This is a genomic window from Bacillus sp. V2I10, assembly GCF_030817055.1.
GTDB lineage: Bacteria > Bacillota > Bacilli > Bacillales > Bacillaceae > Bacillus_P.
The window spans coordinates 3,450,545-3,565,887 of the sequence record NZ_JAUSYV010000001.1 but is presented as its reverse complement, the minus strand read 5'-3'; the positions used below and the strand labels follow the sequence as shown (position 1 = coordinate 3,565,887).

109 protein-coding genes and 3 pseudogenes (1 of these 112 cut by a window edge) are annotated in these 115,343 nt (G+C 39.5%); 98 read left to right on the top strand and 14 right to left on the bottom strand.

The annotated features are described in order from the left end of the window. The 77 genes and pseudogenes from cheY to mutL form a co-directional block, all read left to right on the top strand. A protein-coding gene (cheY, locus tag QFZ72_RS18000) for a chemotaxis protein CheY (protein WP_307435916.1) crosses the window boundary here: on the top strand, positions 1-352 show its 3' portion. It extends 11 nt beyond the left edge of the window; only the last 352 of its 363 coding nucleotides appear in the window; its start codon lies beyond the left edge, outside the window; its stop codon occupies positions 350-352. Positions 353-373: 21 nt separating this feature from the next. Then, a complete protein-coding gene (gene fliO, locus QFZ72_RS17995) occupies positions 374-1,024 on the top strand; it encodes a flagellar biosynthetic protein FliO (protein ID WP_307439841.1) in 651 nt (216 codons plus the stop codon). Then, complete coding sequence (gene fliP / locus QFZ72_RS17990) at positions 1,021-1,686, top strand: flagellar type III secretion system pore protein FliP (RefSeq protein ID WP_307435913.1); 666 nt, start codon at positions 1,021-1,023, stop codon at positions 1,684-1,686. The genes fliO and fliP overlap by 4 nt, the downstream gene beginning before the upstream one ends. 16 nt (positions 1,687-1,702) lie before the next feature. Continuing rightward, positions 1,703-1,972 (top strand): flagellar biosynthesis protein FliQ, encoded by a 270-nt coding sequence (fliQ, locus tag QFZ72_RS17985; protein WP_307435911.1) that lies wholly within the window; start codon positions 1,703-1,705, stop codon positions 1,970-1,972. Positions 1,973-1,975: 3 nt separating this feature from the next. After that, positions 1,976-2,764 carry a flagellar biosynthetic protein FliR gene (gene fliR, locus QFZ72_RS17980; protein WP_307435907.1) on the top strand — a complete coding sequence of 263 codons (789 nt, stop codon included), beginning with the start codon at positions 1,976-1,978 and terminating at the stop codon, positions 2,762-2,764. Beyond that, positions 2,751-3,833 (top strand): flagellar biosynthesis protein FlhB, encoded by a 1,083-nt coding sequence (gene flhB / locus QFZ72_RS17975; RefSeq protein WP_307435904.1) that lies wholly within the window; start codon positions 2,751-2,753, stop codon positions 3,831-3,833. The genes fliR and flhB overlap by 14 nt, the downstream gene beginning before the upstream one ends. A gap of 42 nt (positions 3,834-3,875) precedes the next feature. Next, positions 3,876-5,909, top strand: coding sequence for a flagellar biosynthesis protein FlhA (flhA, locus tag QFZ72_RS17970; protein WP_307435901.1), 2,034 nt, complete (start codon positions 3,876-3,878; stop codon positions 5,907-5,909). Next, the gene (gene flhF, locus QFZ72_RS17965) at positions 5,906-7,000 is read left to right on the top strand and encodes a flagellar biosynthesis GTPase FlhF (protein WP_307435899.1); all 1,095 of its coding nucleotides are present in this window, start codon (positions 5,906-5,908) and stop codon (positions 6,998-7,000) included. Before flhA ends, flhF begins: the two co-directional genes overlap by 4 nt. Positions 7,001-7,005: 5 nt before the next feature. Beyond that, entirely contained in the window at positions 7,006-7,842 is an 837-nt protein-coding gene (locus tag QFZ72_RS17960; RefSeq protein WP_307435896.1) for a MinD/ParA family protein, read from the top strand. Positions 7,843-7,876: 34 nt separating this feature from the next. Further along, positions 7,877-8,929: a protein-glutamate methylesterase/protein-glutamine glutaminase gene (locus QFZ72_RS17955; RefSeq protein ID WP_307435893.1), complete on the top strand. Its 1,053-nt coding sequence runs from the start codon at positions 7,877-7,879 to the stop codon at positions 8,927-8,929. Between the two features lie 14 nt (positions 8,930-8,943). Continuing rightward, the gene (locus tag QFZ72_RS17950; RefSeq protein ID WP_307435891.1) at positions 8,944-10,944 is read left to right on the top strand and encodes a chemotaxis protein CheA; all 2,001 of its coding nucleotides are present in this window, start codon (positions 8,944-8,946) and stop codon (positions 10,942-10,944) included. Positions 10,945-10,971: 27 nt separating this feature from the next. Further along, positions 10,972-11,434 (top strand): annotated as a pseudogene (locus QFZ72_RS17945) (chemotaxis protein CheW). 11 nt (positions 11,435-11,445) lie between these two features. Then, positions 11,446-12,075 (top strand): chemotaxis protein CheC, encoded by a 630-nt coding sequence (locus QFZ72_RS17940; RefSeq protein ID WP_307435888.1) that lies wholly within the window; start codon positions 11,446-11,448, stop codon positions 12,073-12,075. Positions 12,076-12,078: 3 nt separating this feature from the next. Continuing rightward, positions 12,079-12,576 (top strand): chemotaxis protein CheD, encoded by a 498-nt coding sequence (locus QFZ72_RS17935; RefSeq protein ID WP_307435885.1) that lies wholly within the window; start codon positions 12,079-12,081, stop codon positions 12,574-12,576. Positions 12,577-12,623: 47 nt separating this feature from the next. After that, positions 12,624-13,391 carry a FliA/WhiG family RNA polymerase sigma factor gene (locus QFZ72_RS17930; protein WP_307439839.1) on the top strand — a complete coding sequence of 256 codons (768 nt, stop codon included), beginning with the start codon at positions 12,624-12,626 and terminating at the stop codon, positions 13,389-13,391. Positions 13,392-13,436: 45 nt separating this feature from the next. Then, positions 13,437-13,910 (top strand): DUF6115 domain-containing protein, encoded by a 474-nt coding sequence (locus QFZ72_RS17925; RefSeq protein WP_307435882.1) that lies wholly within the window; start codon positions 13,437-13,439, stop codon positions 13,908-13,910. A 152-nt stretch (positions 13,911-14,062) separates the two neighbouring features. Beyond that, positions 14,063-14,761: a 30S ribosomal protein S2 gene (rpsB, locus tag QFZ72_RS17920; RefSeq protein WP_223442384.1), complete on the top strand. Its 699-nt coding sequence runs from the start codon at positions 14,063-14,065 to the stop codon at positions 14,759-14,761. 173 nt (positions 14,762-14,934) lie between these two features. Then, positions 14,935-15,816 carry a translation elongation factor Ts gene (tsf, locus tag QFZ72_RS17915; RefSeq protein ID WP_307435878.1) on the top strand — a complete coding sequence of 294 codons (882 nt, stop codon included), beginning with the start codon at positions 14,935-14,937 and terminating at the stop codon, positions 15,814-15,816. 147 nt (positions 15,817-15,963) lie between these two features. Further along, positions 15,964-16,686 (top strand): UMP kinase, encoded by a 723-nt coding sequence (gene pyrH, locus QFZ72_RS17910; protein WP_223442392.1) that lies wholly within the window; start codon positions 15,964-15,966, stop codon positions 16,684-16,686. Positions 16,687-16,688: 2 nt separating this feature from the next. Next, positions 16,689-17,246 carry a ribosome recycling factor gene (gene frr / locus QFZ72_RS17905; RefSeq protein WP_223442395.1) on the top strand — a complete coding sequence of 186 codons (558 nt, stop codon included), beginning with the start codon at positions 16,689-16,691 and terminating at the stop codon, positions 17,244-17,246. Positions 17,247-17,370: 124 nt separating this feature from the next. Next, on the top strand, positions 17,371-18,144 hold the full coding sequence (locus QFZ72_RS17900) for an undecaprenyl pyrophosphate synthase (RefSeq protein ID WP_307435870.1): 774 nt from the start codon (positions 17,371-17,373) through the stop codon (positions 18,142-18,144). 15 nt (positions 18,145-18,159) lie between these two features. Continuing rightward, entirely contained in the window at positions 18,160-18,954 is a 795-nt protein-coding gene (locus tag QFZ72_RS17895) for a phosphatidate cytidylyltransferase (protein WP_307435867.1), read from the top strand. 223 nt (positions 18,955-19,177) lie between these two features. Next, a complete protein-coding gene (gene dxr, locus QFZ72_RS17890) occupies positions 19,178-20,323 on the top strand; it encodes a 1-deoxy-D-xylulose-5-phosphate reductoisomerase (protein WP_307435863.1) in 1,146 nt (381 codons plus the stop codon). A 15-nt stretch (positions 20,324-20,338) separates the two neighbouring features. Further along, complete coding sequence (gene rseP / locus QFZ72_RS17885; protein WP_307435860.1) at positions 20,339-21,601, top strand: RIP metalloprotease RseP; 1,263 nt, start codon at positions 20,339-20,341, stop codon at positions 21,599-21,601. Between the two features lie 103 nt (positions 21,602-21,704). Continuing rightward, complete coding sequence (locus tag QFZ72_RS17880; protein ID WP_307435857.1) at positions 21,705-23,408, top strand: proline--tRNA ligase; 1,704 nt, start codon at positions 21,705-21,707, stop codon at positions 23,406-23,408. Between the two features lie 125 nt (positions 23,409-23,533). Next, complete coding sequence (locus QFZ72_RS17875; protein WP_307435853.1) at positions 23,534-27,838, top strand: PolC-type DNA polymerase III; 4,305 nt, start codon at positions 23,534-23,536, stop codon at positions 27,836-27,838. A gap of 320 nt (positions 27,839-28,158) precedes the next feature. Continuing rightward, entirely contained in the window at positions 28,159-28,632 is a 474-nt protein-coding gene (gene rimP, locus QFZ72_RS17870; RefSeq protein WP_307435850.1) for a ribosome maturation factor RimP, read from the top strand. A 36-nt stretch (positions 28,633-28,668) separates the two neighbouring features. Next, positions 28,669-29,802, top strand: coding sequence for a transcription termination factor NusA (gene nusA / locus QFZ72_RS17865; RefSeq protein WP_307435848.1), 1,134 nt, complete (start codon positions 28,669-28,671; stop codon positions 29,800-29,802). A gap of 13 nt (positions 29,803-29,815) precedes the next feature. Beyond that, positions 29,816-30,091: an RNase P modulator RnpM gene (rnpM, locus tag QFZ72_RS17860; RefSeq protein WP_307435844.1), complete on the top strand. Its 276-nt coding sequence runs from the start codon at positions 29,816-29,818 to the stop codon at positions 30,089-30,091. Between the two features lie 4 nt (positions 30,092-30,095). After that, positions 30,096-30,398 carry a YlxQ family RNA-binding protein gene (locus QFZ72_RS17855; RefSeq protein WP_070877287.1) on the top strand — a complete coding sequence of 101 codons (303 nt, stop codon included), beginning with the start codon at positions 30,096-30,098 and terminating at the stop codon, positions 30,396-30,398. Between the two features lie 19 nt (positions 30,399-30,417). Then, entirely contained in the window at positions 30,418-32,607 is a 2,190-nt protein-coding gene (gene infB, locus QFZ72_RS17850) for a translation initiation factor IF-2 (protein ID WP_307435841.1), read from the top strand. Beyond that, entirely contained in the window at positions 32,604-32,882 is a 279-nt protein-coding gene (locus tag QFZ72_RS17845; protein WP_252205177.1) for a DUF503 domain-containing protein, read from the top strand. Before infB ends, QFZ72_RS17845 begins: the two co-directional genes overlap by 4 nt. A 15-nt stretch (positions 32,883-32,897) precedes the next feature. Next, the gene (rbfA, locus tag QFZ72_RS17840; RefSeq protein WP_070877290.1) at positions 32,898-33,254 is read left to right on the top strand and encodes a 30S ribosome-binding factor RbfA; all 357 of its coding nucleotides are present in this window, start codon (positions 32,898-32,900) and stop codon (positions 33,252-33,254) included. A 74-nt stretch (positions 33,255-33,328) separates the two neighbouring features. Next, positions 33,329-34,243 (top strand): tRNA pseudouridine(55) synthase TruB, encoded by a 915-nt coding sequence (gene truB, locus QFZ72_RS17835; RefSeq protein ID WP_307435835.1) that lies wholly within the window; start codon positions 33,329-33,331, stop codon positions 34,241-34,243. A 40-nt stretch (positions 34,244-34,283) separates the two neighbouring features. Beyond that, entirely contained in the window at positions 34,284-35,234 is a 951-nt protein-coding gene (gene ribF, locus QFZ72_RS17830; protein WP_307435832.1) for a bifunctional riboflavin kinase/FAD synthetase, read from the top strand. A 124-nt stretch (positions 35,235-35,358) separates the two neighbouring features. Continuing rightward, positions 35,359-35,628 (top strand): 30S ribosomal protein S15, encoded by a 270-nt coding sequence (gene rpsO / locus QFZ72_RS17825; protein ID WP_070877293.1) that lies wholly within the window; start codon positions 35,359-35,361, stop codon positions 35,626-35,628. Between the two features lie 271 nt (positions 35,629-35,899). Beyond that, on the top strand, positions 35,900-38,017 hold the full coding sequence (gene pnp / locus QFZ72_RS17820) for a polyribonucleotide nucleotidyltransferase (protein ID WP_307435828.1): 2,118 nt from the start codon (positions 35,900-35,902) through the stop codon (positions 38,015-38,017). A gap of 126 nt (positions 38,018-38,143) precedes the next feature. Further along, positions 38,144-39,103 carry a polysaccharide deacetylase family protein gene (locus QFZ72_RS17815; protein WP_307435825.1) on the top strand — a complete coding sequence of 320 codons (960 nt, stop codon included), beginning with the start codon at positions 38,144-38,146 and terminating at the stop codon, positions 39,101-39,103. A gap of 53 nt (positions 39,104-39,156) precedes the next feature. Continuing rightward, positions 39,157-40,398: a M16 family metallopeptidase gene (locus tag QFZ72_RS17810; protein WP_307435821.1), complete on the top strand. Its 1,242-nt coding sequence runs from the start codon at positions 39,157-39,159 to the stop codon at positions 40,396-40,398. Between the two features lie 81 nt (positions 40,399-40,479). Then, positions 40,480-40,737, top strand: a complete 258-nt coding sequence (locus tag QFZ72_RS17805) for a YlmC/YmxH family sporulation protein (RefSeq protein ID WP_307435820.1) — start codon at positions 40,480-40,482, stop codon at positions 40,735-40,737. 245 nt (positions 40,738-40,982) lie between these two features. Then, positions 40,983-41,885 carry a dipicolinic acid synthetase subunit A gene (gene dpaA / locus QFZ72_RS17800; RefSeq protein WP_307435817.1) on the top strand — a complete coding sequence of 301 codons (903 nt, stop codon included), beginning with the start codon at positions 40,983-40,985 and terminating at the stop codon, positions 41,883-41,885. Continuing rightward, positions 41,882-42,481, top strand: a complete 600-nt coding sequence (gene dpaB / locus QFZ72_RS17795; RefSeq protein ID WP_307435816.1) for a dipicolinate synthase subunit B — start codon at positions 41,882-41,884, stop codon at positions 42,479-42,481. The genes dpaA and dpaB overlap by 4 nt, the downstream gene beginning before the upstream one ends. 138 nt (positions 42,482-42,619) lie before the next feature. Next, a complete protein-coding gene (gene asd / locus QFZ72_RS17790; protein ID WP_307435814.1) occupies positions 42,620-43,663 on the top strand; it encodes an aspartate-semialdehyde dehydrogenase in 1,044 nt (347 codons plus the stop codon). A 70-nt stretch (positions 43,664-43,733) separates the two neighbouring features. Next, on the top strand, positions 43,734-44,948 hold the full coding sequence (gene dapG, locus QFZ72_RS17785; protein ID WP_307435811.1) for an aspartate kinase: 1,215 nt from the start codon (positions 43,734-43,736) through the stop codon (positions 44,946-44,948). Between the two features lie 36 nt (positions 44,949-44,984). Further along, positions 44,985-45,857: a 4-hydroxy-tetrahydrodipicolinate synthase gene (gene dapA, locus QFZ72_RS17780; protein WP_307435809.1), complete on the top strand. Its 873-nt coding sequence runs from the start codon at positions 44,985-44,987 to the stop codon at positions 45,855-45,857. 178 nt (positions 45,858-46,035) lie between these two features. Beyond that, the gene (locus tag QFZ72_RS17775; protein ID WP_307435807.1) at positions 46,036-47,700 is read left to right on the top strand and encodes a ribonuclease J; all 1,665 of its coding nucleotides are present in this window, start codon (positions 46,036-46,038) and stop codon (positions 47,698-47,700) included. Positions 47,701-47,846: 146 nt separating this feature from the next. Further along, positions 47,847-48,578 carry a ClpP family protease gene (locus tag QFZ72_RS17770; RefSeq protein WP_373464705.1) on the top strand — a complete coding sequence of 244 codons (732 nt, stop codon included), beginning with the start codon at positions 47,847-47,849 and terminating at the stop codon, positions 48,576-48,578. Further along, positions 48,575-48,802 carry a YlzJ-like family protein gene (locus QFZ72_RS17765; RefSeq protein ID WP_284016640.1) on the top strand — a complete coding sequence of 76 codons (228 nt, stop codon included), beginning with the start codon at positions 48,575-48,577 and terminating at the stop codon, positions 48,800-48,802. Before QFZ72_RS17770 ends, QFZ72_RS17765 begins: the two co-directional genes overlap by 4 nt. A gap of 257 nt (positions 48,803-49,059) precedes the next feature. Further along, positions 49,060-51,408, top strand: coding sequence for an FtsK/SpoIIIE family DNA translocase (locus QFZ72_RS17760; RefSeq protein ID WP_307435801.1), 2,349 nt, complete (start codon positions 49,060-49,062; stop codon positions 51,406-51,408). 267 nt (positions 51,409-51,675) lie between these two features. Continuing rightward, positions 51,676-52,401: a GntR family transcriptional regulator gene (locus QFZ72_RS17755; protein WP_307435798.1), complete on the top strand. Its 726-nt coding sequence runs from the start codon at positions 51,676-51,678 to the stop codon at positions 52,399-52,401. Positions 52,402-52,498: 97 nt separating this feature from the next. Next, complete coding sequence (locus tag QFZ72_RS17750; RefSeq protein WP_373464607.1) at positions 52,499-53,551, top strand: BMP family lipoprotein; 1,053 nt, start codon at positions 52,499-52,501, stop codon at positions 53,549-53,551. A gap of 251 nt (positions 53,552-53,802) precedes the next feature. Beyond that, a complete protein-coding gene (locus QFZ72_RS17745; protein WP_307439837.1) occupies positions 53,803-55,332 on the top strand; it encodes an ABC transporter ATP-binding protein in 1,530 nt (509 codons plus the stop codon). Then, the gene (locus QFZ72_RS17740; RefSeq protein ID WP_307435794.1) at positions 55,329-56,375 is read left to right on the top strand and encodes an ABC transporter permease; all 1,047 of its coding nucleotides are present in this window, start codon (positions 55,329-55,331) and stop codon (positions 56,373-56,375) included. Before QFZ72_RS17745 ends, QFZ72_RS17740 begins: the two co-directional genes overlap by 4 nt. A gap of 15 nt (positions 56,376-56,390) precedes the next feature. Then, positions 56,391-57,335 (top strand): ABC transporter permease, encoded by a 945-nt coding sequence (locus QFZ72_RS17735; protein WP_373464704.1) that lies wholly within the window; start codon positions 56,391-56,393, stop codon positions 57,333-57,335. A gap of 246 nt (positions 57,336-57,581) precedes the next feature. After that, positions 57,582-58,067, top strand: a complete 486-nt coding sequence (locus QFZ72_RS17730; protein ID WP_307435788.1) for an MFS transporter — start codon at positions 57,582-57,584, stop codon at positions 58,065-58,067. Positions 58,068-58,227: 160 nt separating this feature from the next. Next, positions 58,228-59,511: an EF-P 5-aminopentanol modification-associated protein YfmF gene (gene yfmF, locus QFZ72_RS17725; RefSeq protein WP_307435786.1), complete on the top strand. Its 1,284-nt coding sequence runs from the start codon at positions 58,228-58,230 to the stop codon at positions 59,509-59,511. After that, the gene (gene yfmH, locus QFZ72_RS17720; protein WP_307435783.1) at positions 59,508-60,794 is read left to right on the top strand and encodes an EF-P 5-aminopentanol modification-associated protein YfmH; all 1,287 of its coding nucleotides are present in this window, start codon (positions 59,508-59,510) and stop codon (positions 60,792-60,794) included. Before yfmF ends, yfmH begins: the two co-directional genes overlap by 4 nt. 65 nt (positions 60,795-60,859) lie before the next feature. Further along, complete coding sequence (gene ymfI, locus QFZ72_RS17715) at positions 60,860-61,576, top strand: elongation factor P 5-aminopentanone reductase (protein WP_307435780.1); 717 nt, start codon at positions 60,860-60,862, stop codon at positions 61,574-61,576. Positions 61,577-61,655: 79 nt separating this feature from the next. Next, the gene (locus QFZ72_RS17710; protein WP_223442477.1) at positions 61,656-61,913 is read left to right on the top strand and encodes a DUF3243 domain-containing protein; all 258 of its coding nucleotides are present in this window, start codon (positions 61,656-61,658) and stop codon (positions 61,911-61,913) included. A gap of 256 nt (positions 61,914-62,169) precedes the next feature. Continuing rightward, positions 62,170-62,961, top strand: a complete 792-nt coding sequence (locus QFZ72_RS17705; protein ID WP_307435777.1) for a DUF3388 domain-containing protein — start codon at positions 62,170-62,172, stop codon at positions 62,959-62,961. Between the two features lie 18 nt (positions 62,962-62,979). Then, entirely contained in the window at positions 62,980-63,876 is an 897-nt protein-coding gene (locus QFZ72_RS17700) for a helix-turn-helix domain-containing protein (RefSeq protein WP_307435774.1), read from the top strand. Positions 63,877-63,947: 71 nt separating this feature from the next. Continuing rightward, positions 63,948-64,526 carry a CDP-diacylglycerol--glycerol-3-phosphate 3-phosphatidyltransferase gene (pgsA, locus tag QFZ72_RS17695; protein WP_307435771.1) on the top strand — a complete coding sequence of 193 codons (579 nt, stop codon included), beginning with the start codon at positions 63,948-63,950 and terminating at the stop codon, positions 64,524-64,526. 25 nt (positions 64,527-64,551) lie between these two features. Next, positions 64,552-65,808, top strand: a complete 1,257-nt coding sequence (locus QFZ72_RS17690) for a competence/damage-inducible protein A (protein ID WP_307435767.1) — start codon at positions 64,552-64,554, stop codon at positions 65,806-65,808. Positions 65,809-66,034: 226 nt separating this feature from the next. Further along, the gene (gene recA, locus QFZ72_RS17685; RefSeq protein ID WP_307435764.1) at positions 66,035-67,072 is read left to right on the top strand and encodes a recombinase RecA; all 1,038 of its coding nucleotides are present in this window, start codon (positions 66,035-66,037) and stop codon (positions 67,070-67,072) included. A 368-nt stretch (positions 67,073-67,440) separates the two neighbouring features. Continuing rightward, positions 67,441-69,003, top strand: coding sequence for a ribonuclease Y (rny, locus tag QFZ72_RS17680; protein WP_307435763.1), 1,563 nt, complete (start codon positions 67,441-67,443; stop codon positions 69,001-69,003). Between the two features lie 92 nt (positions 69,004-69,095). Then, positions 69,096-69,890 carry a TIGR00282 family metallophosphoesterase gene (locus QFZ72_RS17675; protein WP_307435760.1) on the top strand — a complete coding sequence of 265 codons (795 nt, stop codon included), beginning with the start codon at positions 69,096-69,098 and terminating at the stop codon, positions 69,888-69,890. Between the two features lie 199 nt (positions 69,891-70,089). Further along, complete coding sequence (gene spoVS, locus QFZ72_RS17670; protein ID WP_029281188.1) at positions 70,090-70,350, top strand: stage V sporulation protein SpoVS; 261 nt, start codon at positions 70,090-70,092, stop codon at positions 70,348-70,350. A 224-nt stretch (positions 70,351-70,574) separates the two neighbouring features. Beyond that, positions 70,575-71,492 (top strand): dipeptidase, encoded by a 918-nt coding sequence (locus tag QFZ72_RS17665; RefSeq protein WP_307435757.1) that lies wholly within the window; start codon positions 70,575-70,577, stop codon positions 71,490-71,492. A gap of 239 nt (positions 71,493-71,731) precedes the next feature. After that, positions 71,732-73,471, top strand: coding sequence for a 2-oxoacid:acceptor oxidoreductase subunit alpha (locus tag QFZ72_RS17660; protein WP_307435754.1), 1,740 nt, complete (start codon positions 71,732-71,734; stop codon positions 73,469-73,471). Further along, a complete protein-coding gene (locus QFZ72_RS17655) occupies positions 73,472-74,338 on the top strand; it encodes a 2-oxoacid:ferredoxin oxidoreductase subunit beta (protein WP_307435751.1) in 867 nt (288 codons plus the stop codon). It begins immediately after the preceding gene. A gap of 198 nt (positions 74,339-74,536) precedes the next feature. Then, positions 74,537-75,577: an L-threonine 3-dehydrogenase gene (gene tdh / locus QFZ72_RS17650; protein WP_307435749.1), complete on the top strand. Its 1,041-nt coding sequence runs from the start codon at positions 74,537-74,539 to the stop codon at positions 75,575-75,577. A gap of 236 nt (positions 75,578-75,813) precedes the next feature. Continuing rightward, entirely contained in the window at positions 75,814-76,992 is a 1,179-nt protein-coding gene (locus QFZ72_RS17645) for a glycine C-acetyltransferase (protein WP_307435746.1), read from the top strand. Between the two features lie 534 nt (positions 76,993-77,526). Beyond that, on the top strand, positions 77,527-79,056 hold the full coding sequence (miaB, locus tag QFZ72_RS17640) for a tRNA (N6-isopentenyl adenosine(37)-C2)-methylthiotransferase MiaB (RefSeq protein ID WP_307435745.1): 1,530 nt from the start codon (positions 77,527-77,529) through the stop codon (positions 79,054-79,056). Positions 79,057-79,059: 3 nt separating this feature from the next. Then, complete coding sequence (locus tag QFZ72_RS17635) at positions 79,060-79,491, top strand: YlbF/YmcA family competence regulator (protein ID WP_223442522.1); 432 nt, start codon at positions 79,060-79,062, stop codon at positions 79,489-79,491. Positions 79,492-80,074: 583 nt separating this feature from the next. Beyond that, the gene (gene cotE, locus QFZ72_RS17630; protein ID WP_307435739.1) at positions 80,075-80,620 is read left to right on the top strand and encodes an outer spore coat protein CotE; all 546 of its coding nucleotides are present in this window, start codon (positions 80,075-80,077) and stop codon (positions 80,618-80,620) included. Positions 80,621-80,808: 188 nt separating this feature from the next. Further along, the gene (gene mutS / locus QFZ72_RS17625) at positions 80,809-83,397 is read left to right on the top strand and encodes a DNA mismatch repair protein MutS (RefSeq protein WP_307435737.1); all 2,589 of its coding nucleotides are present in this window, start codon (positions 80,809-80,811) and stop codon (positions 83,395-83,397) included. Between the two features lie 16 nt (positions 83,398-83,413). Further along, positions 83,414-85,252, top strand: coding sequence for a DNA mismatch repair endonuclease MutL (mutL, locus tag QFZ72_RS17620; protein WP_307435734.1), 1,839 nt, complete (start codon positions 83,414-83,416; stop codon positions 85,250-85,252). An 854-nt stretch (positions 85,253-86,106) separates the two neighbouring features. Here the strand turns inward: mutL and QFZ72_RS17615 are convergent. After that, positions 86,107-86,586, bottom strand: coding sequence for a hypothetical protein (locus tag QFZ72_RS17615; RefSeq protein ID WP_307435731.1), 480 nt, complete (start codon positions 86,584-86,586; stop codon positions 86,107-86,109). A 285-nt stretch (positions 86,587-86,871) separates the two neighbouring features. On the opposite strand from QFZ72_RS17615, the gene QFZ72_RS17610 reads away from it, so the two are divergent. Beyond that, the gene (locus QFZ72_RS17610) at positions 86,872-87,486 is read left to right on the top strand and encodes a LysE family translocator (protein ID WP_307435730.1); all 615 of its coding nucleotides are present in this window, start codon (positions 86,872-86,874) and stop codon (positions 87,484-87,486) included. Positions 87,487-87,773: 287 nt separating this feature from the next. Here QFZ72_RS17610 and QFZ72_RS17605 read toward each other — a convergent pair whose 3' ends face one another. Further along, positions 87,774-88,253, bottom strand: coding sequence for an RIP metalloprotease (locus QFZ72_RS17605; RefSeq protein WP_307435727.1), 480 nt, complete (start codon positions 88,251-88,253; stop codon positions 87,774-87,776). 177 nt (positions 88,254-88,430) lie between these two features. Between QFZ72_RS17605 and QFZ72_RS17600 the strand changes: the two genes are divergently transcribed. The 4 genes from QFZ72_RS17600 (at position 88,431) to spoVK (ending at position 91,318) form a co-directional block, all read left to right on the top strand. Continuing rightward, positions 88,431-88,808 (top strand): YmaF family protein, encoded by a 378-nt coding sequence (locus tag QFZ72_RS17600; protein WP_307435723.1) that lies wholly within the window; start codon positions 88,431-88,433, stop codon positions 88,806-88,808. A gap of 112 nt (positions 88,809-88,920) precedes the next feature. Next, entirely contained in the window at positions 88,921-89,871 is a 951-nt protein-coding gene (gene miaA / locus QFZ72_RS17595; RefSeq protein WP_307435721.1) for a tRNA (adenosine(37)-N6)-dimethylallyltransferase MiaA, read from the top strand. A 27-nt stretch (positions 89,872-89,898) separates the two neighbouring features. After that, positions 89,899-90,123 (top strand): RNA chaperone Hfq, encoded by a 225-nt coding sequence (gene hfq / locus QFZ72_RS17590; RefSeq protein WP_307435719.1) that lies wholly within the window; start codon positions 89,899-89,901, stop codon positions 90,121-90,123. 244 nt (positions 90,124-90,367) lie between these two features. Then, a complete protein-coding gene (gene spoVK / locus QFZ72_RS17585) occupies positions 90,368-91,318 on the top strand; it encodes a stage V sporulation protein K (RefSeq protein ID WP_307435717.1) in 951 nt (316 codons plus the stop codon). A 20-nt stretch (positions 91,319-91,338) separates the two neighbouring features. Here the strand turns inward: spoVK and QFZ72_RS17580 are convergent, their stop codons facing one another. Continuing rightward, positions 91,339-91,941, bottom strand: coding sequence for a trimeric intracellular cation channel family protein (locus tag QFZ72_RS17580; protein ID WP_307435712.1), 603 nt, complete (start codon positions 91,939-91,941; stop codon positions 91,339-91,341). A gap of 181 nt (positions 91,942-92,122) precedes the next feature. Here QFZ72_RS17580 and hflX point away from each other — a divergent pair, with 181 nt between their 5' ends. From hflX to glnA, 4 genes are all read left to right on the top strand, one after another. Continuing rightward, a complete protein-coding gene (gene hflX / locus QFZ72_RS17575; RefSeq protein ID WP_307435709.1) occupies positions 92,123-93,406 on the top strand; it encodes a GTPase HflX in 1,284 nt (427 codons plus the stop codon). Next, on the top strand, positions 93,399-94,667 hold the full coding sequence (locus QFZ72_RS17570; protein ID WP_307435708.1) for a methionine gamma-lyase family protein: 1,269 nt from the start codon (positions 93,399-93,401) through the stop codon (positions 94,665-94,667). Before hflX ends, QFZ72_RS17570 begins: the two co-directional genes overlap by 8 nt. A 91-nt stretch (positions 94,668-94,758) precedes the next feature. Then, positions 94,759-95,163 (top strand): MerR family transcriptional regulator, encoded by a 405-nt coding sequence (locus QFZ72_RS17565; RefSeq protein WP_307435705.1) that lies wholly within the window; start codon positions 94,759-94,761, stop codon positions 95,161-95,163. 66 nt (positions 95,164-95,229) lie between these two features. Next, on the top strand, positions 95,230-96,564 hold the full coding sequence (gene glnA, locus QFZ72_RS17560; RefSeq protein WP_307435702.1) for a type I glutamate--ammonia ligase: 1,335 nt from the start codon (positions 95,230-95,232) through the stop codon (positions 96,562-96,564). Between the two features lie 108 nt (positions 96,565-96,672). Here the strand turns inward: glnA and QFZ72_RS17555 are convergent. Then, positions 96,673-97,748: pseudogene (locus tag QFZ72_RS17555) on the bottom strand (tyrosine-type recombinase/integrase); the annotation flags it as partial. Positions 97,749-97,771: 23 nt separating this feature from the next. Between QFZ72_RS17555 and QFZ72_RS17550 the strand changes: the two are divergent. The 7 genes from QFZ72_RS17550 (at position 97,772) to QFZ72_RS17520 (ending at position 104,216) form a co-directional block, all read left to right on the top strand. Continuing rightward, complete coding sequence (locus QFZ72_RS17550; RefSeq protein ID WP_307435700.1) at positions 97,772-98,131, top strand: hypothetical protein; 360 nt, start codon at positions 97,772-97,774, stop codon at positions 98,129-98,131. A 290-nt stretch (positions 98,132-98,421) separates the two neighbouring features. Continuing rightward, complete coding sequence (locus QFZ72_RS17545; RefSeq protein ID WP_307435696.1) at positions 98,422-99,012, top strand: YjcQ family protein; 591 nt, start codon at positions 98,422-98,424, stop codon at positions 99,010-99,012. 283 nt (positions 99,013-99,295) lie between these two features. Further along, on the top strand, positions 99,296-99,526 hold the full coding sequence (locus QFZ72_RS17540) for a hypothetical protein (protein WP_307435694.1): 231 nt from the start codon (positions 99,296-99,298) through the stop codon (positions 99,524-99,526). Positions 99,527-99,728: 202 nt separating this feature from the next. After that, entirely contained in the window at positions 99,729-100,154 is a 426-nt protein-coding gene (locus QFZ72_RS17535) for a DUF3908 family protein (RefSeq protein ID WP_307435691.1), read from the top strand. A 368-nt stretch (positions 100,155-100,522) separates the two neighbouring features. After that, positions 100,523-101,017: a DinB family protein gene (locus QFZ72_RS17530; RefSeq protein ID WP_307435689.1), complete on the top strand. Its 495-nt coding sequence runs from the start codon at positions 100,523-100,525 to the stop codon at positions 101,015-101,017. 204 nt (positions 101,018-101,221) lie between these two features. Continuing rightward, positions 101,222-102,505 (top strand): IS110 family RNA-guided transposase, encoded by a 1,284-nt coding sequence (locus QFZ72_RS17525; RefSeq protein WP_307430061.1) that lies wholly within the window; start codon positions 101,222-101,224, stop codon positions 102,503-102,505. Positions 102,506-103,322: 817 nt separating this feature from the next. Further along, complete coding sequence (locus tag QFZ72_RS17520; protein WP_307435686.1) at positions 103,323-104,216, top strand: acyl-ACP desaturase; 894 nt, start codon at positions 103,323-103,325, stop codon at positions 104,214-104,216. 301 nt (positions 104,217-104,517) lie between these two features. Here QFZ72_RS17520 and QFZ72_RS17515 read toward each other — a convergent pair whose 3' ends face one another. The 6 genes from QFZ72_RS17515 to QFZ72_RS17490 form a co-directional block, all read right to left on the bottom strand. Continuing rightward, positions 104,518-105,105, bottom strand: coding sequence for a lysophospholipid acyltransferase family protein (locus tag QFZ72_RS17515; RefSeq protein ID WP_307435684.1), 588 nt, complete (start codon positions 105,103-105,105; stop codon positions 104,518-104,520). A 400-nt stretch (positions 105,106-105,505) separates the two neighbouring features. Further along, positions 105,506-105,751, bottom strand: coding sequence for a hypothetical protein (locus QFZ72_RS17510; RefSeq protein ID WP_307435681.1), 246 nt, complete (start codon positions 105,749-105,751; stop codon positions 105,506-105,508). Positions 105,752-105,761: 10 nt separating this feature from the next. Further along, entirely contained in the window at positions 105,762-105,935 is a 174-nt protein-coding gene (locus tag QFZ72_RS17505; protein WP_307435678.1) for a hypothetical protein, read from the bottom strand. Positions 105,936-106,017: 82 nt separating this feature from the next. Then, positions 106,018-106,653, bottom strand: coding sequence for a DUF2238 domain-containing protein (locus tag QFZ72_RS17500; protein WP_307435675.1), 636 nt, complete (start codon positions 106,651-106,653; stop codon positions 106,018-106,020). A gap of 5 nt (positions 106,654-106,658) precedes the next feature. Beyond that, positions 106,659-107,168: an MGDG synthase family glycosyltransferase gene (locus QFZ72_RS17495; protein WP_307435672.1), complete on the bottom strand. Its 510-nt coding sequence runs from the start codon at positions 107,166-107,168 to the stop codon at positions 106,659-106,661. 29 nt (positions 107,169-107,197) lie between these two features. Then, the gene (locus tag QFZ72_RS17490; RefSeq protein ID WP_307435669.1) at positions 107,198-107,521 is read right to left on the bottom strand and encodes a hypothetical protein; all 324 of its coding nucleotides are present in this window, start codon (positions 107,519-107,521) and stop codon (positions 107,198-107,200) included. Between the two features lie 89 nt (positions 107,522-107,610). Here QFZ72_RS17490 and QFZ72_RS17485 point away from each other — a divergent pair, with 89 nt between their 5' ends. From QFZ72_RS17485 to QFZ72_RS17475, 3 genes are all read left to right on the top strand, one after another. Continuing rightward, positions 107,611-107,805, top strand: a complete 195-nt coding sequence (locus tag QFZ72_RS17485; RefSeq protein WP_307435667.1) for a hypothetical protein — start codon at positions 107,611-107,613, stop codon at positions 107,803-107,805. Positions 107,806-107,935: 130 nt separating this feature from the next. Next, positions 107,936-108,394: a hypothetical protein gene (locus QFZ72_RS17480; RefSeq protein WP_307435665.1), complete on the top strand. Its 459-nt coding sequence runs from the start codon at positions 107,936-107,938 to the stop codon at positions 108,392-108,394. Positions 108,395-108,861: 467 nt separating this feature from the next. Further along, positions 108,862-109,086: a hypothetical protein gene (locus QFZ72_RS17475; RefSeq protein ID WP_307435663.1), complete on the top strand. Its 225-nt coding sequence runs from the start codon at positions 108,862-108,864 to the stop codon at positions 109,084-109,086. Positions 109,087-109,554: 468 nt separating this feature from the next. Here the strand turns inward: QFZ72_RS17475 and lgt are convergent, their stop codons facing one another. From lgt to QFZ72_RS17460, 3 genes and pseudogenes are all read right to left on the bottom strand, one after another. After that, a complete protein-coding gene (gene lgt, locus QFZ72_RS17470) occupies positions 109,555-110,376 on the bottom strand; it encodes a prolipoprotein diacylglyceryl transferase (protein ID WP_307435660.1) in 822 nt (273 codons plus the stop codon). Positions 110,377-110,461: 85 nt separating this feature from the next. Next, entirely contained in the window at positions 110,462-111,550 is a 1,089-nt protein-coding gene (locus QFZ72_RS17465) for a class II aldolase/adducin family protein (RefSeq protein WP_307435657.1), read from the bottom strand. Between the two features lie 28 nt (positions 111,551-111,578). Then, positions 111,579-112,803: pseudogene (locus QFZ72_RS17460) on the bottom strand (zinc-dependent alcohol dehydrogenase). Between the two features lie 185 nt (positions 112,804-112,988). On the opposite strand from QFZ72_RS17460, the gene QFZ72_RS17455 reads away from it, so the two are divergent. Both QFZ72_RS17455 and QFZ72_RS17450 read left to right on the top strand, forming a co-directional pair. Further along, a complete protein-coding gene (locus QFZ72_RS17455; protein WP_307435654.1) occupies positions 112,989-113,891 on the top strand; it encodes a diacylglycerol/lipid kinase family protein in 903 nt (300 codons plus the stop codon). A gap of 75 nt (positions 113,892-113,966) precedes the next feature. After that, positions 113,967-114,854: a diacylglycerol/lipid kinase family protein gene (locus tag QFZ72_RS17450; RefSeq protein WP_307435651.1), complete on the top strand. Its 888-nt coding sequence runs from the start codon at positions 113,967-113,969 to the stop codon at positions 114,852-114,854. 77 nt (positions 114,855-114,931) lie between these two features. On the opposite strand, the gene QFZ72_RS17445 is transcribed toward QFZ72_RS17450, so the two are convergent. Further along, the gene (locus QFZ72_RS17445; protein ID WP_307435648.1) at positions 114,932-115,126 is read right to left on the bottom strand and encodes a hypothetical protein; all 195 of its coding nucleotides are present in this window, start codon (positions 115,124-115,126) and stop codon (positions 114,932-114,934) included. Positions 115,127-115,343 lie beyond the last annotated feature (217 nt).

The window sequence follows — 115,343 nt, the reverse complement described above, 5'->3', positions numbered from 1 at the left end:
AATTATGATCGTGGACGATGCAGCATTTATGAGAATGATGATCAAAGATATCTTTACAAAAAATGGATTTGAGGTTGTAGCTGAAGCTGCTGACGGTGCACAGGCTGTTGAGAAGTATAAAGAGCATTACCCGGACCTTGTAACAATGGATATTACTATGCCCGAAATGGATGGCATTACCGCCCTCAAAGAAATTAAAAAAATGAACGCTCATGCAAAAGTCATCATGTGTTCTGCCATGGGACAGCAGGCAATGGTCATCGATGCGATTCAAGCAGGCGCAAAAGACTTTATCGTGAAGCCTTTTCAGGCAGACAGAGTGCTTGAAGCCATTCATAAAACATTAAGTTAAAAGGAGTCTTTCCACTTGCAAGTGAAAATCAATTGGGCCGGAATAGCTATCATAGTTTTCCTCTTCCTTATACCATACGGTGAGACAGTTGTTCATGCGGAGCAGGGGACTGAATCCGTAGCAGATTGGGTCGGGTCAGATGAAAAAACGGCTGACAGCAAGAGTGAAAAAACCGGCGGGGATGAAATAAATCAGTCTGCTGATACGTCGGTTACAGCTTGGGATTTCATTAAGATGATCCTCTCAACTGCATTTATCTTATTTTTAATTTACATACTGCTTAAATTTGTGAGTAAAAGAAAAAATTTCACTTCTTCATCAAATTACATTGAAAATCTTGGCGGAACAAATATCGGTCAGAATCGTTCCATTCAGTTAATAAAAGTAGGGAAAAAAGTCCTTGTAGTAGGTGTTTCAGATTCGGTTCAGCTGTTAAAAGAAATTGAGGATGAGGATGAATGCAAAGAGATAGTAGAGGAACATCAGCAAAGATTCGCTCCTGCGATTGACCCGAAACATTGGCTAAACAAAGTATCTGGGCCGTTATTTAACACTAAAAATAACAGGAGCGCAAGCGGGCATTCATTTTCCTTTAAAGAACAGCTGGAGCAATTAAAAAAGGAAAGACGAAGCAGCTTAGAGGATTTGACAAGAAAGGATTACACAAAATGAATGAATTTGTGGAAATATTCAGCAATAGCGATGCGGAAAATGTAAGCACCTCTGTAAGATTGCTGCTGTTGCTGACTGTCCTCTCTCTCGCACCTAGCATTTTAATTTTAATGACATGTTTTACCCGTATCATCATCGTTCTGTCTTTTGTAAGGACGTCACTCGCAACGCAGCAGATGCCCCCGAACCAGGTGCTGATCGGCATTGCCCTGTTTTTAACATTTTTCATTATGGCCCCGACTTTTTCAGAAATCAATAAACAGGCATTGACGCCATTATTTAATGAAGAAATTAGACTCGAAGAGGCTTATGAAAAAGCAGCTCTCCCTTTAAAAGAATTTATGAGCAAGCATACGAGGCAAAAGGATTTAGCTCTGTTTCTTGAATATGCAAAGATGGAAAAGCCGGAATCGGTAGAAGACATTCCGCTTACAGCGCTTGTTCCTGCGTTTGCAATCAGTGAAATAAAAACCGCTTTTCAAATTGGGTTTATGATTTTTATACCATTTTTAGTCATCGACATGGTGGTAGCAAGTATTTTGATGTCAATGGGAATGATGATGCTTCCGCCTGTGATGATTTCACTTCCATTTAAAATTCTGCTATTTGTTCTTGTAGATGGGTGGTATTTGGTCGTGAAATCACTTCTTCAAAGTTTTTAAGTAGGAGATTAAACATATGAGTTCAGAATTTGTCATTTCGATTGCTGAAAAAGCCATTTATACAACCTTAATCATATGCGGTCCTCTTTTGGCGATCGCATTGGTTATTGGATTAGTTGTCAGTGTTTTTCAGGCTACAACACAAATTCAGGAGCAGACGCTTGCTTTTGTTCCTAAAATTGTGGGAGTGCTGATCGGGCTCGTCTTTTTCGGCCCGTGGATGCTGTCAACCATCATATCGTATGCCCAGGATATTTTCGGCAATCTTAATAGATTTGTAGGTTAAGACATGAATGTAATTGAAAGTTTTCCGGCTTTTTTGCTTATCTTTGCAAGAATGAGCGCATTTTTCGTTACACTGCCGCTGTTTTCGTATCGCACGATTCCATCATCACATAAAATCGGTTTTTCTTTTTTTCTTTCTCTTATCGTATTTACTGCAGTAAATCCAGAACCGATGGAACTGAACGGAGCATTTATTCTCCTTGCAGTAAAAGAAGTCATGATCGGTCTTTTCATTGGTTTTTCTGCCTATCTTATGATGGCTGCTGTGCAAATAGCCGGCAGTTTGATCGATTTTCAAATGGGATTTGCCATTGCCAATATTATCGATCCGCAAACCGGGGCGCAAAGTCCGTTAATTGGTCAATTCCTTAATATCCTGGCCTTGCTCTTTATGCTGAGTGTAAACGCCCATCATCTCTTGCTGGACGGCGTTTTTTACAGTTTTCAATACATTCCGCTTGAGAATGCTGCGTTTCCTCTCAAAGATGGGAATATCGCTAATATGATCACAAAATCGTTCAGTGCGATGTTTTTGATCGCCTTTCAAATGTCATTTCCTGTTGTGGCATCGCTGTTCCTGGTGGATCTGGCTCTTGGAATTGTAGCCCGCACTGTGCCTCAGCTGAATATTTTTGTAGTTGGACTTCCGCTGAAAATTGGTGTCAGCTTTATTATGCTCATATTAGTCATGGGAGCGATGTTCATTCTCATCCAGCATGTGTTTGAAACCATGCTATATACGATGGGGGGGTTAATGGAAATAATCGGAGGAGCAGGAAATGGAATTTCTTAAACTTGATCTGCAATTCTTTTCAGGTGAAAAAACAGAAAAAGCTACTCCGCGCAAGCGTGATGATGTCAGAAAAAAAGGACAGGTTGCCAAAAGTGCAGATGTAAATACGGCAATCAGCCTGCTGGCCATTTTTTTATCCCTTCTGTTTATAGGGCCATTCATGCTGCAGCGAATACTCGCAATGATGAATGCCTCTTTGCAAGAGACAATTTTACTGAATTTGACAGAAAAAAATGTCCATGAACTGATGGTTGAGATGGTGATCGAGTCAGCTTATATAAGTGCTCCTGTCATGGGGGTGGCATTAGTTGCAGGAGTCGCAGGAAACTATATGCAGGTAGGCTTTTTATTCTCAACAGAAGCCATTCAGATGAAGCTTGAGAAAATTAATCCGATTCAAGGCTTCAAGCGTATTTATTCCATGAGAGCGATTGTTGAACTGCTTAAATCGATATTGAAAATATCATTTGTGGGAGCTGTAACTTTTTCTGTCATCTGGTTTCAGATAGGAGAAATTTTGTCTCTTTCAAAATTAACAGTAGAAAAAGCGTTCATATTCATTGCAAAGCTCACCTTTCAAATGGGATTGTTTGCTTCCATTGCCCTGTTATTTCTCTCGCTGCTTGATTATTTTTATCAAAAATTCGATTTTGAAAAGAACATCCGCATGTCAAAGCAGGATTTAAAAGATGAGTACAAAAAGTCAGAGGGAGATCCGTTAATTAAGTCGCGAATTAAACAAAGACAAAGAGAAATGGCAGCCAGACGCATGATGCAGGATGTCCCGAGTGCAGATGTCGTCATTACAAACCCGACCCATTTTGCTATCGCCTTAAAATATGACGAAGACAAAATGGATGCACCGTTCGTTGTCGCTAAAGGAGTCGATTTTGTTGCTCAAAAAATCAAAGAGACGGCAAAAGCAAATGATGTGACAATGGTAGAAAATCGTCCTTTAGCTAGAGCGCTTTACGATCAAGTTGAAATCGGAAAAGCGGTGCCTGAAGAATTTTTTAAAGCTATTGCAGAAATATTGGCTTATGTCTATCAGCTGAAAAATAAGATTTAAAGTTTTATAGGATACAGGTTCTGTTTGAAAGAGAGGTAAACCATGCAAGCTCGAGATTTATCTGTTCTATTAAGTGTTATATTGATTGTTGCAATGCTGATTATCCCATTTCCAACATGGCTCTTAAGCCTGCTGATTATGATAAATATCACTCTTGCCCTGCTCGTTCTTTTAACGTCAATGAATATGAGGGAGCCGCTTGATTTTGCTATTTTTCCCTCTTTATTGCTGCTGCTGACTCTCTTTCGTTTGGGGTTGAATGTTTCTACTACCCGTGCGATTCTCTCACATGGAGAAGCAGGCGGTGTTGTTGAAACTTTTGGAACGTTTGTAGTTGGCGGAAATATATTAGTAGGATTTGTTGTATTCCTTATCCTGATTATCATTCAGTTTGTTGTGATCACGAAGGGATCGGAAAGGGTATCTGAAGTTGCAGCAAGATTTACCCTTGATGCAATGCCGGGAAAACAGATGAGCATAGATGCAGATTTAAATGCAGGCGTAATCTCTGAGCAGCAGGCCCGCACCCGCCGTGAAAAAGTATCCAGGGAAGCAGATTTCTACGGAGCTATGGACGGAGCGAGCAAATTTGTAAAAGGAGATGCGATTGCAGGAATTATCATCGTCATTATCAACATGATTTTCGGAATTATTATTGGAATGATGCAGCTTGGCATGGGCTTTGGAGATGCAGCAGCTCATTTTACAATGCTTACAGTTGGTGACGGTATTGTCAGTCAAATACCTGCCCTGCTTATTTCAACTGCAACCGGCATAGTTGTGACCAGAGCTGCTTCAGACGGCAATTTAGGAACAGACATTACTAGTCAATTGTTTGCCTATCCGAAAATGATGTATGTCGCAGCATCAACCATTCTCCTGCTCGGTATTTTTACTCCAATTGGTTTATTTGTTACAGTTCCAATAGCTTCAGCATTTGGTTTTGGAGGATATTTTATTTCTAAATCAAAACAAGATCAGCTGAAATTGGAAGAAGAGGTTGAAGAGGAAGTTGAGATTGATGAAATGAAAACACCTGAGAGTGTTGTTCAGCTGCTGAATGTCGATCCAATTGAATTTGAATTTGGATACGGTCTGATTCCGCTTGCTGACACGAACCAGGGCGGTGATCTGCTTGACCGGATCGTGATGATAAGGAGACAGCTGGCCATTGAACTCGGACTTGTGATTCCTGTTGTAAGAATACGCGACAATATCCAGCTTCAGCCCAACGAATACAGGCTAAAGCTGAAAGGAAATGAAGTAGCCAAAGGCGAGGTTCTTCTAGATCACTATTTGGCAATGGCCCCGGGAATTGAAGATGATTCCATTGAAGGGATTGATACGATCGAGCCTTCATTTGGGCTTCCTGCAAAATGGATCAATGAAGAAAACAAGGATGCAGCTGAAATGTACGGCTATACGGTCGTTGATCCACCGTCGGTTGTATCTACCCATATTACAGAAACGATCAAACAATATGCTCACGAACTGCTTGGCCGGCAGGAGACAAAACAGCTTATTGACCATTTGAAAGAATCATATCCGATTTTGGCAGAAGAGGTTACGCCATCTCCTCTTTTAATCGGCGATATTCAAAAAGTACTTGGAAAGCTATTAAAAGAAAAGGTGTCAATCCGAAATTTGCCGGTGATTTTTGAATCTTTAGCAGATTACGGAAAAATGACATCCGATACAGAATTATTAGGAGAATACGTTAGACAGGCACTTGCAAAACAAATAACGAGCCAGTATTCATCAGGTGAAATATTAAAAGTAGTGACCCTTTCTGGAAGAGTTGAAAAAGCTGTTGCAGAAGGAGTGCAGCAAACAGAGCATGGAAATTACCTGTCTATTGAACCGGATATCTCTCAAGCTATTATTGAATCAATTGCTAAAGAAATCGAACAATTAGCCCTGCAGGAGCAGCCACCGATTCTTCTTTGCTCGCCCGCAGTAAGAATGTATGTCAGACAGTTAATAGACCGCTATTTTCCTCAGCTGCCGGTGCTCTCCTATAACGAGCTTGAGGCCAATGTGGAAGTTCAAAGTGTCGGGGTGGTGAATATCGCATGAAAGTAAAGAAATATATTGCTCCAAATATGCAGGAAGCAATGAAAAGAATAAAAGACGAGCTTGGTCATGATGCCGTGATATTAAACTCAAAGGTTGTTCATACCGGCGGAGTCTTCGGTCTTTTTATGAAAAAAAAGATTGAAGTGATTGCCGGACGCGATCCGGACCCGAGGATAAGAAGAAGTCATTTGAAACCTGAATTGATGAAAGCTGAGCCAGAGGCAGCAAATAAGATTAATCATGAGCAATCCCTGATATCGGAGTTGCTTGAGCTGAAAAACCTCCTGAAATCTTTAAGTATAAATGAACAGCAAAAGGGATTTCCTCCACATTTGATAAAACTGAATCAAATTCTTCAAGATAAAGAAATAGGTTTAGCCAGCAGATCTGACATACTTTCGGAATTGCCAAATGACGTGTCTTGGCAATCTCCTCCTGAATTTCATTCAGAAGTGATCAAGGTGATGGAGAAGAAGATGGGTCATTTGACGTTCGGAGGGATTTCCTACCAAAAGAAATATATTAATGTTGTCGGGCCAACTGGTGTCGGCAAAACAACTACACTTGCTAAGCTTGCAGCCGAAAGCATGCTGAAAAATCATAAAAAAATTGCATTCATCACAACGGATACATACCGGATCGCGGCAATCGAACAAATTAAAACATATGCCAACATATTAAATGCACCGCTTGCAGTCTGTTATTCCATTGAAGATTTTCAGAGAGCAAAAGAAAAATTCGAGGATATGGATATGGTTTTTATTGATACGGCCGGCAGGAATTTCAGGAACAGGCAGCTTGTCAATGATTTAGAAAAGCTGATTGATTTCACGGAAGAAATGGAAACATTCTTGGTCCTGTCTGTTACATCCAAACTAAATGACATGCTTGAAATACATGATAATTTCTCATCCATTCATATCGATAAAATCATTTTTACAAAGCTTGATGAAACAAATACAAAAGGATCCATGTATGATTTTATCCTTTCTGCTGAAAAAGGTGTTGCCTACATGACGTACGGACAGAACGTTCCGGATGATATCCTGATTGCTACTGAAAAACTGACAGCTGAAGAGATTATGAGGTAAGAAAGATGGATCAGGCGGAGCAGTTAAGACTGCACTTACAGCAAATGAATAAACCTAATGCAAAATCCATTGCTGTCATCAGCGGAAAAGGCGGAGTCGGCAAATCGAACTTTTCAATCAATTTTGCTATCAGGTTAGTAAAAAATGAAAAACGCGTGCTTGTGCTTGATTTAGATATTGGATATGGAAATATAGACATCCTTATTGGCCAATCGAGCGATGCTTCTATCTTAGACTTTTTTAATCAAAAAAAAGAGCTGGATGAAATGATTTATTCAGGCCCCGGCGGATTTGATTTTATTTCTGGGGGTACCGGATTATCATATTTGTTCAAAATAGAGAAATGTCAGTTTGATTCGTTCTTCTCTAAACTCGAATCTTTGTTTAACAAATATGATTATATCATTTTTGATATGGGGGCGGGTATGACAGCCGAAAGCCTGAAATTTATTTTGTCAGCAGATGAACTGATGGTGGTCACAACATCTGAGCCAACCTCCATTACGGATGCCTATTCCGTCATTAAGCAAATAAGTATGCAAGATAAAAGCATCCCCATTTCAATTGTTGTAAACCGTTCTGATCATGCGAAAGCTGCACGTGAGACCTCAGTGAGAATGCAGGCTGCAATTGAACAGTTTCTTGCTATGAAAACGTCATATGCAGGATGGATGCCAGATGACCGGTTTGTTTCACAGGCTGTAATCAGACAGATACCATTTACTTTATTATTTCCTAAAAGCGCTGCCAGCAGGGCGCTTCATGAGATTGCTGACAATTACTTGGACCGGGGCAAAAAGGATTTGTCTCTCCATAAAAAACCTGTTTGGTTTCTACCCTAAAATGTCGCAATTGTTCAAAGGAGGCGGTTGTTGAATGAGCAAGATTACCGTTCTGGTGGTAGACGACTCTGCCTTTATGAGAAAGCTGATCACCGATTTTCTTGAAGAAAGCGGCTTTATAGAAGTTATGGCCACAGCGCGCAATGGTCAAGATGCCCTGTTAAAAATCGGTCAATTGAATCCTGATATCATTACGCTGGATATCGAGATGCCGGGGTTAAACGGTCTTGAGACACTGAAGAGGATTATGGAGGAATTTCCAAGACCTGTGATTATGTTGTCGAGCACTACTCAAGAAGGGGCAGATCATACCATTCAATCCCTGCAGCTTGGCGCAATTGATTTTATAGCAAAACCTTCGGGAGCGATCTCTCTTGATCTCCATAAAGTGAAACAGGAATTACTCCAAAAAGTGCAGGTGGCAAGTCATTCGCGTGTTAGAAAAATAATTAATGCGAATATTGATACCATTAAACATAAGAAGAAGCCTATCACGCAATCGAAAAGATACCGGCAGCATATCGTTTGCATGGGAACATCAACAGGCGGTCCAAGAGCTCTGCAGCAGGTTTTGCCCAAGCTGCCGGAAGACCTGGAAGCTCCGGTCTTTATCGTACAGCATATGCCGGAAGGATTTACAACTTCTTTGGCTGCAAGACTTCATTCTCTTTCAGCTGTCAATGTGAAAGAAGCGGAAGACGGAGAATTGGCTTTAAATGGAACAGCCTATATTGCGCCAGGCGGATTTCATATGAAAATTGAAAAGGCTAATAACGGGCTGATTATCAAGTTGAATAAAGAGTATCCGCGAAACGGCCACAGACCTTCTGTTGACACGATGTTTGAATCAATAAGCAGGCTTGAAAATATTCATAAAGTAGCTGTTATTATGACAGGCATGGGAGCAGATGGAACGGAAGGGTTAAAGAAATTAAAGCAGTCAGGAGATCTGCATGCCATCTCAGAGTCTGAAAAAACGTCGATCGTTTTTGGAATGCCGAAGATGGCCTATCAGACAAAAGCAATTGATGCAGTTGAAGATGTACAAGATATTGCAGCTTCTATTTTGAAATTTATTCGAGGCTAAGGGGAGTAACCTACATGGATATGAATCAATACTTAGAGGTCTTCATTGAAGAAAGTAAAGAACACTTGCAGTCTTGTAATGATAAGCTGCTCGAACTGGAGAAAAATCCTGGTGATTTATTCATCGTAAATGAAATTTTCCGTTCAGCTCACACATTAAAAGGCATGAGTGCAACGATGGGTTATGCTGATTTAGCCAATCTGACCCACCAAATGGAAAATGTGCTTGATGCCATCCGTCAAGAAAAACTGACTGTAACCGATGCCTTGCTTGATGTCGTATTTCAGGCTGTTGACGACCTTGAAGTAATGGTTTTATCCATTGCTGAAGGAGGTAGCGGGAAAAAAGATGTTGACAATGTTATTCGGCAGCTGAAAAAGATGGAAGTGGGCGAACCCGCAGGAATTGAACATAAAAGCGAAGAATCATCCCGCACTGCTATAAAAGAATTTGATGATTTTGAACGAACTGTGCTGCAGCAGTCAAGAGAGCAGGGTTTTCATACATACGAACTGACAATTCGATTAAGAGAAGATTGCCTCTTGAAGGCAGCGCGTGTTTTTATGGTTTTTGAAATAGCTGAAAAGCTTGGTGAAGTCATAAAATCCGTTCCTTCAGTCGATTTGCTGGAAGAAGAAAAATTTGATCACCAATTTCATCTCGCTCTTGTAACTAAGGAGTCAGCAAATGAAATAGAAAGACAAATCATGAAGGTTTCTGAAATACTATCTGTTGAAGTCTCGCATCTTTCGATTGTTGAGAGATTGATAGAAAAAGAAACTGTTCTACATAATGAAAGTGCAGCTGATACCGGACTTATTGCTGCAAAGGATGAAGCAGCTGTTTCTAAAGTAGCCGTGCAGGCAAGCTCAAAAACAATCCGCGTAAATATAGATAGACTTGACAGCCTCATGAACCTTTTTGAAGAGCTTGTGATTGACAGAGGGAGACTGGAGCAAATCTCCAAGCAGCTGAAAAATAGCGAGCTAAATGAAACAGTTGAACATATGACACGTATATCAGGTGATCTTCAAACGATTATTCTGAACATGAGAATGGTCCCTGTTGAGACAGTTTTCAACCGGTTCCCCCGTATGATCAGGCAGCTCGCCAAAGACTTAAATAAAAAAATTAATCTTGAGATTATTGGGGCTGAAACTGAGCTTGACCGGACAGTCATTGACGAAATCGGAGATCCGCTCGTTCACCTTTTAAGAAATGCCATTGATCATGGGATTGAATCACCTGAAACACGCCTTAAGCATGGAAAGCGAGAAGAGGGCAATGTTGTCCTTAGAGCATATCACAGCGGGAATTATGTCTTCATCGAGATCGAAGATGACGGAAACGGCATTAGCAGAGAAAGAGTTTTAAAGAAAGCAATTGACAGGGGAATTGTATCGGAAAAAATGGCAGGTACACTTTCTGATAAGCAGGTATATGAATTGATTTTCTCATCTGGGTTTTCTACAGCTGAAACAATATCAGATATATCCGGGAGAGGTGTAGGACTGGATGTGGTCAAAAATACAATTGAAGCTCTTGGAGGTTCGATTTCAATTGATTCAGCTGGAGGAGCAGGTTCGTTATTTTCTATTCAGCTTCCGCTTACGCTTTCAATCATATCTGTCATGCTTGTCAAGCTTGCGAATGAAACATTTGCTATTCCGATTTCCTCTATTATTGAAACGGCAGTGATCAGCAAAGATGAAGTCATGAGTGCACATAATCAGAAAGTCATCGATTTCAGAGGCAGAATTGTTCCGCTGATTTCCCTAGCAGAAGTTTTTGAAGTGCCGGATGAAAATGAAGAAGACTCACATCTTGCGATTGTCATTGTAAAAAAAGGGGATAAAACGGCTGCGCTTGTGGTGAACTCATTTATTGGCCAGCAGGAAATTGTCTTAAAGTCACTCGGTCATTACCTGAACTCTGTTTTTGCAGTATCAGGTGCAACGATTCTGGGCGATGGTCAAGTAGCTTTAATCATTGATTGTAATGCTCTTATCAAATAGTTTATTCAAGGAATAGGAGATATAGAAATGACAGATGCGATCAAAAAACAGATGAAAATGATTGTTTTTCAATTAAATCACGAAGAATACGGAATTTCAGTCGATAAAGTGCGCTCTATTGAAAAAATACTGGCCCATTACACGTGTTCCCGGAACAGAGCCTTTTGTTAAAGGTGTGATCAATTTAAGAGGCATTGTCACGCCAATCATTGATTTGCGCACGAGATTTGATATGCAGCAGGAGCCATTTTCAGATAGTTCCAGGATCATTGTTGCTGTTTTAGATCAATATGAAGTTGGATTAATTGTCGATGCCGCCAATGATGTTATCGATTTGGAAATGGATGAAATTGAACCTGCTCCTGAGGTTGTCGGTGCAGTAAAGGCCGATTATGTAGAAGGTGTTGCTAAAATTGACAGACGGCTGATTATCATCCTTGATTTGAATAAAGTATTGGCAGCAGACAATGCGCATGCCCTTCAATCATAAGGTTCTTATGTATGAATGATTTCAATCAGCTTACTGCTCTGCATTTAGATATTTTAAAAGAAGCTGGCAATATTGGAGCCGGTCATTCGGCTACAGCCCTTTCCGCTCTTTTAAACAAAAGAATTGAAATGATGATTCCTGATGTCAGCCTGCTGTCATTTAATGAACTTACAGAACGGTTAGGCGGGCCGGAAATGGTTGTGGCAAGTCTTTATTTAAGAATTGAAGGCGATTTGCCAGGCTCTATGTATTTTATTTTATCGGTTGAACAGGCAGAAAGATTTATTCGGAATTTGACGCAGGATCAAGCATTTAAAATAGAAAATATTGAACAGGAAGAAATAGGGACATCTGCCCTCAAGGAGCTTGGAAATATAGTGGCAGGATCATATTTGACTGCATTGTCAGACTTTACAGGCCTAAGTCTTTATCCGTCTGTTCCAGGCCTTTCAATTGATATGTTCGCAGCTGTCATTACACATGGGCTGATCGAGCTCTCCCATGTGAGTGATTATGCCATTGTCATTGATACAGCAATCGAAGAAAGCGGCAATGAGAGCAGAGAAGTGATTCAAGGTCATTTTTTCCTTTTGCCGGACCCGGACTCTTTTGACAAGCTCTTCAAATCAATAGGGGTATAAAGCATGACTCAAATAGTGGAGATTGTAAAAGTCGGAATAGCAGTAAAAGATGTAGTAGAGCCGCCAAAATGGATTCGAACCTCAGGCCTTGGTTCTTGTGTGGGGCTTGTACTTTATGATGAGTTCAGAAAAATAGCAGGGTTGGTGCATGTTATGCTTCCTGATTCAGCCCTCGCCAAGTCAGGTATACAAAATCCTTCTAAGTATGCGGATACCGCTGTCAAAGAACTTATCAGACAAATGATTGCCAGCGGAGGACGCCGCGGATTGTTAAAAGCGAAGCTTGCAGGAGGCGCGCAAATGTTTCAATTCCAGTCAGCAACCAGCTTGATGCGCATCGGTCCAAGAAATGTAGAAGCAATTCTCGAGCAGCTTCATCAAATGCGTATTCCCGTTGTCAGCATGGATGTGGGGGGAAGCAGCGGGAGAACAATTGAATTCGATCCCTTCACCTGCATGATGCATATAAGAACTGTCAATCAAGGATCGAAAACGATATAAAAAACACATCAGAAGTTAAAATCACAAATCAGAAGGGGAGAAAAATGATACAAGCAGCAAAAATCGAAGAACAAGAGTATTGGGACAAATGGATTCATTGCCGTGACAATGATGCGTGCGATGCACTGATCAAAAGATACATACCGCTTGTAAGCTATCATGTGCAGCGCATCTCAGTGAGTCTGCCAAAATCAGTGAATAAAGATGATTTAAAAAGCATCGGAATGATCGGGTTATATGACGCCCTTGAAAAATTTGATTACAAAAGGGATTTGAAATTTGAAACATATGCGTCATTTCGGATAAGAGGCGCCATTTTGGACGGACTCAGAAAAGAGGATTGGCTGCCGCGAAGCTCAAGAGAAAAAGCTAAAAAAGTTGATGCAAGTATAGAGCGTCTTGAGCAAAAATATTTGCGGAACGTGCTGCCCGGCGAAGTTGCAAAGGACCTGGAAATGTCTGAGGATGAAGTGACGCACATTATGAAAGAAGGATTCTTTGCAAATGTTCTTTCTATAGACGACCAAAACCACGATCACGATGAACAGGATCACCATTCGAAAATGGTCCTGAAAGATGAGAAATCTATATCACCCGTGGAAAAAATGGTAAAAGATGAGCTGATTCAGCAATTAAGTGAAGTCATCGTCGGCCTCTCTGAAAAAGAACAGCTTGTGGTCAGTTTATTTTATAAAGAAGAACTGACCCTTACAGAAATCGGACAGGTGATGGGGCTTTCGACCTCGCGTATTTCTCAAATTCATTCTAAAGCTTTATTTAAATTAAGAAATTTACTGGAAAAAATCATTCATTAATGAAAACGCACCATACGTCTTGAAAAAAGTGAGTGAACAAATTTTATGACAGCCGTTTTACTGGTTTTCAGCATGATTCTTCATGCAGCAGGTTTTTATTTAATTGCCCTTTTATATATAAGATATCAATCAGTTAAAAAGTCAGAGGAAAAACAAGCGGCTATGCTTGAAGAAGCAGAGCAGTCGCTTGCAGCTTATTTAATTGACTTAAAAGATGAGAACGAAAAACTGATAAACGAAATAAAGATGTCAAGACTGAAAGATATTAATATAGGTAGAAACACCTCTCATTCTAAAAAAGCAGAGACTGAACCGGAAGATTCTGATTTTCCTGTTCATGCGATAGATTATGAGGATCACCTGGAGCTTTCGAGCAGCAAGGAAACGGTTCATCCTCAATCTGATGAGGAAAAGGTTATTTCCCTTTATCAAAAAGGGTATTCTTCTGAGGAAATAGCGAAAGAATTAAAAAAAGGAATAACAGAAATTGAGCTTTTGCTTAAATTCCGTCATAACTAGTCGATTTTTGCTTGCTTATGATCAGTCCTTATGATATATTAATTTTTGGTGTTAATACACACGCCATAGATTTGGGCATTGGTGCTGTTTTAAACAGTTTTGCCTAAAGATGATATGTGCGGAGGAGCAAAAACCATTTAGGAGGAAATATCATGTCAGTCATTTCAATGAAGCAATTACTTGAAGCAGGTGTTCACTTCGGTCATCAAACACGCCGCTGGAACCCTAAAATGAAACGTTACATCTTCACAGAGCGTAACGGCATTTACATCATCGACCTTCAAAAAACAGTTAAAAAGGTTGAAGAAGCTTACCAATTCACGAAAGAACTTGCTGCAAACGGCGGTACAATTCTTTTCGTTGGTACAAAAAAACAAGCTCAAGATTCTGTTAAAGAAGAAGCTGAGCGTTCAGGCATGTACTTTGTTAACCAACGCTGGTTAGGCGGAACGTTAACAAACTTTGAAACAATTCAAAAGCGCATCAAACGTCTGAAAGACATTGAAAGAATGCAAGAAGACGGCACTTTCGAAGTACTTCCTAAGAAAGAAGTTGTTCAGCTTAACAAAGAGCTTGAGCGTCTTGAAAAATTCTTAGGCGGAATCAAAGACATGAAAGGTCTTCCTGATGCATTGTTCATCATTGACCCTCGCAAAGAGCGTATTGCAGTTGCTGAAGCACGTAAATTAAACATCCCGATCGTTGGTATCGTTGATACAAACTGTGATCCTGATGAAATTGATTACGTTATCCCTGCAAATGATGATGCAATCCGTGCAGTTAAGCTTTTAACTTCTAAAATTGCTGATGCAATTCTTGAAACAAAACAAGGTGAAGAAACAACTGCTTAATTAGGTAAAGCAAAGGTGATAAGAGGGGAATGCCTTTTATCACCTTTTTTAAAGAGGCTTTTTCCAAACGGGAAAAGCCGCCCTTTAAATATGCTAAAGTAAACTGCATTCATTCATGAATGAAAATAATACATATCGCCGAAGACGGCCACATAATAAGGAGGAAAACTCTCATGGCAATTACTGCTCAAATGGTAAAAGAACTACGCGAAAAAACAGGTGCAGGCATGATGGACTGCAAAAAAGCATTAACAGAAACAAATGGTGACATGGAAAAAGCAATTGACTTCCTTCGTGAAAAAGGAATCGCTTCTGCATCTAAGAAAGCAGACCGCGTTGCTGCAGAAGGCTTAGCACTTGTTAAGTCTGAAGGCAATGAAGCTGTTATCCTTGAAGTAAACTCAGAAACTGACTTCGTAGCTAAAAACGAAGGCTTCAAAGAACTTCTTGATGCACTTGCTTCACACTTGCTTGCTAAAAAACCTGCAAACCTTGACGAAGCTATGACTCAAACAATGGACAACGGATCAACAGTTGCTGATTTCATTAATTCTGCAATCGCTAAAATTGGTGAAAAAATCACGCTTCGCCGCTTTGAAATTGTTACAAAAACAGACAGTGACGCATTTGGTGCTTACCTGCACATGGGCGGACGCATTGCTGTATTAACTGTTCTTGAAGGTACAACTGAAGAAGAAATTGCGAAAGATGTTGCAATGCATGTTGCTGCAGTTAACCCTAAATACATCGGACGCGACGCTGTAAGTGAAGAAGAAGTTACTCGCGAGCGCGAAGTATTATCACAGCAAGCTCTAAATGAAGGCAAGCCTGCTAACATCGTAGAGAAAATGGTTGAAGGCCGTCTTGGCAAATTCTTCGAAGATATTTGCCTTCTTGAACAAAGCTTCGTTAAAAACCCTGATTTAAAAGTAAAACAATTCGTGGAATCTAAAGGCGCTTCAGTGAAGAGCTTTACTCGCTACGAAGTTGGCGAAGGCATTGAAAAACGCCAGGATAATTTCGCTGAAGAAGTTATGAACCAAGTCAAAAAATAATCAAGTCTGTTCCTCCGGCTAAAGCATGGCTTTAACCTGCGGCAGAAAATGAGTAAATGAAAGACAGGGAACACACATCTGTGTTCCCTCTTTTTAAAAATCATTTACACGGTACTTAGATCTATTGGAAAAGACTTGGAGGTCATTATGAGCACACCTAAATATAATCGTATTGTACTTAAATTAAGCGGTGAAGCTTTAGCTGGAAATGACAGCTTTGGCATAAAGCCTGCCGTTATTCAATCAATTGCTAAACAAGTAAAGGAAATTGCTGAACTGGATGTTGAAGTAGCTGTTGTTGTCGGCGGCGGAAACATTTGGCGCGGCAAGATCGGCAGTGAAATGGGCATGGACCGTGCAACAGCAGACTATATGGGAATGCTTGCAACTGTCATGAATTCACTAGCGCTTCAGGACAGCCTTGAAACATTCGGCATTCAGACCCGTGTTCAAACTTCAATTGAAATGCGTCAAGTAGCCGAACCCTACATAAGAAGAAAAGCAATCAGACATCTTGAGAAAAAACGGGTTGTCATCTTTGCTGCCGGTACAGGAAATCCGTATTTCTCAACTGATACAACAGCTGCATTGCGTGCTGCGGAAATTGAAGCAGATGTCATTCTAATGGCAAAAAACAACGTAGACGGAGTTTATACGGCTGATCCTAAAAAAGATTCAACGGCTGTTAAATATGAAACACTTTCCTATTTAGATGTTTTAAAAGAAGGTTTGGAAGTAATGGATTCAACTGCTTCATCACTTTGTATGGATAATGATATTCCGCTTATTGTCTTCTCAGTTATGGAAGAAGGAAACATTAAACGTGCGGTATTAGGCGAAAATATCGGAACTATTGTAAGGGGGAAATAATCATGGCAAAACAAGTGCTATCACAAGCGAAAGACAAAATGGAAAAAGCAGTATCTGCATTTAACAGAGAGCTTTCTACTGTTCGTGCAGGCCGTGCGAATGCATCATTGCTTGATAAAATCGTTGTAGATTATTACGGTGCTCCAACACCAGTAAACCAATTAGCTTCTATTAATATTCCTGAAGCAAGACTGCTTGTTATTCAGCCTTATGACAAAACGGTTCTGGGCGAAATCGAAAAAGCAATTTTAAAATCAGATCTTGGATTAAACCCGACAAATGACGGATCTTTAATTCGTCTTGCTATCCCTGCACTTACTGAGGAACGCCGCAAGGAGCTTGCAAAGCTTGTGAAAAAATATGCTGAAGAAGCTAAAGTTGCTGTCCGCAATGTTCGCCGGGATGCAAATGACGACTTGAAAAAGCTCGAAAAAAATGGTGAAATCACAGAAGATGAACTGCGCAGCAACAACGACAATGTTCAAAAAGCAACAGATGATTTCATCAGCAAAATTGATGCAATTGCTAAAGATAAAGAAAAAGAAATCATGGAAGTTTAAGAAAAAACTCTGTACAATGGAATTGTGCTTAAAAGACCCTCTAATGTTTACAGGGGGTTTTTTTGTTAATACTGTTAACATCGTTGCAGTATATGAGACCGCAGAATGGTGATGGAGGAATCACATGCTCAACATACTGAAAAAATGGAGAAATCCTGCCCGCGAGCAAACGGAATTCTCAAAAGAAGAAATTCTGAAAAGGGAAATCCCGGAACATATTGCAATCATTATGGATGGTAATGGACGCTGGGCCAAAAAAAGAGCTCTTCCCAGAATTGCCGGACATCATGAAGGCATGAAAGTTGTAAGAAAAGTAACAAAACTTTCGAATGAACTTGGAGTTAAGGCCTTAACTTTATATGCTTTTTCTACTGAGAACTGGAAAAGGCCTAAAACAGAAGTAGATTATCTGATGAAACTGCCGGAAGAATTTTTGGGCACCTTTCTTCCTGAACTTGTAGAAGAAAATGTTCAAGTGAGAATTATTGGAGAAGAGTCAAAAATTCCTGAACATACTCTTCGCGCTGTGCAAAAGGCAAAGGAAGATACTATAAATAATAATGGTCTTATCTTAAATTTCGCCCTGAATTATGGCAGCAGAGCGGAGATGATTCATGCTGTTAAAGGAATTGTGCAAGATGCAAAAAATGGCGACATTAGCTCTGAAGACATTAATGAGGCATTATTTTCTCAATATTTAATGACGAAAGACATGAGAGATCCGGATTTGCTCATTCGAACAAGCGGAGAAATCAGACTGAGCAATTTCATGCTTTGGCAGCTTGCTTATTCCGAATTTGTCTTTACAGACGTGCTTTGGCCGGACTTTAGCGAGGAGCATTTACTTGCGGCAATTAATGAATACCAGCATAGGGGTCGAAGATTTGGCGGCTTATAAGATGAAGGTGACAGCGTGAAACAAAGAATTGTAACTGCAATAATTGCTTTGGCCGTTTTTTTGCCGGCCGTTATTTATGGTCGTGCCCCTTTTACTATTTTTATATACTTATTAGCTTCCATCGCCCTGTATGAACTGCTGAAGATGAAGCGGATTTCCATATACAGTATACCGGGGCTGCTCAGTTTATTATTGCTATGGGTTCTATTAATCCCCAGTAACTACATAAACTTATTAGATGAATACAGCATAACCAAAATCGAGTTTGCGTTGCTTGTTGTTCTGTTTTTTTTATGCTATACCGTTGTGACAAAAAACAGATTTTCCTTCGATGATGTAGGATTCACCATAATAACAACAATGTATATCGGGATCGGATTTTTTTATTTTATTGAAATGAGAAACATTGGCCTTTATCCTATCATTTATGCTCTATTGATTATATGGGCTACAGATTCAGGAGCTTATTTTATCGGTAAATCAGCGGGCAAAAGGAAGCTGTGGCCGGAAATAAGTCCTAACAAAACGATAGAGGGATCAATTGGAGGAATCTTCTGCGCCGTAATAATCGCGTGGATTTTTCAATATTTCACTGCCTTTGCAGAGTCCTATTTAAGCATCACGCTAATCACAGTTTTGCTGTCTATTTTTGGACAAATAGGGGATTTGGCTGAATCAGCGTTAAAGCGCCATTATCAAGTAAAAGATTCAGGGCATATCCTGCCTGGGCACGGGGGAATATTGGATCGCTTTGACAGCATGATTTTTGTATTGCCGATCATGCATTTCTTGTTTTTGTTTTTTAACTAAGGCTGTTTTCGTAAACTTAGCTGCTTTCCCAGGTCGGTTAAAATCGGCTTTGGATTTTTTGCAGTTATTCATCGTATCTTAATGTACGCCGTATCTGCCTGCTTGGGAAAAGAGCATGATATGGACTTGTATATGTGAACCAAATAAGAATACGTAAAACAATCAATTCTAAAACGGCCTTTACTGAAGAGAATGTCTGTAACAAACGAATGGGAGTGACATGGTGAAGAAGATTAGCTTATTGGGTGCAACAGGCTCAATTGGTCAGCAAACCCTGGATGTAATTAGATCACATCCCGATCAATTTCAGCTTGTTGCTATGTCTTTTGGAAGTAATCTGGAGCTTGGAAGAAAGGCTATTTCCGATTTTTCTCCCAGCCTGGTAGCTGTAAATGAAATCCATGTATATTCACAGCTGAAAGAAGAATTTCCCAACATAACATTTACATATGGTGCTGAAGGTCTAATAGAAGCAGCTGTTATCTCAGAAGCTGAAATTGTAGTGAATGCAGTTGTCGGAAGTGTTGGTCTTTTGCCGACTTTAAAAGCAATTGAAAGCAGAAAGACAATTGCCCTTGCAAATAAAGAAACACTGGTAACTGCAGGTCATCTTGTAACAGAACACGCCAGAAAATATGGTGTAGCCCTTCTGCCTGTTGACAGTGAGCATTCTGCTATTTTCCAGTGTTTGCAGGGAGAAAATCCCAAATCGCTGGAAAGATTGATTGTGACAGCATCCGGCGGAAGCTTCCGCGACAGAAAGCGCGAAGAATTAGCAGATGTTACAGTTGACGCGGCACTCAATCATCCGAATTGGTCTATGGGTGCTAAAATTACAATCGATTCTGCTACTATGATGAACAAAGGTCTTGAAGTCATTGAGGCACACTGGCTCTTTGATCTTCCGTATGAAAAGATCGAGGTGCTGCTTCATAAAGAAAGCATTATTCACTCTATGGCAGAGTTTCATGATCGAAGTGTTATTGCACAGCTCGGATCACCGGATATGAGAGTTCCTATTCAATATGCATTATCCTATCCAGAAAGACTGCCGCTTTCTTCAACTAAGCAATTAAATCTATGGGAAGTCGGCAAGCTGCATTTTGAAAAAGCGGACTTTGAGAGATACCGCTGCTTACAATTCGCCTATGATTCAGGTAAAATAGGTGGTACAATGCCAACTGTGCTGAATGCCGCAAACGAAGAAGCAGTCGGAGCATTTTTAAAAGGACAAATTGCCTTTCTTCAAATTGAAGATCTCATCGAAAAAGCTTTGGCAAAACATAGTGTGATATCAAACCCGGATTTGCATATCATTCAGGAAGTGGACAAAGAGACTAGACAATTTGTTCAAACATTATATTCATAAAGGTGGTCATGAAACGTGAATACCGTTTTAGCGTTTGTTATTATTTTTGGAGCACTCGTATTCTTTCACGAGCTGGGACATTTAGTTTTAGCAAAACGGGCAGGTATTTTATGCCGTGAATTTGCAATCGGGTTTGGACCGAAAATCTTTTCATTCATGAAAGATGAAACCGTCTATACCATCAGACTTCTTCCCCTTGGCGGATTTGTCCGCATGGCTGGTGAAGATCCAGAAATGATAGAAGTGAAGCCTGGATATAATGTAGGTTTGCTGTTTAATAAAGAAAATAAAGTTGAAAAAATCATCCTTAATAATAAGGAAAAATATCCTCGTGCAAGAGTCATTGAAGTAGAACAGGCTGACCTTGAACACAAAATGTTCATTTCAGGCTATGAACAGGGCGAAGAGGATGAAATTCTGAAAAACTTTGAAGTAAGTGAAAAATCTTTCTTCATTGTAGATGGTTCAGAGGTTCAAATTGCCCCCTATAACCGCCAGTTTGGTTCAAAAACGCTCAGACAGCGGACAGCGGCGATTATTGCAGGCCCGCTTATGAATTTTATTTTAGCGTTTGTTTTATTATTTTCTCTTGGGTTTATTCAAGGGGCTCCAATTGATGAACCGATTTTAGGGAAGCTCACGCCGGATGGCTCTGCTGTAGAGTCGGGACTTAAAGAAGGCGATGAAATTACATCCATTGAAGGAAAAGTGATGTCTTCATGGAAACAAGTCGTTTCAGTAATTCAGGCAAATCCAGAGCAAGAATTGACTTTTGCTATTAACCGAGGCGGTCAAAACCTTGAAGTGGAAGTGGTTCCGGAAGCAAGTAAAGTTGGAGAAGAAACAATCGGCAGAATTGGTGCTTACAATCCTGTTGAAAAATCTTTCGTCGGCTCATTGGAATATGGAGTAACGGAAACGTTCAATTGGACAAAGGAAATAGTGCTCGGTCTTGGCAAATTGGTCACTGGGCAGTTTTCGATCGACATGCTTTCAGGTCCGGTAGGAATTTATGACATGACAGATCAAGTCGCAAAAACAGGCATCATCAACTTAATGAGCTGGGCTGCCATTTTGAGCATCAACTTAGGAATTGTCAATCTGCTTCCGATTCCGGCACTGGACGGGGGAAGGCTATTATTCTTCCTGGTCGAAGCGCTTAGAGGCAAACCGATAGACCGCCAAAAAGAAGGGGTCGTTCATTTTATCGGTTTTGCTTTATTGATGCTGTTAATGCTTGTTGTCACATGGAATGATATTCAAAGATTCTTTTTATAAGACTTTGCTATGAATGAGAGGGCGCTGTCATTCTTTTAGGACCGTCGTCTCGTTTGGTTAAACCCGACTTTTAGAATGTATAAATAGATAGAGGTGCTTGAAGATGAAACAGAGTATGACATTTATTCCTACTTTAAGAGAAGTGCCTGCAGATGCTGACATTAAAAGCCATCAGCTTTTATTGCGTGCGGGCTATATGCGGCAAAATGCAAGCGGGATATACAGTTACTTGCCGCTTGCTTCCATTGTGCTTAAGAAAATCGAGCAAATTGTGCGAGAAGAAATGAATCGTGCAGGATCATCCGAGCTGTTAATGCCAGCTCTGCAGCAGGCAGAGCTTTGGGAGGAGTCAGGCAGATGGTATACGTACGGTCCTGAGCTTATGCGAATGAAAGACCGTCACAGCCGTGAATTCGCCCTTGGCGCAACACATGAAGAAGTCATTACTTCTCTTGTGAGAGACGAAGTAAAATCGTATAAAAGACTGCCTTTGAATCTATTTCAAATTCAATCTAAATTCAGAGATGAGAAACGTCCGCGTTTCGGTCTGCTTCGCGGCCGTGAATTTATTATGAAAGACGCTTACTCTTTTCACGCTTCTTTTGAAAGTCTTGATGAAGTGTACGAAAAGATGTTCCAGGCATACAGCAATATTTTCTCACGCTGCGGATTAAATTACCGTGCAGTAATTGCGGATTCCGGTGCAATGGGCGGGAAAGATACACATGAATTCATGGTGCTTTCTGAAGTAGGAGAAGATACGATTGCTTACTCAGATACCTCTCACTATGCGGCAAATATTGAAATGGCACCTGTCATTAATCATTATGAAAAAAGCGGTGAAGAAGCTCAGAGTCTTGAAAAGGTAGAAACGCCTGATCAAAAAACAATTGAAGATGTTGCATCTTTCTTGAATACAGCTAAAGAGCAATTAATTAAGTCTCTTCTTTTCAAAGTGGATGAGAAATTCGTATTAGTTTTAGTGCGCGGTGATCATGAGGTTAATGACATTAAAATTAAAAACATATACGGTGCTTCAATTGTAGAGCTTGCCACAGCCGAAGAGACAAAGCAGGCAGTCGGCGTAATGCCGGGCTATGTAGGTCCAGTTGCCGTCAGCTCAGAAGTAGAGATTATTGCAGATATGGCCGTTCAGGCGATTGTAAACGGCGTGTGCGGCGCTAACGAAGAGAACTTTCATTACACAGGCGTGAATATTGAACGTGATGCTAAAGTCTCTCAATTTACGGATTTAAGATTTATTAAAGAAGGAGACTTATCTCCAGATGGACAAGGTGTCATTCAATTTGCAAAAGGTATTGAAGTCGGCCACGTATTTAAACTTGGCACACGCTACAGTGAAGCTATGAATGCAACATTCCTTGATGAAAATGGAAGAGCTCAGCCGATGATTATGGGCTGCTACGGTATCGGGGTATCAAGAACCCTTGCAGCAATCGTTGAACAATTCAACGATGAAAAAGGAATTATATGGCCTGCAGCTGTTGCTCCATTCCAGGTTCACCTAATTAGTGCAAATGCCAAAAATGATGTACAGGCTGAATTAAGTGATAAATTATATGCAGATCTTAAAGAAGCTGGATTTGAAGTCCTTTACGATGACCGCAATGAACGTGCAGGAGTGAAATTTGCAGATTCAGATCTTATCGGCATTCCGGTAAGAGTCGTTGTCGGGAAACAGGCGGCGGACGGAATTGTTGAGATAAAGGTCCGCAAAACAGGTGAAGGAATGGATGTTTCTTTGTCTGATCTAACTGGGACCATTTCCAATTTATTATCCAATTAAAAAAGCATGAAGCACTGTTTTATTCATGTTATGATAAGTAAGTAAATAACACATTTAAAGGTACCTCGCAAAGAGCGAGGTACCTTCAATTATGAGGATCGATATTGTAAGAGGGGACGGTTAGAATGGACGAACTTTCGAAGGCTCAAAAAGAGCGATTTCAGCTTCTGCTGCAGCAAATCGATTTAACAGACGACGCTATTTTTAATCATTTCATAAATGGCGCGATCACAAAATTAACGGTCCATAAGCAGTCAAAGAAGTGGGAATTTCAATTTTTATTTGACAGGATCCTTCCTTTTGAAGTGTACCGGATTTTTTATGCGAAATTAACAAAAGCGTTCTCCCATATAGCTGATGTATCATTTAAAATCTCCGTTAATGATCAAACATTTGATGAGAAATTAATTGCAGACTATTGGTCGGTTTGTGTGCAGGAAATGCAGGGGATCTCTCCTCCAATGCTCTCATTGTTAAACGAACAAATTCCTGAAGTACAGGGACTAAAGCTGATTGTAAAAACGAGAAATGAAACAGAAGCGATGGCCATCAAGAAAAAATACACATCGGTTCTTCAGGATAGCTTTGCACAATATGGCTTTCCGCTCATTCAGCTGGATACAACTGTGAATATTTCAAAAGAAGAAATTCAAAAGTTCCAAGAACAAAAGAAGCTAGAAGATCAAGAGAAAATGATGCTTGCCATTACAGAAATGGATAAGAAAGATCAAGATCAGCAGGAGGCGCCTCAAGGTCCGCTGATGATTGGCTATGCCATTAAGAATGACGAGGAAATTAAACAGATCAATACAATTGAAGATGAGGAACGCCGTATAACCATTCAAGGTTATGTATTCGATGCTGAAACAAGAGAGCTTCGCAGCGGAAGAACGCTAAGCACATTTAAAGTTACGGACTACACAAATTCCATATTAGTAAAAATGTTTGCACGTGATAAAGAAGATGCCGTTCTCTTGCAAACACTGAAAAAAGGAATGTGGGTCAAAGTCCGGGGAAGCATTCAAAATGACACATTTGTAAGAGACTTAGTCATGATTGCAAATGACATTAATGAAATCAAGCCTGAAATTCGCAAGGATACGTCTGATGAAAAAAGAATAGAGCTTCATTTGCATACTCCGATGAGCCAGATGGATGCTGTTTCATCTGTCAGTTCTTTAGTCGGACAAGCGAGTAAATGGGGACATCCGGCTGTTGCAATAACAGATCACGCTGTTGCCCAGTCGTTTCCCGAAGCGTATTCTGCCGGCAAGAAAAATGGCATCAAAGTATTATACGGGGTTGAAATTAACTTGGTTGATGACGGAGTCCCGATTGCTTATAACGAACAGGACCGCTTCTTGCCTGAAGCAACATATGTCGTATTTGATGTTGAGACAACCGGCTTATCAGCTGTATATGATACGATTATCGAGCTTGCGGCCGTAAAAATCAGAAACGGCGAAATCATTGACCGGTTTGAATCGTTTGCAAATCCTCATCATCGTTTATCAGCGACAACAATAGAATTAACCGGCATTACAGATGATATGGTAGCAACAGCCCCAAATGTAGACGAAGTGCTGCGCAGATTTAAAGAGTGGGCAGGCGACGACATTTTAGTAGCGCATAATGCAAGCTTTGATATGGGCTTCTTAAACGTTGGATATAAACAGCTGCTTGGTGCGGGTAAAGCAGCCAACCCTGTCATCGATACTCTTGAACTCGGAAGATTTTTATATCCTGAACTGAAAAGCCACAGGTTAAATACACTTGCTAAAAAGTTTGATATTGAGCTGACTCAGCATCACCGCGCTATTTTTGACGCAGAAGCAACAGGATATCTCCTGCTCAGAATGCTGAAGGATGCTGCTCAAAAAGGAATTGAGAACCATAACCAGCTTAACGATAATATGGGGCAGGGCAACGCTTATCAGAGGGCGCGTCCTTATCATGCCATCTTGCTTGCTCAAAATGAAATTGGCTTAAAAAACTTATTTAAACTTGTTTCACTTTCTCATATTGACTATTTCTATCGTGTTGCACGCGTCCCGAGGTCTCAGCTTATCAAGCATCGAGAAGGCATTCTCGTGGGGTCAGCATGTGACCGCGGGGAAGTGTTTGAAGGCATGATGCAAAAGTCTCCTGAGGAAGTTGAAGATCTTGCAGCTTTCTATGATTACATTGAAGTGCAGCCGCCTGAAGTATACCGCCATTTAATTCAAATGGAGTATATCAAGGACGAACTGGCACTGAAAGAAATCATCACGAACCTTGTGAATCTAGGAGAGAAGCTTGAAAAACCGGTAGTTGCAACTGGAAATGTTCACTATCTTCAGCCTGAGGATAAAATTTACCGCAAGATTCTAGTAAACTCTCAGGGCGGTGCGAATCCGCTGAACCGCCACGAGCTGCCAAACGTTCACTTCAGGCCCACGAATGAAATGCTAGATTGCTTTAGTTTCCTCGGGAAAGAGAAAGCCCGTGAAATTGTCATTGACAATACGCATCGTGTATCAGAATTAATAGATGAAATTAAGCCAATCAAAGACGACCTTTATACACCTAAGATCGACGGAGCAGACGATGAAATCCGTGAAATGAGCTACAGTATGGCGAGAAGCATTTATGGTGATCACCTTCCGGAAATTGTCGAAGCAAGACTTGAAAAGGAACTGAAAAGTATTATCGGGCACGGCTTTGCCGTTATCTATCTGATTTCTCACAAGCTTGTTAAAAAATCTCTGGACGATGGATATCTTGTTGGTTCAAGGGGTTCTGTCGGTTCATCCTTGGTTGCAACGATGACCGAGATAACAGAGGTTAATCCACTGCCGCCGCATTATGTTTGTCCTGACTGCAAGCATTCTGAATTCTTTAATGATGGATCAGTAGGTTCCGGGTTTGATTTGCCGAATAAAGATTGTCCGGAATGCGGGGCAAAATATCATAAAGATGGACATGATATCCCATTTGAAACGTTCCTTGGATTTAAAGGAGACAAAGTACCTGATATCGATTTGAACTTCTCGGGAGAATATCAGCCGAGAGCACATAATTACACAAAGGATCTTTTTGGTGAAGATAATGTGTTCCGTGCCGGAACCATCGGTACAGTCGCAGAGAAAACGGCATACGGATATGTGAAAGGCTACGCAGGCGACAATAACTTAATGCTCAGAAATGCAGAAGTCGACCGTCTTGTTCAAGGCTGTACAGGCGTAAAAAGAAATACCGGACAGCATCCGGGAGGAATCATCGTTGTACCCGATTATATGGATATTTATGATTTTTCGCCGATTCAATTTCCGGCCGATGCTACAGGTTCTGAATGGAAAACAACTCACTTTGACTTCCACTCTATTCATGATAATTTGCTGAAGCTTGATATTCTTGGCCACGACGATCCAACAGTAATCAGGATGCTTCAGGATTTAAGCGGAATTGATCCGAAAACGATTCCGACTGATGATAAAGAAGTCATGAAGATCTTCAGCGGAACAGAATCACTTGGCGTAACAGAAGAACAGATTATGTGTAAAACCGGAACACTTGGAATTCCTGAGTTCGGTACCCGCTTTGTCCGTCAAATGCTAGAAGACACAAAGCCTACTACTTTCTCTGAGCTCGTTCAAATCTCGGGACTTTCCCATGGAACGGACGTATGGCTTGGGAATGCCCAGGAATTAATTCATGATAATACTTGTACGCTGAGCGAAGTGATCGGCTGCCGTGATGATATTATGGTTTATTTAATTTATCAGGGACTTGAACCTTCATTTGCTTTTAAAATTATGGAGTCTGTTCGTAAGGGTAAGGGGCTTACACCTGAGATGGTGGAAGAAATGAAAAAGAACGAGGTTCCTGACTGGTACATCAGCTCGTGCCTCAAAATAAAGTACATGTTCCCGAAAGCACATGCTGCAGCATACGTATTGATGGCTGTCCGTATTGCTTATTTTAAAGTGCATCATGCCCTGCTTTATTATTCTGCCTACTTCACTGTACGCGCAGATGATTTTGACATCGAAACGATGGTAAAAGGGTCTGAACCAATCAAAGCTAAGATTGTAGAGATCAATCAAAAAGGACTTGAGGCTTCTCCAAAAGAAAAGAGCTTGCTGACTGTTCTTGAACTTGCCCTTGAAATGTGCGAACGCGGGTATTCTTTTCAAAAAGTAGATTTATACAGATCAAGCGCGACAGACTTCCTGATTGACGGGAACTCTTTAATTCCGCCTTTCAATTCCATTCCAGGGCTTGGAACCAATGCTGCAATCAATATCGTGAAGGCAAGACAGGACGGAGAATTCCTGTCCAAAGAAGACCTTCAGCAGCGCGGGAAGGTGTCAAAGACAATTATTGAATATCTGGATAAGCAAGGCTGTCTCGAGTCACTTCCTGATCAAAATCAGTTATCTCTGTTTTAATTTTTTTGACGGAACTGTGACTTGGGAAATATTCACTGGATCATTTCAAAAGAAAAATCTTGCATTATCGTCTGGAATACCTTACGCGGTTTGATTTTAATTTGCAATAAATGGCCGGTTATGTTATATTTTTTATGGAAATGCTAACGATAGTTAGAGGCAGAGAGTGGGGCAACCCACTCTTTCGTATTGAGTAGAGATTTTATTGTCTCTTCATTTGGATCGCGTGTTGTGTACATACATTCCCTGCTCAATATGAAGCAGGGTTTTTCAGCAACTAATAGTGTCATATTTGCTTCTATTTCACAAGGAGGAACGGGATGAGCAAAAAAGTTACTGAAATCGTAGCAGAATTAGCTATGCCGATTTTAGATGAATTAACATTGGAATTAGTGGATATTGAATTCGTAAAAGAAGGAAAAGAATGGTTTTTGCGCGTATTCATAGATTCAAGTGATGGAATCGACATAGAGCATTGCGCGATTGTAAGCGAAAAACTGAGTGAAAAATTAGATGAAACAGATCCAATCGAACAAAATTATTTTCTTGAAGTATCATCGCCTGGTGCGGAGCGCCCGCTGAAGAAGGATTCTGACTTCACAAAATCAATCGGCAAAAATGTTTACATTAAAACATATGAGCCTTTTGAAGGATCGAAAGTATTTGAAGGAGAGCTTACTGCTTTTGATGGTGAGCATGTAATTGTGACAATTTTAATTAAAACACGCAAAAAACAAATTCAAATACCTTACGAAAAAATCGCCAGTGCAAGACTCGCTGTCACGTTCAACTAAATAAACTGTTAGATGGATAAGGGGGAAACGGTAAAGATGAGTAATGAACTTTTAGATGCCTTAACGATTCTTGAAAAAGAAAAGGGCATCAGTAAAGAAGTGATCATTGAAGCAATTGAAGCTGCATTGATCTCTGCTTATAAGCGTAATTTTAACCAGGCTCAGAATGTTCGCGTTGATTTAAACCGCGAAACAGGAACAATGAGAGTCTTTGCAAGAAAAGATGTAGTTGATGAAGTATATGATCCAAGGCTTGAAGTTTCAGTAGAAGAAGCTCAAAGCGTGAATCCAAGCTATCAGGTAAATGATGTTCTTGAGATGGAAGTAACGCCTAAAGACTTCGGACGCATTGCAGCACAGACTGCCAAACAAGTCGTAACACAGCGTGTGCGCGAGGCAGAACGCGGTGTGATTTACTCTGAATTTGTAGATCGCGAAGAAGATATCATGACTGGTATTGTCCAAAGAATTGACTCTAAATTTATTTATGTCAGCCTTGGGAAAATTGAGGCGCTGCTTCCTGTAAGCGAACAAATGCCAAACGAAAAATACAAGCCGCATGACCGCATTAAAGTATTTATTACAAAGGTCGAAAAAACAACAAAAGGACCTCAAATTTTCGTTTCACGCACTCATCCTGGTTTATTAAAACGATTATTTGAAATTGAGGTTCCTGAAATTTATGACGGGACGGTAGAAATTAAATCGGTAGCGCGCGAAGCTGGCGACCGATCAAAAATTTCTGTGCACTCGGACAATTCTGAAGTCGATCCGGTCGGTTCGTGTGTTGGTCCAAAAGGCCAGCGTGTGCAGGCTATCGTAAATGAGCTGAAAGGCGAAAAGATTGATATCGTAAAATGGTCAAACGATCCTGTTGAGTTTGTTGCCAATGCTCTAAGTCCTTCAAAAGTTCTTGATGTCAATGTGAACGAGGATGACAAAGCGACAACAGTGGTTGTGCCTGATTATCAATTATCGCTTGCTATCGGCAAAAGAGGCCAAAATGCACGGTTAGCGGCAAAATTGACAAACTGGAAGATTGATATTAAAAGCGAGACAGACGCTCTGCAAATGGGCATTTACCCTCGTGCAGGAGCTAATGTGCCGCTTGATGAAAGCGAAGACGATGAGCCGCTTTTTTCTTTCAATCAAGATGAATTAGACAAGTAAGAGGTGAGGCAATGTGAACAATCAAAGAAAAATTCCGCTGCGCAAATGTGTTGCGACTGGAGAAATGAAACCGAAAAAAGAACTTGTTCGTATTGTCCGTTCAAAAGAAGGAGAAGTTTCCGTTGATCCAACCGGCAAGAAAAACGGACGCGGAGCTTACCTCTCACTTGATAAAGACTGTATTTTACAAGCTAAGAAGAAGAATGTACTGGCTAATCACCTGCAAGTAAAGATTGAAGATGCCATCTACGAAGAATTGCTTCAGCTAGCTGAGAAGGAGAAACATTAATGGTATGGTAAAGCATCAATGGATGTCCTTATTGGGCTTAGCAAATCGGGCAAGAAAGATTGTTTCAGGTGAAGAACTTGTCATCAAAGAAGTTAGACAATCCCGTGCAAAACTAGTTCTGCTCTCTAAAGATGCATCAGAAAATACTGCTAAAAAGGTTCATGATAAATGCAGTTTTTACAACATTCCTGTTGTCTCGGTCCCGGATCGGTACCTGTTAGGTCAGGCGATTGGAAAGGATGCTCGAGTCGTTGTGGCATTAGTTGATGCAGGCTTTGCTGCAAAAATGAAAACCTTGCTCGATTAAATTTCTTGGGGGTGACCATATGACGAAAATGAGAGTTTACGAATATGCAAAAAAACAAAATATATCAAGCAAGGATGTTATAACAGCCTTGCAGAGTATGAATGTTGAAGTCAGCAACCATATGTCAACAATTGATGATCATGTAATCGTCAAACTGGACGGAAAATACAAGGCAGATAAGAAAGAAACAACTAAATCCATTTCTGTCAAACAAAGGGAAGATCACAAAACGCCTATGCAAAAACAAGAGAATACTAACAACACAAAACCGGCTAATCCAACTAAACCAGCAGCAAAAGGCGGCAGCAAGCCGTTTAATCAGCAGGGAAAATCAAACAATAACAGCAATAACCGCAATAACAATAACAAGAAAAATTTCGGGAATAAGAAAAACAACAGCAGCAACAATCAGCGCAGACCGCAAGGCGGAGCTCCTGTACAGCCTAAAAAAGAAATGCCAAGCAAAATTACATTTACAGGCAGCCTTACAGTAGGAGAATTAGCAGGCAAGCTTCATAAAGAGCCTTCTGAAATCATTAAAAAGTTATTCATGCTTGGCGTAATGGCAACAATCAATCAGGATCTTGATAAAGATTCAATCGAATTGATTGCCGGCGAGTATGGTGTGGAAGTTGAAGAAGTGATTGTTTTTGATGTAACAGAATTTGAAGGCTATGCAACAGAGGATCAAGAAGATCAGCTTCAAATCCGTCCTCCGGTTGTTACGATCATGGGGCACGTTGACCATGGTAAAACAACTCTGCTCGACTCGATTCGAAATACAAAAGTTACAGCAGGCGAAGCTGGCGGTATCACTCAGCATATCGGTGCGTATCAGGTTGTTGTAAACAACAAAAAAATTACCTTCCTTGATACTCCGGGACATGCTGCATTTACAACGATGCGTGCCCGCGGTGCTCAAGTAACAGATATTACAATCCTGGTTGTAGCAGCAGATGATGGAGTTATGCCTCAAACAGTGGAAGCTATCAGCCATGCAAAAGCGGCTGAAGTTCCAATCATTGTTGCTGTAAACAAAATGGATAAAGAATCAGCAAACCCTGACCGCGTGATGCAGGAGCTGACTGAATACGGTTTAGTATCTGAAGCATGGGGCGGGGACACGATTTTTGTTCCGCTTTCAGCTTTATCGGGTGATGGAATTGAAGAATTACTTGAAATGATCCTGCTTGTAAGTGAAGTAGAAGAATGGAAAGCAAATCCTAACCGGGCAGCGACAGGAACTGTTATTGAAGCGCAGCTTGATAAAGGCCGCGGTTCAGTAGCTACACTTCTTGTACAAAATGGAACACTTCGTGTTGGCGACTCAATCGTAGTAGGAAATACATTCGGACGAGTACGTGCAATGGTGAATGATCTTGGCCGCCGTGTGAAAGAAGTAGGTCCTTCTACTCCTGTTGAGATCACTGGCCTGAATGATGTGCCGCTTGCAGGAGATCAATTCATGGTCTTCACTGATGAGAAAAAAGCACGTCAGGTTGGAGAAGCGCGTGCAAGCAAGCAGATTGATGAACAGCGTAAAGAAGGCGCGAAACTAAGCCTTGATGACCTGTTTGAACAAATTAAACAGGGCGATATCAAAGATATCAACCTTATCGTAAAAGCGGATGTTCAAGGATCTGCTGAAGCTTTGGCTGCATCTCTTCAAAAAATTGATGTAGAAGGCGTTAAAGTAAAAATCATCCTGACAGGTGTTGGGGCAATTACAGAATCTGACATTATTTTAGCATCTGCTTCAAATGCAATTGTTATCGGATTTAACGTTCGCCCTGATGGGAATGCTAAGAGAACGGCTGATGCAGAAAAAGTAGACATTCGTCTGCACCGCATCATCTACAAAGTAATTGAAGAAATTGAAGCGGCAATGAAGGGAATGCTTGACCCTGAATTTGAAGAAAAAGTCATTGGTCAAGTTGAAGTCCGTCAAACAATTAAAGTATCTAAGATCGGTACAATTGCCGGTTCATATGTGACTGACGGCAAAATCACCCGCGACAGCAGCATCCGCGTAATTCGTGACGGAGTAGTCGTATTTGAAGGTGAAGTAGACGTTCTAAAACGTTTTAAAGATGATGTAAAAGAAGTTGCGCAAAACTATGAGTGCGGTATTACAATTAAAAACTTCAATGATATCAAAGAAGGAGATATCATCGAAGCATACGTCATGCAGGAAATTGAGCGCAAGTGATCGGATATGCAGAGTGTGAGTGCATCATTTATGATGCACAATCATTGAAGGACAAACGGGCTGTTTTACAGCGCATTTTGATGAGACTGAAGCAGAGGCACAATGTCTCTGTTTCAGAAATTGATTTTCAGGATACCTGGCAGAGAACCAAGATTGGCATCGTCGCCATCACATCAAATAAAGTTCAAACGGAAAAGGAATTGAACAAAGCGCTTGCTATGATTGATTCTTTTCCTGAAATTGAACGCACTGTAACCTCGTTTGATTGGCTTTAACAGTGAGGTGATAGCATGAGTTTACGAGCGAACAGAGTCGGCGAACAAATGAAAAAGGAATTAGGCGAAATTATCAGCCGGAAAATTAAAGATCCCCGCATCGGATTTGTTACGGTGACAGATGTAAGAGTTTCCGGAGATCTGCAAATTGCAAAAGTCTACATTTCCGTTCTTGGAGATGAAGAAAAGAGAGAAAACACTTTAAAAGGCCTTGCAAAAGCAAAAGGCTTTATCCGTTCTGAAATCGGACAGCGCATAAGGCTGAGAAAAACACCTGAAATCCTTTTTGAATTTGATGAATCCGTTGATTATGGAAATCGGATCGAAACACTGATCCACGAAATTAATCAAGAAAACAAGCAGGAAGATTAAAAGGAGAGGATAGACATCAGTCTATCCTTTTCGTTTATGTATTCTTTCATATGCAGAAGGGCGGAAAACGAGTAATGGAAGGTGTTTTGTTAATAAATAAGCCTGCCGGAATGACCTCACATGATTGTGTGGCAAAAATGAGAAGAATTGCTAAGACGAAAAAAGTCGGACATACCGGAACCCTCGATCCAGATGTCACAGGAGTACTTCCTGTCTGCCTGGGACGTGCAACTAAGATTGTTGAATATTTAACTGCAGCATCGAAAACATATGAAGCTGAAGTTACTTTGGGCTTCTCGACAACCACAGAGGATGCCTCGGGCGAAGTTGTTGAAAAGAAAAAAGTGGATACTATTATCACTAAGAAAGATGCAGAAGAAGCACTGCAAGCTCTGACAGGTGAGATCGATCAGGTTCCTCCAATGTATTCGGCAGTGAAAATAGGCGGTAAAAAACTGTATGAATACGCCAGAGCAGGACAGACAATTGAGAGGCCAAAAAGAAAAATCACGATTCATGAGATGACAATCTTATCTGACATAGAAACTATAGGAGACACGGTTTCTTTTCGTTTTAAAGTTCAATGTTCCAAAGGTACATATGTAAGAACCCTTGCTGTGATGATCGGCGAACAATTGGGATATCCTGCTCATATGTCACATTTGATTAGAACAGCATCAGGCCCGTTTTTAATTGATCAATGCCACACCTTTGAAGAAATCGAAAATATGGCAGATGAAAGCAGACTGCAGGATATTCTCATCCCGATCAGCACAGCTTTAAATCATTTGCCCAAATTGTCCATAAATGATACATTAGCAAAGAAAGTGAAAAATGGTGCTGTGCTTGAGGTTCCAGCTGGTTTTGAACATGATGCGGCTGAAGATTCGATTGCCGTATATAACGAACAGGGAACTTGCCTCGCGATTTATAAGCAGCATCCTGAAAAACCTCACTTCCTTAAACCTTCCAAAGTCCTTGTCATCTGACCTGGAGGAAGAAAGCTGATACAGAAAAGGTGAAACACGAGTGAAAACGATCAAACTAACGCATCCGCACTCTTTAAAAGATATAGAATTGCCCCGGCTGGCAATGGCGCTTGGCTATTTTGACGGCGTTCATCGTGGGCATCAGGAAGTGATATTGACAGCTAAAAAAACAGCAGAAGAAAAAGGATTAAAAAGTGCAGTTATGACGTTTGATCCTCATCCTTCGGTGGTTTTAAGAAAAAATATTCAGCATGTCGAGGCAATTACAACACTGCAGGATAAAATTGATTTAATTAAAAAGCTTGAAATCGACTATCTTTTTATCGTTCAATTTTCCGAGGAGTTTGCAGCACTGCTGCCCCAGGAATTCGTTGACCAATACATTATCAGGCTGAATGTAAAGCACGTAATAGCAGGCTTTGATTATTCCTATGGCAGGCTTGGAAAAGGTACGATGGAAACCTTGCCTTTTCATTCAAGAAGCGCTTTTGATCAAACGACAATCAGCAAGCAGACAGATCATGACCGGAAAATCAGTTCAACTCTGATCAGGGAGGTGCTGAGAAGCGGGGATGTTGAGTATGCTTCCCGCCTTCTTAACAGGCCGCACAGAGTAAATGGAACAGTGATACATGGAGATAAGCGCGGCAGAACGATTGGCTTTCCAACGGCAAATATAGAGCTTGACGGGGCATACATAATCCCTCCGACAGGGGTGTACGCGGTCAGATTTCAACTAGACGATGAGATTTATAACGGAGTATGCAACATTGGCTACAAACCAACATTTTACGATGAAAAAAAAGTAAAACCAAGCATAGAAGTCCATATTTTTGAGTTTAATAAATCTATATATGGAAAGAATGTTTCTATATTCTGGTATAAACGGATAAGAAGCGAGCAAAAATTCAGTTCGATTGACGAACTGATCGAGCAAATTGGAAAAGATAAAGCTTCCGCTGAGCAATTTTTTCAGGATCTGCAAGATTAACACTTGCCTTCTGCCCGGAAAAATAGTATTCTAATAAATGTAACTTTTATAACCATTGCTTGGCAGAACGATTCACCAACGTTTGCTCGGTAATTGGGGTTTTTAAATGAAGGAGGTGAATAGGATGGCAATCACTCAAGAACGTAAGAATGAAATTATCACTGAGTACAGAACGCATGATACGGACACTGGTTCTCCAGAAGTTCAAATCGCTATCCTAACTGAGGATATTAACAATCTTAATGGACATTTACGTGTTCATAAGAAAGACCACCATTCACGTCGCGGTCTTTTGAAAATGGTAGGTAAACGCCGTAATCTTTTGACGTACCTGCGCAATAATGACGTAACTCGTTATCGTGACCTAATCAACAAGCTTGGTTTACGCCGATAATCTTTGAAAAGCGGGAGAATTCCCGCTTTTTTAGTGTATTAAAATAAGAAAAGCAAAAGTGCCTTGGACAGACCGTTCTTACCTGAGAATTTAGGCGCTGCAGCCAGACACGGATGCGGATGAAATTTAACTATTCTTATCCTTTAAAAAATAAGATTTACACGCGATCTATTTACATACCGGAATAACATTGATATGTTGAATTTAAATGGTTCATAATAATACATAAATGTATGTTGTGACTTATATGACGAGAGGAGTTCATTCTTATATGGGACAAGAAAAACAAGTGTTCTCCATTGATTGGGCTGGAAGAGAATTGACCGTTGAAGTTGGCCAGCTGGCAAAACAGGCAAACGGCGCTGCACTGATCCGCTATGGAGAAACAGCTGTATTAAGTACAGCAACAGCATCAAAAGAACCGAAAACAGTTGATTTTTTCCCGTTAACTGTCAATTATGAAGAGCGCCTTTATGCAGTAGGTAAAATTCCTGGTGGCTTTATTAAACGCGAAGGCCGCCCAAGTGAAAAAGCAATCCTTGCAAGCCGTCTGATTGACCGTCCATTGCGTCCATTGTTTGCTGATGGTTTCCGAAATGAAGTGCAGGTTGTCAGCATTGTGATGAGTGTCGATCAGAACTGTTCATCTGAAATGGCGGCAATGTTCGGTTCATCCCTTGCTTTAACTGTATCTGACATTCCGTTTGAAGGTCCGATTGCAGGTGTGGTTGTCGGCCGTGCTGAAGATCAATTTATCATCAATCCGACAGTTGAACAAATGGATAAAAGTGATATCAATTTAATTGTTGCAGGCACAAAAGATGCTATTAACATGGTAGAAGCAGGAGCAAATGAAGTTCCTGAAGAAACAATGCTTGAAGCGATCATGTTCGGTCATAATGAAATCAAACGTCTGATTGCATTTCAAGAAGAGATTGCAGCTCAAGTCGGGAAAGCAAAATCAGAAGTGAAACTATATGTTCTTGATGCTGATCTTGAGACAAGCATTCGTGAAATGGCTGAAAAAGACTTGCTGTCAGCGATTCAAGTGCAGGAAAAACATGCACGCGAAGAAGCGATAAATGAAGTGAAGAAAACAGTAGTGGCCCATTTTGAAGAGCAGGAAGCAGATGCTGACACTCTTAAACAAGTGAAAGAAATCCTCTCTAAATTAGTCAAACAAGAAGTACGCCGTCTGATCACTGAAGATAAGATCCGCCCGGATGGCCGTAAAATTGATGAGATCCGTCCTCTTTCTTCAGAAGTCGGCTTGTTATCCCGCACACATGGTTCAGGTCTGTTCACACGCGGGCAAACTCAGGCTCTCAGCATTTGTACGCTTGGAGCACTTGGAGATGTCCAGATTCTTGATGGTCTTGGCATTGAAGAAACAAAACGCTTTATGCATCATTACAATTTCCCGCTGTTCAGCGTAGGGGAAACTGGATTTATGCGCGGACCTGGACGCCGTGAAATCGGCCATGGAGCGCTCGGCGAAAGAGCCCTTGAGCCCGTTATTCCTTCAGAAAAGGATTTCCCGTACACAGTCCGTCTTGTATCAGAAGTTCTTGAATCAAACGGTTCAACATCACAAGCAAGTATTTGCGCAAGCACACTTGCCATGATGGATGCCGGTGTTCCGCTTAAAGCTCCTGTAGCAGGAATTGCAATGGGACTTGTGAAGTCAGGAGAACATTACTCAGTGCTGACTGATATTCAGGGAATGGAAGATCACCTTGGTGATATGGACTTTAAAGTTGCAGGTACAGCTAAAGGCGTTACTGCCCTTCAAATGGATATTAAAATTGAGGGATTATCCCGTGAAATTTTAGAAGAAGCTCTTCTGCAGGCTAAAAAAGGACGCATGGAAATCCTTGATTCAATGCTTGCAACAATTAAAGAGCCTCGTACAGAGCTTTCTCAGTATGCTCCTAAAATCTTAATGATGGCGATTAATCCTGATAAAATCCGTGATGTTATTGGGCCAAGCGGTAAACAAATCAATAAAATCATCGAAGAAACTGGCGTTAAAATTGACATTGAACAAGACGGAACGGTCTTTATTGCATCGACGAATGAGGAAATGAATCAAAAAGCGAAGCAAATTATTGAAGACATTGTCCGCGAAGTTGTTGTTGGACAAATGTATTTAGGAAAAGTGAAGCGCGTTGAAAAGTTCGGTGCTTTCGTTGAAATATTCAATGGCAAAGACGGTTTAGTACACATTTCTGAACTCGCAGAAGAGCGCGTTGGAAAAGTTGAGGATGTTGTTAAAATCGGTGATGAGTTGCTTGTGAAGGTAACTGAAATTGATAAACAAGGTCGCGTCAATCTTTCTAGAAAAGCAGTTCTTCGTGACGAGAAAGAAAAAGAAAAGCAAAATTCTTAAAGTGTAGAAGCCAGAGAAGCTAGGTCTGGCTTCTTTTTGCTTTTTTCTCCTCTCTTTGCACCTATTGCACATGTTCTACCTTGTCCCCTTCGTACATATTTTCTAGTAAAAAGGGGGAAGACAAACATGAAGAGGTTCCACTATTTAAGCATCGCGCTCATATTGATCATAACTGCTGCTGTCATTTTGAATCCATATACATCAGCCTATTTGTCTACAATGAAAGTTGCAGAAGTTTCAGCTGTAAAGCAGCCTGATGAACTCTACCAGACAATCGCTGCAAAGGTGAAGGATTATGAAAAACCGGCACAGGATGCTCAAATACATACGGTCTGGAAAGCGACTCCTGGCTACAACGGCATAACCATTGATATTGATGAGTCGTATAAAAAGATGAAGAAAATAGGGAAATTTGATGAAAAGCAGCTTGTCTTTAAGCAGATAAAGCCAAAAGTGCACTTATCTGACCTGCCTTCAGCCCCGATTTACAGAGGGCACCCTGATAAAACGATGGTTTCCTTTCTCATTAATGTTGCCTGGGGCAATGAATATCTTCCATCTATGCTTGACGTGCTTGATAAGCATGGAGTAAAAGCTACCTTTTTCTTAGAAGGAAGATGGGCAAAAGAAAATCCTGTACTTGTTAAAACAATAAAAGAGGCCGGTCATGAAATTGGGAATCATTCTTATTCCCATCCTGATATGGCAAGGATCACAACAGATCAAATCCGTAAACAGATTGGTTCAACAAATGACGTCATCAAAGAGATTACAGGTGCCGCTCCAGTCTGGTTCGCTCCTCCAAGCGGAAGCTTCAGGCAGGACGTGATTACCGTAGCAGATGAATTTAAGATGGAAACAGTGCTCTGGTCTGTTGATACAATTGACTGGCAAAAGCCTGAGCCCGGCGTTTTAGTTGAACGTGTTCTTAAAAAGGTTCATAATGGTGCTATGGTTCTCATGCATCCTACTGATTCCACGTCGAGAAGTTTAGAAACATTGATTCAGTCAATTAAACAGAAGGGATATTCTTTCGGTTCTGTATCAATGCTCTTGGATGAAGAACGGCTGCCGGCATCAAACTAACATATTTCACATATTCATCAGATCCTTGGAGCTTACAGATAGGAGGAACAAGATTGATTAAAAAGTATACATGCCAAAATGGTGTAAGAATAGTGCTCGAAAATATCCCTCATGTTAGATCGGTTGCAATTGGGGTATGGATTGGAACGGGCTCAAGAAATGAAAATGAAAAAAACAATGGGATTTCGCACTTTTTAGAGCATATGTTTTTCAAAGGAACTAAAACAAGATCAGCACGTGAAATAGCTGAATCTTTTGACAGCATCGGCGGGCAAGTAAACGCTTTTACTTCAAAAGAATATACTTGCTATTATGCGAAAGTGCTTGATGAACATTCAGATTATGCGCTCGAAGTCCTTGCAGATATGTTCTTCAACTCAACGTTTGATGATATTGAACTGAAAAAAGAAAAAAACGTTGTATATGAAGAAATTAAAATGTATGAAGATACTCCTGACGATATCGTACATGATTTACTCAGCAAAGCTACATACGGTGATCATCCGCTTGGGTATCCGATTTTAGGAACGGAAGAAACGCTTGCAAAATTCGAAAGCGACACATTGCGAGAGTATATGGATCAATATTATACTCCAGAGAATGTTGTGATTTCAGTAGCAGGCAATATTTCAGAGAGCTTTATTTCAGAAGTTGAAAAACAATTCGGTTCGTTTGAGACGTCTCAAAAGGGAACTGAAATAGGTGCACCGGCATTCATGGATCAGAAGCTTGCGCGCAAAAAAGATACTGAGCAGGCTCACCTTTGCATCGGTTTTGACGGACTTCAAGTTGGACATGAAAAAATCTATGATTTAATCGTACTAAACAACGTTCTTGGCGGCAGCATGAGCTCAAGACTGTTCCAGGATGTCCGCGAGCAAAAAGGACTTGCCTATTCAGTCTTTTCTTATCACTCCTCATATCAGGATAATGGCATGCTGACGATTTACGGAGGCACAGGCCGTGCACAGCTTGATGTTCTGTTTGAAACGATCCAGGAAACTCTTGCTACATTGAAAAAAGAAGGCATAACAGCCAAAGAGCTCACAAACAGCATAGAACAAATGAAAGGCAATTTGATGCTCAGCTTAGAAAGCACGAACAGCCGCATGAGCCGAAACGGTAAGAATGAACTCCTTCTTGGGCGCCATCGCAGCCTGGACGAAATGATCGAAATGATAAATGAAGTAACGGCAGATAATGTCAATGCCCTTGCAAAACAATTATTTACAGATGATTACTCCATTGCTCTGATCAGCCCGGACGGAAAGCTTCCTTCTGCCTTAAAACAATAATCAGTCAAGACCTGCAGGAATCTTCCTGCAGGTCTTTTTTGTGTCCAAATGGATATATATGATAAAAAGGATGGTGATTTCATGAGGCTGAGCGAGCTGAGCGGGAAAGAAATTGTAGATGTGAAAAGAGCAGAGAGATTAGGAATTTTAGGACAGACGGACCTGGAAATTAATGAGCAGACCGGTCAAATAACTGCACTTGTCATTCCATCAGTAAAATGGTTTGGATTCAGAAAACAGGGAAATGAAATCAGAGTGCCCTGGCTTCACATTAAAAAGATCGGCACCGATATGATCATTTTAGACATAGAAGATAATCAAATAAAACTTTTAGAGTAAAAGCGATTGGATGCCAATCGCTTTTTTTGATGGGATCAGCTTCAAAGTGCCAGCGAAAAAAATGATTTATTTTTTCTGGGCTGGAGTATAAGCCGCTGATTTCAATTCAATTTCAGGTCTCACAATTATATGCCTTAAAGTCTATCACCACGCCTGCTGATTTTACATAAGATGTTTAAGTAAGTTCACTCAGGATTCAATCAATATGAATATATACATCGCGAAAAAGTAGGTGAAAGGGCCGTATGTTAACAGGACTTAATATAGCAGTCATTGGAGGAGATGCCCGGCAGCTGGAGATCATCCGGAAATTGACGGAACTAGATGCAAAGCTTTTTTTAGTAGGCTTTGACCAGCTTGATCATGGATTTACCGGAGCCGCGAAATTAAAGCTTGCCGAAGTGCATTTTGAAGAAATAGATGTGATTATTTTGCCTGTTCCCGGAACGAATTTAGAGGGGCACGTCGATACAATCTTCTCCAATGAAGAAGTAGTGTTAACGGAGGAGATCATCCAAAGAACACCTCCTCATTGCATCATTTATTCTGGAATCAGCAATCCATACTTAGACGGAATAATTGATGGATCGAACCGAGAACTTGTTCAGCTTTTTGAAAGAGATGATGTAGCGATCTACAATTCCATTCCGACCGTAGAAGGAACAATTATGATGGCTATTCAGCACACTGATTTTACGATTCACGGTTCAAGAATTGCTGTACTTGGACTTGGACGTGTAGGAATGAGCGTTGCCCGTACATTCTCGGCACTTGGAGCAAAAGTCAAGGTCGGAGCAAGAAAGTCTTCGCATATCGCAAGAATTATTGAAATGGGGCTTGAGTCCTTTCAGCTTGAGGATCTAGAAAAACAAGTTTCGCAAATAGATATCTGCATTAATACGATTCCTTATCACATCGTGACGGCAAAAGTGATTTCTAAAATGCCTGCCCACACACTGATTATTGACCTTGCATCAAAGCCGGGGGGAACGGATTTTAAATATGCTGAAAAAAGGGGCATAAAAGCATTGCTTGCACCGGGTCTTCCGGGAATAGTCGCACCGAAAACGGCCGGTCAGATTGTGGCGAACGTATTGGCGGCGCTGCTTACAGAGGAATTCTCCAAAAGGAAGGGGTCATCATCATGAAGGTTAAAGGCAAAAGAATCGGATTTGGATTGACAGGGTCTCACTGCACATATGATGCAGTTTATCCGCAGATTAAACGATTGATTGACGAAGGAGCAGATGTGATGCCTGTCGTCACAAATACGGTTAAAGTCACAAATACAAGATTTGGCGAAGGTGAAGAGTGGATAAAAAAGATTGAAGAGCTGACAGGTCATAAAGTCATTGATTCCATTGTAGGAGCAGAACCGCTTGGGCCGAAAATTCCGCTTGACTGCATGGTTGTTGCTCCGATGACAGGAAATTCAATGAGCAAACTTGCAAATGCAATGACAGAATCTCCGGTGCTGATGGCTGCGAAGGCTACTTTAAGAAACCAGAAGCCGGTGGTACTTGGCATTTCTACGAATGACGGGCTTGGTTTAAATGGGGCGAATCTGATGAAGCTCATGGCTGCAAAGAATATTTATTTTATTCCATTTGGCCAGGATGCTCCATTTAAAAAGCCAAATTCTTTAGTGGCCAAAATGGACTTATTATTGGAAACAGTGGAAGCAGCATTAGAGCATTCGCAGTTTCAGCCGGTAATCATTGAAAAATTTCGTGATGACGAATAGCCTCCTTATTGGTAGAATAGAAGGCAAGAAAAATCATGGTTGAATAATGAATACACCTAGTCTATGATAAACTAATACGCAATATGATATGAAGTTAATCCGATAGTATACGGATAATCGCGGAAGGAGTTTTGATGTATGAATACAAATGGTTATCATGTTGCTGTCCTGGGCGCAACAGGCGCGGTCGGACAGCAAATGCTGCAGACTTTGGAAGAGCGGGACTTTCCTATTTCTAAATTGACTTTATTGTCTTCTGCAAGATCAGCCGGCAAAAAAGTGATGTTTAAAGGAGAGGAATATGAAGTTCAGGCTGCAAGCCCTGACAGCTTTAAAGGGGTACAGATTGCACTTTTCAGCGCAGGCGGCAGTGTTTCTAAAGAATTTGCTCCTGAAGCTGTCAAGCACGGGGCAATTGTTGTTGATAATACAAGTGCCTTCCGCATGGATGAGCATGTTCCGCTTGTAGTTCCGGAGGTAAACGAGGAAGATTTAACCAAACATAACGGCATTATTGCCAATCCAAACTGCTCTACCATACAAATGGTTGTCGCCCTTGAACCTTTGCGTCAGGCTCATGGCTTAAACAAAGTAATCGTTTCGACATACCAGGCAGTATCAGGATCTGGCGCCGCTGCAATTGAAGAACTGAAAACTCAGTCGGAAGCAATTTTGAAAGGCGAAGAGTTTACTCCAGAAATTCTGCCTGTAAAAGGGGACAAAAAGCATTTTCAGATCGCTTTTAATGCGATTCCTCAAATTGACAAATTTGAAGAAAATGGCTTCACTTTCGAAGAAATGAAAATGATGAATGAAACGAAAAAAATCATGCACATGTCAAACCTTGAAATAGCAGCTACATGCGTGCGAATTCCGATTGAGACTGGTCATTCTGAATCTGTTTACATTGAACTTGATTCGGATTCTGTCAGCGTGAGAGAGATTCATGAATTATTAAAAGGTGCACCGGGAGTTACTCTTCAGGATGATCCGCTTACCCAAACATATCCAATGCCTGCAGATTGTGTAGGGAAAAATGATGTCTTTGTCGGACGCATCCGCAAAGATCCTGATCGTGCAAATGGCTTCCATTTATGGATCGTGTCTGATAATCTTTTAAAAGGCGCAGCATGGAATTCCGTTCAAATTGCAGAAAGCCTTGTGAAATTGAAATTAGTATAAGCAGGATCGAAGAGAGCGAGGGTACATTTTACCTGCTCTCTTCTCTTACGTATAGAGTCGGGGTGTAAGGATGAAAATAATCGTTCAAAAGTTCGGCGGAACATCTGTTAAGGATGATCACGGCCGGAAGATGGCATTAAAACATATAAGAGATGCATTAAAAGAGCAGTATAAAGTGGTAGTAGTCGTCTCAGCAATGGGCAGAAACGGAGACCCGTACGCGACAGATTCCTTTTTAAATCTTCTATACGGCGGAACAGCTTCGATTTCAAAGCGGGAACAGGATATGCTGTTATCCTGCGGAGAAACCATCTCTTCCGTAGTTTTCACAAGCATGCTGAAGTCAGAAGGAATTGAAGCATCTTCACTGAGCGGAGCGCAGGCAGGGTTTTTAACAAATGAAGATTATACAAATGCAAAAATCCTTGATATGAGGTGCGAACGTCTCAGAAGAGAGCTTGATCACAATGACGTGGTTGTTGTAGCAGGCTTCCAGGGAGCAACAAAGAGCGGAGATATAACAACCATCGGCAGGGGGGGAAGCGATACGTCGGCAGCAGCGCTGGGAGCGGCCCTTGAAGCAGAATTTATTGATATTTTCACAGATGTAGAAGGTGTCATGACCGCAGATCCAAGAATTGTTGAAAAAGCAAAGCCTCTTACAACTGTAACGTATACTGAGATTTGCAACTTGGCTTATCAGGGTGCAAAAGTTATTCACCCGAGAGCTGTTGAAATTGCGATGCAGGCAAAAGTTCCAATCAGAATCCGCTCAACCTATTCCGAAGGTCTTGGTACACTTGTTACATCCCATCATTCGGAAAATTTGGGCAGTGATATAAATGATAGGCTGATCACCGGCATCGCCAATGTGTCGAATGTCACACAGATCCATGTATCTGCCAAAGAAGGTCAATACGAGGTGCAGACTGAGGTATTTAAATCAATGGCGCGTGCAGGAATCAGCGTGGATTTCTTCAATATTACGCCAAGTTCAGTTATTTATACAGTTGCTGAAGAAGTAACGGACTATGCTATTGAAATTTTAAGAGGCATGGATTATGAACCATCCGTCAAAAGACATTGTGCAAAAGTTTCTACAGTTGGAGCGGGAATAGCCGGAGTGCCCGGTGTAACTGCAAAAATTGTTACGGCATTGTCTGAACAGGGAATACAAATTCTTCAATCTGCAGATAGTCATACGACAATTTGGGTATTGGTAAAAGAAGAGGATATGATCAATGCAGTAAACGCTCTGCATGATGCGTTTGATCTCTCGAACTAGAAGAAAGTCTCAAGAGGATAAAAAAGGAGTGTCACAATGATTGACTTTGGTAAGATATCTACAGCCATGGTAACCCCATTTGATAAAAATGGAAACATTGATTTTGCTAAAACATCACAGCTTGTAAATTTTTTAATTAAGAATGGGTCTGATTCATTAGTTGTGGCAGGAACAACTGGAGAATCTCCTACACTTACATCAGAAGAAAAGATTGCATTATTCAAGCATGTTGTCTCTGAAGTGAACGGCAGAGTCCCTGTTATTGCCGGCACGGGAAGCAATAACACAAAAGCATCAATCGGCCTGACAAAAAAAGCAGAAGCTGCAGGAGTTGACGCAGTTATGCTTGTAGCACCTTACTACAATAAGCCGAATCAAGAAGGGCTTTACCTGCATTTTAAAACCATTGCAGAGGCAACTGAGCTTCCGGTAATGATTTACAATGTCCCGGGACGCACGGCAGTAAGCATTTCTCCTGATACCATCGCCCGCCTTGCAGAGCTTCCAAATGTGGTCGCTGTGAAAGAAGCGAGCGGTGATTTGGAAGCAATGTCTGAAATTATCTCAAAAACTCCAGAGGATTTTGCTTTATATTCTGGAGATGACGGCTTAACACTTCCTGTTCTTTCAATCGGGGGTGCGGGGATTGTTTCTGTAGCATCACATGTTATCGGCAATGAAATGCAGGAAATGATCACAGCTTTTAACGCGGGTGAAAATGTAAGAGCAGGCGCCATTCACCGTCAGCTTCTTCCCATTATGAAACAGCTTTTCAAAGCTCCTAATCCGGCACCGGTTAAAACGGCTCTTCAGCTTAAAGGGCTAGACGTCGGACCTGTAAGATTGCCGCTCGTCTCATTAACTGAAACGGAAAGAAATGAATTGACGAAAGTCATCTCTTCCATCTAAAACCAGAGGACCAATCACAGGATTGGTCCTTTTTACCACAATATATGAAAATGTCCTCACTTTCTTTTCATTTCCTGCTTAGATTTCAGCCCCAAGAGATTATTTCCTTGTATTCCATTTCTTTCATCAGTTATAATAAGCATTAGTTGTATTGGACGGGTTCAGGGAGGATTACCAATTGAATAAACAGACAGAAAACATCAAGATTATTGCCCTAGGCGGAGTTGGAGAAATTGGCAAGAATTTGTATGTCATTGAAATCGATCATAACATCTTTATCGTTGATGCTGGATTAATGTATCCAGAAGCCGGGATGTTAGGGATTGATATGGTCATTCCTGACATTACATACTTGCGGGAGAATGCAGATCGGGTGAAGGGCATCTTTTTAACACATGGTCACGACGAGAACATTGGCGGCGTTTTCTATGTGCTGAGACATCTGTCCATTCCGGTTTATGGAACAAAACTGACTCTTGCTTTAGTGTCCCAAAAAGTAAAAGAACTAAATCCGAAACAAAAAGCAGATTATCAGGAAGTTGATTCTACCACTGTTTTAGATTTTGATGGCGTGAATGTATCTTTCTTCAGAACGATTCACAGCATCCCTGATTCAGTCGGAGTATGCTTCCATACATCACTAGGAGCGATTGTGCACACAGGGGATTTTAAATTTGATACAACTCCTGTGCTCAATACGAGCTCTGATTTAGGCAAAATGGCCATGATCGGAGAGCGAGGTGTCCTTTGCCTTCTGTCTGACAGTACAAATGCCGAACGGCCAGGCTTTACAGCTTCTGAAACCGTTGTGGGGCATGAGATTTCAGATGCTATGTACAATGCAAATGGAAGAACGATTGTAGCGATTTATGCATCAAACATCAACCGCATCGTTCAGGTGATTGAAGCTGCATCTGATAATAAGAGAAAACTGGTCCTGCTTGGAAATTCAATAAAAAATGTTTATGAAATTGCAAAAAATTTAGGATACATCACTGAAAGTGAAAATTTAATCATACCCGTCCAAGATATCGATAAATATCCTAAAAATGAAGTAGCGATTCTGACAACAGGTCATCAGGGAGAACCACTCACTGTATTAACCCGTATGGCAAAAGGCGCACATAAACAAATCCGAATTGAAAAAGATGATACAGTTATTATCTCTGCGACACCTGTTCCAGGAAATGAGCTTCATTTTTCTAAGACAGTGGATTTACTCTACCGCGCTGGTGCCAATGTCATTTTCGGACAAAAGCAAATTCATGTATCAGGGCACGGCAGCCAGGAAGAATTAAAATTGATGCTGAATATGATGAAGCCAAAATACTTTATTCCGATTAACGGCGAGTACAAAATGCAAAAAGCACATGCTAAACTTGCTAAATCCGCCGGAATAGAAACCGAGAATATTTTCGTTGTTGAAAAAGGCGATGTGATTGAGCTCTCTCAGAATAAAGTTAAATCGATATCTAAAGTGCCTTCAGGGAATGTTCTGATAGACGGTTTGGGCGTTGGCGATATTGGAAACATTGTGCTGCGAGACCGGAGACTTCTTTCTCAAGACGGCATTCTCATTGTCGTAGTTACACTGGATCGCTCTAAAAAAATAATGATTTCCGGACCTGAGATCATTTCTAGAGGATTTGTCTATGTAAGGGAATCGGAAGAACTTATTTTAAAAGCTTCTGAAATGGTAACTGATATTGTTGAAAAAAGCATGCAGGGCCATGGAATTGAATGGTCTGCATTAAAATTAAATATCCGTGAGGCGCTGAATCGTTTCTTATTTGAACAAACGAAGCGCAGACCGATGATTTTACCGATCATCATGGAAATCTAAACAAAAGGAGCCTTTTTAAAGGCTCCTTTTTTAACTGGAAAAGGACCTAATTTTTACCCCTTTCGAATGTTTTCAGGCAGACCTGCGAATAATAAAAACATTGATGAAAGGAAGGGTGAAGCAACATGAGCAAAGATTCCCGCTACATACAGGAAAATTCAGAACAGAATGGGGATAAACAAGAGGGGAAGGAACCTTCTCTAGTTGAAAAAATTCAGCAGCTTGGACAGACAAATGTTCCGCAATTATCCCAGGATGCAAGTATTCATTGCCTGACAATCATCGGGCAAATAGAAGGACATATTCAGCTTCCTCCTCAAAATAAAACGACTAAATATGAGCATGTCATCCCGCAAATCGTAGCCATTGAGCAAAATCCAAAAATAGAAGGACTCCTTATAGTGCTGAATACTGTTGGCGGAGACGTTGAAGCAGGTCTTGCAATTGCTGAAATGCTTGCATCTTTATCAAAGCCTACTGTTTCAATTGTTTTAGGCGGAGGTCATTCCATTGGCGTGCCAATTGCGGTTTCTTGCGACTACTCTTTTATAGCAGAAACAGCAACTATGACGATACATCCAGTCAGATTAACTGGTTTAGTCATCGGAGTGCCGCAGACGTTTGAGTATATGGACAAAATGCAGGATCGAGTTGTTAATTTTGTAACAAAACACTCAAATATTACGGAAGAAAAGTTTAAAGAACTCATGTTTTCAAAAGGCAATTTAACTCGGGATATCGGAACGAATGTTGTCGGCAATGACGCAGTAGACTACGGGCTGATTGACGGAGTCGGCGGTGTAGGCCAGGCGATCATGAAGTTAAATGAAATGATTGGCAAGAAAGACGAATCCGGCGAGGAGCAAATGCTGCAATGATTTTATACACATCCATGCCTGAAGAGCTCATATTCCCTGTACAAACAGCTGATTTTGAGAGTGTTTCAACCATCGAAATGAATGGACTGCAAATGGTTGTCAGACAGACCGAACAGAATCAATATGAAATTGTCCGGCTTTTAAGTACAGATCCGCAGGATTTTTTAAACGAGCAGTACTCTCCGGGACAAAAAATTTCTATGACATTCTCGTTTTCCTCATAATATGCTATACTAATTTTACACAAACATGTCCGCAGCCTGCATTTGGCTGCTTTCTTTGTTTATAAAGGCTTTTTTCGTGAAATTTTGCTGTTTCAGTCTTATGTTAAAAACCGGCTTCTGGATTTTTTATAGTCAATAATTATATCTCTGCTTTTTATATGCAAAGAGCTCTCGACATTAACTGAAATGCTGGGACTGATTCACAGCAATTTATGCGAAATCAGCCATTAGCAAATTTAATACATAGGTGATAACTAATGGCAAAACAAAAACGGAGACAAAAGAAAAAAACGGATGATTGGCGGCATACTTTGAAGTTTGAATTAATAGGATTAGTTCTTCTGGCTATTTCCCTGATTGCGATTTCAAATTTAGGCTTTGTCGGAAAAGCGTTCGTTTACTTGTTCAGATTTTTTATTGGTGAATGGTATATGGCAGCCTTAATTGGCATGCTTGTTCTTTCTGGTTATGTAATGTGGAACAGAAGATGGCCGTCTTTATTTTCAAGACAGATAGTCGGTTTGTATTGCATCCTTTCTGCTATCTTGCTTCTCAGTCATGTCACTCTGTTTCAGATGCTTACAAAAAAAGGGGCGCTCTCTTCACCGAGCGTCATAACCAACACGTGGGAACTATTTTTTATGGAGGTTAACGGGCAGATAAGAACGCCTGATCTTGGGGGCGGGATGATTGGAGCCATTCTTTTTGCAGCATCTTATTACTTATTTGCTGCAGCGGGATCACGAATCGTTTCATTTATTCTGATCTTAATAGGAATTGTGCTTGTTACTGGGAGATCTCTCGGTTCAACACTCGGCAAAATCATTGCGCCATTTCTGCGTTTTATGAAAACGCAGGCCATTGCCTTTTACGAAGATATGAAAAACCTCCCTCAATCGATAAAGAATGCAAAAAAAGCAGAAACCTCCAAACCTAAAAAAGCTAAAAAAGAGCGAAGGCATAAAGAGGAACCTGATGAGGAAGAAGAAACTGAAATCGTTCATATTGAGCCGATTATTTCAAGTTTTGCAGACCGGGATGACCTTGAAATTAAAGCATTTGATCAGGAACAGGTACAGGATAAGCATGAGCCCCCTGTCAGAACTCCGAAAAAGAAGGCTGAAACTGCCGATGAGCCGGCAGTCCCTCCGATTACTTTCACTGAAGTAGAGAATAAATCGTATCTGCTGCCATCCCTTGATCTTTTATCACAGCCAAAGGTCAACAGTCAGCAAACGGATAAAAAGAACATTTATGAAAATGCACGCAAGCTTGAAAAAACGTTTCAGAGCTTTGGGGTAAAAGCGAAAGTGACACAAGTTCATCTAGGTCCCGCTGTAACGAAATATGAAGTTTATCCTGATGTGGGCGTAAAGGTAAGTAAAATTGTGAATCTTAGTGATGATTTAGCCCTTGCACTTGCTGCCAAAGACATTCGGATCGAAGCGCCTATACCAGGAAAGTCAGCAATAGGAATTGAAGTTCCTAATTCTGAGATTGCTATGGTATCTCTGCGCGAAGTGCTTGAATCGAAAGCAAATGACCGTCCGGAGGCTAAGCTTCTCATGGGACTCGGCAGAGATATATCGGGGGATGCAGTTCTTGCCGAAATGAACAAAATGCCTCATCTTCTTGTTGCCGGATCTACAGGCAGCGGGAAAAGTGTATGCATCAACGGCATCATTACGAGCATACTGATGAGAGCAAAGCCTCATGAAGTGAAAATGATGATGATTGATCCTAAGATGGTAGAGCTGAATGTATATAACGGAATCCCGCATTTATTAGCGCCAGTCGTTACAGATCCGAAAAAAGCATCTCAGGCTTTAAAAAAGGTAGTTAATGAAATGGAGAGAAGATATGAACTTTTCTCTCATACAGGGACAAGAAATATTGAAGGCTACAATGAGTATATTAGAAGATCAAATTTAGAAGAAGGAACGAAAAATCCGGAGTTTCCCTATATCGTTGTGATTGTGGATGAGCTCGCAGATTTGATGATGGTAGCCTCTTCAGATGTGGAAGATTCCATCACGCGCCTTTCACAAATGGCTCGGGCAGCGGGCATTCATTTAATTATTGCCACGCAGCGTCCTTCTGTCGATGTTATCACGGGTGTGATTAAAGCAAATATACCATCAAGAATTGCGTTCAGTGTTTCGTCCCAGACAGATTCAAGAACGATTCTAGACATGGGCGGGGCAGAGAAGCTGCTTGGACGCGGCGATATGCTGTTTCTTCCAGTAGGTGCATCAAAACCAGTTAGGGTACAGGGAGCATTTTTATCAGATGAAGAGGTCGAGCACGTTGTATCATATGTGATTTCTCAGCAAAGAGCTCAATATCAGGAGGAAATGATACCGAGCGAGACAGCAGAAGTAAAGGAAGAGGTCAATGATGATCTTTATGATGATGCTGTTCAGTTAGTTCTGGAGATGCAGACAGCTTCTGTATCGATGCTTCAAAGACGCTTCAGAGTAGGCTATACGAGAGCTGCGAGATTGATTGATGCAATGGAAGACCGGGGCGTAGTTGGTCCATACGAAGGAAGCAAGCCTAGAGAAGTGCTGCTTTCTAAAGATCATTATGATGAAGTAAGTTCGTAAAGAAAGGTGCTGCGTGCCTTTCTTTTTTTTGTCCAATAGAATGAAAACTGAAAATAGTAAATATTGAATAGAATAAACCAGGCTTTTTTGTGAAGAATTCTCTATAAAAAAATAAGCTCTAGTGAGAAAGGGCTATCAATTTTCGACAAATTTAATAATTTACTATTTATTTATTTCAGAATACATGGTATATTATTTTCGATTAGAGAAAGGGTATAACATCAGATGTCTGATCTCTGGATTGAATCGATTAGACGGAGGCATAATATGACTATAAAAACAGATAACCGTCATTTATATTTGCAAGTCATTGATAAAATTAAAGAAGATATAGAAAATGGCACGTATGTTGAAAAAGAAAAACTTCCCTCTGAGTATGAGCTTTCAAAGAAGCTCGGAGTCAGCCGCGCGACACTGAGAGAAGCGCTGCGCATTCTTGAAGAAGAAAACGTTATTATTCGCCGCCATGGCGTTGGCACGTTCATTAACTCCAAACCGCTGTTCACCTCTGGAATCGAACAATTAAATAGTGTGACAAAGATGATTGAACAGGCAAACATGGTTCCCGGAACGATCTTCCTATCTTCTCAAGTAAACAGTCCTACAGAGGAAGATGTTAAACGCTTTAAAAGCCGCACAAGTGATGATATCTTTCTCCTTGAACGCGTCAGAACGGCAAATGGAAAGCCTGTTGTATATTGCCTTGACAAAATTCCAAGACACATCCTTCCCCAATCATTCATTCACGAGCAGGAATCGCTGTTTGAATTGCTTCAGGAAGAGGCTGGGCGCTATATTTCTTATGCAGTAACTCACATAGAACCAATTGGATACCACGAAAAGATTTCCCCAATTCTTGAATGTGATCCTGAAACCGCACTTTTATGTTTAAAACAAATGCATTTTGATGAAAACGATCAACCCGTTTTATTTTCACTGAATTACTTCCGTGCTGATCAATTTAGCTTCCATGTGGTAAGAAAGCGCTTGTAATAATGTTTGCAACTATAAGGAGGTGGTTCCAAGGACGAAGGTGTTTTGGACATAGGCTCTTATAAACTATTATGTCAAATTAATATTTAGGGGGAAAATGAACTTGAAAAAACGATTAGGATTATCATTGTCACTTGTTCTTGCTGCGGGTACTTTGCTTAGCGCGTGCGGATCATCTGAAGATAAAGATAATGCAGGTGGAGACAAAAAAGAAGGCTTCTCTGTTGCAATGGTTACAGATACAGGCGGAGTTGACGACAAATCATTTAACCAATCTGCATGGGAAGGCATTCAGTCTTTCGGTGAGGACAATGGCCTTGAAAAAGGGACAGGCGGATTTGATTACCTTCAATCTCAAAGTGACGCAGATTATGAAACAAACTTAAACAAATTAGTTCGTCAAAAATTCGATTTAGTTTATGGAATCGGCTACTTAATGACAGATGCTGTTACAAAAATCGCTGATCAGCAAAAGGATGCTAACTTTGCAATCGTTGACAGCGTAGTAGACAAGCCTAACGTTGCAAGCATCACTTTTAAAGAGCATGAGGGCTCTTACCTTGTGGGTGTTGCTGCCGGACTTTCAACAAAATCAAACAAAGTAGGATTTGTTGGCGGAATGGAAGGCTCATTAATCAAAAAGTTTGAAGTTGGATTTGTAGAAGGCGTTAAAGCAGCTAATCCTGACGCAGAAGTAATCGTTCAGTATGCTGGTACGTTCAGTGATGCAGCTAAAGGGCAGCAAGTTGCTGAAATTATGTACGGACAAGGCGCAGACGTTATTTATCACGCAGCAGGCGGAGCTGGAAACGGCGTATTCACGGCAGCAGTTGATTTGAAAACGAAAAACCCTGACAAAGACGCATGGGTTATTGGAGTTGACCGCGATCAGCATGAGCTTGGAGAAGGCGACGGCTTCAACGTAACTCTTACTTCTATGGTTAAAGGCGTTGACGTAGCTGTTAAAGACTTAGCTGAGAAATCTAAGAACGGTGACTTCCCTGGAGGAGAGATCATTGAATATGGTCTTAAAGAAAACGGTGTAGGAATTGCTCCGACACAGGATAACCTATCCGAAGAAGTTATTGCTAAAGTTGATGAATACAAGCAAAAAATCATCGACGGTGAAATTAAAGTTCCTTTTGAATAAGCACTAAACAATATAACTGATAAAAAGGCTAGGAACAAACTAGCCTTTTTATTAGCCTGAAAAGTCGCCTGACTAAAAGTTTATAATGAAAAATAGTTCGATTTGCACAGCATTCATTGAGGGGATTATAGATTTTTAGTTGGTGATTTTAAATGGAAGTCAATGAAACTATTAATACAAGGGTAAACATAAATTTCCTAACATCTATCATCTTAATCATCAATGAGCTTCAGGAAAAAGGAGTGATCATGTTGGAATATGTAATTGAAATGCTTGGAATTCGCAAAGAATTTCCGGGAATCGTCGCAAACGATAATATCAATTTACAGGTAAAAAAGGGCGAAATCCACGCGCTTTTGGGAGAAAATGGCGCAGGAAAATCGACTTTAATGAACGTTCTATTCGGTCTATATCAGCCCGAAAAAGGCGAGATAAGAGTAAAAGGCAAGACTGTCAATATTACCAACCCTAACATTGCAAATGATCTGGGAATAGGTATGGTACACCAACATTTCATGCTTGTCAATAATTTTTCAGTTACTGAAAATATTATTCTCGGCAATGAGCCTACTAAAACAGGAAAAATCAATTTGAAGGATGCAGAAAAGCAGGTAAAAGATATCTCAGAGAAATATGGACTTGCTGTAAATCCTTCTGCAAAAATAAGTGATATTTCTGTTGGAACGCAGCAGCGTGTGGAGATTTTAAAAACGCTTTACCGCGGAGCTGAAATCTTAATTTTTGATGAGCCGACAGCTGTGCTTACTCCACAGGAAATCAAAGAATTGATCGGCATCATGAAAACACTTATCAAAGAAGGCAAATCAATCATATTGATTACTCATAAACTGAAAGAAATTATGGAAGTCTGTGACCGTGTTACCGTTATTCGAAAAGGTGAAGGAATCGGCACTGTGAATGTAGCCGAGACAAATCCGAACGAACTCGCAGCACTGATGGTAGGAAGAGAGGTTCTCTTTACTACGCAAAAAAAAGAAGCTGTTCCAGCAGAAGAAGTGCTGAAAATTGAAGACCTTGTCGTCAAAGACAGCCGGAATGTAACCGTTATTGATTCATTGAATCTATCTGTTAAAGCCGGTGAAATTGTCGGAATCGCAGGAGTGGACGGCAACGGTCAATCTGAATTGATAGAAGCCATCACCGGATTAATGACGTCAGAGTCAGGCTCCATTCTTTTAAATGGCAAAGATATCCGAAATCAGCGTCCACGTCAGATAACTGAAGCAGGTGTAGGACATATCCCGCAGGATCGCCACAAGCATGGATTGGTGCTGGATTTTCCGGTCGGTGAAAATATGGTCCTGCAAACCTATTATCAGAAGCCTTATTCAAAAAAAGGCGTGCTTAATTTTAAAGCGATTTATGACAAAGCCGAAAAGCTGATCAAAGAGTTTGATGTCAGAACTCCAAGCAGTTCTACACTTGCACGTGCACTTTCAGGAGGAAATCAGCAAAAAGCCATCATTGGCCGTGAAGTAGACAGAGATCCTGATTTGCTGATTGCAGCACAGCCGACAAGGGGACTTGATGTCGGTGCGATTGAATTTATTCATAGACGCTTAATTGAGCAGAGAGATAAAGGAAAAGCTGTTCTTCTCATCTCCTTTGAACTTGAGGAAATCATGAATGTAAGCGACCGGATCGCTGTTATATATGAAGGGAAAATCGTTGCGATTGTAAATCCAAAGGAGACAACTGAGCAGGAACTAGGTTTGCTCATGGCAGGAAGCAGCCGCAGGGAAGCAGGTGCATCATCATGAATATAGCACGCTATCTTAATATTATTGTACCCGTAATTGCTGTATTGCTTGGATTGATCTGCGGAGCGATTATCATGCTCGTTACAGGATATGACCCAGTAGCCGGCTACACTGCATTATGGAACGGAATCTTCGGAGATACCTACTATATCGGGGAAACCATTCGCCAGTTAACTCCATATATTTTTGCCGGACTTGCTGTAGCTTTTGCATTCCGCACAGGTTTATTCAATATCGGAGTTGAAGGACAGCTGATTGTAGGCTGGTTTGCAGCTGTATGGGTTGGGGTAGCATTTGAACTTCCAAAAATCATTCATTTGCCGCTCTCAATTATTGTTGCTGCCTTTGCTGGTGCGTTATGGGGATTCATACCAGGGCTATTGAAAGCGAAATTCAAAGTTCATGAAGTAATCGTGACGATCATGATGAACTATATTGCCTTATATTTAACTAACCATTTAATTCAGTATGTTTTATCTGATAAAGGGGATAAATCAGAAAATATTTTCCCTTCTGCTTCATTAAGCTCTGAATTCTTCCAGACAATGACAGACTATTCAAGAATGCACTATGGAATATTCCTTGCGTTAATTGGAGCTCTAGTCATGTGGTTCCTGCTTGAGAAGACAACTAAAGGATATGAACTCAGATCAGTAGGATTTAATCAGGATGCTGCACAATATGCAGGTATGAATGTAAGTCGCAACATTATCCTTTCAATGGTCATTTCAGGGGCATTTGCAGGAATTGCCGGTGCCATGGAAGGGCTTGGAACATTCCAGTATGTTTCAGTTAAAGGAGGATTTACAGGTGTCGGATTTGATGGAATCGCTGTAGCCCTTTTGGGAGGAAACACAGCCCTCGGCATCATCTTCGCAGCTGCTTTATTTGGCGGTTTAAAAGTAGGGGCACTTAACATGCCGTCTGAAGCCGGAGTGCCTTATGAGCTTGTTGAAATTGTTATAGCACTAATTATTCTTTTCGTTGCTTCAAGCTATTTCATACGTTGGATTTTACTGCGTTTCAAGAAGGAGGGGAAATAAGTGAGCATTCTGCAAATGCTAGAACTCATCATCCCTACAGCGTTATTCGTTGCCGCTCCGCTTATTTTCACTGCACTTGGAGGCATGTTCAGTGAACGGTCCGGAGTAGTTAATATAGGGCTTGAAGGATTAATGGTTATTGGAGCCTTCGTTGCCATCGTTTTTAACCTGACATACGCCGACGCATTCGGAGATGCAACCCCGTGGCTTTCCATTTTAGTTGCGATGGGTGCAGGAGCGCTGCTCTCCATTCTTCATGCGGTAGCATCGATCACATTCCGTGCCGATCAGGTTGTAAGCGGAGTAGCCATTAACTTTCTTGCCATCGGTTTATCGCTTTTTCTTGTAAAATTGTTTTACGGAAAAGGACAAACAGATCGCATTACAGAAAGTTTCAGCAAAATTGATATACCGCTGCTGAGCGATATACCTGTAATCGGACCGCTATTTTTCTCAAATGGATATATTACAACTTACATTGCGATTATTACAGCGTTTGCCGTTTGGTTTGTCATGTATAAAACACCTTTTGGTCTTCGTTTGCGTTCAGTCGGAGAACATCCGATGGCAGCAGATACGATGGGTATTAATGTTGTAAAAATGCGTTATATCGGCGTTATTTTAAGCGGAGCTTTCGCAGGTGTCGGCGGTGCTGTTTATGCGACAATCATTGCTCGTGATTTCAGCCATGCAACAATCAGCGGACAGGGATTCATGGCTCTTGCTGCTCTTATCTTCGGTAAATGGCATCCTCTTGGTGCTATGGGAGCTGCCATTTTCTTTGGACTGGCCCAGGGTCTGAGCGTAATCGGCGGTCAGCTGCCATTGCTTGAAGGCATACCGACAATGTACTTGTTAATTACTCCTTACGTTTTAACAATCCTCGCTTTAACTGGATTCATTGGACGTGCAGATGCACCAAAAGCGCTTGGAACTCCTTACGAAAAAGGAAAACGCTAAAAAGACAAAAGCGGCCTGGCCTCATTTATTGAGGCCAGGCCGCTTTTATATTTTCTAAAAATCGCTGAGGACAGTTATTTCGGTGCCTCCGAGTATAGTTTTTTCAATTAGAGGCAAAATCTAAACAATGCAATAACAAAGGTGAAAAGAATGGGAGCGAAAAAGAAGCTTGATCTTATTGCTTTGTCATCTGTTCCGCTTGTATGATCGTCTTATTTGGCGTGCTTTTTTATTTGTCTGATACTCTTGAAAGCAATATACATTAAAGGGATTTATAAAGGAGCCATGCTTGCTGTTCCTCTGCTGGCCCTATCCATCAGTTCTTTTATTGCCGGGAGAAGAATTGGCCAGAATAAACAGCTGATGAAAATCGTCATTACTTTTGGCATGGCCCTTCTGACTGTATCCTTTGTTGTCATTAGAATACAGCATAGTTTTACTTTTTTAATTCTCTTTTTAATTATAAGCGGAGTTAGAATCGGCGTCTCTTTGCCTGCACTCGACGCGCTAATAACTGAAGGAGTTCAAAAGGAAGAACGGGGAACCATTATTTCGATTTACAGTTCAATGAGGTTTATAGAAGCAGGACCTCCTGTTTATGCCTATATTATGTCTGTTGGAGATCATTGGGTTTATTACGTTTCTGCGGGTGTAAGCTTGTTTGCTGTTTTAATTGTCCTATTCTTTATCAAACATTCAAAACAATCAAAACCTGCTTTAAAGCATGCTTAGGGCGCAAATTGGCTGCATTGCGTCTTTTCTTTCTTTATTGATTCAGGGTTAACATTTCCTTAATTATCCTAAAGTTGATATAATTACTAGAATGAATCCATAGGCTAATTTATAAAACAGGAAAAAATAAAATGGAATCTGTCACGCAAGGAGGGTTACAATGGATTTTTTAAAAGAACAAATTGAAACAATTAATGGGTTAACACTTCACACCGTTCAAACGAATAAATTTAAAACAAATTCACTTGTATTTAAAATGCTGGCACCGCTGAACGAAGAGGATGTCACATTCAGAGCGCTGCTGCCTTATATGCTGCAGCGGGGCACGAAATCTTTTCCGACCAGCACGGAGCTTAGAAAGCACCTTGATGAGCTTTACGGTGCGACCTTATTTGTGGATTTATCAAAAAAAGGCGATCATCATATCATATCGATCCGGATTGAAGTTGCAAATGAACGCTTTTTATCAGATCAGACACCCCTGCTGGAAAAAGCGCTTCATCTGCTGTCTGAAATCATCCTGTCTCCAGTTGTAAAGGATGAGTCATTCCCTGATGAAATCATAAATCAGGAAAAACGGACCATGAAACAGCGCATTCAGGCTGTATTTGATGACAAAATGAGATATTCCAATTTACGACTTGTTCAAGAGATGTGCAAGGATGAACCATATCGCCTGCATGTAAACGGGGAAATTGATCATCTAGAACAAATTACATCTGCAAGTCTGTATGAGTATTATAAAAAAGCTTTAAAAGAAGATAAAATGGATTTGTATGTTGTTGGCGATGTTTCAGCAGAAGAGGTCAGCGAGTATACAAAAAGATTCTTTACATTCAGCGAAAATGCTCATCAATCTGTAGAAAAATCCATCACTGAAAAAGAGATTTCAGAGCCAAATGAAGTGATTGAAAATCAGGATGTTAAACAAGGAAAATTGAACATCGGCTACCGCACCAACTGCACATATGGAGATCAATCCTACTATGCTTTGCAAGTGTTCAATGGCATTTTCGGCGGATTTTCGCATTCTAAGCTTTTCATTAATGTCCGTGAAAAAGAAAGCCTTGCTTACTATGCGGCTTCAAGAGTTGAGAGTCACAAAGGACTCTTAATGGTTATGTCAGGAATTGAATTTGCCAATTATGAACGTGCGGTAACGATTATTAAAGAACAGCTCGAAGCAATGAAAAATGGAGATTTTGAAGAAAAAGATATTGAACAGACTAAAGCAGTCATTAAAAATCAGCTCCTTGAAACGATTGATACTTCATACGGGTCTGTTGAAGTTCTCTATCATAACGTGATTTCCAATATAAATGAACCTTTTGATAAATATCTGCAGGGCATTGAAAAGGTTACAAAAGAGGAAATCATCGCGGCAGCTAAAAAGATTCAGCTTGATACGATCTATTTCTTAAAAGGAATGGAGGGTGCACAATGACAAAATCCATAAAGTTTGATCAGCTTCAAGAAGAACTCTTTTATGAAAAAATGAAAAATGGACTTGATGTATATGTCCTTCCTAAAAAAGGTTTTAATAAGACATATGCAACATTTACAACAAAATACGGTTCAATCGATAATCAATTTGTGCCTCTTGACCAAAATGAAATGAAATTAGTTCCAGATGGGATCGCTCATTTTTTAGAGCATAAGCTGTTTGAAAAAGAAGACGGAGACGTTTTTCAAGATTTCAGCAAGCAGGGTGCGTCTTCTAATGCCTTTACATCGTTTACACGAACGGCTTACCTATTTTCAAGCACGTCAAATGTCGAGAAGAATTTAGAAACGCTCATCGATTTCGTTCAGGAGCCTTATTTTAGTGAAAAATCAGTTGAGAAAGAAAAAGGCATCATCGGACAGGAGATTAATATGTACGATGACAATCCTGATTGGAGACTCTATTTTGGATTAATTCAGAATATGTTTCATAAACATCCGGTAGGAATTGATATTGCAGGAACCGTTGAATCTATTTCAAAAATTACAAAAGACCTGCTCTACGAATGCTACAATACGTTTTACCATCCAAGCAATATGCTGCTTTTTGTCGTTGGTCCGATCGATCCAGAGCAAATTCTTTCCCAAATCCGTGAAAATCAGGATAAGAAAGAATTTAAACCTCAATCCGAAATCAAACGTGCTGAAGTGGATGAACCGGATACTGTAGCAAAACCATTAGAAAAACTAAAAATGAACGTTCAATCTTCGAAGTGTTTAGTTGGGTTGAAGGCAAAACAGGCTGATCGGTCCGGTGAGGAGCTTTTAAAACACGAACTGTCAATGAACCTGATTCTTGATATGGTTTTTGGCAAAAGCACTGATACCTATACCCAGCTCTATGAGAATGGCCTTATCGATGACACATTCAGTTTTGATTACACGGAAGAGAACGGTTTTGGCTTTGCAATGATAGGCGGAGATACAGATCAGCCCGATCAGCTTGCTGAGGAAATTAAGAATACTCTGCTTAAGGCAAAACAGGAAGGCATTCCTGCAGAACGTCTTGAGAATGCCAAGAAAAAGAAAATCGGTTCTTTTCTAAGAGCGATTAATTCACCGGAATATATTGCGAACCAATTCACCCGCTATTCCTTTAATGAAATGAATTTGTTTGATGTTGTCCCGATGCTGGAACAATTGACAAATGATGATATTCACCATACGCTGAATGAAGTGATTGATGAAAAATTGTTTTCAGTCTGTCAAGTAGTACCGAAGTAAAGCATCCTTTCTAAGGATGTTTTTTTATCTTGAATAGGTATAGCCTTAATCTTAAGGAGAAAAAAATGAAAAAAACAGCTTTAATTACAGGTGCGAGCGGCGGAATCGGAAAAGCAATTGCCAAAAAGCTTGCATTGGAAGGGTATAAATTATATCTCCATTATCACAAAAATGAAGAAAGCATACTAAATCTTATAAAAGATCTGCAGGCTGACTGCACGATGGTAAAAACAGATCTTTCAATGGCGGATGGGCCGGGTCAGCTTGTGAAGCAGCTTGCAGATCCTATTGATTTGCTCGTGTTAAATAGCGGCAGGAGTTTCTTTGGATTAATAACAGATATGAAAGATGAAGAAATTCAGCAAATGGTACAGCTGCAAATAACAAGTCCCTATATGATTTCAAAGGAATTGATTCCTTCCATGGTAAGTAGAAAAAGCGGTAACATTGTTGTGATATCCTCCATTTGGGGAGAAATAGGCGCTTCTTGTGAAGTCCTTTACAGCATGGTTAAAGGCGGACAGAATACATTTGTAAAGGCACTGGCAAAAGAATTGGCCCCATCAGGCATCAGAGTCAATGCGATAGCGCCGGGAGCGGTTGCTACTGACATGCTTCAATCTTTTTCTGAGGAGGATCTGGCTGATCTTAAGGATGAAATTCCATTAGGGCGGATTGGCAAGCCTGAAGAGATTGCGGACGCTGTTTTGTTTTTATCCTCAAATCATGCAAGCTATATAACAGGTCAAGTGCTTTCAGTAAACGGCGGCTGGCATACATAAATTTTTTGCAGCTATCCGTATAAATCAGATCATGCAAGACAAACTAACATTGTATTCCACTTAATTAGGAGGGGTTATAATGTCTGTTTTAGAAAACTGGGATTCATGGAAAAATTTCCTCGGCGACCGTCTACATCACGCTGAAGGAGATGGAATGAAAACAGAAGCTGTAACTGACTTAGCTTACGAAATCGGTGATTACTTAGCAAAACAAGTTGATCCAAAAAATGATCAGGAAAGAGTACTGGCTGATCTTTGGAGCGTGGCTTCTAAAGAAGAACAGCATGCCATTGCAAACATGATGGTTAAACTAGTGCAAAATAATGGTACAAGATAAAGAGGGGACGCAGGTCCTCTCTTTTTTATGGAAAAAACAGAAATCAGTGATTAAGGATCCCTCTGAAAGTTCAATTTTCTGAAGACCTGTTCCAATCTAATCGATGAGTCTCGCAAAAGAATGAAAAAAGAGCCGTGCATTCTAGGTCCACATACCCCCTTTTATATTGTCAAGGAATTATTCTTTCCTCTTTCATCAAAATGCTTTATGATAAGGATATAGGTGTTATAGACCTGGTTTTGAAGGGGGTCCTTTTTTGGAGATGCAGGAATGGTATTTAGAGTATGAAATTCAAAAAAACCGTCCCGGACTTCTTGGCGATATTTCTTCGCTGCTCGGGATGCTTTCTATAAATATAGTCACTATTAACGGCGTGGATGACAGCCGCAGGGGGCTGCTTCTTAAGTGCTCGAATAATGAGCAAATCCAGCGTCTTGAATCGATTTTAGATACAATGGATCATATAAAAGTAACAAAATTGCGCAAGCCTAAATTAAGAGATACACTTGCTGTCCGGCACGGAAGATACATACAGCGTGATGCAGATGATAAAAAAACATTCCGGTTTGTAAGAGATGAGCTTGGACTGCTTGTGGACTTTTTGGCTGAATTATATAAGCAGGAAGGCCACAAACTGATCGGCATAAGAGGCATGCCCCGCGTCGGCAAAACAGAATCAATTGTCGCTTCAAGTGTGTGTGCAAACAAAAGATGGCTTTTTGTGTCTTCAACTTTATTAAAACAGACAATCAGAAGCCAGCTGATTGCAGATGAGTACAGTGTTGAGAATGTATTTATTATTGATGGGATTGTTTCCACAAGAAGAGGCTCTGAAAAGCATTTGCAGCTTGTGAGAGAAATAATGAGGCTGTCTGCTACAAAAGTTGTCGAGCATCCGGACATGTTTGTGCAAAATACAGAGTATACACTCGATGATTTTGACTATATAATTGAACTTCGAAACGATCCGGATGAAAAGATTACATATGAGGAAGCATCTGAACCTCAAATGTTTGATGAATCGAGTTTTTCCGGGTTTGATTTTTAGATATGGAAGGTGTTACGGTTGAGTGAACTAGGAAATCGACTAAAACAGGCGAGAGAAGAGCGGAAATTAAGTCTTGACGATCTCCAGGCAATGACAAAAATTCAAAAGCGGTATCTTATCGGAATTGAAGAAGGCAATTACGGCATTATGCCGGGGAATTTTTATGTGCGGGCTTTTATTAAACAGTATGCAGAAACAGTAGGGCTGGATCCAGATCGGATTTTCGAGGAGCATAAAAACGAAATACCGGTTGTTTATTCAGATGATACTCCTGAGCTTTCGAGGGTGAAAACACATAAAGAGCTTCCGAAGTCAGCATCAAAGGCTTTGGAAATATTGCCCAGGATCTTAATAATCGTATTGGTTTTACTAGTAGCGGTCGTTATCTGGATTTTTGTACAGAAGGACAAGCCGGACGGTGCAAAAAACACAGAAGACCAGACTAAGCAAATTTCAAGCGCCGAAAATGAATATGATTCCATTGAAAACGACGAAAAAAATGCATCAGATTCTAAAGAGCCTGAAGAGAAAGATGCAACGGATGAAAAAGTCAAAGAAGAAAAGCCGGAAGATGAAAAACCTGAAGAGCAGGCTTCAGTACTCACATTCAAAGAAAAAACAGCCAGAAAAGCGGTATATGAGCTGAAAAAAGCAAAAGAATTTAAGCTTGAGGTCAGTTCTAAGGGGCAGACTTGGATTGAGATCCGAAATGCATCAGGAAAAAAATTCTTCAGCGGCATGCTGAAGAAGGATCAAACCGAGGCGCATGATTTTACAAATGAAACAGAAGCCTTTATTGTCATTGGAAATGCTTCAGCTGCTGAAGTGAAGGTAAATGGACAGCCTGTAGAATATCAGATTGATCCTAAAAAAACAGTAAGACAAGATATGCAGATTGTATATACTAAGGAGTAAAGTCATCTTCAAGATGGCTTTTCTTTCTTTTATATTTTCTGATACATAATTTACACTCTGGAGGAAAAAACATGAATTTACCGAATCGCATTACCATCTCAAGAATCCTATTAATCCCAGTATTCATGGTGATTATGCTTGCTCCTTTTGACTGGGGCACCCTGTATATAGGGGACGCTTCCATTCCCGTCACGCATCTCGCCGGGGCAATATTATTCATTATTGCGTCTACTACTGACTGGATTGACGGCTATTATGCGCGAAAGCTGAATATGGTTACGAATTTAGGGAAATTTTTAGATCCGCTTGCAGATAAATTGCTTGTTTCTGCAGCCTTAATTATTTTAGTTGAGCTTGGACTTGCCCCATCTTGGATCGTGATTATCATTATCAGCCGTGAATTCGCTGTAACAGGTTTGCGTCTTGTGCTTGCCGGCGAAGGGGAAGTGGTTGCAGCAAACATGCTTGGGAAAATTAAAACATGGGCACAAATTATCGCCATTTCAGCCTTGCTTTTACACAACATTCCATTTGTTTTCATTTCATTCCCGTTTGCAGATATCGCATTATGGGTAGCATTATTCTTTACGGTTTATTCAGGATGGGACTATTTTGCAAAAAATAAAGCCGCATTACTGAATTCCAAGTAATTCTTCAATCAGAGGGGGAGTTCATATGACGTCAAAAACAGAAATTATTGCAGTAGGTTCCGAATTGCTTCTTGGGCAAATAGTTAACTCTAATGCCCAGTTTTTATCTCAGCAGCTGGCTGAGAATGGTCTTAATGTCTATTATCACACGGTTGTAGGTGATAATCCTGCAAGACTTGAGCAGGCAGTAAAGATTGCCAAAGAGCGTTCGAACATTATCATTTTCACAGGCGGTCTTGGACCTACTAAAGATGATTTAACTAAAGAAACAATCGCAAATATTCTGGGCAAGAAGCTTGTGACTGATGAAGAAGCCCTTCGCAGCATTGAAGACTATTTTGTCAAAGTTAAAAGAAGCATGTCTGAAAACAATAAAAAACAAGCTCTTGTCATTGAGGATTCTCACGTCTTAAAAAATGAGCACGGAATGGCGCCGGGAATGGCAATAGATGCGGATGAGCGGATTTATATGCTGCTGCCTGGCCCGCCCAGCGAAATGAAACCGATGTTTATGAAGTTCGGGCTCCCATACTTTAGAGAGAAGCTTGGCCAGAATGACAAAATTATTTCGAGGGTTCTTCGATACTTTGGCATAGGCGAATCGCAGCTTGAGACGGATATTCAGGATTTGATTGATGCCCAAACCAATCCGACGATTGCACCGCTTGCGGGTGACGGGGAAGTTACGCTCAGATTGACGGCGCGCCATCAAAATGAATCTGAAGCTGTCCGCCTGATTAATGAAATGGAGAAAACAATAAACAGCAGAGTTGGAGCCTTTTTCTACGGTTATGACCAGACAACCCTCGCTGATGAATTGCTCAGACATCTCAGACAAAGAGACATGACGATTTCAGCCGCAGAGAGTTTAACCGGCGGCCTTTTTTCAGATCAGCTGACAGCAGTTAAAGGAACATCTGATGTTTTTAAAGGTACAATTGTCTGCTACACAAATGAAGTAAAGCAATCCATCTTAAAAGTATCTGAAGAAACACTTGATCAGCATGGGGCTGTCAGCGAACAATGTGCCAAAGAAATGGCTGAACAAATCAGGAAGCTTGCAAATAGTGATATCGGAATCAGCTTTACCGGCATCGCAGGGGAAGATCCTGTTGAAGGGAAAAAACCTGGAACCGTCTATATCGGGCTGGCATTTAAAGATCAGCCGGTAAGAACCGTTCTCCTTCATCTTGCAGGAAGCCGCAACGGCATTCGCAGACGTACAGTGAAATACGGCTGTTACCTGATTATTAAAGCATTAATGGAAAATACAGCAGAATAAGCTGTATTTTTCTTTTTTACTAGATAATCCGCAAAATCAGGCAAAAAGGCAATTTAGTATTTTAGCTGATTAAGAGGCATAAATTTCTTATTTTCATTAAGAGAAAAGAGAATTTTCAGTCTGTTATCACGTTTAAAAAAACCGAATAAATGTTCGTTTTTTACTTGTCAAACGTTCGAATAAAAGGTATATTATTAATAGGTTGATAACTAAAGGAGGAAACTCAGTGAGCGATCGTCAAGCTGCCTTAGATATGGCACTGAAACAAATAGAAAAGCAATTTGGTAAAGGTTCAATTATGAAACTCGGTGAACAGACTGACCGGAAGATCTCTACATCTCCAAGCGGTTCACTTGCACTTGATACAGCACTTGGGGTTGGCGGATATCCACGTGGAAGAATTATAGAAATATATGGACCTGAGAGCTCAGGTAAAACGACAGTTGCCCTTCATGCGATAGCAGAAGTACAGCAAAAGGGAGGACAGGCTGCGTTTATAGATGCAGAACATGCCCTTGACCCTGTATATGCTCAAAAGCTTGGTGTAAATATAGATGAACTTCTTCTCTCACAGCCGGATACAGGAGAGCAGGCGCTTGAAATTGCTGAAGCGCTGGTTCGAAGCGGAGCGGTGGATATTCTAGTCATTGACTCTGTAGCAGCTTTAGTTCCAAAAGCTGAAATCGAAGGGGAAATGGGAGATGCTCACGTAGGCTTGCAGGCTCGTCTTATGTCACAGGCATTGCGTAAATTATCCGGAGCAATCAGCAAATCAAAAACAATTGCTATTTTCATTAACCAGATCCGTGAAAAAGTAGGAGTTATGTTCGGTAATCCTGAAACAACTCCAGGCGGACGCGCACTGAAGTTTTATTCTTCGGTACGTTTAGAGGTTCGCCGTGCTGAAACGCTGAAACAGGGCAATGAGATGGTCGGCAATAAAACCAAAATCAAAGTTGTCAAAAACAAAGTTGCACCTCCTTTCCGTGTTGCAGAGGTTGACATTATGTACGGGGAAGGCATCTCTAAAGAAGGCGAGATCATTGATCTTGGAACAGAAATTGATATTGTTCAAAAGAGCGGTTCATGGTATTCGTACAATGAGGAGCGTTTAGGACAGGGAAGAGAAAACGCAAAAATCTTCCTGAAGGAGAATCCTAGCATCCGCTTAGAGATTCAGGAAAAAATCCGCAGCCACTACGGCTTGGATGAAGTGGCGGTTGCTCCAGATGGACAAGAAGAATTAGATTTACTGGAAGATTAAAAAGAGGCGATCATCGCCTCTTTTTTGTATGTGAAAGTAAAAATACACCATACAATGAAGAGACAACCCTGACTTTTCCTGTTCAAGAAATGTAAGGCAATGCTTGAAAATTCTCAATTGCTTTAGAAACGCCAGAATGACAGGCTTGACAAGAAAATTTCACACATTTACAATTAGGGTGTATTATTATTTTGTTAGAACTTTTAGCGAGGCACTATGAAAGCAAATGTTAATCTGTGCAGCAGGATTGCTGCAGGTCTCCATGAAACCCTTAAGCTTTGTGCTGTATGTTGAAGAACGTTATGCAATATACATGCCGACACTTAAATCTAGCAAGAAACAAGTTCATAGCAAGAGGAGGTGAAATGATGGATCCCATTACAATGATCATCTCCATTTTGCTTGGCCTAATCGTCGGTGCAGTTGTTGGCTATTTTGTTCGTAAATCCATTGCAGAAGCGAAAATTGCCGGTGCGAAAGGAACTGCTGAGCAAATTCTTGAAGATGCGAAGCGTGATGCTGAAGCGACGAAGAAAGAAGCGTTGCTTGAGGCAAAGGATGACATTCACAAGCTTCGGACAGAAGCAGAGCAAGAAATTCGTGAACGACGAAATGAGCTGCAAAAACAAGAAAATCGCTTATTACAAAAAGAAGAGAATCTTGATCGTAAGGATGAATCTGTAGACAAGCGTGAGAACATGCTTGAGAAAAAAGAAGATTCTCTAAATGAAAGACAACAGCATATTGAAGAGATGGAAAGCAAAGTGGACGAGATGGTGCGTAAACAACAATCAGAGCTTGAGCGTATTTCCAGCTTAACTCGTGAAGAGGCAAAGCAGATCATTCTCGAAAAGGTTGAAAATGAGCTTTCGCATGATATCGCTGTAACTGTTAAAGAAAGCGAAAACCGTGCGAAAGAAGAAGCGGATAAACGAGCGAAAGAAATACTTTCCCTTGCAATCCAGCGTTGTGCAGCAGATCATGTAGCTGAAACAACGGTATCTGTCGTTAACCTTCCAAATGATGAAATGAAAGGCCGCATCATTGGACGTGAAGGGCGCAACATTAGAACACTTGAAACATTAACTGGTATTGACCTCATTATTGATGATACTCCAGAAGCAGTTATTTTATCTGGATTTGACCCAATTCGCAGGGAAACAGCCAGAATTGCCCTAGACAAGCTTGTTCAAGATGGACGCATCCATCCAGCACGTATTGAAGAAATGGTTGAAAAATCACGCCGTGAAGTTGATGAATACATCCGCGAGGTTGGTGAGCAAACAACATTTGAAGTTGGTGTTCACGGACTGCATCCAGATTTAATCAAGATTATGGGCCGTTTAAAGTTCAGAACGAGCTATGGTCAAAATGTATTAAAGCATTCCATGGAGGTCGCTTATTTATCAGGACTCATGGCTGCAGAACTGGGTGAAGATGTTACTCTTGCCAAACGCGCAGGATTACTGCACGATATCGGTAAGGCGATTGATCATGAAGTAGAAGGAAGCCATGTTGAAATTGGAGTCGAACTTGCTACGAAGTACAAGGAACACCCGGTTGTTATAAACAGTATTGCTTCGCATCATGGCGATCAGGAGCCGACTTCGGTTATCGCCGTTCTGGTCGCGGCAGCAGATGCTTTATCTGCAGCACGTCCCGGCGCAAGAAGCGAAACGCTTGAAAACTATATTCGCCGCTTAGAAAAGCTTGAAGAGATTTCCGAATCTTACGAAGGAGTTGAAAAATCCTTCGCTATTCAGGCAGGCCGTGAAGTGCGTATCATGGTTAAACCGGATACGATCGACGATCTTCAGGCACACCGTTTAGCACGGGATATCCGCAAGCGGATTGAAGAAGAATTAGATTACCCAGGTCATATTAAAGTAACAGTTATCCGTGAGACGAGAGCTGTGGAATATGCGAAATAAAGCGATGCCTTCTGCATCGCTTTATTTTTTTTGCAATCTGTGCAAAACTTAAGGGTAGGCACACACCATTTGAGAGAAGGTATAAGCGAAGCATGAAACTATTATTTGTAGGAGATGTAGTCGGATCTCCAGGTAGAGATATGATAAAAGAATATTTGCCAAAGCTAAAACGTAAATACAGACCGTCCCTGACGATTGTAAACGGAGAAAATGCAGCACACGGAAAAGGAATTACTGAAAAGATTTATCACGAGCTGAATCAGGCTGGCGCACAGGTTGTGACGATGGGAAACCATACATGGGATAAGCGGGAAATCTTTGAATTCATTGATAATTATCCAAATCTAATCCGTCCTGCGAATTTTCCTGAAGGCACTCCGGGTAATGGCATTGCATATATAACTTGCGACGGCAAAGAAATCGCTGTGATTAACTTACAGGGACGAACGTTCTTGGCGCCAATTGATTGTCCATTTAAAAAAGCGGATGAGCTGATTGAAGAAGCTAAAAAAAGAACGTCCATTATTTTTGTCGATTTTCATGCTGAAGCAACGAGTGAGAAGCAGGCCATGGGCTGGTATTTGGATGGAGAAGTGACGGCCGTTGTCGGAACACATACTCACGTACAAACGGCAGATGAGAGGATTCTTGATCAGGGGACTGCTTTCATCACAGATGTGGGCATGACAGGTCCATATGACGGCATCCTTGGAGTCGAGAGAGAGGCGGTCATAAAACGCTTCCTGACGAGCCTCCCTGTACGATTTGAGGTAACTGAAGGCAAGGCGCAGCTAAGCGCAGTAGTAATCGATGTTCAAGAAAAAACAGGAAAAGCCTTGAAAATTGACCGCATTTTAATTAATGATGATCATATGTTTTTTGAATAGAATATATATTTAGAAATTTTAGAAAAAATAGTGAAGCAAGCAGGAATACTAGTTCCCTCTAGTGAATATAGTATCAATGGAATGGCTGTGAAAGAGGTTCAGAAGGCTTCATAAAGGGGATGGGCCCTCCGAACAGATCTAATAAGGCATGATCCAATGTACATTCACGATCTATTGAAAAATAAGGGGGATACTAGAAATGGAAATATTAAAAGTTTCAGCAAAGTCCAATCCTAACTCTGTAGCGGGAGCACTAGCAGGTGTCCTGCGTGAAAGAGGCGCCGCCGAAATCCAGGCAATTGGAGCCGGAGCACTTAACCAGGCTGTAAAAGCAGTAGCTATTGCCAGAGGGTTTGTTGCCCCGAGCGGTGTTGATTTAATCTGTATTCCTGCCTTTACGGATATTCTCATTGATGGAGAAGAGCGTACGGCCATTAAATTAATTATTGAGCCTCGTTAAATAGACAAAATGATCAACCTGTTTGCGGGTCACGCAAACAGGTTTGTTTTTATTTCGCTCTTTTTATATCCTTTTTTTCCATCATAGATCGCTAAAAATTCTTTTGGATTTTTTTAAGCATAAACGGGGAATAAATTGATTCCGTATACGTGAACGAATTCCATGCGGAAAACATTCCTTTTTACAAACACAGCCCTTTTTTTATCTTTAGGAGAGATGATGACGTGCGTATTTTTGATGCTCATTGTGATTTGCTCTATCAATTATGGCGCAGGCCTGAAATTAGTGAATGGAATGACCTGAATCTGCATGTCACCATTGAAAAGCTATTTCAGTTTGGAGCAAAAGTCCAGTGCTTTGCCATCTTTATACCAGTTGATGTCACGAATAAATTAGAAGCCGCCTTTGCACAGGCTTCCATCTTTTATGATCGGATTATTAATGGATTTGAAAAGATCATACATATAAGGACAAAACAGGATCTTCTTGCGTTAAAGGATGATGAAATTGGAGCCATTTTGACACTTGAAGGCTGCGACCCGATCGGCCATGATTTAAGCCTTCTTTCCATTTTTCAGCAGCTTGGAGTTAGATCAGCGGGACTGACCTGGAATTTTGCTAATTTACTTGCTGATGGGGCGCTCGAAACAAGAAATGCAGGTCTATCATTTTATGGGAGACATGTAGTCGGGAAATTAAATCATTATCACATGTGGACAGACGTATCTCACCTTTCCGAACGAAGCTTTTGGGATGTCATTCAGCTTGCAGACCATCCGATTGCCAGTCATTCAAATTCGTATGCACTGTGTCCCCATCCAAGAAATTTAAAAGACGATCAAATTAAAGCCATCGTTGCAAAAAATGGTTTGATTGGCATAACGTTCGTGCCGCAATTTACCTCTTCCCGCTCAAGGGCTTCAATGAAGCATCTTCTTAATCACTTAGATTACGTATGTGGTCTTGCAGGAGAAAATGCTGTAGGATTTGGATCTGATTTTGACGGGATAGATGAAACGATTGAAGGGCTTGAAGGCTATGAACAGTACCCTTACTTACTGAATACACTCTCGAAGCATTATTCAGAAAGCCAGGTTGAAAAATTTATGTATAAAAATTTTGCTGATTCCATTCCTTTTTAGACAAAGGTTTCGGGTTGCATAATCACGTAATCGGAATGAATGAATATAAGATTTGCAAAAATCAAAAAAATAAACAGCAAAAGCATGTTTATTTCCCTGAAACGCTTGTTTTTTTCTCATGTTCGTTCTACAATTGTAAACGTTTAGTACAAATTCTAACAATATTTAATTACGTGTGTAAGAGCTCTTAAATAGGGCGAAAAATATATAAGTGTTTCTTAAGAAGGGGTGTAGGGCACATGATCAGTCAACTTTCATGGAAAGTTGGAGGACAGCAAGGTGAAGGTATCGAAAGTACCGGAGAAGTGTTTTCAATCGCATTAAACAGAATGGGCTATTATTTATATGGCTACCGTCATTTCTCATCTCGAATAAAAGGCGGTCATACAAATAATAAAATCCGCGTCAGCACAACTCAAGTTCGTGCTATTTCGGATGATCTTGATATATTAGTAGCTTTTGATCAGGAAACAATCGATGTGAACGTATATGAGCTTCGCAAGGGCGGCCTAGTTCTTGCAGATTCAAAGTTTAATCCAGTTATTCCTGATGACTGCAACGCTGTTTTGTATTCCGTGCCATTTACAGAGATTGCCGCAGAGTTAGGTACTTCATTAATGAAAAATATGGTTGCAATTGGTGCAACAAGTGCTGTGCTTGATCTTGGAACATCACAATTCCAAAATGTCGTTCAGGAGATTTACGGGAAAAAAGGGCAGCAGATTGTTGAAAAGAATCTTGAAGCCATTGAAAAAGGCTCAACATATATGAAACAAGAACTGAACTTTGACCGTGTTGATATGTATCTTGAAAAAGCGGATGGGCAAAAACGCATGTTCATGATCGGCAACGATGCGATAGCATTAGGCGCAGTTGCCGGCGGAGCACGTTTCATGGCTGCTTACCCAATTACACCTGCTTCTGAAATCATGGAATATCTCATTAAGAAGCTGCCTGATTTCGGCGGAACAGTTATTCAAACAGAAGATGAAATTGCCGCTTGTACGATGGCCATTGGTGCAAACTATGCCGGAACCCGCACATTGACGGCTTCTGCAGGACCGGGATTGTCATTGATGATGGAAGCAATTGGGCTCTCAGGCATTACAGAGCAGCCGCTGGTGATCATTGATACTCAGCGAGGCGGACCAAGTACAGGACTTCCGACGAAACAGGAGCAATCCGATTTAATGGCGATGATTTACGGAACACATGGAGAAATTCCGAAAATCGTTATGGCGCCAAGCACAGTACAAGAAGCATTTTACGATACAATTGAAGCTTTCAATTTAGCGGAAGAATATCAATGTCCTGTTATTTTGCTGACAGATCTTCAGCTTTCACTTGGTAAACAGTCTGTAGAACCGCTTCAATATGATAAAATCCAAATTCGAAGAGGCAAGCTAGTACAGGGCGAGGAGCTGCCTGAGATAGAAAATAAAGGATACTTTAAACGATTTGAAGTAACAGAAGATGGCGTATCGCCGCGTGTAGTGCCAGGAATGAAGAATGGCATTCACCATGTTACAGGTGTTGAACATGAAGAGACCGGCAAACCTTCCGAGGTGGCAACAAACCGTAAAGCCCAAATGGACAAACGTCTGCGTAAGCTGTCAGACATCAAGTTTGACACGCCTGTCCATCAAAATCTGACTCATCCTGAGCCGGATGTATTATTCGTTGGATTTAACTCTACAAGAGGCACAATTGAAGAAGCGATGATCCGCCTTGAAAATGACGGTGTAAAAGTGAATCATGCGCACGTCCGTCTGCTTCATCCATTCCCTGCTGATGAGTTGCTTCCGCTTGTTAAAGCAGCAAAAAAGGTTGTAGTGGTAGAAAATAATGCAACTGGACAGCTTGCTAGTCTTATAAAAATGAATGTTGGTCATGCAGAGAAAATTTCCAGTATTCTTAAATATGATGGAAATCCGCTCTTGCCGCATGAAGTTCATTCAAAATGCAAGGAGTTGTTCTAAATGGCGACGTTTAAAGAATTTAGAAACAATGTAAAGCCTAACTGGTGCCCCGGCTGCGGGGACTTCTCTGTACAAGCGGCCATTCAGCGTGCTGCTGCAAATGCAGGCCTCGAACCTGATCAGCTTGCTGTAGTTTCTGGAATCGGATGTTCAGGACGTATTTCGGGCTATATCAACGCTTACGGTTTCCATGGCATTCACGGCCGTTCCCTTCCAATCGCGCAAGGTGTAAAAATGGCAAATAAAGATTTAACCGTAATTGCATCAGGCGGCGACGGTGACGGATTTGCCATCGGAATGGGCCATACGATTCATGCCATCAGAAGAAATATTGATGTCACCTATATCGTTATGGATAATCAAATTTATGGTTTGACAAAAGGGCAGACATCTCCGCGAAGTGAAGTTGGCTTCAAAACAAAGAGCACGCCGAAAGGTTCAATTGAATCTTCTTTATCAGTCATGGAAATGGCACTTACGGCAGGAGCAACATTTGTAGCACAAAGCTTCTCAACTGATTTAAAAGATTTGACTTCAATCATTGAAGCAGGGATCAATCATAAAGGATTTTCTTTAATCAATGTCTTCAGTCCATGTGTCACTTACAATAAAATCAACACATATGACTGGTTTAAAGAAAATCTTACAAAACTAAGTGATATTGAAGGATATGACCCATCAAACCGCATGACTGCCATGCAGACTCTGATGGAGAAAAACGGACTTGTAACCGGTTTGATTTATCAAAACAAGAATCAGCCATCATATCAGGAGCTTGTCTATAATTACAGCGAAACTCCTTTGTCACAGGCCGATCTGCAAATCAGCGAAGAGAAATTCAACGAATTGCTCTCAGAATTTATGTAATGAGAAAAATGTCTATCCTCGGGATAGGCGTTTTTTTTATTGATTTTAAGTTTTATAAAAAAATAAGCGAGTTTTTTTTCTCATGTGTTCAAACGTCTACACGGAGTGGACAGTCTCCTTTACACCACTATTTATGGATGATAGAATTTCATATATACTCATAAAAATAGATGGTTTTTGGATCAAGGAGTGTTCATAGTGAATGGAAAAATGAAAGCAATCGTTAAGCGCCACAAAGGCTTTGGTGCTGAACTGCAGATGGTAGACATCCCTCAGATTAAAGAAAATGAAGTGCTGATCAAAGTAAAAGCTACTTCAATCTGCGGAACAGATGTTCATATATATACATGGGATGCATGGTCGGAAAGCAGAGTGAACCCGCCGTATGTATTTGGCCATGAATTTTCTGGAGAAGTTGTAGAAATAGGAAGTAAAGTAACAAGCGTTGAAATCGGAGATTTTGTTTCCGCTGAAACACATTTAGTATGCTATGAATGTCCGCAATGTTTAACAGGACAGTATCATATTTGTAAAAACACAAAAATTATTGGTGTCGATACAGATGGATGCTTTGCAGAGTATGTGGCTTTGCCGGCAGTGAACCTTTGGAAAAATCCAAAAGAAATGCCTTTTGATGTAGCATCTATTCAAGAACCGATGGGAAATGCGGTTCACACAGTTTTAGCAGGAGATGTTGCAGGAAAAAGTGTTGCTGTCATTGGATGCGGCCCTATTGGGATTATGGCTGTCGGAGTTGCAAAAGCAGCAGGAGCATCTCAGGTCATTGCCCTTGATTTGAACGACTACCGTTTAAATTTAGCAAAAGAAATGGGCGCAACAACGGTCGTCAATTCGAAAAATGAAGATCCTTTGGCGAAGATTAATGAATTAACAGACGGCAACGGTGTAGATGTTGTCTGTGAAATGTCAGGGCATCCAATTGCGATGGATCAAGGTTTTAAAATGGTAACAAATGGCGGACGTGTTTCGATCCTGAGTCTTCCTGTCCGTCCAGTTGAAATAGATATCACCAATGATGTCGTTTTTAAAGGAATCACGGTACAGGGAATTACAGGCAGAAAAATGTATGAAACGTGGCAGCAGGTTTCAAGACTTCTAAAATCAGGGCAAGTAGATGTAACGCCGCTGATTACTCATCACTTTTCTTTAGAAGAATTTAAAAAAGGCTTCGATTTAATGATCGAAGGTAAATGTGGTAAAGTCGTATTACACCCATAAAATGAAACTTCAATCAGCGGGGGATTCTCCCCCGTTGAATGTTAGTTAAGGCCCGCAGAATTGCAGGTACACAGACGCTGCCGCAGTGAGTGGAGCCATAAGTATGTGTTTTAAGTTCGGGCTATTACTGGCAGTAAATCCAACCCTAGTTTTCTAGAATACACCATACATACCTTAAGGCGGAGGAATTACTGTCCATTAATGCGTGATAAGAGAATGAAAATGGAGGGGCTATGATGAAAGGTTTTGAATATTTGCAGGCAGAACTTGATGAAATGAAACAGCAAGGAACATTCCGGACGCTGATTCCGCTCGAATCAGACCAGGCATCAAAAGTTGTCATCGATGGAAAAGAATTAATTCAATTATCATCTAATAACTATTTAGGATTAACAACTCATCCAAGACTGGTAGAAGCAGCAATCAAGGGTGCAGAGAAATTTGGAGCAGGAACCGGATCTGTAAGGACTATTGCCGGTACTTTTACAATGCATGAAGAACTTGAAACGAAGCTTGCTGAATTTAAGCATACAGAAGCAGCACTAGTGTTCCAGTCAGGTTTTACAACAAACCAGGGCGTTCTTTCTTCTATTCTGACAAAAGAAGACGTTGTGATCTCAGATTCTCTGAATCATGCTTCAATCATCGACGGAATCCGGTTAACAAAGGCTGCGCGCAAAGTGTATAACCATGTTGATATGGCAGATTTAGAAAGAGCACTAAAAGAATCAGCAGACTATAGAGTCCGTCTAATTGTTACGGATGGAGTCTTCTCTATGGATGGAAATATTGCTCCGCTTCCGGAAATTGTTGAGCTTGCTGAAAAATACGATGCACTAGTCATGGTTGATGATGCACATGCATCAGGTGTACTTGGCCAAAACGGCCGAGGAACAGTTAATCACTTTGGACTTGATGGACGTGTACATATCCAGGTTGGGACTTTAAGCAAAGCGGTTGGTGTATTAGGAGGATATGTAGCAAGCACACGTACTCTAATTGATTATCTTATTCAAAAAGGCCGTCCATTTTTGTTCAGTACGTCCCACCCTCCAGCTGTAACAGCAGCCTGTATAGAAGCGATCAACGTACTTATTGAAGAGCCTCAACTGATTGAAAAGCTTTGGGATAACGCAAAGTTCTTCAAAAAAGGCCTTGAAGATCTCGGTTTTGATACAGGTAAAAGCGAAACACCTGTAACACCTGTCATAGTAGGCGATGAAGCTTTGTCTCATCAATTCTCTGATAAACTTAGAGAATATGGCGTCTTTGCACAGGGAATTGCATTCCCGACAGTAGCAAAAGGACAGGCTCGCGTCCGTACTATCGTAACGGCTGAGCATTCAAAAGAAGAGCTTCAGAAAGCTTTGGATATCTTTGAAAAAGCTGCAAAAGAGTTAAATATTCTGAAGTAATGGAAAGGGGAGGCTGATGCCTCTCTTTTTTTGAAGATAAATGGAAGTAAGAAAGAAACTTTGTTTCCATTACTTTACGTGTGTAACAGGCTATTGGTTTCATTTATTGAAGTTCTAGCCAAATGCTAATGGGATTCTTTGAGAAAACCAATTTTTACGAAAGTTATAGGAAAACTCGACATTCGTATCATTCAACGAGTTTTTAATTTATATATTTTATAAATCAAACTTTACCTTTAACATAGCCTGAAAAATATAAAATTTGCTGAAGGAAGAAAACAGCTAGTAAAATTGCTGCATTTGCTAAAATCATTTTACAGAATGAACAGTAAATGTTTTGGGCAGATCTATATCTGTCCGACGGAGCTAAACGGGAGGCTCCGCTTTTCTTTTTTTACCGTTTCATTTACTATAGATATATGTCCTTTCTTGATTTCTATATTGTTTTGTCCACTAAGAACATATATACTATAAAATTGGTATACTCCCACTCGGGGAGTAGGGTTAGAAGGGATTGAAAGGAGACTGTTTTACATGAATGAAAAGCAGCGTTTGGAAAATACACAGGTAAATCCTGCGGACAAAAAATCCGAAAAGGATTACAGTAAGTATTTCCAAGCCGTTTATATGCCTCCTTCCTTAAAGGATGCAAAAAAGCGCGGCAAAGAGGAAGTGAAATACCAAAATGATTTCAGCATTTCAGAAGAGTTCAGAGGTCTTGGGAATGGAAAGAAATTTCTGATTCGCACATACGGATGCCAAATGAACGAACATGATACTGAAGTCATGGCTGGAATTTTCATGGCACTCGGCTATAAAGCTACGAACACAACAGAAGATGCAGATGTGATTCTCCTGAATACATGTGCCATCCGTGAAAATGCAGAAAACAAAGTATTCGGTGAAATCGGCCATCTGAAGTCCCTTAAAAGAGAAAAACCAGGTTTATTGATCGGTGTTTGCGGATGTATGTCTCAGGAAGAATCCGTTGTCACAAGAATCATGAAAAAACATCAGCATGTTGACATGATCTTTGGAACACATAACATTCACCGCTTGCCTAATATTCTTAAAGACGCCTACATGTCGAAGGAAATGGTCATCGAAGTTTGGTCTAAAGAAGGCGATGTCATTGAAAACCTTCCAAGAGAGCGTAAAGGAAATGTCAAAGCATGGGTTAATATCATGTTTGGCTGCGATAAATTCTGTACGTACTGCATCGTTCCTTATACCCGCGGAAAAGAAAGAAGCAGACGCCCTGAGGAAATCATTCAGGAAGTGCGTCAGCTTGCTGCAAGCGGATATAAGGAAATTACATTGCTTGGCCAGAATGTAAACGCATATGGGAAAGATTTTGAAGACATTTCATACGGCCTCGGCGATTTAATGGATGAAATCCGTAAAATTGATGTTGCCCGTGTCCGCTTTACAACAAGTCACCCTCGTGATTTTGATGATCATCTGATTGAGGTGCTTGCTAAAGGCGGTAACCTGCTTGATCATATTCATCTGCCTGTTCAATCAGGAAGCTCTGAGATCTTAAAGCTGATGGCACGCAAATACGACCGGGAAAAATATATGACATTAGTGAAAAAAATTAAGGAAGCGATTCCAACGGCTTCTTTGACGACTGATATTATTGTAGGTTTCCCAAATGAAACAGATGAGCAATTTGAAGAAACGCTGTCTATGTACCGTGAAGTTGAATTCGACAGTGCTTATACGTTCATTTACTCTCCTCGTGAAGGGACGCCTGCAGCAAAAATGCAGGATAACGTTCCAATGGAAGTAAAGAAAGCTCGTCTGCAAAAACTGAATGATCTTGTTAAAGAAATTTCAGCTAAAAAAATGATGGAATACGAAGGTCAGGTTGTAGAAGTGCTTGTTGAAGGGGAAAGCAAAAATAACCCTGAAGTACTTGCAGGTTATACAACGAAAAGCAAGCTTGTAAACTTTAAAGGTCCAAAGTCTGCTGTCGGCAAAATTGTAAAAGTGAAAATAAACAAAGCAAAAACTTGGTCTTTAGATGGGGAAATGGTAGAAGAAGCGATAGAGGTGAAATAGGGGATGTCATTATATACTAAAGAAGAAATCGTAGCAAAAGCCCGTGAATTAGCACAAATGGTTGCTGATACCAAAGAAGTTGAGTTTTTCAAAAAAGCGGAAGCTCAAATCAATGAAAATCAAAAAATCCGTGAAAAAGTAGCAAGTATTAAAAGTCTTCAAAAACAGGCTGTTAACTTCCAGCATTACAGCAAGCAGGAAGCATTAAAGCAGGTAGAAGATAAAATTGATAAAATTCAGGAAGAATTGGATGAACTTCCAATCATTCAGGAATTTAAAGAATCTCAAGTTGAAGTGAACGATTTGCTTCAATTGATTGCAGTCACGATCTCAAACCATGTGACAGACGAAATTATCCGCACAACCGGCGGAGATCTGTTAAGCGGTGAAACGGGTTCAAAACTAAATAATTCTCCAGGGTCAGCCTGTCACTAAAAGAGAAGCGCACTGTTCAGAGCAGTGCGCTTTTTTAATTTCTTAATAAAGCAGAGCCTTTCAACAAAAGATGTTCCTGATAAATTTCGCATAGAGTCCGATAAAAAAGTAATAGTGCCTGATAAAAGTATATGTTGCGGATAACTAATGGAAAAAGCCCGATAAATTTCTAATAGAGCCAGATAAAAAAGAATGCCTGATAAAAATGATATAGAGCCCGATAAAATTTATTGCTACTCCGCCCTAGCACCAATAACATTAAAAATTACTGCAGAAAACCCCGCCGCGTCACCAAATAAATATCTAATTAAACTATGTTCTAAATAATCATCATTACTTATACTGCCAGCAGGAAAGGCAAAAAGCGCCTTTCCTGCCAAAACCTTTGTGCTTAACTGACCCCACTTGGCAATTCCGCTTTCTTTTCAAAATTTAGGCACATATCTGGGCGTACACGCATACAATGAACTATACCGATTCATGTATTGGTGGAACATATTATTTATTCCTTTATTTTAGTAGCACAAACCATACTAGCCCAGCATAGGATTAAATGAAGATTGATTGAGGAGGGTATGTACGAATGGCTGAATACAGAGAAATAATCACCAAAGCGGTAGTTGCGAAAGGCAAGAAGTTTACTCAATCCACGCACAGCATTGCTCCTTCGCAAAAACCAACAAGCATTCTAGGCGGCTGGTTGATCAACCATAAATATGATGCAAAAAAGGTTGGGAAAACAGTCGAGGTTGAAGGTACTTACGACATCAACGTATGGTATTCGTATGCTGATAATACGAAAACAGAAGTTGTCACTGAAAAAGTTTCATATGTGGACGTCATTAAGTTGAAATATAAAGATAACAACTTTTTGGACGATGAGCATGAAGTCATTGCAAAGGTGATGCAGCAGCCAAACTGCATGGAGGTCAATATTTCTCCAAATGGAAGCAAAGTTGTTGTTTCGGCTGAGCGTGAGTTTTTGGCGGAAGTTGTCGGGGAGACAAAGGTGGTTGTCGCAATTAACACAGAAGCCTTTGCTGAAGAGGATGAAGACTGGGAAGAAGATCTTGATGAAGAGTTTGAAGATCTGAATCCGGAATTTTTAGTCGGCGGAGATGAAGAATAAGAGGAAACTAGGGAGAATTTATCTTCCTGGTTTTTCTTTTTTATGGAATTCAAAAATTTTGCACCTTTCGCATCTTTAATATACTATTTCTGGGACAACATTCCGGGATTCGTCAAAGCAAAAAATCCCCCATGTATGTTATAATAAAGTTTGTTTTGATACGTACGCAAATGCAATGGGGGATTACAATGGCTACATATACGCCGATGATACAGCAATATTTAAAAATAAAGGCAGAGTATCAGGATGCCTTTTTATTTTTTCGTTTAGGCGACTTTTATGAAATGTTTTTTGAAGATGCAAAAAGAGCATCTGCTGAACTTGAAATTACACTAACGAGCAGAGATGGAGGAGGCACCGAACGAATTCCAATGTGCGGTGTACCGTATCATTCTGCTCCTGGATATATAGAATCTTTAATAGAAAAAGGCTACAAGGTAGCCATATGTGAACAAACTGAAGATCCAAAACAGGCAAAAGGTGTTGTCCGCCGCGAAGTTGTGCAGCTGATCACACCAGGAACGGTTATGAATGGAAAAGGTCTGCAGGAGCGGGAAAATAACTATTTAGCGTCTGTAACTGCCTTTCCTTCTAAGTTTGGTTTTGCAGTTACAGATTTATCGACTGGTGAAAATCAAGTGACCTTACTAAATCATATTGATGAAATCATAAATGAAATGTATTCTCTTGGTGCAAAGGAATTAGTTGTACATCCTGATTTTCCTGAATCATATATTAAAAAAATTGCTGAAAAATCAAGAGTGACCGTTTCGTTTGAAATGGATGCGGGCACAGAGAAATTTGAAGAGATTATCAATCATCTTGAAGATGTAAGATTAAAAGAAACCTTCGGCAGACTGCATAACTATTTGCAGAAAACGCAAAAGAGAAGCCTTGATCATCTGCAAAAAGTAAAAGTCTATCAGCTGCAGGATTTTATGAAAATTGATTTATACTCCAAGCGGAATTTGGAGCTGACGGAAACGATCCGTTCTAAAGGTAAAAAAGGCTCGCTCCTCTGGCTGCTTGACGAGACAAAAACAGCAATGGGCGCGAGAATGCTCAAGCAGTGGATCGACCGGCCATTGCTTTCTATAAATGAAATCAAAAGCCGGCTTCAAATGGTCCAATCCTTGCTTGATCACTATTTTGAACGCGAAGATCTCAGAGAACGGTTAAAGGAAGTTTATGATCTTGAAAGACTTGCGGGGAGAGTGGCATTCGGAAATGTCAATGCAAGAGACTTAATCCAGCTGAAGAAATCATTGCAGCAAGTGCCTGCGATCAAAGAAGTGTTAACATCTGTAAAGGATAATCAAATAAATGAAATGGCAGAACAAATTGACCCTTGTACAGAACTGACAGACTTACTTGATTCTGCTTTAGTAGAGAATCCGCCGCTGTCTATTAAAGACGGCAATATCATGAAAGACGGCTTTCATGAACAGCTCGATCAATTCAGAGATGCGAGCAGAAACGGCAAATCATGGATAGCAGAGCTTGAACAGCAGGAGCGGGTGCGTACAGGCATCAGATCACTGAAAATAGGGTTTAACAGGGTATTCGGCTACTATATTGAAGTGACAAGAGCAAATGTACACTTGCTTGAAGAAGGCAGGTACACACGGAAGCAAACACTGACAAACGCTGAAAGATTTATAACACCGGAGCTTAAAGAAAAAGAAACGCTCATTCTTGAAGCAGAAGAAAAAATGGTAGACATCGAATATGAATTGTTTGTCGAGCTTCGTGAACAAGTGAAGAAGTTTATTCCAAGACTTCAATCCTTATCTAAGTGCATCAGTGAATTAGATGTGCTTCAGTGTTTTGCTGTCATCAGTGAAAAAAGACATTATTCTAAACCCACTTTTTCAGATCAGGAGCTGTTCATTAAGGACGGCAGACATCCAGTTGTTGAAAAAGTAATGAATTCTCAAGAATATGTTCCAAACGATTGTTATTTCTCAAATGAACGCGGAATGCTGCTGATTACAGGACCTAACATGTCCGGAAAAAGCACATATATGAGACAAGTTGCTTTAACAGCCATCCTTGCTCAAATCGGCTGTTTTGTTCCTGCTTCGGAAGCTGTTCTTCCGATCTTTGATCAAATTTTTACCCGAATAGGAGCAGCGGATGACCTAATATCAGGGCAAAGTACCTTTATGGTTGAAATGCTGGAAGCGAGGAATGCGATTGTCAATGCTACGGAAAGAAGTTTAATTCTATTTGATGAAATCGGGCGGGGGACTTCTACGTATGATGGAATGGCACTTGCTCAGGCCATTATTGAACATATTCACCATCATATCGGAGCTAAAACTTTGTTCTCCACTCATTATCATGAGCTTACTAGTCTTGCTGACGGATTGCCGCAGCTTCAGAATGTCCATGTATCAGCCGTAGAAGAAAACGGCAAGGTTGTGTTCCTTCACAAAATCGAAGAAGGTCCGGCAGATAAAAGTTATGGAATCCATGTCGCCGAGCTTGCCGAGCTGCCAAATGAGCTGATCAGCAGAGCAAAAGAAATTTTAGAAAGTCTTGAAGCCGAACAGACGGTAAAAGTCCCTGCATCTATCATGGAGAAGACGGAAACATTTAAAAGCGATGAGGCTCAGCTCTCCTTTTTTAATGAACAGCCTGCAAAGAAGGAAAGCAGACAGGTTCCGAAAAAAGACATACTGGTACTAGAACAGATACGGGCAATTAATCTGCTTGAAATGACGCCGCTTGATGCAATGAATGAACTCTATCAAATTCAGAAAAAATTAAAATAATGAAGAGGTGAACAGCATGGGGAAAATTATTCGCCTTGACGATTCACTATCAAATAAGATAGCTGCAGGAGAAGTTGTCGAACGTCCGGCTTCTGTTGTAAAAGAGTTAACGGAAAATAGTATAGACGCCGGCAGCACTGTCATAGAAATTCATATAGAAGAAGCGGGTTTAAGCAAAATCCGCATCATTGACAATGGAGACGGCATTCTGCCTGATGATTGTCTGAATGCTTTTCACAGGCATGCCACAAGCAAAATCAAAGATGAAAACGATCTTTTCCGGATCCGGACTCTTGGCTTCAGGGGAGAGGCCCTGCCAAGTATCGCATCGGTTTCACATGTTGAATTAAAAACAAGCACAGGGTCTGGTGCAGGCACGAGAATGGTGCTTTCAGGTGGAAAGGTAGATATTCATGAAGCTGCTTCAAGCAGAAAAGGCAGCGACCTTACTGTTACGAATTTATTTTTCAACACACCAGCCCGTTTAAAATACGTCAAAACAGTTCATACCGAGCTTGGCAACATTACAGATGTTGTCAATCGCCTGGCATTGTCCAATCCATCTATTTCTTTCAAGCTGACTCATAACGGAAAGCAAATGCTGCATACGAGCGGGAACGGCGATGTGCGCCAAGTCATAGCGGGTATTTATGGACTTGGCATTGCAAAAAAAATGATCCCTATTAACTTACAGTCTCTTGATTTTGAAGTAAAAGGCTATATGTCTCTTCCTGAAATCACCAGAGCGTCCAGAAACTATATTTCAACAATTGTAAATGGCAGATTTATTAAAAACTATCCGCTTGTAAAAGCCATTCAGCAAGGCTATCATACCCTGCTTCCGATCGGCCGGTTTCCAATTGTCTTCCTGGAAATTAATATGGATCCTATTTTAGTCGACGTAAACGTTCACCCTGCCAAAATGGAAGTCCGGCTAAGCAAAGAGGCTGAATTAAATGAACTGATTACTTCAGGCATTAAAGACGCATTTTCGCATCAAAAGCTGATTCCTGAAGCCATTTTGCCAAAGCGGAAAGAAAAAAGCTATGATGAACAGCAGACATTTACGTTCAGTCATGCCGAGAAAAAACCATTATCAGCAACATCTCTTCCGCAAATAATGGAAAAGCCAGAGATTGAAGCGGCTGAAGCTCCAGAACCAGAAGAAAAAATCATCGAACAAAGTTCTTCAGTTATTGAGGAGGAACTTGAAATTTATGATGAACAGCCAGCAGATGATCATGAAGAACTGTTAGCGACAGAATCTGAACCGAGAGTGCCAGTTCTTTATCCAATAGGCCAAATGCACGGAACGTATATACTCGCTCAAAATGAGACCGGATTATACATTATCGATCAGCACGCTGCTCAGGAGAGAATCAATTATGAATACTTTAAAGAAAAAGTAGGACAAGTTGCTACGGAAGTTCAAGAGCTCCTAGTCCCGATTACCATCCACTATTCAGCAGATGAAGCTCTGATCATCAATGAGAAAATGCAGGCATTGGCTGAAGTCGGAATCTTCCTTGAGCCTTTTGGGGGAAATAGTTTTATCGTGCGGTCTCACCCTCAATGGTTTCCGCGCGGAGACGAACGGGAGTTAATTGAAGAAATTATCCAGGAAGTGCTCGATCATAAACAGGCAGATATTAAAAAGCTCCGTGAAGAAGCTGCGATTATGATGAGCTGCAAGGCTGCTATAAAAGCAAATCATCATCTTCGCAATGATGAAATGTTTGCTTTGCTTGAAACGCTGAGGAAAACAACAGATCCTTTTACATGTCCTCACGGAAGACCGATTATTATTCATTATTCGACGTATGAAATGGAAAAGATGTTTAAGCGCGTTATGTAGAGGGTTTTAACGAGGGAAGTAAGGCTTTGTCCACTATTTGCCCACCTAGTTAGTTAAATACTTTTCAAACTTATTAACGTTTTCTTCTATTTCTTTGTAATATGAACAAAAACATCGGCTGTCATATTTACTGTGCTGTGACCTAATCTGTCACTGACAAATTTAATATCTGCACCAAAAGCATTATGGCATGTGTATGTCTTAATCTATGAGAGGATATGTGGTGCAGATTTGTTTTTTCTAAAATGTTATCGATAACTTTTTTTATGCCAAATGGACCTAGCTCTTTTCCATTAGGTGAAGTAACTCTGCTCAATTCACAACAGGTGGTGAGAATCCACGCGCGTTATCTGGTTGGTTTAATTCCCGCGGAAGGCATTATGAAATAATCAAGAAGTAACCAAAAGCCCTTCTCTTAATTGAGAGGGGTATTATTTTATTTACAGCTCAAAATTTTTTCACTTTGAAATCCAATAACCCTGCTCTTCAATGTCTTTTTTAATCAAGCGTCTAATTAAGGTTCTATATCTCCAAGTTAGGAATATCGCACGTATGTGGATATCTAATGCGATGGCGATCCATATTCCTGCAATCCCCATGTGAAAATAGATTCCTAAAATACTATACATCGGGCTCTTTTTGTCTCACCAGCCCCCTGCAAGGCGCCCATACGAGCCCCCTTTAGCGATGGGCTTTATTTTAAAATTAATGTAGTGCGAGTTTTTATGAGGCATCGCTTTACCTTGTTCAACAATCGGGTCAGATTGTTGAGGAACGTTTCTGTATAATTGGAAATTTATGTTCAAATACATATCAGAAATTTTGAATTTGCTGCTAGAACCAGCCTGATAATATTAATAATTGTAATCTCCACTCTGCTGTTCACTTTCAGCAGGAACCGAAACTCCCATAGTTCGCAAAGATTCTTTTGCTTGATTTAAATAGGATTCTGCTTGTTCTTGCCACTTGATAATCACTTTAATAAACGTTTTAAACTCAGGACTTGCATTTTCCTCCATTGTTATTAATCCTTCACGTACATTTTTATCTTGATTTTCAGCATTTTTTATACAAGCCGCCAGTGTTTCTACAATGGATTGCTGTTGCTCACCATTTACCAGTCTCTGGGATGAACCTACTGCTGTAACGCGATGATAGGAAGCAGGCACTAGATGATTATGCATCTCGCGATTTCCTTTTAAATTTTTGGTTTTTGGTATATGGAAAAGTTCAGAGCTCATAGCACATACCATTTCTTCAGCATATAAACTTTGTTGTAACAAATTTAAAATATGTCCCCAGTTGTTAACTCGATAAAAATAGTAAGGCTGCAAAAAAACATCTCCTTTTTATAGAAAATTGGAACCCCTATCTCCATATTATGATTAAGTATCGAAATTAATGTAAATGTATTACCTGACAGTAAGAACTTCTTCTTAAGCAAACGGGTGCGTGAGTTGAATACCATTCGAGTTGCTATGGCAGCTCTTTTTTATTTAACTAACGAAGCAATTTACTTAAATAACATTTTAATTTACTGTGATAAAATGTTTAAAATGGTATAAAGAATTTTTTGTAAAAAACCACTTGTATTATTTAAAGGAAAGGAATGATGAAGAATGATGACTTATATTTTAGTAGTTCTAATGTTATTTTTAATCCCAGGTCCTGCTGTTATTGTAACAATATCTCAAACTATTAAAGGTGGAAAGAAAAATGGAATTGTAACAGGTTTAGGTATTGCCTTTGGTGATTTAATCCATACTTTTGCGGCGGTTCTTGGGCTTTCTGCTATTTTAATGACATCTGACTTTGCTTTTGAAGCAGTTAAATATATAGGTGCAGCATACTTAGTTTATTTAGGAATAAGTGCTTTGATTAATAAAACTAAAAAGGTTGCGAAACCTGCTGTAGAAAAGGTGAATCCTAACTTAACTTTTCGTCAGGCTCTGTTGATTGAATTACTAAACCCAAAGACTGCACTTTTTTTCTTAGCTTTCTTACCACAGTTCGTCCGAAGCGATGGCTATCCAGTAACAATTCAGCTTTTAATGCTTGGGTTAACATTTGTACTGATGAGCATAATTTATACCACTTTCATAGCATTCCTAACGAGTATAATAGGTGGAAAGTTCTTAGCTAAAACGAACCAGAGTTCAAATTGGATTGGGAAAGTTGCAGGTTTAGTCTATATAGGTTTAGGTTTAAAGTTAGCTTTTCAAACTCAAGAATAAATAAGTCGATAGTTTTCAAAAATAGTTATTCCAACGGGTGCAAGAGTTGAAGATCCAGGCTGTCGTGAAGGCAGCTTTTTTTTATTGAGCTAACGAGACAGTTTAGTTGAAGAAGGCAATGAAGTATCATTTCAGTCGTGGTAAAATATGTATAGTAGGACAAGCTTCTTTTTGCTTAGTTGTTAAACTAATGGGTAAGTTAAAATAATTCGACGTATGAGATGGAAAAGATGTTTAAGCGCATCATGTAAAAAAGGAAAGCCGGCTGCTTTCCTTTTTATCTATTTCTAATCAAGCTGACTGCAGCTTTTGCCATATCTAATCACATCATATATAGATCGCCCGTCAGATGAGTGAGTTTCTGAATATTTAAAAGGAAGCAAAGAAAAGAAAACAAAGTAAACGGAAAAATAAACAAACTGATAGAAAAAAATATGAGGTTCAAGAATATCGGTGTGGATCATTGTATTAACGATCAAAATGGCTGAAAGATTAAACAGAGAGCCGCCGGCATATACAAATGCGTGTGTGTAGCGATTATCCCACTTCAAATTTTCATATTGGCAAAATGAATCTAAGAAGTAGTATTGGTTTACTTCAAGTTTTCCTATTCTGAACAAGAGTTTTCCTCTGCCCAAAATAAATACTGCTTTGCCTCCAAACATCCACACGAAGAAAAAGTGTCCCAGCTGATGAATAAATGCTACAATCGGCAGCACGAAAAAGAAAGCCCAAAAAAATGTAATCATATCTTCTAACTGAAACATGAAAAAGGCCCCCCTAAAAATCATTTACTTATTGAATTCCCCCACACAGCTGAATAAAACTGAAAAATAAGAATTGACCTTTCTGTCCTAGACAGATGAAATTATTTTCCTGATTCATGCGCCTAATTCCTTATCTTTTCATAGTCTGAAGGAGAAAGAGAAAAGGAGTGTTTTCTAATGGACTGTTACCGGGAGCAGCTTCCAGTTCCGCATGCTCATTTTTTTCAGGGAGTCACTGAAGAGAAGGAAAATCACTATCATTATTTACTCGGGTTTTCTAAACCGCTGAACGGGAATTCATATGATGGTCATTTTCATTATGTTGAAGGGTTAACAACGTTTGAAAATCAGCATTATCACCGGTTTTACGTTCAAACAGGACCTGCTATACCAATGCTTGATGGGTCTCACTATCACTTATTCTTCGGGAAATCTTACCGGAACTATACAGAAGCAGAGCCTCCGGAGTTTGGAGGAGTGGTTTATTCTCCACAGCAAAAGCATGTTCATTACCATTTATTTAGCGGCCGAACGAGCGGACCTATCGGTTATTGATACTCTGCCGTTTGGCTGAACCGAAAACTGGAAATAATAAACTGGTATTCACTGATTTAAAGTGATAAGATGTTGAATAGCGGACTATTAGGAATGAAAGAGTGGTTGCAAGTTGAAGAAAGAGAAGCTGGTCGTAATTATAGGACCGACAGCTGTTGGCAAAACGAATTTGAGCATTCAGCTCGCAAAGAAGCTAAACGGAGAAATTATCAGCGGAGACAGTATGCAGGTCTACCGCGGGATGGATATAGGCACTGCAAAAGTAAAGCCTGATGAAATGGATGGAATTGTCCACCATCTCATTGATATAAAAAATCCTGAAGAAGATTTTTCTTCAGCTGAATTTCAGGAGATTGCACGTCCATTAATTACGGAAATTCATGCAAAGAAAAAACTCCCTATCATCGTTGGCGGCACAGGATTATATATACAATCTGTTATTTATGATTATCAATTCACAGATGCTGCTTCTGACCCGGATTTTAGGAAACAGCTTGAATCTGAGGCCTGTTCAGCGGGAAATGAAACGATTCATAGAAAGCTTGCTTTGATTGATCCTGTTTCTGCTGAGAGAATTCACCCTAATAATGTCAGGCGTGTCATTAGAGCACTTGAAATTTTTCATTGTACGGGAAAAACAATGACCGATTTTCTCGCAGAACAAGATAAGGTTCTGCTGTATGATGTTGTCATTATAGGACTTACAATGGAGAGAGAACAGCTCTATGAGAGAATTAATTTAAGAGTAGACCTGATGATGGATCAAGGCCTGTTTCAAGAAGTGAAAGGCCTTTATGAAATGGGGCTGAGAGATTGTCAATCCATACAGGCAATAGGCTATAAAGAATTATACGCTTATTTTGACGGCGCTGTTTCCCTTGAAGACGCAAAAGAGCAGCTTAAACAAAATTCCCGGAGATATGCTAAGCGCCAGCTTACTTGGTTCCGCAACAAAATGGATGTGGAATGGTTTGATATGAGCAAGCCATTTGATATGGATTTGAGGTTCAATGAAATTTTTACATATATAGCAGGAAAGCTTAATTTAAGCGCGAATACATAACACATAGAGAAAAGAGGAGGACGAAACATGAAAACAACAGTAAATATTCAAGACCAAGTTTTAAATTCCATCCGTAGAGACGGTACCTTTGTAACAGTATTCTTACTAAATGGCTTTCAATTAAGAGGGCTTGTCAAAGGGTTTGATAACTTTACGGTTCTTTTAGAAACAGAAGGAAAGCAGCAGCTTATCTATAAGCATGCGATTTCAACTTTTGCACCGCAGAAAAATGTAACACTTGAATTAGAATAGAAATATGAAAGCAGTCTTCAGCATAATGGAGGCTGCTTTTATTTTGATTTTGATAGTTATTCCCCCTTAGTGCATAAGGAAATAAGAGAAAATATTTCTCGGGAAAGCGCACAATACTACAAAACATCACATTTATCAACAATTTTTTTAACAGTTAAAATAATTTTCATAATTTTATATAGGCATTTGTCACGATTTTGCCCGCTGCAACGTATAGTAGTAAAAGAATGTGAGGTGAACATCTTTGGATCAAGCAGTCACATTTAAAAACAATGGTCAAATTAATGTGATTTTGAATGGACAAAAAAAGACGTATCATGAGAAAATCAGCGAATCAACATCCTATGAAATTAAAATTCCGAAAACACAGCCTCAGCATGTCATTCTTGATGAAATGGAAGCTGAATTAAACACTCTTGTAGGCATGGAAGAAATGAAACGGATGCTAAAAGAAATTTATGCATGGATTTATATCAATAAAAAGCGTGAGGAACAAGGTCTTAAAGCTGGAAAGCAATCTCTTCATATGATGTTCAAAGGAAATCCGGGAACAGGAAAAACGACAGTTGCCAGGCTGATCGGCAAATTGTTTTTTCAAATGAATGTGCTCTCAAAAGGACACTTGATTGAAGCTGAAAGGGCAGATTTAGTCGGAGAATACATTGGGCATACAGCACAAAAAACAAGAGATCTGATTAAAAAATCACTTGGCGGGATACTTTTTATAGATGAAGCATATTCACTTGCACGCGGTGGAGAAAAGGATTTCGGCAAAGAAGCGATTGATACGCTTGTTAAGCATATGGAGGATAAGCAGCATGAATTTGTTTTAATCTTAGCGGGCTATTCAAAAGAAATGGATCATTTCCTCACCCTTAACCCTGGTCTTCATTCAAGATTTCCGCTAGTCGTGGATTTTCCTGACTATTCCGTAGAACAGCTGATGGAGATATCGAAAAGAATGATGATTGAACGGGAATACACATTCAGCAAAGAAGCGGAGTGGAAGCTTCGTGATCATTTAAATATGATTAAAACAAACATGGCTCCTGCAAAATTTTCAAATGGAAGATATGTTCGAAATGTCATTGAAAAATCGATCAGATCTCAAGCTATGAGACTTCTTACATCAGATCAATATCAGCGTAATGACTTGATGACAATTAAAAGCCAGGATCTCATCATAAAAGAATAAAGCCGCTGTGTGCGGCTTTATTAATGATGAATAGATTTGTTCGGCAATCGCCATTTATTCGAATATGAGAGCACCCTGCATGCTACCAGCAATACAAAGAGTGTATAAAGATGAATGGAAGACTCTGCAAGGTCAAAACCAATGACGAGACCCGCAAGGACAGCCCATACTGCATAAATTTCAGATTTTAAGACAAGCGGTTTGCGTCCTGCTAAAAGATCACGGATGATTCCCCCGCCGCTTCCAGTTAAGACAGCTGCTACGACAACTGCACTTATAGGATGATTCATTTCTGTTGCATATAAGGCCCCTTGTATGGCAAATGCGGATAACCCGATTGCATCCGTCAGGTTTCCCCATCTTTGCCAGTGTTTAAGTAAGTTATTCGGAAATAAGAAAACGGTCGTCATTGCAATCAAAGCTATTTGAAAAAGCATACCCTGTTCCCAGAGGGCGGAAATTGGCACGCCGATCAGCAGATTTCTGATCACACCGCCCCCAAAAGCGGTAACGATCCCTAATATATATACGCCTAAAATATCATATTCTTCTTCCATCGCAACAATTGCTCCGCTGACAGCAAACGCAATTGTTCCAATGATGCTTAATACTTCCCAAGTCATACCTGTATCCCCTTTGCTAATGCGCTTTCTAGTTGTAACCGTTTTTGATTTTATATGGCGTCATGGAGAAATGCAACCATTTTCTTTCATATAACGCTGTATATAGGAAACAATTAGTGAATTCCTGTTTTTTTTGTTATGATGATAGTGCAAAATTATTGCTGAAAAGGATGATACACGTTTGAAAGAGAACATATATTCTGAAATCGAAAAAGTCATTCTGGTTGGCTGTCAGCTGCCTAAATTAGATGACGAGGCCTTTCAATATACAATGAGTGAGCTCGCTTCATTAACGAAAACGGCAAATGGTGAAGTTCTGATACAGCTGTCTCAAAAAAGAGAAAGAATACATCCGGCTACATACATAGGAAAAGGCAAAGTGGAGGAGCTGATTGCTCTTTCAGAAGAACTTGAACCGAACCTAATTATATTTAACGATGAGCTTTCCCCAAGCCAGCAGCGTAATCTGACGGCTGCACTTGATATAAAGATAATAGACCGGACGCAATTGATACTTGATATTTTTGCGACTCGTGCAAAGTCAAGAGAAGGTAAACTTCAAGTTGAGCTTGCACAGCTTCAATACTTATTGCCGAGACTAAGCGGACAAGGCATAAACCTTTCCCGTCAAGGCGGCGGTATTGGAACAAGAGGGCCGGGTGAAACTCAGCTGGAAACCGACAGAAGGCACATCCGAAGCAGAATACATGAAATTAAACTTCAGCTTTCTGCCATTGTCAGCCACCGTAATCGGTACCGCGAGAGACGGAAGAAAAATCAGGCATTCCAAATTGCCCTCGTTGGCTATACCAATGCAGGCAAATCCACACTTTTTAACAGAATTACAGATGCAGGCACATTTGAAGAGGATTTGCTTTTTGCTACATTAGATCCTATGACCAGAAAAATGACGCTGCCTTCGGGGTATCAAGCCCTGCTTACAGATACGGTTGGATTTATTCAGGATTTGCCGACTACATTAGTTGCAGCATTCCGATCTACTTTGGAAGAAGTAAAAGAAGCAGACCTCATTCTTCATGTTGTTGACAGTTCAAATGATGACTATCAAAATCATGAAAAAACAGTATACAAGCTTCTTGATGAATTGAAGGTTACTGCCATCCCCGTCCTGACTGTATACAACAAAAAAGATAAGAAGTCAATAGAGTTCGTTCCATCGCCAAAAGCTGACCATGTTTTGATCAGTGCATTCAGCGAGAGTGACATCGGTCTTCTTAAACAGAAGATCCAATCTGTTTCAGTCGAGCAAATGGAGCTATTCAGCATTGAAGTCCCGTCGAGTGAAGGCAGACTCCTATCCCTTATTAAGACTGAAACGATGGTCGGACATTTTGCATTTAATGAAGAAACAAATCAATACGAAATACAAGGACACTATTTGCCCGCACACTCAGTTGCCGGGCATATACAGATGTACAACAGAAAGGGCAGCAGCAATGTTTAAACAACTAAAATTTGGAGAGAAAATATCACAGCTATCTAATCAGGCAGAAGAAAAAATAGGACAGATTCATAAAAAGATCGACGAAAGAATGGAACTAAATCAGTACCGTGTGCTGAAAAGCTACAGAGATCACAAAGTAAGCGATTCACATTTTATTCCTTCAACAGGTTACGGGTATGATGACCATGGGCGGGATACGCTGGAGAAAATATACGCAGATGTCTTTGGAGGCGAGGCGGGGCTTGTACGTCCTCAGATCATTTCAGGCACGCATGCAATCTCCATTGCTTTGTTTGGAGTCCTCCGCCCTTTTGACGAGCTCCTTTACATAACCGGAAAGCCATACGATACGCTTGAAGAGATTGTTGGAATTCGGGGGAGCGGAGTCGGTTCGCTTAGTGAATTTAAAATCGGTTATAAGGCAGTGGATTTAAAAGAAGATGGAAAAGTAGATTTTGAAGCTGTCAGAGCGGCAATCACGGATAAGACAAAAATGATCGGCATTCAGCGTTCTAAAGGTTATGCAACAAGGCCATCCTACACAATTGCTGAAATAAAAGAAATGATCGATTTTGTAAAATCAATTAAGAATGAAATGATCGTTTTTGTTGATAATTGCTACGGGGAATTTGTTGAGGAGCTGGAACCCTGCCATGCAGGTGCGGACCTAATGGCGGGTTCTCTCATTAAAAATCCCGGAGGAGGACTTGCCAAGACAGGCGGTTATTTAGTGGGAAGAACGGATTTAATAGAGGCATGCTCATACAGAATGACATCACCGGGCATCGGAGCAGAAGCAGGTGCTTCATTATATAGTCTTCAGGAAATGTACCAGGGCTTTTTCCTTGCTCCGCATGTAGTCGCACAAGCTCTTAAAGGAGCAGTATTTACTTCGGCGATACTTGAAATGGCAGGACTCAATACAAATCCTTCGTGGGATGCTGTCCGGACTGATCTTATACAATCAGTGCAATTTAATCAGGCGGATTTAATGGTTGCTTTTTGTCAGGCTATTCAATACGCATCCCCGATTAACTCTCACGTGACACCATATCCAAGTTATATGCCGGGGTATGAAAATGATGTCATAATGGCAGCAGGTACTTTCATACAGGGTGCAAGTATTGAACTGTCAGCTGACGGACCGCTGCGTGCGCCATTTACGGCCTATGTACAAGGGGGATTAACCTATTCTCACGTAAAAATTGCCATATGCTCAGCTATAGATCATCTTCTTCAAAAAGAACTCATTCATTTATAATGTTAATGTATGTTATTTTTCCTAACATGTTGTTGACACATTATATGACATGGAATATAATAAGAATAAGTTAAGAAAAGGAGGGAATACAATGGGTGATACAATTCGACGCACGATGCCCTTATTCCCGATCGGAATTGTCATGCAGCTGACAGAACTCTCTGCCAGACAAATTCGATATTATGAAGAAAATGGCCTGATTTTTCCTGCTAGAACTGAAGGAAACAGACGATTATTTTCATTTAATGATGTAGACAAACTGCTTGAAATCAGAAGCCTTATTGAACAAGGCGTCAATATGGCAGGCATTAAGCAAATTTTTTCTAAGAAAGAAGAACGATTTGATTTGCCTAATGATGAACAGCCTAAAAAAGTGGAAAAACCGGATCTTTCTGATGCTGAATTGCGAAAATTGCTGAAAGCTGAACTTATGCAGGCAGGGCGTTTTCAAAGGTCATCACTCAGACAGGGGGATATGTCCAGATTTTTTCACTAATGAACTAAGCTTCACTTAAATTAAACATAAATATATCTTTGTATTGTTAGGAGAGGATTTTTCAAAATGGCTAAGTATACGAAAGAAGATATTGTACGATTGGTACAAGAAGAAAACGTAAAATATATCCGTCTGCAGTTTACGGATATCCTGGGAACAATTAAAAACGTTGAGATTCCAGTAAGTCAGCTTGAAAAAGCTTTGGACAACAAATGTATGTTTGATGGATCTTCAATTGAAGGCTTCGTCCGCATTGAGGAGTCTGACATGTATCTTTTCCCTGATATCGATACATTCGTTATCTTCCCATGGACTTCTGAAAAAGGAAAAGTAGCACGTTTTATTTGTGATATTTACAGCCCAGATGGAACTCCATTTGATGGGGACCCTCGTAACAATTTAAGACGTATGCTGAAAGAAATGGAAGACTTAGGATTCACAGATTTCAATCTTGGACCTGAGCCGGAATTTTTCTTATTCAAACTTGATGAAAAAGGCGAACCTACTCTTGAACTAAACGACCATGGCGGCTACTTTGATTTAGCACCAACGGATCTTGGCGAAAACTGCCGCCGCGACATCGTGCTTGAGCTTGAAGAAATGGGCTTTGAAATTGAAGCTTCCCACCATGAGGTAGCACCTGGACAGCATGAAATTGACTTCAAATATGCTGGTGCAGTAAAAGCTTGTGACGATATCCAAACGTTTAAACTTGTTGTTAAAACAATTGCCCGCAAACATGGTCTGCATGCTACATTCATGCCAAAACCATTATTTGGTGTAAACGGATCTGGAATGCACATGAACTTATCACTATTCACAAACGGCGTAAATGCTTTTTATGACAAAAACAGCGACCTTGAATTAAGCGAAACAGCTAAACATTTCATCGCTGGCATCATTAAGCATGCACCAAACTTTACGGCTGTTACGAACCCGACAGTTAACTCATACAAACGTTTAGTTCCTGGCTACGAAGCACCTTGCTATGTTGCTTGGTCAGCACAAAACAGAAGTCCGTTAATTCGTATTCCAGCTTCACGCGGTCTAAGCACTCGTGTAGAAGTACGCAGCGTTGACCCTTCTGCTAACCCATACTTAGCAATGTCTGTATTGCTTGCAGCAGGCCTTGACGGAATCAAAAACAATCTTGGAGCTCCAAAACCGATTGACCGCAACATCTATGTAATGACAAAAGAAGAGCGTGTAGAGAACGGAATCGTTGATCTTCCTGCTACACTTGCTCAAGCATTAGATCTATTAAAAACGGATGAAGTTATCATCAATGCCCTTGGCGAGCATTTGTTCGAGCACTTCATGGAAGCGAAAGAAATTGAATGGGATATGTTCCGTACTCAAGTTCACCCTTGGGAAAGAGAACAGTATATGTCTCAATATTAATACCTTCAAACCCCTGATGCCATTGGTGTCAGGGGTCTTTTGTTTTTTGGTCAAATTGGTTAATTTCATTTCCAATTGATGTGCGACCAAAATTTGACCAAAAAATAATTACTTTAAGACATTTTTCATATACTCTTCATATTTACCCATAGTATCTTTTTCAATCTTTTTGGAGATATGGGCATAAACATCTGATGTAATTTGAATGCTGCCATGACCTAACCGCTCCTGAATATATTTCATATCAGCACCTGATTCCAAAAGTAAAACAGTATGTGTAATGAATGGATTGGTATCTTGGGAAGATCGGCGCGTTTCAAAATACGTTCAAAGGCATTGAATAAAGTTGAATTTGGCATAATATCCCCATCATTCCGACACAATACTAAATTAAGATCATGATGGTACACTTCATTCAGGGCAATTCTATTTTGATTTTGATATTTCATGTGATAGTAAAAGTCATTTACTAAGCTATTACTGATTGTGATGGTTCGTCTAGAACTTAAAGTTTTAGGATCACCAAATAATTCAAAATGGTTTTCCGCCTTAAAATCAAGCGTTTTATTGATTGAGATTAATCCTTCTTTTAAGTCTACATCCGACCACTTTAATGCAGCGGCTTCCCCTTTTCGCATTCCAGTCTCAATAAGCACTTTAAAAAAAATCCAATAAATATAGTCATATTTATAAGCTTCTTGCAGAAAGCGAGAGATGTCTTGCGACTCAATAAAGCGCAAAGAGGATTCTTTTTTCTTACCTTTAATCGTTACACCTACGCATGGGTTTTTTTCAAGCTTTCCTAATATTACAGCTTTTTTAAGCGCATTATTCATGGTTGTGTGGATTATTTCAACGGTCCGTTTACTGTAACCTTGAGCTGTCAGATGGTTTAAAAATTTTTGATACATAATCGGTTTTACATCAGAAAGACGGATGTTTTTAAAATATGGAAGAATGTGTTTTGCAATATTACGTTCATGTAGAATGTAAGTGTTTTTTCTCACTTCTCCCTTTTTATATTCAGTTAACCAGTCCTGCAAAAATGTTTTAAGAGCTGCAGGAGCTTGTTCGAATCCCTCCGCAAGTTTCAATTCTTCTTTCGCAGCAGCTAATTTTGCCTCAGGTTTTGTTTTGAAGCCACCTTTTGATTTCAGTTTATATTTCTGAGTGAGCGGGTCCTTATTTTGTTTTGAGAATTAAAAATATGGGATGGGTAGGAAATAACCATGAAGATAAACCATATCCACAAGGATATTTTGATGAAGAGGTATTTATTAAAACCTATATCAAATTGCATCATTCATTAGATACATCCTACAGTAAGTCTATTAAATATACCCGTCCTCGTCTTAGAATCCACGGAACAGCAGATGTACTAAGTCATATAAGTCATTTTCTTTTTGAACAATTGAACGTAGGTGAAAAGAAAGTTCAAAATCATAAACAAACTACCCGAACAAAAACGCTTCAATATACGTCAAAACTAGAAATTCCTCAGATATTAAATTATATAGAAGCTGAAGAATCCAATAAGAAATTTTCATCTTTAAAAATAGGATATTAATTTTAGCTGATGTCTAGCTTTTCAGCAAACCTATGCTAGTAAAATCCGCCGTGCAACCGTGCAGTTTTAAATGATAACAAGCTCTTGCATGTGAATTTTAAATAACATAGGAGAAATAAGGTGGTGCTTAACTCTTTGGCTTATGTACAAACCCTAAACGTAGTCTTTCATGAAAAGAAAAGGGGCTTATCTGTGAGAACTTCTACATCATGAACATTATGTATTGAGTTTGTAAAAAAGAGGTAAAATCCACCTTTTGTTGAATTATAGGGCAAAGGTGGTGTGGAAAAATGAGTAACGAAGAGTGTTTTCAATTTGCAATCAATCACAAAGATACTAATTCTTCCTGGAATTTTGACGAAATATCAGCAAGAAACGATTTTTACAACACGTTTATTAATGAGTTTTCAGAAAAAGAATACTTGAATAAAAGCGAAGCTCTTTCTATTCCAGATATTGTGCATGTCTCATTATATAATTACTCGAGCGATATAAGCAGAATTGCTGATGTATATCCGCAACATTTCTATGACGAGTCCTTGTATCAAGAAATACTGGATTTTGTTAATAGTGAATACAGAAGGAGGCCGATGATGAACAAAGAAAAGTTGAGATACGCGATCCTCAAGGAAATATCTAATGGCAATACTCCATTAACAGATGACGACTTCCCAGTTACTCCGACTGAATTTGATGAAGCAGTAAGATTCTTAACCAGAGAGAATTATTTACAAGGTATTGAATACTCGGATAATCGACCGCACATTTATATGATAGGACCAATGCTGACGGAAAAAGGCGAAAAGTATCTTGAAGAAAATAGTGTATGGTCAAAGGCTTACAGAGGATTGAAAGAAGTCAAAGAATTCATAGGGATTTAAAATGAAACAATTGTTTCGCTAAGTTTTCATTTTCCTGATACCTAACAATACTCAACTATTGTATTGAGTTTTAAAAAAACTCCTATTGATTCTACTATCCTGTATTTTCACTCTTTATTTCTTATGAAATTGAAGGGTGTTTTTTTATTTCCCCAGTAGGATGTGATACTTTGAAGAAACCAAGTCAGCAAGCAGTAAACAATTTCTGGAAGGCATTAAGTCCAGCGTTAGAAAGATTGATCCAAAAAGAGATGTTATTGAAAAGGAAGGCAAGGGAGTTTAAATGCAAATATTAATTACACTTCATTACTTTGTGGCTGATGGGAAATTCCGACAAAGTGGAGATTTTAAAGTGGATGTAAGGAGTTACAAAGAAGATCCGGATAAGGAAGCTGCACGAGTGGCTTATGAGTGGTTTAGAGAAATAAGACGTGAATTCATTTATAATGTGGAACTTTATAAGGCGTTATACAATGAGATTGATATTACAGAAATAGTGAAGAAGGGAACCTAAAGAACTATAATCTTGTATGGGAATAACGATTTATTGTAAAATAAAACCCTTATAATATTGGCTAATTTGCATGGAGAGCACAAAGATACAAAAAGAAAATGACCTACTTTGCCATAGGTCGTTTTTTTGTTATGTATTGAGTTTGCGAAAAAGAGGAAAATACTTCCTTCTGTTGAAATATAGGACAGAAGGAGGTGTTGATATGGCTGCGTTAACAATAGAAACATACCGCGAGTACATCAAAAAGGAAGCATTTAAAGACTACGACAAAGAATATGCGCTTGAAGCAATAGGTAAAGTGGTTAATGAATATGAAGTACAGGTCTTCTATCCTAAAAAACTTTTTATTGAAAATTCTAGTGAAGAAGAATTGTACTTCTTTGAAAACAACCAAGTTAAAGTTTTAAAGATAAAGGATAATCTGGTGAAGGTTAATCTCTTTAAATATAAAGAAATCGTCAAAACCGAATATTCATTTGAAACCAAAAACGTAAGGTCATCTGAAATAAAACTTTATTTCGCAAATGACGAAAGTATATCCTTGAATAGTAATGAGGATACGAACGATCATTGGAGCCCGGAATTCTCCAACAAAATATTGGATATTTACAATTTGCTATCTAAATAAAAAATAAGACATCCTTTCGAGGGTGTTTTTTAAGCCGTTCATTCTGGGTTATCTTTATTTGGAAGATTGCTAGTCAAGTTATTCCATTAAAGGGGGCTTTTCTGGAATATCAATGCAGCGTGGATGTTCCAGGACGATCTTCAACAATCAGGTGCTTATCTGTAATAAGGTAAGTGCCCTTTTTAATGGAATAAAAGATTGAGTTAATCACCCAATTTTGAAATAATTGGTATTAAGCAATCGGGCCAGTTTAATTGAACAAGGAATTGGCATGACACCTTAATTAGTGACCTCTCTACAACAAGCCGCAAATGAATTTTGACCAACGGGATTATCTAGTAAAGGGATTAAATTGGAGGGAATAGAAAATGGATGTAAAAACACTTTTGTTACAGCAATGGGCAAGCTGCTTAGATGAAGAAGACTGGTTTCCACCACTTGAAAAAGTGCTAGAGGATATCACTTTTGAACAGGCAATTTGGAAACCAGCTGATGGGGCAATGAATTCCATTTGGGAATTAGTTTGTCATTTACTTTTCTATGAAAAGAGATTTCTGATGAGATTTCTTGGTGAAACAGCGAATGAACCACAGGCAGAAAATAATGAATCTACATTTCGATTACCAACTGAGGCGTTAGAAAATTGGAAGGAAACAAAACAAGAATACTTTTATGTTCATCGTGAACTTGGAAAAATACTAGCAAAATCAGAACATGAAGATTTGTATAGACAGATCCCAGGAGAAGATAATTCATTAGTGCTTGAACTGAAGAGTTTAGCAATGCACGACGCATATCATATTGGGCAAATTGTATTCCTTAGTAAAATGCAAGGAGCTTGGGCAGGGAAACGCAGCTTTTAAAAAAGCTTCATTAGCTTTACAGTTATTCCATTATAGGGGGCGATTGCTTAACAAAGTGTCGCCTCTTCTTATTGAAGTAAAGGGCAGCATTCCTGTAATGAAGAAAAATGGGGTTTGAACAAAAAATAAACCTCTTGGTAAGATATGAGTGTCCAGTGCTTGCCGGCAAAAAGGACGAACTCAAATAACCAGGAGGCTGTTCAAATGAATTATAACCAAAATAAAAAGATTGCTCAAATAACTTCTCAAACACTAATTGTAGGTGTAGATATTGCGAAGTACAAGCATGTAGCTCGTGCTCAAGACTTTAGAGGCCTAGAGTTTGGTGCACCTTGTCATTTTGAAAATACCAAATCACATTTTAATCTTTTTTTAGGCTGGATAAAACATTTGATGGAACAACACGGCATGGATAAGGTGATTATTGGAATGGAGCCGACAGGTCATTATTGGCTCAACCTCGCTCATTTTCTTAAAGAAGAGGAGATAAAGTTTGTCGTGGTAAATCCTATGCATGTGAAGAAATCTAAAGAATTAGATGATAATTCTCCAACCAAAAATGATGTGAAGGACGCTAAAGTCATTGCACAGCTAGTCAAAGATGGGAGATATGCCGAACCTAATATTCCACAAGGAGTTTATGCAGAACTTCGTGTGGCAAGGAAAATACGCGATCTCTTATTTGTTGACTTACAAGCTGTGCAGGGGCAAATTCATAACTGGTTAGATCGATATTTCCCTGAATTCCTTACAGTGTTTAAGGATTGGGAAGGAAAAGCAGCACTACAATTATTAAAGTTAAACGTATTACCACATGAGTTAGAGATAGTCTCGGAACAAGAGATCCTCATTCACCTCAGAAAAGCTGTAAAACGTGCGGTTGGACTCAGTAAAATTCAAGAACTTAAACGAGTAGCCAAAGACTCTATCGGTATTCGTGAAGGTTCAAGGATGGCTAAATTAGAGCTTCGCACTTTACTAGACAAGTATGAGTTAATAAATGAAAAGTTCGAAGAACTAGAATCTGATATTGATGGACTCCTTGAACGGATACCAGGTGTTCAACAAATGTTGGCCATCACAGGAATCGGCAAGGACACTGTAGCTGGCTTCTTTTCTGAAGTAGGGAATTTAAGTTACTATTCTCACCCTCGACAAATCATCAAGTTAGCTGGGTTGAGTTTAAAGGAGAACACCTCTGGAAAGCACAAAGGGCATACGAAGATTACAAAGAGAGGCAGGAAGACACTAAGGGCTCTCCTCTTCCGAGTAGCGATGCCTTTGGTAGCTAAGAACACTGCTTTTAAAGCTTTACATGAGTATTTTACAACACGTAAAAATAATCCTCTAAAGAAAATGCAATCGCTGATAGCGATATGTAATAAGCTGATACGAATTCTTTTTACGATTGGTACAAAACAATGTGAATTTAGTGAAGATAGAATGTTGAAGGATATTCCTCATATGGCTCCTTTACTGGCAGCTTAGGGTTCATTAGTTAATATTCAAAAGGTTTTATTTAGGATTATTATTTAGACATTTGAAGCACGGATTAGTCAGTAAAACAATTAAAGTAAGGACTTTGATCCTGTCGGGCAGCATCACTGACATCCACCTCATGGAAAGGTTGGACGAAGGAATTTTGGAGCGTAGACTCTGTGAGACATGGGAGGGTTGACCTCCATGAGACATGTGGACATCCACCAGTGCAACCATACTTTAACTAGATAACCACTTTTTGGATAGGAGTGGTTAGGCAGTTAAGGACTTTTTTTCTCTAACGCACCAAAAATATCCTTATTTTCAACTTACATCCATAACTTTGATGTCTAATTAAAATAAATCTAGATGAAATCTTAAGAAAAAGCTAGAAATCCAGAGTTATTCCTTTCTTTATAGAGGGAGTTTAATGGAGCAAGCGGATTCTGAAGTTCTTCTACATAAGGGCCAGATTGTTTAGGATCGTTTTCAAGGTAATTTAGATATATGTTAAAATATAGAATGGAAATTGTGTAGGTTTTCTCTTAAACTCCGGTGCGGGATAATGGAATAACTAACCAATCAAATACTTAGGAATTTGTGTGAAAATGTGATTACTTTAGTAATTATTTGGGGTGGATATAGTGATTGAAAAGTTAGATATTTTTATATCTATTGGAATGTCTCTATTTTTGATTCCTTTTTGATTTTGTTCATTATGACTAAAGACAAAAGTCTTTTGGGACTACCAACAAAAATGTTATATCCAAAATAATAAATGGCTATTCTTAAAAAGAAGAAATATAGAGCAAGGGAGTTTTCAAATTTGCTAACTAACCACTTGGATTTTCGATTAGAAGCTAAAATTAAAGAAATATATGAGGAACACAAAGTTCGCTCTGCAAAAATAGATTGGGGTTATTATGAGTTCTTGCCATGGGATAAAGCTCAAGATTTTAGAAGATTACCCTGGGATAAGAGCCAAGTCACTCTCCCTAGTGGCGTAATTATTGCTGTTGAAACAGCCTTACTTACTGAAGTTAATTTACCTTGGTTTACTTCTCACTTGGAACAAACATTTAAGGGTAGTTTATCTGTTATCACTGACTTTGTTCGTACTTGGACAGCAGAAGAAGATCAACATTCTAATCTTCTTGAAAATTATTTAATTATTACTCGAAACGTAGACCCTAAGCGATTACACGAACTTCACAAACAAACCGTTGAGGGTGGTTGGTCGCCTGATTTTCATACCCCATTTGAAACAATGGTATATACAACACTTCAAGAACTTGCGACTATGGTCTTTTACAACAACGTAGCCAAAGTTGCCGGTTCACACGATAAAGATTTATCTACTCTTTTAAGAAGATTGGCTAAAGATGAAATTTTACACTATGCATTCTATCGAGACGTAGTAAAGTTCCATTTGCAAATAGAGCCAAATTATTGCTATTACCTGGGTCATGTTATTAAAAACTTCCAAATGCCAGGAACAGTAATGCCTGACTTTGAAGACAGAATGAGCATTATCGCAAAAGAAGCGAATTATGGTCCTCTTGAGTATTTTGACCAAGTATTAGATGTTATTGTTGAGTATTGGGAGTTGGAAAAGTTAAGACCAATTGCTCCTGAAGCTGAGAAGGCTCGCGTAGATATTATTTCTTATCGTGATAGATTAAAAAAAATAAGAGACCGCTTAGCTAAAAATAAAAAATAATTAAAAAAGTTAATACCGAATCTTCATAGTATAAAAAACCGAAATGTTCGGTATTAACCTCATATTTTTATTCATATTTTGACAATTCGATTTTTGCATCGGAACCATAAAAATCGCGTCCCATTTTTGTATGCAAGCTTTTTTAATTGGATTATCAAAGTGATTTTAACTCGTTTAGGTGATAATTCTGAAAGTTTATTTACTAGCATCGGAAAAGTGTTATGTTTTTTTATTTTCCTGAAAATCGGTTAAAAATGATTAAAGCCTGTTTATCATACATCATGAAAAACCTCTTTTTAAGTTAGTAATCCATTGAATGATTTTTTTCTAACTCTTTGATCCTGTTCATAACATATTGTGAAAGAGCTGAGTAATCTGATATGTCTAAATGACAAACATTTACTTGTGGTCCAATCACAATCTTTATAGGTGTTCGAATCCCTTTTTTTACTCCAATAATGGCAATTGGAAGAATAGGGGCATTCGTTTTACATGCGATAAAAGCTACTCCTTTTTTAGGCTGAACCAGTTCTTCATTTTTACACCTTTTTCCCTCTGGAAAAATACCAAAAACTTCCTTATTGTTAATGATTCTTAAAGTTTGGCGTACAGGACGAATGACGATCTCACTTTGACGATCAACTGAAATCGCATAAACAGCGGTAAAAAACCATTTTAAAAAACGATTACGAAATAATTCGGCTTTTGCCATAAAATGAATGTTCCGTTTCAACACACAAGATAGAAGTATGGGGTCATAATTGCTGACATGGTTAGCAGCTACAATCAGTGCGTTTTGAGTGGAAACGTGTTCCAAGCCGATGATTTCAATTCGGAATTTTAACTGGATGAATAGTTTTGCGACAGGTTTTAGTAAAGAATGAAGCATTTAGTTTGCACATCCAAGTATTTTTATCTTTGTAATCACGAATAGTATAGCCTTGCTAAGGATAAAGTATAATTTATAACAATTTGCAATATTTACACGAAAATAGAAGATGTTCAAAACAGTTTCTTCGGGTCTATAATAATTATTGATCTTCAAGAATAGGGCGCTTATCTGTAATAAGGTAAGTGTCCTTTTTAATGGAATAAAAGATTGAGTTAATCACCTAATTTTGAAATAATTGGTATTAAGCAATCGGGCCAGATAGTGGAGGAACTGAAACCCAACTTCTTTCGAATTTTTTCAAAAGATAGGGAGCGATGAGATGGCTATCCAACCGACTAATTCAATCATGCAAATTTTTATTAATGGTTTAATTTTAAAACTATTAAACCCATTCTCATCATGGGAATGGGTTTATATAGGTCATCTGTTTGTACACCTTATTTAAATAGAATAGATATCGATCACATGAAATCGAACTCTCGTTATGGTGTATTTTGACATGTTGAATTTTATAAGCCGTATAATCTCGTGGCAGCATCGAAATTTTCGCTAAATGTTTAAAAGACGGCCTTGTGACTAAATTTGTCAGATAGGCTGATTGATTACTCCCCGGCTTTCTCCGTTTATTCAGAGCGTGAATCATTTGTTCAGCGTTACTTATTCCTAATCCATTCCATATCTAATGGGACATATACCTTATCCCCATTTATCTCCCTATGTACGATGGGATTTTTAAAGCTGTTCTCTAAATAATACATTTGATTTTTACGCCTTGCTTTACGATGTACTCCTAATATATTTTCTAAGCTTTCTCCTGACGTTTTCATTGTACCTTTCTCCTTTTATCTATGTTGTTTATTGATTTTCAGGATATGGTGTCCATTTTATTAGATTTTTATTAAATAAATGTCAAACCATTTTTTCATTAAACAATCGTCTTAACAGCTTGTTATGTAGTTTTGATAAGGTAAGCATTACAATGATAGAGCCTACTAATGTTAATGTCATATCCCATTGTGCATCCCAAAAATCACCTTGTGTTCCCAAAAAGTCTTTTGAAGCTTTTCCACCTTTTGAAATAATAGAAGCTAACCATTCTATAATTTCATATAAGGCTCCAATTGCAAGCGCAAAACTTAATGTGACAGCAAATAACCAAGGACCTTTTTTTAAAGGGGTTTTACGTATTAATACTTCTCTAATAACAATCGAAAATAGACCCTTTAGAAAGTGTCCAAACCGATCATAGTGGTTCCGGTTTAAATCAAAATAATCTTGTATCCAATTAAATAGAGGAACTTTTGAGTAGGTATAGTGAGCACCGATGAACATAGTAATCGAAAGTATAGCCATAATGAAATATGATAAAGTGGTGAAACGAAACTTATTGTAAGCTGCAATTAAAATGATCAGTACCACAACGGCTGGAAGTACTTCCATAGTCCATATCAAGTATCCTTCTGGCTGAATAACTGACCAAATAAATACTGCAGTAACTAGCGATAGTAATAATATATGAATCGTTATGCTTTTATCTTTTCCCATTTTTTTCACTCCAATAGACTTATGATATTTTTCTTTTGTAAAAAACAGAAATTTCTAAAGGGTGGTTTATTGTACAACTGATTCATTTCTTCTTTTGATGAAATGTATGACAATGGTTTGATCATCGGATTGCTCATTTGCTTAATCAAGCGATATAGCTTGTTGTTTTTTCCACATAAAACTGTATAGTGAATATTGCCAGCCGGCTCAAGTTTTTGAACGAATGTTTTGATTGAACCAGCACCAAGGTTTCCACCTGATATCAATATCGAGTATGTTCTTCGTTTTTTCGGCTCACTTGTTCCTGTCTTTAACAACGGATGAATCGGAATACCAGTTACAAGAATACGCTCTGATTCAATACCCCGACTTATTAAATATTCCTTTAACTCTCTGCTTGGAACGAAATGATAATCTATCGCTTCAATCCTCCATATTTGATTAATGAAGTAATCAGTATAGACATTGATAACAGGAATGGCATGTTTTTTTCTGCTTTTTAACTGGTTCAACAAATAAGAAGGTAATGCATGTGTACATATAATTAGGTCCGGTTTTTTTCTCTAATTAACTTTTCCATCCAAAATAAAAACAACAGTTCATATAAACGGAAACGTTTTTTCTCCTGCTCGTTTTCAAACAATGATTTCCGATAAATCCAACTGTACATACCAGGCAAGAGATGAATCCACTTCATATAGAACGCTGACACAAATGTTTCCATCTTCCCATAGCTATAAGACAAAATATCAATCTTTTCACAGCATAAAGATTCATCTATTTCATGCATGTATTCCATCATTGCATCTGCTGCATGATGATGACCAGATGATATCTGCAAAAAAGGCATAAATAATACCCGTTTCATGAACGCACCCACTTTTTTTATTTAGTTTGTGTTATTGACTGTGAATCATTCCCCTACAAACGTATGCCGTATTTGGGAATCATGATTATGTGTTGAGTCATCCAAACTTTCTTAAACTAAAGCAAATAAACGAAAATGATGTACTCATGATTAACGGCAAGCCATTGAACATTATTGGGATCGATGACTTTAATACAAAACGAAGTGATATTCACAAATCATTTAAAGGACTTGCAAACGGATATAATCTTGTAGTGTTTTTAGGAAATCGACGGGTTTTATAATATCTATAAAAAAGGAAGAAATAAACATACCATGTGTGGAAACGCCGGCCGTTAGTGAATTTCATTTGTACTACTATGCTTAATTAGTTATTATGGACAAGGAAAATATGTACAACTGGGGTGGAAACTGGTGCTAAGCTTTTTATCTAAATTATTAAAAAAGAAAGATGCATTGGTAAAAGTCCTGGAATCTTCTCAAAGTAAAATGGAAAATGATCTAATCAATAAACATAGCAAGTTAACAGAGCAAGAATATCGTAAAAAAGAAATTCTTTATTACCAAAAGGATTTAAAGGAGTTTGGATTATCGTTTAGTAAGTTGATTGAACAATCTCCAAAATATAATGATACGAGACAAGATGTAATAAAAGTTGCAAAGATATTAATAGAGAACGATGATTTTAAAAAAACTTTATATAAAAAGAAAAAAATACCTGTTAAGCTATTAGAACAGGAGATTTCGATAAGCCGAAAAACGATTGAACGAAATCATAATTATATTATTGCTATTGTTATAATTTTAGTAGGCGATTATTCATATCTGAAAAAGTATCTAAATGTGCTCACCATTGAAGAAAATAAACAGTAATTACACTCCCATTCTTATATCAATTTTTAAACGCCATATGGTCACATATAAGGCATCTTTTATGTCTTCAAGAGGTAAAAGCATTACCTTCCTCAATACCTGTTCACGCAGTAATGGATATTTTCTTACATCCGTTATTTCATAAGACTATTCTTGATTTACAAAGCACAGGACACAGGGCAGAGGTACTCCAACGCTTTAACCAGTATTCTTCTTCCATAATTGGGCTTCACGTTCATTTGCATGTAATTTCTTTTGATTAGTTCGTTTTATTTACCAATTAAGGTAATTATATACAACAGGTGTTATTTCCTAAAATAGGATTGATAACCTGACAAAATACATTCTTAAAGTAATATAAGGGGATTAGTTGTCGAGATCCCAATAGGATTTTATGCACGCAACAATAGCAACAATAAAATTCATGAATTGAAAATTGTGAAAATTAATGAATGGGAGCGATAAATATGAAAGTTCATGAATTAATTAAGCATTTAGAGACGTTGAAGCAAGACTCAGAGGTTTTTGTCGCAGTTAGGAAGGGTGATAAACCGATTGCTAATTTAAAGCCAGTTAATGAGCTTCAGGAAGCACTTGAGCAAGACACGAATCAATTGCATTACTGGTTTGATGTTGATATTGAGCCTATGTATCGCATTCCAGAAGATAAAATCATTAAAAATAACCTATAAAAATCAGCCAAATTATGATTCTAATATATGCCTATTCTGAAATTCCTTAAAGATTGCATAACATCTTACTTTATTATGCTGCCATACGGCTTGATAAGACATAAACATTGAGACATCAGCGATTTATAAAATTCTACATAGACATGGAAATCCATATGAAATACTTCGTAAAAATGAAAGGCTAAGGCGAACAATACAAACATCTGGCAAAAGGGAAATATTTCTCGGTCTACACAAACGATAAAAAGGCTATGAAATTCTGGGAGGAATAATTCAATCAAAAAAGAAAAGGAATGTTTTTTCCTTCTCTTTTTAAAGTATTTTTGCCCTTTTCTTTTTTTCTGCTTCAAACTTAAATCTGTCCCTGATCATTGTATTGATTTGTTTAGTACTATTAATAAAATCATCGTTGGAGTAACATTTCTCTACATGTCTATAATATTCTTTCATATCAATCCCTCATTTCTATCACGCCACGCCATTATCTAAATAGCGGATATCTGCATATCCATTTTTTCGGCGGTACCAGATTATCAGGATCGACACAAAAATTAATACGACGGAAATGACTTGTGCCATCCGCAAATATTCCGTAAGCATTAAGCTATCCGTTCTCATTCCTTCAATAAAGAAACGCCCGAACGAGTAGTAGATGATGTATGTTAAAAATAACTCACCACGTCTTAAATTTGCACGTCGGAGGGACATCAATACGATAAATCCTCCAAAATTCCAAAGAGACTCGTATAAAAACGTAGGATGATAATACGTTCGCTCAATGTACATCTGGTTAATAATAAAATCGGGCAAATACAGATTTTCGAGAAATTCACGGGGTACGGGTCCCCCGTAGGCTTCCTGATTGATAAAATTTCCCCAGCGTCCAATTGCCTGAGCCAGAATCAGGCTTGGTGCAAAAATGTCAGTAAGTTTCCAGAATGAAATTTTTCGTACCTTCGCAAACACTATTATCGTCAATACTGCACCGATTAGTACACCGTGCATGGCTAGTCCGCCTTCCCAGATAGCAATAATTTTATTGGGATGTGCGAAATAATATTCCCATTTAAAAATCACGTAATAAGCGCGTGCAAATATGATAGAAATCGGAAGCGCAAAAATGACGAGATCACTAAAGGTATCTTTTGGCAGTAAACGTCGCTCGCTTTCACGCGTGGCGAGCCAGAGACCAATTAAGGCCCCTGACATGATAATTACACCGTACCAGTAAATTTGGAACGGACCGAGAGTGATCGCAACCCTGTCGATAGGTTCAATCGAAGTTTCCATATTCTCACTCCTTTTTCACACCATAAAAGTCTCTAAGCATAAGATTACCTTCAATATTTATGTGTTAACTCTAAATCACACCTTTTTATGCACCTGGCACCTGGGACATGACTTGTCCTTCAATACGTTCAAAGATGTCACCTAAATCACGACCTGTAATTGTTAGCCCGTGATTCTTAAGTCCGATGATTGCCCTAGATGGATCATTGGCATTTCGTACTAGTGCTGCTACAGTTTCCGCCAATTGAATCGTACCGCAAGGGTAGTTAATTTCCGTTGCTTTTACACCATCTATCCATGCATGAATATGAACAATTGCCCCCACGTTTGGATGTTCTTTATAAATCATCCAATGTTCAATCGCATCAACCGACGCTCTTTTCGGAGAAATACGAGGAGGAACACTTATTTCCATCGCATTTTTTTTCGGATCAAACCCATTGATATATAAAATATCTTGGCCAATTACTCGCATATTAGCTTTGTTGACACCGCTAGCGCTCATCCAAAAGCTTTTATCATCGTGTCGGCTGCTTAGATTCCCATAGCTAAGACCGCCTACCCCGTATAACTTTTTTAACTGACGCATATCACGAGATGATAAATATTTTTCAAGTGGAAAGGGTGCAGGTAGTAAATTCATTTCATCTAACTTTTTTCCTGATAAATACATTTTGTGTGTGATTTCGTTTCCATTCCATAAATTTTGATCCAAATCATCCACAAAATGATTGTCAATGACTAATTGAGCAGATGCGACCGGTTCCAATCTTTCATAAATCTTTTGAAAAAAGTCTTCTTTTTCTTCACTTTGATAACTTAGTTTGTAAAATCCTTGTTCAGGAGTAATAAAATAAACATCTGTTTTTTCCTTATTGTGTACGATGAAAATTAAATGGTTCGCTAAAGATCTAATTAGATACGGATAAGCAACTTCAAATATATTCTCCGGTTCTTCAATCTTCTCTAGTACAGATACAACAAAAGTCGCCTGTGCTTTTCTACGATACGGACGTGGTTTTTCATGGTCAATCACATTAAATACAATCCTAATATCATTAACTGGTTCTTCACAAAACTCGTATCCTTCAGTTGAAAATTTTTCCTTTAATCCTTCCAAATACCATGTTAAAAAAGGAGTTTTTTCGGCACCTGTTATTGTAAAGTTCTTCATTTTTGTCTTCCTCCTAATTTCTATATTGTTACGGTTCAAAAACCACTTTGATTGCTGTACGATTTTTCTTATTTGAAGCAGTACCAAGAGCATTTCGGTAATCTTCTATTGGAAATCTGTGCGTAACCAATGGTGATAGATCGACTTTTCCAGCACGCATTAATTCAATCGCTATGTCAAACGTTCGTGTTCTTTTTCCTTGAAACACCTCCGTACTATAAGCAAAGCTTCCTTTGACATCTAACTCATTAAGCCAAACTGTCGTCCAATCAATTCCGTCCATTATACCGGCTAGACCTAGCAGAACAACTTTTCCACCGTTTTTAGAGAATCGAAGTGCATCATTGATACTCTGTTTTTTTTCCAACACATTCAAAGACAATATCTGCACCTCCTTGAATTACTTCAGGACCAAAAAGGGGTTTTAATACCTGCCCTTTAAGAATTTTTGTTAGGTCATCGACATAAGTTTGTTTTCTAAGCTGGATAATATTGTTCGCCCCATAATTGGATGCCAACTCAGCTTGAAAATGATGTTTCACCAATGCAACAATTCTGCACGGGATTTCCAGTGCTCGAATAGCTGCAATGACACATATTCCAATCACTCCTCCTCCTATGACCAATACGGTGTCGTTTTTACTTGGTGGATTCCTTAAAACACTATGTAAAGCGCAGCTAAAAGGCTCTATCATCACGCCGTTCAAATCATTAACAGCTGCAGGGAGTTTAAATACTTGGCTTTTGTGAGCCACTATATACGAACTCCATCCGCCACCTGTGTCACGACAAGCTCCTATTAACAAACCTGGTGACAGGTCTCCTTTAGTTTTATATACACACAAACTTAAATTACCCTTAAGGCATGCGGGACAAGGATGTTCTATACCTCTCGATTCACATGACAAAATCGGGTCTATAACAACTCGATCTCCCCTATTTAATTCAGTAGCTTGTGAACCTACTTCTGCAATTTCCCCTACAATTTCATGGCCGATTGTGAATGGAAATGAAACAAATGGCGAAGTAGCAGGACTATCATTTAAAAATAGAAGATTAAGATCACTGCCACAAATACCACCATATTTCACCTTTACTTTAACCCAATTTTCATTCGGAAGCTCCGGCTCTGATTGTTCGTGAAATCGTAAACAGGATAGCCGAGAATTCCAATAAACAGAAGGAATAAAACTTCCGATTATTTTGCTTAAGACATATTGGGGCATTTTATAATCGAACTGCAAAGCTTTCAACTCGTATCACCTAGTTTCTCATCGATATTATATTATAATTTTTCCAACGATTACCTTTCTATTCGCTTTTTTGATAAATATGGAAAAAATTTATCTGAAAAAGAAACGTACTTTGATGTGAAAAATAGAAAAATAATATTGTGGTTATAATGTTTAAGAAGGTCATTTGAATCGGAGGATTTGACTTGAATACAATAAACAAACAGGCATTAATGGTTTATAACCCAAATTCCGGAAAAAAGAAATCTCATAAAGCCTTTCCAATGATAGTAAAAAAACTTTCAGAAATAGGTTACCAGTTAACGATTCATCATCCAACGGAGTTTAAAAACTGCGATAATCCCATTAAAAAAGCATGCCAAAACAGATGGGACGCGATCTTTATTGCCGGAGGAGACGGCACTGTAAACCAATCAATTCAATTTTTAGCAGAAGAAGAATACAGACCCACTGTAGGGGTATTCCCATTTGGAACGAGTAATGAATTTGCAAAATACATAGGTATGTCTTGCAATTTACAAGCTCTTTCAATTATTGAAAGAGGTAATACAAACCCAATTGACATCGGAAAATTTGGAAACAGATACTTTGCTAACATTGCAGCAGCGGGTTGGTTGGTGGATATTACCCATAGAACTTCTCCTTTGCTAAAATCCTTTTTTGGTGAATGGGCCTATTGCCTTTATTTTCTTAAAACATTTTTTTTGACAAAACAATCTGATTCTATTTCAGTTGATGTTCCCAATAAAGAAATAATTTCTAATCTCTCATTATTTTTAATCATGAATGGACACTCTGTTGGCCCTTTCGAACATCTTATTAAGAATTCCACACATAATGATGGTTATTTTCATCTTCTCACCTGTATAAAAACCAATCGATTACATTTGTTGTTTTCATTACTTGCAAAAATGCTCAACATAACTGACAATCCATCAATGATACAGCATACTAAAATAAAATCGGGTTGCTTTACGATTCCAGAGGCCATCACTCTCAATCTTGATGGCGAAAAGGCTGATGTAAAAAGCCTTCATTTTAACGTATTGCCCCAGCATCTTCATGTTTTTAGTTCAACTTTAAACTAAGAACGCCTTATGATGCTTGTATATTTACAAGTAAAATTGGCTATATTGTTAAAAATTTATGAATAGGTGAGATGTTTGTATTGTTTTATTGTTAATAAAGTTTCGGGTAATGGCAGAGCTCTTAAAATTTGGTATCAAATTGAAAAAAAGCTTCAAGAAAAAAACGTTTATTACTGTGTTCATTTTACACAAAAACCAAAACACGCCACTTTATTAGTTCAAGAACTTATCAGCAAGGAAAAAGTGACTGTAATTGTTGCGGTAGGTGGCGATGGGACTATCCATGAAGTGATTAATGGATTAGTCGGTACGAATACACCTTTAGGGGTTATTCCTGCTGGCTCAGGAAATGATTTTTCAAGAGGACTAGGTATTCCATTAAAACATGATAAAGCGTTAGAACGTATATTAAGTGGGAAACCAAAAATCATCGATATCGGATTTTTAAATTCCACATACTTTTGTACAGTAGCAGGAATAGGATTTGACGGTGAAGTAGCTCATGTGACGAATGCTTCAATATATAAGAAATTACTTAATTTAATCCGGCTGGGTCATATTTCATACATCATTAGTGCAATTAAGGTGTTATTCCAATACAAACCAATGGATATTTCTATAATGATTGATAAAAAGCTATACAAATTTCAAAAGGTGTGGTTAATCGCTGTAGCCAATCTACCTTTTTACGGTGGAGGATTTGTTATTTGCCCAAAGGCTGTAAGCGATGATGGTTTATTTGATATATGTATTGTTCAAGGAATGTCTAAGTGGGAATTTTTAAGTATATTTCCATTAGTTTTTAAGGGAAATCATACATCCTCTCCTTCTATTAAGATAATTAAAGGAAAAGAGCTTGAAATATATTCCCCAACTCCACTGATGATTCATGGGGATGGGGAAGTGATTGGCCAAACTCCTGCACGAATTAGCATTGAACCATGTGCATTATATGTTATTTGAGTAACAATTAACCAAAAAGGCGAACCCCCTTATTTCATAGTTTCGGTTGAAATAAGGGGGATTTCATGTTTAAACGCTTAATTATTTTTTTTCATTTCTTCTAAAGCCTCTTCATAATCAAATTCAACTAATGCCACGATCATTTGGTTTATTGTTCCAATAATACCTTTTATAATTTCAATCATGATGTGTATGAAAAACTCCTTTCTGATCATACTGAACATCACAAATTTTGTTGTTTTCGTTACCGTTACGTGCTTCGTTTGTATCATTAACTTTTCAGCCAAATAATAAAGGGAAAATCAATAATTCCAATGTAAGATAAAATCCCCTAATCATTCTTATCACTCCTAAAGTAAAAATTTTTAAAAATATAATCAGTACACTTACAGTTTATACATTTAATTAGGTTGCAACTGTAAGGGAGTGATCCTTTTGATTATTTTACAAATCCTAATATAAAATAGGACGACATAACAAAGGGTCTTA

Bases quoted from the DNA above. Each gene is read 5' to 3' on its own strand.
- fliP (WP_307435913.1), top strand. From the start codon at position 1,021: ATGAATGAATTTGTGGAAATATTCAGCAATAGCGATGCGGAAAATGTA.
- fliQ (WP_307435911.1), top strand. From the start codon at position 1,703: ATGAGTTCAGAATTTGTCATTTCGATTGCTGAAAAAGCCATTTATACA.
- fliR (WP_307435907.1), top strand. From the start codon at position 1,976: ATGAATGTAATTGAAAGTTTTCCGGCTTTTTTGCTTATCTTTGCAAGA.
- flhB (WP_307435904.1), top strand. From the start codon at position 2,751: ATGGAATTTCTTAAACTTGATCTGCAATTCTTTTCAGGTGAAAAAACA.
- flhA (WP_307435901.1), top strand. From the start codon at position 3,876: ATGCAAGCTCGAGATTTATCTGTTCTATTAAGTGTTATATTGATTGTT.
- flhF (WP_307435899.1), top strand. From the start codon at position 5,906: ATGAAAGTAAAGAAATATATTGCTCCAAATATGCAGGAAGCAATGAAA.
- QFZ72_RS17960 (WP_307435896.1), top strand. From the start codon at position 7,006: ATGGATCAGGCGGAGCAGTTAAGACTGCACTTACAGCAAATGAATAAA.
- QFZ72_RS17955 (WP_307435893.1), top strand. From the start codon at position 7,877: ATGAGCAAGATTACCGTTCTGGTGGTAGACGACTCTGCCTTTATGAGA.
- QFZ72_RS17950 (WP_307435891.1), top strand. From the start codon at position 8,944: ATGGATATGAATCAATACTTAGAGGTCTTCATTGAAGAAAGTAAAGAA.
- QFZ72_RS17940 (WP_307435888.1), top strand. From the start codon at position 11,446: ATGAATGATTTCAATCAGCTTACTGCTCTGCATTTAGATATTTTAAAA.
- QFZ72_RS17935 (WP_307435885.1), top strand. From the start codon at position 12,079: ATGACTCAAATAGTGGAGATTGTAAAAGTCGGAATAGCAGTAAAAGAT.
- QFZ72_RS17925 (WP_307435882.1), top strand. From the start codon at position 13,437: ATGACAGCCGTTTTACTGGTTTTCAGCATGATTCTTCATGCAGCAGGT.
- rpsB (WP_223442384.1), top strand. From the start codon at position 14,063: ATGTCAGTCATTTCAATGAAGCAATTACTTGAAGCAGGTGTTCACTTC.
- tsf (WP_307435878.1), top strand. From the start codon at position 14,935: ATGGCAATTACTGCTCAAATGGTAAAAGAACTACGCGAAAAAACAGGT.
- pyrH (WP_223442392.1), top strand. From the start codon at position 15,964: ATGAGCACACCTAAATATAATCGTATTGTACTTAAATTAAGCGGTGAA.
- frr (WP_223442395.1), top strand. From the start codon at position 16,689: ATGGCAAAACAAGTGCTATCACAAGCGAAAGACAAAATGGAAAAAGCA.
- QFZ72_RS17900 (WP_307435870.1), top strand. From the start codon at position 17,371: ATGCTCAACATACTGAAAAAATGGAGAAATCCTGCCCGCGAGCAAACG.
- QFZ72_RS17880 (WP_307435857.1), top strand. From the start codon at position 21,705: ATGAAACAGAGTATGACATTTATTCCTACTTTAAGAGAAGTGCCTGCA.
- QFZ72_RS17875 (WP_307435853.1), top strand. From the start codon at position 23,534: ATGGACGAACTTTCGAAGGCTCAAAAAGAGCGATTTCAGCTTCTGCTG.
- rimP (WP_307435850.1), top strand. From the start codon at position 28,159: ATGAGCAAAAAAGTTACTGAAATCGTAGCAGAATTAGCTATGCCGATT.
- nusA (WP_307435848.1), top strand. From the start codon at position 28,669: ATGAGTAATGAACTTTTAGATGCCTTAACGATTCTTGAAAAAGAAAAG.
- QFZ72_RS17855 (WP_070877287.1), top strand. From the start codon at position 30,096: ATGGTAAAGCATCAATGGATGTCCTTATTGGGCTTAGCAAATCGGGCA.
- infB (WP_307435841.1), top strand. From the start codon at position 30,418: ATGACGAAAATGAGAGTTTACGAATATGCAAAAAAACAAAATATATCA.
- rbfA (WP_070877290.1), top strand. From the start codon at position 32,898: ATGAGTTTACGAGCGAACAGAGTCGGCGAACAAATGAAAAAGGAATTA.
- truB (WP_307435835.1), top strand. From the start codon at position 33,329: ATGGAAGGTGTTTTGTTAATAAATAAGCCTGCCGGAATGACCTCACAT.
- rpsO (WP_070877293.1), top strand. From the start codon at position 35,359: ATGGCAATCACTCAAGAACGTAAGAATGAAATTATCACTGAGTACAGA.
- pnp (WP_307435828.1), top strand. From the start codon at position 35,900: ATGGGACAAGAAAAACAAGTGTTCTCCATTGATTGGGCTGGAAGAGAA.
- QFZ72_RS17815 (WP_307435825.1), top strand. From the start codon at position 38,144: ATGAAGAGGTTCCACTATTTAAGCATCGCGCTCATATTGATCATAACT.
- QFZ72_RS17805 (WP_307435820.1), top strand. From the start codon at position 40,480: ATGAGGCTGAGCGAGCTGAGCGGGAAAGAAATTGTAGATGTGAAAAGA.
- dpaA (WP_307435817.1), top strand. From the start codon at position 40,983: ATGTTAACAGGACTTAATATAGCAGTCATTGGAGGAGATGCCCGGCAG.
- dpaB (WP_307435816.1), top strand. From the start codon at position 41,882: ATGAAGGTTAAAGGCAAAAGAATCGGATTTGGATTGACAGGGTCTCAC.
- asd (WP_307435814.1), top strand. From the start codon at position 42,620: ATGAATACAAATGGTTATCATGTTGCTGTCCTGGGCGCAACAGGCGCG.
- dapG (WP_307435811.1), top strand. From the start codon at position 43,734: ATGAAAATAATCGTTCAAAAGTTCGGCGGAACATCTGTTAAGGATGAT.
- dapA (WP_307435809.1), top strand. From the start codon at position 44,985: ATGATTGACTTTGGTAAGATATCTACAGCCATGGTAACCCCATTTGAT.
- QFZ72_RS17765 (WP_284016640.1), top strand. From the start codon at position 48,575: ATGATTTTATACACATCCATGCCTGAAGAGCTCATATTCCCTGTACAA.
- QFZ72_RS17760 (WP_307435801.1), top strand. From the start codon at position 49,060: ATGGCAAAACAAAAACGGAGACAAAAGAAAAAAACGGATGATTGGCGG.
- QFZ72_RS17755 (WP_307435798.1), top strand. From the start codon at position 51,676: ATGACTATAAAAACAGATAACCGTCATTTATATTTGCAAGTCATTGAT.
- QFZ72_RS17750 (WP_373464607.1), top strand. From the start codon at position 52,499: ATGAACTTGAAAAAACGATTAGGATTATCATTGTCACTTGTTCTTGCT.
- QFZ72_RS17740 (WP_307435794.1), top strand. From the start codon at position 55,329: ATGAATATAGCACGCTATCTTAATATTATTGTACCCGTAATTGCTGTA.
- QFZ72_RS17735 (WP_373464704.1), top strand. From the start codon at position 56,391: ATGCTAGAACTCATCATCCCTACAGCGTTATTCGTTGCCGCTCCGCTT.
- yfmF (WP_307435786.1), top strand. From the start codon at position 58,228: ATGGATTTTTTAAAAGAACAAATTGAAACAATTAATGGGTTAACACTT.
- yfmH (WP_307435783.1), top strand. From the start codon at position 59,508: ATGACAAAATCCATAAAGTTTGATCAGCTTCAAGAAGAACTCTTTTAT.
- ymfI (WP_307435780.1), top strand. From the start codon at position 60,860: ATGAAAAAAACAGCTTTAATTACAGGTGCGAGCGGCGGAATCGGAAAA.
- QFZ72_RS17710 (WP_223442477.1), top strand. From the start codon at position 61,656: ATGTCTGTTTTAGAAAACTGGGATTCATGGAAAAATTTCCTCGGCGAC.
- pgsA (WP_307435771.1), top strand. From the start codon at position 63,948: ATGAATTTACCGAATCGCATTACCATCTCAAGAATCCTATTAATCCCA.
- QFZ72_RS17690 (WP_307435767.1), top strand. From the start codon at position 64,552: ATGACGTCAAAAACAGAAATTATTGCAGTAGGTTCCGAATTGCTTCTT.
- rny (WP_307435763.1), top strand. From the start codon at position 67,441: ATGGATCCCATTACAATGATCATCTCCATTTTGCTTGGCCTAATCGTC.
- QFZ72_RS17675 (WP_307435760.1), top strand. From the start codon at position 69,096: ATGAAACTATTATTTGTAGGAGATGTAGTCGGATCTCCAGGTAGAGAT.
- spoVS (WP_029281188.1), top strand. From the start codon at position 70,090: ATGGAAATATTAAAAGTTTCAGCAAAGTCCAATCCTAACTCTGTAGCG.
- QFZ72_RS17660 (WP_307435754.1), top strand. From the start codon at position 71,732: ATGATCAGTCAACTTTCATGGAAAGTTGGAGGACAGCAAGGTGAAGGT.
- QFZ72_RS17655 (WP_307435751.1), top strand. From the start codon at position 73,472: ATGGCGACGTTTAAAGAATTTAGAAACAATGTAAAGCCTAACTGGTGC.
- QFZ72_RS17645 (WP_307435746.1), top strand. From the start codon at position 75,814: ATGAAAGGTTTTGAATATTTGCAGGCAGAACTTGATGAAATGAAACAG.
- miaB (WP_307435745.1), top strand. From the start codon at position 77,527: ATGAATGAAAAGCAGCGTTTGGAAAATACACAGGTAAATCCTGCGGAC.
- QFZ72_RS17635 (WP_223442522.1), top strand. From the start codon at position 79,060: ATGTCATTATATACTAAAGAAGAAATCGTAGCAAAAGCCCGTGAATTA.
- cotE (WP_307435739.1), top strand. From the start codon at position 80,075: ATGGCTGAATACAGAGAAATAATCACCAAAGCGGTAGTTGCGAAAGGC.
- mutS (WP_307435737.1), top strand. From the start codon at position 80,809: ATGGCTACATATACGCCGATGATACAGCAATATTTAAAAATAAAGGCA.
- mutL (WP_307435734.1), top strand. From the start codon at position 83,414: ATGGGGAAAATTATTCGCCTTGACGATTCACTATCAAATAAGATAGCT.
- QFZ72_RS17610 (WP_307435730.1), top strand. From the start codon at position 86,872: ATGATGACTTATATTTTAGTAGTTCTAATGTTATTTTTAATCCCAGGT.
- QFZ72_RS17605 (WP_307435727.1), bottom strand. From the start codon at position 88,253: ATGTTTCAGTTAGAAGATATGATTACATTTTTTTGGGCTTTCTTTTTC.
- QFZ72_RS17600 (WP_307435723.1), top strand. From the start codon at position 88,431: ATGGACTGTTACCGGGAGCAGCTTCCAGTTCCGCATGCTCATTTTTTT.
- hfq (WP_307435719.1), top strand. From the start codon at position 89,899: ATGAAAACAACAGTAAATATTCAAGACCAAGTTTTAAATTCCATCCGT.
- QFZ72_RS17580 (WP_307435712.1), bottom strand. From the start codon at position 91,941: ATGACTTGGGAAGTATTAAGCATCATTGGAACAATTGCGTTTGCTGTC.
- QFZ72_RS17570 (WP_307435708.1), top strand. From the start codon at position 93,399: ATGTTTAAACAACTAAAATTTGGAGAGAAAATATCACAGCTATCTAAT.
- QFZ72_RS17565 (WP_307435705.1), top strand. From the start codon at position 94,759: ATGGGTGATACAATTCGACGCACGATGCCCTTATTCCCGATCGGAATT.
- glnA (WP_307435702.1), top strand. From the start codon at position 95,230: ATGGCTAAGTATACGAAAGAAGATATTGTACGATTGGTACAAGAAGAA.
- QFZ72_RS17550 (WP_307435700.1), top strand. From the start codon at position 97,772: ATGGGATGGGTAGGAAATAACCATGAAGATAAACCATATCCACAAGGA.
- QFZ72_RS17545 (WP_307435696.1), top strand. From the start codon at position 98,422: ATGAGTAACGAAGAGTGTTTTCAATTTGCAATCAATCACAAAGATACT.
- QFZ72_RS17540 (WP_307435694.1), top strand. From the start codon at position 99,296: ATGCAAATATTAATTACACTTCATTACTTTGTGGCTGATGGGAAATTC.
- QFZ72_RS17535 (WP_307435691.1), top strand. From the start codon at position 99,729: ATGGCTGCGTTAACAATAGAAACATACCGCGAGTACATCAAAAAGGAA.
- QFZ72_RS17530 (WP_307435689.1), top strand. From the start codon at position 100,523: ATGGATGTAAAAACACTTTTGTTACAGCAATGGGCAAGCTGCTTAGAT.
- QFZ72_RS17525 (WP_307430061.1), top strand. From the start codon at position 101,222: ATGAATTATAACCAAAATAAAAAGATTGCTCAAATAACTTCTCAAACA.
- QFZ72_RS17515 (WP_307435684.1), bottom strand. From the start codon at position 105,105: ATGCTTCATTCTTTACTAAAACCTGTCGCAAAACTATTCATCCAGTTA.
- QFZ72_RS17510 (WP_307435681.1), bottom strand. From the start codon at position 105,751: ATGATTCACGCTCTGAATAAACGGAGAAAGCCGGGGAGTAATCAATCA.
- QFZ72_RS17505 (WP_307435678.1), bottom strand. From the start codon at position 105,935: ATGAAAACGTCAGGAGAAAGCTTAGAAAATATATTAGGAGTACATCGT.
- QFZ72_RS17500 (WP_307435675.1), bottom strand. From the start codon at position 106,653: ATGGGAAAAGATAAAAGCATAACGATTCATATATTATTACTATCGCTA.
- QFZ72_RS17490 (WP_307435669.1), bottom strand. From the start codon at position 107,521: ATGAAACGGGTATTATTTATGCCTTTTTTGCAGATATCATCTGGTCAT.
- QFZ72_RS17475 (WP_307435663.1), top strand. From the start codon at position 108,862: ATGAAAGTTCATGAATTAATTAAGCATTTAGAGACGTTGAAGCAAGAC.
- lgt (WP_307435660.1), bottom strand. From the start codon at position 110,376: ATGGAAACTTCGATTGAACCTATCGACAGGGTTGCGATCACTCTCGGT.
- QFZ72_RS17465 (WP_307435657.1), bottom strand. From the start codon at position 111,550: ATGAAGAACTTTACAATAACAGGTGCCGAAAAAACTCCTTTTTTAACA.
- QFZ72_RS17445 (WP_307435648.1), bottom strand. From the start codon at position 115,126: ATGATACAAACGAAGCACGTAACGGTAACGAAAACAACAAAATTTGTG.